Source organism: Streptomyces sp. NPDC057424 (assembly GCF_042803315.1).
Classification (GTDB): Bacteria; Actinomycetota; Actinomycetes; order Streptomycetales; family Streptomycetaceae; genus Streptomyces.
Genome location: NZ_JBHVCP010000003.1, coordinates 86,029 through 198,202 on the forward strand (window position 1 = coordinate 86,029; position 112,174 = coordinate 198,202).

Here is a 112,174-nt window from a genome sequence, read left to right on the forward strand (position 1 = left end):
TTCGCCGACGAGGTGACCCGTGTCGCCCGCGAGGTCGGCACCGAGGGGCGCCTCGGCGGCCAGGCCCAGGTACGCGGTGTGTCGGGCACCTGGAAGGACCTCACCGACAACGTCAACGTGATGGCGTCCAACCTGACCGGCCAGGTCCGCTCCATCGCCCAGGTCGCCACCGCCGTGGCGCGCGGCGACCTGTCGCAGCGGATCACCGTGGAGGCCGCGGGCGAGGTCGCGGCACTCGCCGAGGTCATCAACACGATGGTCGACACGCTGTCGGCCTTCGCCGACGAGGTGACCCGTGTCGCCCGCGAGGTCGGCACCGAGGGGCGCCTCGGCGGCCAGGCGCACGTGCCGAACGTCGCCGGCACCTGGAAGGACCTCACCGACAACGTCAACTCGATGGCCAACAACCTCACCGGCCAGGTGCGCAACATCGCGCTGGTGACGACCGCGGTGGCCAAGGGCGACCTGTCGAAGAAGATCGACGTGGACGCCCGCGGCGAGATCCTGGAGCTCAAGACCACGATCAACACGATGGTCGACCAGCTGTCCGCGTTCGCCGACGAGGTCACCCGTGTCGCCCGCGAGGTCGGCACCGAGGGGCGCCTCGGCGGCCAGGCCGAGGTCGAGGGCGTCTCCGGCACCTGGAAGCGCCTGACGGAGAACGTCAACGAGCTGGCGGGCAACCTGACCCGGCAGGTCCGTGCCATCGCCGAGGTCGCGAGCGCCGTCGCCGAGGGCGACCTGACCCGCTCCATCACCGTGGAGGCGGCCGGCGAGGTCGCCGAGCTCAAGGACAACATCAACTCGATGGTGGAGTCCCTGCGCGAGACCACGCGGGCCAACCAGGAGCAGGACTGGCTCAAGACGAACCTCGCCCGGATCTCGGGCCTGATGCAGGGCCACCGCGACCTGCCCGTGGTCGCCGAGCTGATCATGGACGAACTGGTCCCGCTGGTGTCGGCCCAGTACGGGGCCTTCTACCTCGCCGAGGACGGCGACGACGGGCCCGAACTGCGGCTCGTCGGCTCCTACGGCTACCCGGAGGAGAGCAGCCGTCCCTCCCGCATCGCCTTCGGCCGCACCCTGGTCGGCCAGGCCGCGCGCAGTCGGCGCTCCATCACGGTCGACGAGCTGCCGGACGGTTACGTGACCATCTCCTCGGGTCTCGGTGAGGTGGTGCCGACCGCTCTGGTGCTGCTGCCCATCGTGGTCGAGGGCCAGGTGCTCGGTGTCATCGAGCTGGCGTCGGTCACATCCTTCACCCAGATCCACCGCGACTTCCTCGCGCAGCTGATGGAGACCATCGGCGTCAACGTCAACACCATCGTGGCCAACGCCCGCACCGACGAGCTGCTGGGCGAGTCGCAGCGCCTCACGGTCGAACTCCAGGCCCGCTCGACGGAGTTGCAGGTGCAGCAGGAGGAACTGCAGCGCTCCAACGCGGAACTGGAGGAGAAGGCCTCGCTGCTGGCGGCACAGAACCGGGACATCGAGGCGAAGAACCTGCAGATCGAGCAGGCCCGCCAGGAACTGGAGACCCGCGCCCAGCAGCTGTCGCTGGCCTCGAAGTACAAATCGGAGTTCCTGGCCAACATGAGCCACGAACTGCGCACCCCGCTCAACAGCCTGCTCATCCTCGCCCAGTTGCTGGCGCAGAACCCGTCCCGCAACCTCACACCCAAGCAGGTCGAGTACGCCCAGATCATCCACTCCGCCGGTTCGGACCTGCTGCAGCTGATCAACGACATCCTCGACCTGTCGAAGGTCGAGGCCGGGAAGATGGACGTCACGCCCGAGCGGGTGACGCTGCGGCAGCTCATCGAGTACGTCGAGGCCACCTTCCGGCCGATGACGACGCAGAAGAGCCTGGAGTTCACGGTCACGACCGCTCCCGGCGCGCCCGCGGACGTGCTCACGGACGACTCCCGGCTGCGCCAGGTGCTGCGCAACCTCCTGTCCAACGCCGTGAAGTTCACCGAGCAGGGCGGCGTGGAGCTGAGCATCGAGCCCGCGGCGGACGGCGAGGTGCCCGAGGGCGTGCTCCGGGGCGCCGCCGTGGTGGCCTTCCGCGTCAAGGACACCGGCATCGGGATTCCCGAGCAGCACCTGGAGACGATCTTCGGCGCCTTCCAGCAGGCCGACGGCACGACGAGCCGCAAGTACGGCGGCACCGGCCTGGGGCTGTCCATCACACGGGAGATCGCCCAACTGCTCGGCGGTGCCGTGTCGGTGCACAGCACACCGGGACAGGGCAGTACGTTCACGCTCTTCCTGCCCGTGGCCCGCCCCGACTTCGAGGAACTGCTCGGCCACGGCAGAACCCCCGAGCGAGCCCCGGCCGAACCGGCGCCCCAGGGACTGTCCGGCTCGGCGCCGGTGCCCCAGACCGGGCCGGGCCCCCGGCCCCGCCGGCTGCTCGTCGTGGAGGAGCGCTCGCGCGGTCTGCTGACCCTCGTCGCGGAGAGCGTGGTCGCCGACCTGACGCACGGCCGAGCCGACGGCGCTCAGCGGCCCGCGGTCGACATCATCACGGCCGTCGGCGCGCAGGAGGCGGCCGGTGCCCTCGCCTCCGAGCCGTGCCACTGCGTCGTACTGGAGCTGGGCATGCGTGACGACGAGGCGTCCCGATTCCTCCAGGCGGTGGAGGGCGACTCGGCGCTCACGAGTGTTCCGGTGCTGGTGCACAGCAGCCACCCCGCGGACGTGTCCCTGGACGACGCGCTGCGCTCCCGCTCGGCGGGCGGCGCACTGGAGTTGCTGTCCAGCCTCGACGAACTGCGGGAGCGCATCGCCCTGCACCTGTCCGCCGAGGAACCCGGGGACGTGCTGTCCCTGGTCCGCACCGAAGGGCCGCAGCATCTGACGCCGCACACCGTCGACGACGCGACGGCGGGCCGCACCGTCCTCGTCGTCGACGACGACGCGCGGAACCTGTTCGCGCTGAGCGGGATCCTGGAGCTGCACGGCTTCCGCGTCCTGCACGCCGAGAACGGGCGCCGAGGCATCGAGACACTGGTGCACAACCCGGACGTCGCCCTCGTGCTGATGGACGTGATGATGCCGGAGATGGACGGCTATACGGCGACGGCCGAGATCCGGCGGATGCCGCAGTACGCCGACCTGCCCATCATCGCCGTCACGGCGAAGGCGATGCCGGGCGACAGGGACAAGAGCCTCGCCTCGGGTGCCAGTGACTACGTCACCAAGCCCGTCGACACGCGCGACCTCATGGCCTGCGTCCGCCGCTGGCTGCCCGCATGAGCACACCGGCGCCCGACCCGCACACCGGCGGGCCGGGTGTCCCGCAGCGCCTGTCGTTCCGCGCCCCAGGGCGCTCCAGCCGAGGAGCATCCACACCGTGAGCATGTCCGAGCAGCCGCGCGAGCCGGGCCAGGGTGGCGAGCCGCAGCGCGACTCGGCCGCCGGTCCGCAGTCCTCCCTGCCGTCGGTGACGTCCGACGCGCTCCCCCTGTCCACCGATGACACGTCGGACGGCCCGCCCGCCGACCTCGCAGATCTCTCGCCCGCCTCCCCGGTGGGCCGGCTCGCCGCCACCGTGAAACGGCTCAGCCGGGAGGTGCGGGCCGCCCAGGCGGAGGCCGAAGGGCGTGCCCTGATCGAGCTCGCCAAGGGCGTCCTGGTCGAGCGGCTGAAGTGCGGGCCGGCCCAGGCCGCCCGGCAGCTGGCCCAGTTGGCCGAGCAGGCCCAGGTCACCCCCCTGGAACTCGCCGTCGACGTCATCAACCAGGCCGCCCGGGACCGGATGTCCGAGGTGACGGAGGCCTTCCTCGCCGCCACCCGGGCCGCCGACGGGGCGGAGACCGAGTCGGCCGCCGTACGCCTGCGCGCGGCGGAGAGCGGCGCACTGGCGGCGGACGACACCCAGGCCGTCGCGGACGCGCTGCTGGAGCAGGCGCTGCGCCCGCTCGGCGCGGTGGCCGTGGCCATTTGGGCAGCGGGAGCCGACGGCTCGCTCACCCTGGCGGGCAGCGCCGGGTTCTCACCGGCCGAGGCCGCGCGCTGGCGCTACGTCCCGCCGGACGTGGTGACGGTGGCGCGGCGGGGCCTCATCGAGCGCGAGGGGCAGTGGATCACCACACTCGGCGCCACCGGACTGCCCACCATCGGCCTGCACCACCATCCGGACGGCGGCCGGGCCGCCCTGCCCGCCGGCACCGGAGGCCGCATCCACGGCGTGCTGGAGATCGCCTGGCCGGCCCCGCTCGCTCCGCAGCCCCCGCAGATCGTCCGCCAGGTGGAGGCGCTGGCCGAACTGTGCGCCCACACACTGGAGATGTACTCACCGCCGCCCGGAGCCGCCCAGGGGCCGCGTGTCCTGCCGGACGCCGCCGAGCTGATGGACCTGGCCGACGGGCTGCACGACCCCGCCCTGGTCCTGGTGCCGTACCTCGACGGCGACGGGCACCTGGTGGACTTCCGCATCCAGCACGTGAACAGCCGCTTCCTCGACCCGGCGGGCAGACCACGGGCGGTCGTGAGCGGCGCGCTGCTCCTGGAGGCCTACCCGATGGCCGCCGGGGACAGCGAGTTGTTCCAGCGCATCGAGCGGGTCTACGCCACTGGTGAGCCCTTCCGGACCCGCCGGATGAACCTCACCGCCCTCGTCGACCAGGTCCCCCTCTCTGCGGTCGCGGACATCAGCATCAGCCGCCACGGGACGTCCGTACTCCTCATCTGGCGCATCGAGGACGAGACGGCCCGGCTGGCGAGTCTCCTTCAGCACGCCCAACGGCTCGGTCGTATCGGCGGGTTCGAGGAGAACGTGCTCACCGGTGAGATCACCTGGAACGGGCAGCTCTTCGACCTCTACGGGCGTCCGCAGACGAGCACCCCGGTGGCCCTGGAAGAGCTGCCGGCCCATGCCCACCCGGACGACGGCGTCTCCATCCGCCGCTTCCTGCGCACGCTGCTGCACCACCAGCGGCCGGCGGCCGCGGCCTTCCGGCTGCAGCGGCCGGACGGGGTGACCCGGCACATCCGGATCGTCGCCGAACCCGTGCTCGACACCGACGACCGGCTGCTGCTGGTCCGCGGCGCCTGCCAGGACATCTCGTCCCAGCACTGGACCGAGGTGGCGCTCGCCGCCACCCGCGACCAGCTGGCGCACACCGAGCAGCAGGCCACCGAACGCAACCGGCTGACCCTGCAGTTGCAGCACGCCATCATGCCCCCCACGCAGGCACCGCTGCAGGTCTCCGGCCTCCAGGTGGCCGTCCGCTACCGGCCCGCGGAGACCGAGCAGCTGGTGGGCGGCGACTGGTACGACGCCGTCGTCCTGCCGTCCCGGCTGGTGCTGCTGTGTGTGGGGGACGTGGCCGGCCACGGCATCGAGGCCGCCACCAGCATGGTCGTCCTGCGCAACGCGCTGCGCGGCCTGGCGGTGACCGGCGCCGGGCCCGGCCAGTTGCTGTCATGGCTGAACATCGTTGCGCACCATCTGACGGGTGCCGTCACCGCGACCGCGGTGTGCGGTCTGTACGACCCGGTCCGGCGGACGCTGCGCTGGGCCAGGGCGGGTCACCTGCCGCCCGTGCTGGTCCGGGACACCGAAGCGGCTCCCCTGCCCCTGGTCAAGGGAATGCTGCTCGGAGCGGTGCCCGAGGCCGTGTACGAGGAGACCGAGATCCAGCTGGCCCCCGAAGACACCCTGTTGATGTACACGGACGGCCTGGTCGAACGCCGCGACCGGCCCGTCGAGGAGTCCCTGACCCACCTCCTGACCACCGCCCGTAGCGCACCCAGCACACTCGACCAGCAGCTGGACCGCCTGCTGACCTACAGCAGGTCGGACACCGACGACGACACGTGCATCGTGGGCATCCGGGTCGGGTGAGTGCTCGGCCCGGCTGTGCCGAGGGCTCCGGGGCCGGCCGTGGTGTCTTCTGGCAGTACGGCCCGGAGCACCGGCATACCCGCACCGATACGGACCTGACCAAGCCCTACCAGTCCTCGTAGCGCGGCGTCCACTGCGCCCGGGTGACCGCCTCGCGCAGCTCCTCCTCCGTCGCCCGCGGGGCCACCCCGTCCTCGACGGCGGCGAGGGCCGCGGCCAGGGCGATCTCGCGGGCGGACTCGCGCATCCCGGTCAGGGGCGGCAGCAGCGGCACGGGGCCGTCGCCGCCGTCCGCCGCCCGCACCGCGCACCGTGCGACGGCCCGGGCGGCGGCCACGAGCATGCGGTCCGTGACCCGCGTGGCCCGGCTCGCGGTCACCGCGAGCCCCATGGCGGGGAAGACGTACACGTTGTTCGACTGCGCCACCGGCACCCGGTGCCCTGCGACCGTCAGCGGCGGGAAGGGCGAGCCGGTGGCGATCAGTGCCCGCCCGTCGGTCCAGCGGGTGAGGTCCGCGGGCTCGGCCTCGGAGTGCGAGGTGGGGTTGGACAGCGGGAAGACGACGGGCCGTTCGCAGGCCGAGGCCATCTGCCGCACGATCTCCTCGGTGAACGCGCCGTGCGCCGTCGACAGGCCGATGAGCGCCGTCGGCTCGACCCGGCGCACCACTTCGGCGAGCCCGGTGCCGTCCCAGTCGGCCACCTCGCTGTCGTCTCGTGCGAACATCCTCTGCTGCGGAGTCAGTTCGGAGCGTGAGGACACCAGCAGGCCGTCGACGTCGAGGATCCAGAACCGTGCCGTGGCCTCGTCCTCCGGCAGGCCCTCGTCGACCATGGCCGTACGGATCATGTCGGCGACGCCGATGGCGGCCGACCCCGCGCCCAGGATCACCACGCGCTGCTCGGGCAGCGGGGTGCCGGCCACGTCCGCCGCGGTGGACAGAGCACCGAGCGTGACGGCCGCGGTGCCCTGGATGTCGTCGTTGAACGTGAGGAGCCGGTCGCGGTAGCGGGCGAGGATCGGGTGGGCGTGGGCGGTGGCGAAGTCCTCCCACTGCAGCAGCGTCCCGGGCAGCTCCGCCTCGACCGCCGAGACGAACGCCTCGATCATCTCGTCGTACTCGGAGCCGGTCAGCCTGCGTGCCCGGCGGCCCAGGTAGCGGGGGTTGCCGAGCAGGGTCTCGTTGTCGGTGCCGACGTCCAGAAGGACGGGCAGGGTACGGGCGGGGTGGATGCCGCCGATGGCCGTGTAGAGGCTGAGCTTGCCGATCGGGATGCCCATGCCGCCGACACCCTGGTCGCCCAGGCCGAGGATGCGCTGGCCGTCGGTGACGACGATGACGTCCACGTCGTGGTCGCGGTGCGGGCGGTTGCGCAGGATGTCCCGGAAGCGGTGCCGGTCCTCCCAGGTCAGGAACAGACCGCGCGGCCGCCGGTAGATCTCGCTGAAGCGCTGACAGGCCTCACCCACCGTCGGCGTGTAGACGACGGGCAGCAGCTCCTCCAGGTACTCGGTGACCAGACGGTAGAAGAGCACCTCGTTGGTGTCCTGGAGCTGCCGCAGGTAGATGTGCCGGTTGAGGGGCTTGTCGTAGCCGTGGAAGGCCTCGTAGGCGCGGGCGACCTGCTCGTCCAGCGTTTCCACGGCGGGGGGCAGCAGCCCGTCGAGTCCCAGCTCCTCGCGTTCGCTCCGGCTGAAGGCGGTGCCCTTGTTGACCAGCGGGTCGGCCAGGGTCGTGACGGCGGGGCTGGTGGTGGGGCGGGGGTGACGCGTCGGCTGGTCCATGAGGTGACGCCTTCCCGTGACGCGCCGGTTCGTGCGGGTGATGTGTGCCATCCGGATGAACCACCGGCCCCGTGGAAAAGCCCCCGGCCACCGACGAGTTCCGCCGTGCGTCCCGGCGTGTCCACCCCGAACGGCCCAATCACAGTGTGCCGGAGGAGGCGACGGCGGATGAGCGGTGTGACCGTGGTGGAAGGGATGCGCGTGCACCCAGGAACGAGGAGGCGCGATGGCGGAGGCAGTGGTCGAGGGCGGCACGAAGAGCGCTGCCACGAGGGGCGGCGCAGACCCGTCCCCGGGCGTCTTCGAGCAGCTCAGCGCCGTCGCCGACGCCGTCCTCTACGAGGGCTACCTCCTCTACCCCTACCGCCGCTCCTCCGCCAAGAACCGCGTCCGCTGGCAGTTCGGCGTGCTGTTCCCCCGGGACTGGGTGGAGGCGGACGGCCCCGTCATTCCCGGTGTCTCGGGCTCCGCCGACTCCTGGTACCAGCAGACCGAGTGCCTGCTGCGGGTCCGGCAGCCGGGCAGTGCCCGCGTACGCGTGCGGGTGCGCTACCTGCAGATGCAGCGCAAGCAGGTGGAAGAAGCAGGCCGCCCCGTCGAGTCGCTGCGCACCGACGACGGCACGGACCATCTGACCTTCGACGAGGCCCTCCCGCGCGAGTGCGAGGTCGAGGTCCCGCTCGACGAACTCCTCCAGGGCGGACGCACCGTCGCGGTGGGCGCCGCGGCAGGCGAGGACACCGAGCCGCTGCCGGAAGGCGCCGGGCGGGTGGTGCGCAGCCGTGAGGAGATCCGGGCCGAGACCACCGTCACCGCCGAGCGGCTTTCCGACGGCCTCTGCCGGATCCGCGTACGGACCACGAACACCGCGCCCGCCTCCCGGCCGCGTACCGCACGGGACGAGGCACTGCGCCGGGCCCTCATCGCCACCCACACCCTCATCGGCGGCGACGGGGTGGAGTTCGTCTCGCTGATCGATCCGCCGACGGACCTGGAAGCACCCGTGCGCGCGTGCCGCAACGAGTTCACCTTCCCCGTGCTCGGCGGCCAGGCCGGGGACGACCGCCGCGTCCTGCTGTCCGCGCCGATCATCCTGCCCGACCACCCCCAGGTCGCCCCCGAGAGCCCGGGCGACCTGCACGACGCCGCCGAGATCGACGAGATCCTCACGCTGCGCACGATGCTGCTGACCGACGAGGAGAAGCGCGAGGCGCGGGCCACCGACCCGCGGGCCGCGGCGATCCTCGACCGGGTCGACACCATGCCGCGGGAGGTCTTCGAACGGCTGCACGGCGCTGTCCGCTCCCTGACACCGGTCGCCGGCACACCGTCCGCAGACCGTCCCGCCTGGTGGCAGGAGGGCGCCGACGACGGTCTCTCCCCGACTACCGACACCGTGCTCGTCGACGGCGTCCGGCTCGGCTCCGGCAGCCCCGTACGGCTCCGGCCCCGGGGGCGCGGCGCCGACGCCCAGGACATGTTCCTGGCCGGGCGGACCGCCGAGGTCGCCGCCGTCTTCCACGACGTCGACGGCAGCGTGCACCTCGCCGTCACCCTCGACGACGACCCGGCCGCCGAACTGAACAACTGGTACGGCCGCTTCCACTACTTCCGGCCCGACGAGCTCGAACCCCTCGAGCCCGCCGGATCCCCGGACGAGCCGTCGGCACCGGCTCCCGCCGCAGCTCCGGCGCGGCACACGACCGACTCCGAGACCCCCGCAGCGGAGGCCGAGTGACATGACAACGCACAGCAGCACCACCGAAGTCAGCAAGGAGCCCGAACGGTCCGAGGACCGCAAGGGCATAGACGAGATCCACATCCTCTGGATCTCCGAGGGCATGAGCTGCGACGGCGACACCGTCTCGCTCACCGCCGCCGACCAGCCCTCCATCGAGGACCTGGTACTCGGGCTGATCCCGGGCCTGCCCAAGGTGAACCTGGTCAACAAGGTGCTCTCGCCCAGCCTGGGCGGCGAGGACTTCCTCGCTCCCTACCGGGCGGCCGTACGCGGCGAACTGGGCCCGTTCATCCTCGTCATCGAGGGCTCGATCCCCAACCAGAACATCATCGAGGGCGACGGCTACTGGACGTCCTTCGGCAACGACCCGGAGACCGGGGAGCCGCAGACCCTCAACTGGTGGATCGACCAACTGGCCCCCAAGGCCTGGGCGGTGGTGGCCGCCGGCACCTGCGCCACCTTCGGCGGCATCCACGCCATGTCCGGCAACCCGACGGGCTGCATGGGCCTCGCCGACTACCTGGGCTGGGACTACACCTCCCAGGCCGGACTGCCCATCGTCAACGTGCCCGGCTGCCCGATCCAGCCCGAGAACTTCATGGAGACCCTGGTCTGGGTCCTCTACCACGCGGCCGGCTCCGCACCCCCGCCGCCGCTGGACCACATGCTGCGCCCGCAGTGGCTGTTCGGGAAGACGGTCCACGAGGGCTGCGACCGCGGTTCGTACTACGAGCAGGCCAGCTTCGCCACGGACTACAACTCACCCAAGTGCCTGGTCAAGACGGGCTGCTGGGGCCCGGTCGTCAACTGCAACGTGCCCAAGCGCGGCTGGATGGCCGGCATCGGCGGCTGCCCCAACGTCGGCGGCATCTGTATCGGCTGCACGATGCCCGGCTTCCCCGACGCGTTCATGCCGTTCATGGACGAGCCCCCGGGCAGCACCCTGTCGTCCCTCGTCGTCAAGCCGTACGGGGCCGTCATCCGACGGCTGCGCGGCGTGACCAACGAGCTGGTCAACCACGAGCCCAGGTGGCGCCACAACAAGCGCAAGCTGACCAGCGGTTACGACCCGCACTGGCGCCCCTGATGAAGCCCACCGGGCACACCTCCCACCCCCACACCACCGACAACGAGGGGCAGTACCGCAGATGACCACCACCGAGGCCCGGCCCACGGACCGCAAGCCGCCACAGCTCGTGGACATGTCCTGGGATCCGATCACGCGGATCATCGGGAACCTGGGCATCTACACGAAGATCGACTTCGCCAACCGGGAAGTCGTCGAATGCCACAGCACCTCGTCGCTCTTCCGCGGCTACTCGGTGTTCATGAAGGGCAAGGACCCGCGCGACGCGGGCTTCATCACGTCCCGGATCTGCGGCATCTGCGGCGACAACCACACCACCTGCTCCGACTACGCCCAGCAGATGGCCTACGGCGTCAAGCCGCCCCCGCTGGCCGAGCACATCGTCAACCTCGGCGAGGCCGCCGAGTACATGTTCGACCACACGATCTTCCAGGACAACCTGGTCTTCGTGGACTTCTGCGAGGCGATGGTCAAGGCCACCAACCCCGGTGTCCTGGCCCGCGCCGAGCGCACCGAGGCGCCCCGCGGCGAGATCCACGGCTACCGGACCATCGCCGACATCATGAAGGCCTTCAACCCCTTCGAGGGCGAGGTCTACAAGGAGGCCCTGAAGGTCAGCCGCGTCACCCGCGAGATGTTCTGCCTGATGGAGGGGCGGCACGTCCACCCCTCCACGCTCTACCCGGGCGGCGTCGGCACGATGCCGCAGCCGACCGTCTTCACCGACTACCTCAGCCGCCTCATGCGGGTCATCGACTTCGTGAAGAAGGCCGTCGCCATGAACGACGACGTCTTCGACTTCTTCTACGAGGCGCTGCCCGGCTACGAGGAGGTCGGCCGCCGCCGCACCCTGCTGGGCTGCTGGGGCGCGTTCCAGGACCCCAAGGTCGTCGACTACCGCTACGAGACGATGAACACCTGGGGCAAGGCGATGTACGTCACTCCGGGCATCATCGTCGACGGCGAACTGGTCACCAACAACCTCGTCGACATCAACCTCGGCCTGCGCATCATGCTCGGCAGCTCCTACTACGAGGACTGGGTGAACGAGCAGCCCTTCGTCACCCACGACCCGCTCGGCAACCCCGTCGACATGCGCCACCCGTGGAACCAGACCACCGTCCCGGTGCCGCAGAAGCGCGACTTCGACGACAAGTACAGCTGGGTGATGAGCCCCCGCTGGTTCGACCAGCGCACCGGCGACCACCTCGCCCTCGACACCGGCGGCGGCCCCCTGGCCCGCCTGTGGTCGACCGCGCTGAGCGGCCTGGTGAACACCCCGTACATCAAGTCCACCGGCCACAGCGTGCGCATCTCCCTGCCCAAGGGCGAGTCGCTGCCGGAGACCACCCTGGAATGGCGCATCCCGCAGTGGAGCAACACCATCGAACGCGACCGCGCCCGGCCGTACTTCGTCGCCTACGCGGCCGCCATGGCCCTGCAGTTCATCGAAGAGGCCATGGGCATGGTGCGCGCGGGCGAGACCAAGGTGTTCGAGAACTACGAGGTGCCCGACGAGGCGATCGGCTGCGGCTTCCACGAGGCGGTGCGCGGCGTCCTCTCCCACCACCTGGTGATCAAGGACAAGAAGATCGCCAACTACCACCCGTACCCGCCCACCCCGTGGAACGCCAGCCCCCGCGACATGTACGGCACCCCCGGCCCGTACGAGGACGCCGTCCAGGGCCAGCCCATCTTCGAGGAGAACGGGCCGGACGACTTCAAGGGCGTCGACATCATGCGCACCGTCCGCAGTTTCGACCCGTGTCTGCCGTGCGGTGTGCACATGTACGTCGGCAAGGGCAAGACGCTGACGACCCTGCACTCACCGACGTACGGGGCGAACCATGGCTGAGGCCGCCACCGCACGGCTGGCGGACCCGGACGTCGAGGCCCGGCTCGGCCGGCTCGACGAGCTGCTGGAAGGCCTCGAGTCCGCGCCCGGCCCCACGACACGCTCCGCGACCGAGGCGGTGGCCCTGCTGACCGAGGTCTACGGCGAGGCACTGGCCCGCGTCCTGGACCACGCGGACGAGCAGGTCGCCGAGCGCCTCGCCGAGGACGAACTGCTCGCACACCTCATGGTGCTGCACGACATCCACCCCGAGCCCGCCGAACGCCGGGCGGCCCGCGCGGTCGAACGGCTGCGGCCCGCCGTGCAGGAACGCGGCGGCGACGTGGAGTGGGCCGGAGTGGAAGGGCAGGTCGCCCGGGTGCGCCTGAAGACCGGCGGCGGGTGCGGGTCCGGCTGCGGCGGCGGAGGTTCCGAGGTCACCGACGCGGTCCGCTCGGCGGTGCTCGCCGTGGCGCCCGAGCTGACGGCGGTGGAGCCCCTGACCGAGACGGCCCCCGCCTTCGTACCGCTGACCACGCTGACGCACCGGGGTACACCGTGACCAACGACGGAGCACTGGCCCGCCTCATCCGCTCCTCGGCCGACCGCACGGCGGCGGCCGAGAGGGAGGTGTGCGACCTGTGCGCCGCACCGGTCGCCGACGAGCACGCCCACCTGTACGACACCGGCCAGGAGGAGGTGCGCTGCGTCTGCGGCCCCTGCTCGGTGCTGTTCGCCGACGCGGCGGCGGGGGACGGCCAGTACCGGCTCGTGCCCCGGCGCCGGCTCCGCCTGCCCAAGGTCGACACGGCCGTACTGGGCGTACCCGTCGGCCTGGTCTTCTTCGTGCCCCGGGCGGACGGCACCGTCACCGCCGAGGGCCCGAGCCCCGCGGGAGCCATGCGGTGGGAGGTGGACGCGGCGGCCTGGCAGGAGCTGGCCGGGACGTGTCCGCAGCTCGCAACCGTGGAACCCGAGGTGGAGGCCCTGCTGGTGAACACCGTCCACGGCCTCGACGAGCACTGGATCGTGCCGGTCGACGACTGCTACCGGATGATCGCCGTCGTACGCCGGGAGTGGCGCGGCCTGTCCGGCGGCGGCCGGATCTGGCCCGCTCTCGAGCAGTTCTTCGAGGACCTCACCGAGCGGCCATAGCCACGTACTCCGCAGGTCGGAGGCGAGGAAGGAGAGCATCTCATGGGCAACATCAGAGTGGGCCGGCCCCAGGCGAAGCCCGACACGCCCCGGCACGTCGCCGGCATGCACCAGGGCAACAAGGGACCGCGCGAGCAGCAGAAGGGCCACCACGAGGACGGCACCGCCGACGCGCGCCGCTCCACGGGGATCCACTGGAAGCGGCATGACGCCCTCGCGGAGACCATGCCGAACATCTCGCCGGGATGAACACCGTGATGGGAACGAGCAGGGAGTCGCCGCAATGAAACGAGCATGCAGACCCGTCGCGCGCAGGCGAGGCGGGATGAGCGGACAGCGGGTGCTGAAGGCCGAGGCCGTCCTGGTGGGCGGTGTGGTACTGGCCCTGCTGTGCTGGGAGTGGCCCAGCCTGAGGCGCGAGGTGCGGATCTGGCGGATGTCCGGCGGATTCCGCGCCGGCCACCGCTACCCGTGAGCCGGCCGTGCACGAACTGTCGATCGCGACCGCGATCATCGAGCGGGCCGACGAGCTGGCCCGGGCGGACGGGACGGACGCCGTCTCGAAGGTGACCGTCCGGGTGGGCGAGCTGGCGGGCGTCGTCCCCGACGCCCTCGGCTTCGCCTTCGAGGTGGCCCGTGACGGCACCGCCCTCGCGGGGGCCCACCTCGTCGTCGAGCAGATCCCCGCGCAGGCCTGGTGCGACCCGTGCGCCGAGGAGTTCCCGGTGGGCATGCCCCCGTTCTTCTGGTGCCCGCGCTGCGACCAGCCCTCCAGCGACCTGCGCAGCGGCCGTGAGCTGGAGATCGCCGGGATCGAGCCGGTGCCGGCGTAGACAGGCCGGTTCCGGCTTGGACAGGGAAGGGCCCCGCCGATACGCCGGCGGGGCCCTTCGCCCTCCTCGGGTCAGCAGATGCGCGGCAGCTGCTCCCCGAGCGGCAGATCCACCACCCGCGTCCCGCCGAGCCCGGTGGCGACCACCACCATCCCGGGATGCTCGGCGACGCACTCGCCGATCAGCGTGGCCCCGGCACCCTGCGGATGGGCCCGCATCGCCGCCAGGACCTCCTCCGCCCGCGACGGGGGCACGAAGGCGACCAGCCGCCCCTCGTTGGCGACGTAGAGCGGGTCGAGTCCGAGGAACCCGCAGGCGTTCGCCACCGCGTCCGGCACCGGAATGGCCCGTTCCTGCAACCGGACACCGGTCCCGGAGGCACGGGCGATCTCGTTGAGGGACGCGGCCAGGCCGCCCCTGGTGGGGTCGCGCAGCACATGGATGTCCGGGGTGACGGCCAGCACGGCCGCCACCAGATCCGCCAGCGGCGCGGTGTCGCTGGCGATCTCCACCCCGAACTCCAGCCCTTCCCGGACGCTCATGATCGCCACCCCGTGCAGCCCGATCGGGCCGCTGACGAGGACCGCGTCGCCGGGCCGTGCACGCTGGGGCCGGATGTCCACCCCGTCGGGCACGAGCCCCACCCCGGAGGTGGTGACGTACACCCCGTCGCCGTGCCCGGACTCCACCACCTTGGTGTCGCCCGTGGCGATCGTGACCCCGGCGGTCTCGGCGGCCGCCCCCATCGAGCGCGCGATCCGCTCGACGACCGTCAGCTCCACGCCCTCCTCCAGGACGAAGGCGGCGGAGAGGTAGGCGGGTTTCGCACCGCTCATCGCGAGGTCGTTGACGGTGCCGTTGACCGCGAGGTCGCCGAGGCACCCACCGGGGAAGAACAGCGGCCGGACCACGTAGGAGTCGGTGGAGAAGGCCAGTCGCGCGCCGCCCAGTTCGAGGACGGCGGAGTCGGCGAGACCGGCCAGGGTGGCGTTGCCGTAGGCAGGGGTGAAGATCTGCTCCATCAGCTCCGCCGACAGCGCACCCCCGCCGCCGTGCCCCATGACCACCACCCCCTGGTCGCGCAGCGGGGCGGGGCAGGTCCAGTTGGCCGGGTCGACCACGTCGGCGAGTTGTTCAGGCAACGGGAGCCACCTCCTGCGGTGCGGCCGTGCCGGCCTGCGGCGCCGCGGTGTTCATCCGGCGGTAGAGGTAGTAGGCCGCGCAGGCGCCCTCGCTGGAGACCATGGTGGCGCCGAGCGGGGTGCGCGGGGTGCAGGTGGTGCCGAACGCGGCGCACTCGGTCGGCCTGATCAGGCCCTGGAGCACCTCGCCGGCACGGCACTCGGCGGGCTCCTCGGTACGGATCCCGCCGACGTCGAAGCGGTGCTCGGCGTCGTACGCGCGGAAGGCGTCGGTCAGCCGCCAGCCGCTGGAAGGGATCCGCCCGATGCCGCGCCAGGATCGGTCGGTGACCTCGAAGACCTCCTCGATCATGCGTACCGCGGCCGGGTTGCCCTCCTCGCGCACGGCACGCGGGTAGGCGTTCTCCACCCGGTGCTCGCCGCGCTCCAGCTGGCGGACCGCCAGGCGGATGCCCTCCAGGATGTCCAGCGGCTCGAAGCCGGTCACCACCATCGGCACGCGGAACCGCTCGGCCAGCTCCGGGTACTCGGCCATCCCCATCACGCTGCACACGTGCCCGGCGGCGAGGAAGCCCTGCACCCGGCACTCGGGCGCCGTCATGATCGCCTCGACGGCCGGGGGCACCCGCACATGCGACACCAGCAGGCTGAAGTTGGACAGTCCCAGCCGGCGCGCCTGGTGCACGGCCATCGCGTTGGCCGGGGCGGTGGTCTCGAAGCCGATCGCGAAGAACACCACCTCCCGGTCCGGGTTGCGGCGGGCCAGCTCCAGGGCGTCGAGCGGCGAGTACACCACCCGTACGTCGCCGCCCTCGCCCTTGACCCGGAACAGGTCGCGGTCGGTGCCCGGCACCCGGAGCATGTCGCCGAAGGAGCAGAAGATCACCTCGGGCCGCGAGGCGATCTCCAGCGCCTTGTCGATGACCTCCAGCGGCGTGACGCACACGGGGCAGCCGGGCCCGTGGATCAGCTCGACCTGCTCGGGCAGCAGCTGGTCGATGCCGTGCCGGATGATCGAGTGGGTCTGCCCGCCGCACACCTCCATCAGGGCCCAGGGCCGGGTGGCGGTGGCGCGGATCTCGTCCAGCAGGCGTCGCGCCAGCTGGGGGTCGTTGAACTCGTCGATGTACTTCACCGGGCCTCACTCCCGCCGTCCTGGGGCCCCGCCACCGCGGCGCCACCCGCCTCCTTGGCCGCCTGTTCCCAGGCGTCCCCGAACTCCTCCTCCAGCAGCCCCAGTTCCTCGAACAGCTTCAGGGAGGCCAGGGCCGACTCCTCGTCCAGGCGCTGGAGCGCGAAGCCGACGTGCACGATGACGTACTCACCTACCTTGACGTCGGACACGTACTCCAGACACGCCTGTTTCTGCACGCCGCCGAAGTCGATCAGCCCGGTGAGCGGATCGGCACTGTCGTCGATGGCCACGACCTTGCCGGGCACTGCCAAACACATGGGTCACTCCTCCTGTCGTTGGTGCGCCGCGACCACCAGCTGGCCGAGGGCCAGCCCGCCGTCGTTCGGCGGGACTTCGCCGTGACGGAGCACCGCGAAGCCGTCTTCGGCCAGTAACCGCGCGCACTCCTCCTCCAGCAGCGCATTGGCGAACACACCGCCGCTGAGGGCGACGGTGGCCAGGCCGGTGTCCTGACGCGCCCGCCGGCAGATCTCCGCCACGGCCCGCGCCACCGCACGGTGGAAACGGGCCGCGAGCACGGCGGCCGGGGTGCCGCGCCGCAGATCGTCGACCAGTGCGCTCAGCACGGGCGCCGGGTCGAGCCCGCCGGCGAAGGCGTAGGCCGACGTGTCGGCGCCCCAGGCCGTGGCGGCCGCCGCCTCCAGCTCCAGCGCGGCCTGCGCCTCGTACCCGGCGCGATGGCACACGCCCACCAGCGACGACACGGCGTCGAAGAGACGGCCCATGCTGGAGGTCGCCGCACAGGCCAGACCGCCGGACAACTGCCTCTCGAGCAAGACCAGTTCGTCGGGCGCGCAGGTGGTCACGCACGGCAGGTCCGCGGCCCACGGCAGTCCCGCCGCCCACAGCCGTGCCAGGGCCAGACGGCACGGGTTGGCCACGCCCGCGTCGCCGCCGGGCAGCGGGGCGGGGGAGAGGCGGGCGTAGCGCCGGAAGCCGGTGTAGTCGGCGAGCAGGACCTCGCCGCCCCAGACGGTGCCGTCGTCGCCGTAGCCCGTGCCGTCGAAGGCGACGCCGATCACGGGGGTGGTGCCGTCGAGGCCGTGCTCGGCCATGGCGGAGGCGATGTGCGCGTGGTGGTGCTGAACCAGCACGGGGGCGTGCCCGGCCAGCCGGGCGGCCCACCGTGCCGAGTGGTACCCGGGGTGCCGGTCGGCGGCGACCAGTTCAGGGCGCACGCCGGTCAGGCCCCGCAGGTGTGTGTCCGCCCGCCCGGCAGCCTCCAGGGTGGCGAGGTCGCCCATGTCGCCGATGTGCGGGCCGAACCAGGCCTGGTCGCCCTCGCCGAGGCACAGGGCGTTCTTCAGGTCGCCGCCCACGGCGAGAGCGGGCCGCACCGGGACCGGCAGCCGCAGCGGGCGGGGCACATACCCCCGGGACCGGCGCAGCACCTGCTCGGTGCCGTCGGTCCGCACCCGCAGCAGGGAGTCGTCGCAGGGCGAGGCGATGGGCCGGTCGTGGGCGAGCCAGGCGTCGGCCAGCCCGGCGAGCCGGGTCAGCGCCTCGTCGTCGTCCGTGACGATCGGCTCTCCGGAGCGGTTGCCGCTCGTCATGACCAGCACACGCGGGCCGGGCGGGTCACCGGGCAGGCCGAACAGCAGGGCGTGCACGGGCGTGTAGGGCAGCATCACGCCGAGGTGCGGGCTGCCGGGGCACACACCGGGCGCGAGGCCGTCCGCCCCCGGGCGCCGGCGCAACAGGACGATGGGGCGCCGGGAGCCGGTGAGGGCAGCCCGTGCGGACGGGGAGAGGTCGGCGATCCGCCGTACGTCGTCGGCGTCCGCGCACATCACCGCGAACGGCTTGCCGCCGCGTGCCTTGCGGGTGCGCAGGGTCTCCACGGCCCGGGCGTCGGTGGCGTCGCAGGCCAGGTGGTAGCCGCCGAGCCCTTTGACGGCGACGATCCGCCCGGCGGCCAGCAGCGCCCGCGCCGATGCCAGTGCCTCGGCGTCGCGGGCCGGCCGGATCCCGCTCCCGGACGCCGGCGCCAGGCGCAGCCGGGGACCGCAGTCCGGGCAGGCCACGGGCTGGGCGTGGAAGCGGCGGTCGAGGGGATCGCCGTACTCCCGGGCGCACGCGGTGCACATCGGGAAGCCGGTCATGGTCGTGACCGCCCGGTCGTACGGCATGCCGGTGGCGATGGTGAACCGGGGGCCGCAGTGCGTGCAGGTGACGAACGGGTGCCGGTACCGGCGGTCGGCCGGATCACCCAGCTCCCGCAGGCAGTCCGGGCAGGTCGCCGTGTCGGGCGGGAGCAGGGTGCTGCCGGGGGAGCGGTCGGTGGTGCGGATGCCGAAGGCGCCGTCCGCTCCGGTGGCGGGCAGGTCCTCGAACCCGACGCCGGTGACGGTGGCCAGCGGCGGAGGGTCCTTGGCCAGCCGGTCGCAGAAGCCGGCGACCTCGTCCGGCGGGCCCTCCACCTCGATGAGGACACCGCTCGCCGTGTTGCTCACGAAGCCCGTGAGCGCGAGGCCGGTGGCGAGGCGGTGCACGTAGGGGCGGAAGCCCACGCCCTGCACGGTGCCGCGCACGGTGACGCGCCGGCGCACCGCCCGGGTGGCGGGCGCTGTCACGGGACGAGGCCGGCTTCGGCGCCTTCGTGCGTGTGCGTGTGGGTGTGCGGGCGGGGCGCCAGGGGCGGCCGGTGGACAGGGGCTCCGTCCCGGACGGCGAGCACCCGTTCCAGGAGGACGTCGACGCCGACGCCGGTGCGGGCGCAGGACCGCACCACCTCCACCCCCGGGTTGACCCGCTGGACGTTCGCCTCGAACGCCGACTCGTCGAACCCGGCCGGGCCGGCCAGATCGGTCTTGGTCAGTACCACCAGATGGGCGGACCCGAAGGCCGTGGGGTACTTCAGCGGCTTGTCCTCGCCCTCCGTCACCGCCATGAGCACGATCCGCAGACTCTCGCCGAGGTCGTAGGACGCGGGGCAGACGAGGTTGCCGACGTTCTCCACGAAGAGCAGCGACGTGCCCCCGGGCAGCCAGCTCTCCACGTGGCCGCGCAACTGCCGTGCCTCCAGGTGGCACAGCCCGTCCGTCAGCAGCTGCTTCACCGGGGCTCCCGACCGGGCCAGCCGGTCGGCGTCGTTCTCGGTCGCCAGGTCGGCGGTGAGCGCGGCCACCGGCAGGCTCCGCTCCACCGCCCTGGCCAGCACGCGTCCGAGCAGTTCCGTCTTGCCGCTGCCCGGGCTGGACAGCAGGTTGACCACGCTCACTCCGCGCCGGGCCAGCTCCTCACGCAGGTCCGCGGCCAGACCGTCGTTCTTCGCCAGGACGGCCTGGGTGACCTCGTCCACGGAATCGCACATGGGCGCCGCTCCTCGCGGGTCGGTAGGGAAATCGTTCCGCTACCGATCCTCCGCGCCGCCGCTCGCCGTGCCCGGCAGCCCGGCCGACGACAGGGCGGCTGATTCGTCCGTGCGGCTCAACGGGGGCGTGGCCGCCGGGTCGGCGAGCAGCACCGGCGCCAGGGTGTGCAGTGCCGCGACGGCCCGTCCGACCGCCTCGCGCACCGTCGCGCTGATGCCCGGGGCGATGTCCTCGTCGGCGGGTGCCCGCAGCTCGGGCTCACAGGCCAGGACCAGGACGCGGGGCAGCGGCTCGTCGCCCAGGTGGGCGGCCAGGGCGAGGACCTTCGCCGGGTCCATGCCGTGCGCCTCGGGCGGGGCACCCGCCGTGGAGCCGTCGGGCAGGTCCGGCTCGATCAGCGACAGCGTGCCCGGCTCGTGCCCCCGCACGGCCGCGTCGACCAGGACGGCCGTGTCGTAGCCGTCGAGCAGTTCGTACGCCAGGTCCATGCCGCGGATGCCGAAGTCCCGTACCCGCACCTCGGGCGGCAGCGGGTGCTGGTCCAGGGCGCGGATCACCTCGGGTCCGAAGGCGTCGTCCGCGAGGAAGATGTTGCCGACCCCCGCCACGAGCAGCCGCGCGCTCATCGCGTGTCTCCGGTGGCCAGCGGCCGGGCGGAGCCGTTCGGGAGCTTGCGGACGAAGGCGGACCGCAGCGCGTGGTAGGGCGCCCCGGGGTCGAAGAAGACGGCGCGCATACGGGCGAGTTCGGCCCGCCGGTATTCGGCGAGGGGCCGCTGGAGCTCGTCCGCGTGGCGGGCCGTGGCCTTGGCGGTGATCCGGCGTGGCAGATCCGGATCGGCGGCCAGGTCGGCGGCCAGGCGCTCGACCTCGGTGGCGAACTCCTGGGCTGCGACCGGCACCAGACGGTCCACCAGCCCGATCCGGGCGGCCGTCGCGGAGCTCACCGGCAGCGCTTCGGTCGTCAGCCGCTCGGCTGTCTCGGCACCCACCCGGCGGGGCAGCGAGTACGTCCAGTACTCCGACCCGTACAGGCCCATGTTCCGGTAGTGCGGGTTGAGGACGCTGCCCGTGCGGCACCAGACCTCGTCGGCGGCCAGGGCGAGCATGACACCGCCGGCCGCCGCGTTGCCTCCGAGGGCCGCCACGACCAGCCGGTCGGTGGTGCGCAGCACCGCCTCGACCACGTCGTTCATGGCGTTCAGGTTGGACCAGGATTCGCCCGCCGGGTCGCTCGACGCCTCGATGACGTTGAGGTGGATGCCGTTGGAGAAGAAGTCGCGGGCGCCGCCGAGCACCAGCACGGAGGTGGGGCGGGTGAGGGCGTAGCGCCAGGCGGCGAGCAGCCTGCGGCAGTGGGTGGTGCTCATGGCCCCGCCGGGGAACGAGAAGGTCAGGAAGCCGATGTGACCGTGCTGCCGGTAGCGGATGTCGGTCCAGGTGGTGCGGTCCGGGGGCAGTTCGAGCGGGGCGGCGATCTCGGGCAGCCAGTACGGGCGGTCGTTCGAACCCGGCATGCCCGGGCTGCTGCCGGGCGGCGCCGGGAAGCCGGAGAGCACCGAGGCCGCCGGGCGGCGGAACGGTGCCGGGTCACCGGAGCTCTTGCGGGGCCGCAGCTCCGGGATCCACACCGCGCCGTCCCGGGTGGCCCGGCAGACCGAGCCGGCCCGGGTCGCGAGCAGTTCCCCGGGCTCCCCGCGCAGCCGGTCCTCCGGGTGCCCGCCGTGCAGGAACACCTCCCGGCCGCAGATCTCGTCCCTCACGCCCGGTTGCGAGTCGGCCCCGCGGAGCTTGCACAGCACGCTCACCGTGCTGTCGTTCTCCCAGTCGATCCGCCGCTGCTCCTGTCGGAAGAAGTCCCGCCACACCACGTGGATCCCGGGTTCGCTCTGCGGGCGCGGTTTGTACGACCCGTCGGCGTAGCGCCGCACGGCCTGCAGCACGGCGGCCGTGGCGGCGTCGGCCACCTCGTTGCGGTACACGTCGCTCTTGCCCGCCGGCGGTACCGGGAAGGAGCCGTCCGCCCACACGTCCCCCGCGTCCATGGCGGCCTCGGCCTGGAGCACCGTCACGCCCCACTCGGACGCCTCCTCGGCGATCGCCCAGTCCAGCGACGACGGGCCCCGGTCACCGGGTGGCCCCGGGTGAACGATCAGGCAGGTGTGCTCCCGCCACACGTCCTCCGGCAGGGCCGACTTCAGCATCGGGGCGACGATCAGCTCCGGGCTCACCTCGCGTACGGCCTCCCGGACCGCTTCGGGGCCGTGCGAGGCGAGCACGACGTCCACGTGGTGCCCTTCGTCCGACAGTTCGGCGAACACACGCTGGGACAGGCTGTTGAACGCGCTGGCGACGAGCAAGATGTCCATGACATGGCATGGTCGCCGTTCGGGGGAGGGCCGAGAAGGACCACGGCGGCGTTTCGCGGGGCTCGGCCGCTTCCGGCCTACTCTTCGCCAGGCGGAGGCCAGCGGGACGCACCGCGTCATCCGCCACCGTCCCCTTGCCCATGCCCTGCCCCAGGCGCACGCTGTTCGTATGGGTGCGCAGGACGGCCCTACGCTCATCAACTCCGTGCAGCGGGCCATGCGGCTGCTGGAGGCGGTGAGTGCGCACGAGAACGGCGCGCCGGCCAAGCAACTGGCGCGTGAGACCGGGCTGCCCCTGGCCACGGCCTATCACCTGCTGCGGACCCTGGTGCACGACGGGTACGTGCGGAAGCTGGACGACGGCGGCTTCGTCCTCGGCGACAAACTCCAGACCCTGCAGTCCACAGGGCGTGCGCAGGCGCTGCTCAGCCGCGTGCGGCCCACTCTGGCCGCGCTGCGGGACGAACTCGCGACCCCGGCCTACCTCACCTTCTACGAGGAGGGCGAGATCCGGGTCGCCGAGATCGTCGACGGCCCCGGGACCCCCCGTGTCGATCTCTGGGTGGGCTTCGAGGACGCGGGGCACGCCACCGCACTGGGCAAGTCCGTCCTGCGGGAACTGGACGAGGAGACCCGCCGGGACTACCTCGCCCGCCACCACCTCGCCGACCTCACCCCGCGGACGATCACCAGCCTCCCGGAACTGCTCCGGCGGCTGGAGACACCGCCGCTGGCCCCGGCCATCACGGACCTGGAGGAGTACGCCCTCGGCACGGTCTGCGTCGCCGTCCCGGTCTACAGCGGGGACACGCTCGGCTCGCTCGGTGTCTCGCTGCCCTCGAACCGGCTCTCGCGGCTGCCGGAGATCCGTGAGCGGCTGCTCCCGACCGCGAGCCGAGTGACGAGGAGCCTCTCGCTCACTATCTGAAAATCCGCTTCTTGCCGGTGTCCCGGGTCACCCCGTTCCCTGAATAAAGCAGACATTTCAGGGGTGCGCTCCCAGACTCGCGCCCCGCGGACAGGCGAGGGACCCGGATAAAGACATGAGCCATGCGCGTGACCCCGGTGCCGACCACCAGCCGGTACGGCCGTCCAGAAGCCGAGGGGCCGGTGCCCGGGCTTCGGTCCGCAGACGCGCGGGCGCGCAGATGGCCGCCGGGGCACCCGCCCTGCCCGTCCTGGTCGTCGCCGGCGTCGTCTCCGCCGACCTCGCCGGAGGGACGGGGATGGTCTGGCTGCCCCTGCTCGCGGCCGGGCCCGCTCTGGCGGCCACGACCAACGGGCCACGCGGGGTCCTCTGCGTCGGACTCCTCGCCGCGGTGCTCGGTGTGACGCTCGGAATGCGGGACGGAGTGCCGGGCGGGGAACTGGCCGTGACGCTGTCGGCTCTGGCCGCCGTCACCCTCGCGAGCGGTCTGGCCAGTGCTCTGCGCGGGCGCCGGGAACGGGTGCTCGCCGCCGTCCGCTCGGTGGCGGAGACCGCGCAGCACGCGCTGCTCAGGCCTGTGCCGTCGACCGTCGGGCCGTTCCAGGCGGCCGTCCGCTACAGCGCCGCGGCGGCAGAGGCCCGTATCGGCGGTGACCTGTACGCGCTGATCCCCACCCCGCACGGAGTGCGGCTGATCGTCGGGGACGTGCGCGGCAAGGGGCTGCCCGCCGTCGGGACCGCCGCGCTGGTGCTCGGTGTCTTCCGCGAGGCCGCCCACGACGAAGCCGATCTCCTCGCCGTGGTCGACAGGATCGAACGGAGCCTCGCACGTAACCTCGGCCATGACGACTTCGTCACCGCCCTGGTCGCCGGATACCCGCGCGCGGGGCATCTGGAGGTGGTGAACTGCGGCCACGCGCCGCCGCTGCTGGTGCGCGCCTCCGGGAGCATCACCGCGGTGGAGCCCGTGCACCCGGCCCCGCCCCTCGGGCTGCGTGCCCTCACGGGTCACACCCCCGGGCTCCAGGCGCTCCCCTTCGGCGACGGCGATCAACTGCTGCTCTACACCGACGGGGTCACCGAAGCCCGCGACGCGGGCCGCGCCTTCTACCCCCTGGCCGAAGGCCTGAAGCGGCATGTCTCCCACGAGCCGGCACACACCCTCGGCGCGCTCCACGACGAACTGCTGGCGCATGTGGGCGGCCGGCTGCACGACGACGCGGCCCTGCTGCTCATCCGCAAGCCCGCCGCACACCTCGCGGAAGCGGAAGAAGTACCGGCGGAGTCTCCCGGGGAGAGCGACCTGGGCCCGGCCGCCGCCACCCCGGTGCCCGAGGCGACGCGCTGCTCATGAGAGCTGCCGCGGCCGGCCGGGTCACGCCTCACGCAGGTCCTTGACCCGGCGGAGTTTGCCGAGGGAGCGTTCCAGCGTCTCCGGTTCGACGATCGTGACGTCGGCGGTGATGCCGATGCCGTCCTTGACGGCCCGGGCGATGGTCCCGGCCGCGGCTTCGCGTTGCTCGGGGCCGGAGCCGGGACGGGTCTCGACGCGCACGGTCATGTGGTCCAGGCGGCCGCGCCGGGTCAGCTGGATCTGGAAGTGGGGGGCGACGCCGGGCGTGCGCAGCACGATCTCCTCGATCTGGTTGGGGAAGACATTCACCCCGCGCAGGATGATCATGTCGTCGCAACGGCCGGTGATCTTCTGGATGCGGCGGAACGCGGGCCGGGCCGTGCCGGGCAGCAGCCGCGTCAGGTCGCGGGTGCGGTAGCGGACGACCGGCAGGGCCTCCTTGGTCAGGGACGTGAAGACCAGCTCGCCCTCCTCGCCCTCGGGCAGCACCTCACCCGTGACCGGGTCGACGACCTCGGGGTAGAAGTGGTCCTCCCACACGTGCAGCCCGTCCTTGGTCTCCACGCACTCCTGGGCGACCCCGGGACCGATCACCTCGGACAGGCCGTATATGTCGACGGCGTGGATGTCCGTCCGCTCCTCGATCTCGCGGCGCATCTCCTCCGTCCACGGCTCGGCACCGAAGATGCCGACCCGCAGGCCGCTTCCGCGCATGTCGATGCCCTGGCGCTCGAACTCGTCGAGCAGGGTGAGCATGTAGGACGGGGTGACCATGATGATCTCGGGCCGGAAGTCCTGGATGAGCTGCACCTGGCGCGCGGTCATGCCCCCGGAGGCAGGGATCACCAGACAGCCGGCGCGCTCCGCGCCGTAGTGCGCGCCGAGACCGCCGGTGAAGAGGCCGTACCCGTAGGAGATGTGCACCTTGTGGCCCGGGCGGCCCCCGGCGGCGCGGATCGAGCGGGCGACGAGGTCCGCCCACATCGACAGGTCGTTCTCCGTGTAGCCGACCACCGTGGGGCGGCCGGTGGTGCCGCTGGAGGCGTGCACGCGCCGCACCTGGTCCATGGGGACGGCGAACATGCCGAACGGGTACGTGTCCCTGAGATCGGCCTTCGTGGTGAAGGGGAAGCGGGCCAGGTCCCCGAGTGAGCGGCAGTCGTCCGGGGAGACGCCGGCCGCGTCGAACTTGTCGCGGTACGCGGCCACGTTCTCGTAGGCGTGCCGCAGGCTCCGGCGCAGCCGGTCGAGCTGGAGCTCCCGCAGTTGCTCGCGCGTCAGGCGCTCCCCGTCGTCGAGCAGGTCGTGGGGGAGGGGCTCGCCGCGCCGCTGCCCCGCCGGTTCCGGCGCCCGGGGTGCCGTCGTCTCGCTGGTCATTCAGGACTCCTCCGGCCTCGTGCTCCTGGTGCTCCGGCTGCGGCCCCGGAACTCCGCGATCATCTCGCCGCCCCGCCGGACACTCACGTCGTAGAGGCCGCTGCGCCCGTACCGGGTGCGTTCCCCGGCCCGCGCCACGAGCTCGTCGCCCTGGTACGCCGGGGCCACGCAGGTGAGGCCGGCGCCCGCCGCGACGGTCACCGGGCCGTGGCCGGCGGCGCAGGCGCTGCCGGCGAGCATCGCCTCAGCGGTCGGCGTCGCGTCGGCGGCAGGGGTCACGTCTCGCACCACCTCAGAAACCGACCGAACATTCGGTTATCCTCGGCGTTGCCAAATAATCAGCCGCCTCGATCGCTGTCAAGGGTCCCGGACTTGCCCAGGGGGTCTTACCAAGGCGCGCCGCCTTGTCCTACGATGGACCGAACGAATGGTCGGTTGGGAAGTGGGACGGATGGATACGACACGCTCCAGCCCCGCGGGGACGGACGGCGCCGAGCCGGTTCTCCAGCAGCACTTCGACGCGACGATCGCGCGGGACCAGCGGATCGAGCCGCGCGACTGGATGCCGGAGGGCTACCGGAAGACACTGATCCGCCAGATCGCGCAGCACGCGCACTCGGAGATCATCGGCATGCAGCCCGAGGGCGAGTGGATCACCCGTGCCCCGTCGCTGCGCCGCAAGGCCATTCTGTTCGCCAAGGTCCAGGACGAGGCCGGGCACGGGCTCTACCTGTACTCGGCGGCGGAAACCCTGGGCGCCGACCGCGCCGATCTGACCGGGCGGCTGATCGAGGGCCGCCAGAAGTACTCGTCGATCTTCAACTACCCGACGCCGAGCTTCGCGGACGTCGGGGTGATCGGCTGGTTCGTGGACGGCGCCGCGATCTGCAACCAGGTGCCGCTGTGCCGCTCGTCCTACGGGCCGTACGCGCGCGCGATGGTGCGGATCTGCAAGGAGGAGTCGTTCCACCAGCGGCAGGGCTACGAGCTGCTGATGACGATGATGCGCGGCACCGCCGCCCAGCGCGAGATGGTGCAGGACGCGGTGGACCGCTGGTGGTGGCCGTCGCTGATGATGTTCGGCCCGCCCGACGACGCCTCGCCCAACTCCGCGCAGTCCATGGCCTGGAAGATCAAGCGGCACAGCAACGACGAACTGCGGCAGCGCTTCGTCGACATGACCGTCCCGCAGGCCGAGAAGCTCGGCGTGACGCTCCCGGACCCGGAGCTGCGCTGGAACGAGGAGCGGGGTCACCACGACTTCGGCACGCCCGACTGGGACGAGCTGATGCGGGTCATCAAGGGCCACGGCCCGTGCAACGACCAGCGGATGGCACGGCGCCGCACGGCCCACGAGGAGGGCACCTGGGTGCGCGAGGCGGCCACCGCCCACGCCGCCAAGCAGGCGGCCCGCGAGCGGAAGGGAGCGGTGGCATGACCGCCGGCAAGCAGGACTGGCCGCTGTACGAGGTGTTCGTACGCGGCAAGCGCGGCCTGAACCACGTCCACGTGGGATCACTGCACGCCGCCGACGACCGCATGGCCCTCACCCACGCCCGCGACCTGTACACCCGGCGCAACGAGGGCGTCTCGATCTGGGTCGTGCGCTCGGAGCACATCGCCGCCTCCACCCGCGACGAGAAGGACCCGTTCTTCGAGCCCAGCGCCGACAAGGTCTACCGGCACCCGACCTTCTACGACATCCCCGGCGACGTCCCGCACATCTGAAGGAGAGGGCATGAGCGACGACCACGTCTACATGACCCTCGCCGAGGGACACGAGGACGACACCCGCTGGGCCTACGGCACCGGCTTCGAGGACCCCCTGCACGGCGTCGACACCACCGTGCCCGACGACGTGGACGCCGGTGAACTGGCCGCCCTCTGCGTCACCCTGGCCGACGACGCCCTGGTCTGCGCCCAGCGGCTCGCCGAGTGGACCACGCGCGCCCCCGAGCTGGAGGAGGAGGTCGCGCTGGCCAACATCGGGCTCGACCTGCTCGGTCAGGCCCGCCTGCTCTACTCCCGCGCCGGCCAGGCCGACGGCACCGGCCGCGACGAGGACGCCTTCGCCTACTTCCGCGACGCCGGCGACTTCCGCAACGTACGCCTGACCGAACTGCCCAACGGAGACTTCGCGTTCTCCATCGTGCGGCTGCTGGTGTTCGCCAGCTGGCGCCTCGCGCACTTCGAGCGGCTCACGGCCCACCGCGACCCGGTGCTCGCGGCGATCGCCGCGAAGGGCGTCAAGGAACTGGCGTACCACCGCCAGTACGCGGCCGAGTGGGCCGTGCGCCTCGGCGACGGCACCGAGGAATCGCACCGCCGGATCCGCAGGGCGCAGGAGCAGGTGGCGCCGTACCTGGGTGAGCTGTTCACGGCGTTCGACGTACGCGACGAGGTCGTCGCCGTGCTGCGCCAGGTCACCGAGGCGGCCGGGCTGCCCATGCCCGTCTACCGGCCGCTGCCCGGCTCGGGCCGCAGCGGGGAGCACACCGGGCATCTCGCCCCGCTGCTGGCCGAGTTGCAGGGCGTGGCCCGTGCCCACCCGGAGGCGACATGGTGACGACGGCCCTGGACGCGCGGCGGGCCCGGCACATCGCCGAGCAGGTCCCCGACCCCGAACTGCCCATGCTCACCCTGGCCGACCTCGGAGTGCTGCGCGAGGTGACCCTGGCCCCGGACGGCACGGTGGTCGCGAGCCTGACACCCACCTACTCGGGCTGCCCGGCGATGGCGGAGATGCGCGCAGGCGTGGCAGCCCGGCTGCGGGACGCCGGGTACGCGCGCGTGGAGATCCGCACGGTCCTCGACCCGCCCTGGAGCAGCGACTGGATCACCGCGGCCGGCCGCCGCAAGCTCGCCGAGCACGGCATCGCCCCGCCCGGCGCCGCGCCCGCGCGCGCCACCGGCCCGGTCCCGCTCGTGCTGTCGCCGGCCCGCCGCTCGGTGCCCTGCCCCCGCTGCGGTCACCCCGACACCGAGGAGACCTCCCGCTTCGGCGCCACGTCCTGCAAGTCCCTGTGGCGCTGCCTCGCCTGCCGCGAGCCGTTCGAGTACGTCAAGGAGATCTGATGGAGGACCTGATGGAGCCGGCCCCCGCCCCGGCGGTACGCCCGCGTGCCCGCCGACGTCCGGTCTTCCACCCCCTGCGGGTCGCCGCCGTGCAGCCGCTGTGCGAGGACGCGGCAGCCGTGAGCTTCGACATCCCGGCCGAGCTGGCCGAGGAGTTCACCTTCGCGCCCGGACAGTCGCTCACCCTGCGCCGCGACATCGACGGCCGGGACGAGCGCCGCTCCTACTCGATCTGCGCCCCCGCCGGCACGGCACCGCGCATCGGCGTCCGGGTGGTGCCGGGCGGCCTGTTCTCCTCCTGGCTGGTGCACGACGTGCGTCCCGGCGACGCCGTCGAGGTGATGGCGCCCACCGGTGCCTTCACGCCCGACCTCACCACCCACGGCCACCACGTCCTGATCGCCGCCGGCTCCGGCATCACCCCCATGGTCTCCATCGCCGAGTCCGTCCTGGCCGCCGACCCCCGTTCCCGTGTGACCCTCCTCTACGGCAACCGCCGCACCGGCACGGTGATGTTCGCCGACGAACTCGCCGACCTGAAGGACCTCTACCCCGCGCGGTTCCAGCTCGCCCACGTCCTGTCCCGCGAGCCCCGCGAGGCCGAAGTGCTCTCCGGCCGCCTCGACGCCGAGCGGCTCTCCGCCCTCGTCGACGCCCTGGTCGACGTGGAGTCCGCCGGCCACTGGTGGCTGTGCGGCCCGCACGGCATGGTCCGCGCCGCCGAACAGGTCCTCACCGGCCTGGGCGTACCCGCCGACCGCGTCCACCAGGAGCTCTTCTACGCCGACGACGAGCCCGTCCGCGAGGTCCACCACGCCGAGACCGGCCCCACCGGCCCGGTCAGCCAGGTCACCGTCACCCTCGACGGCCGCTCCACCACATCCCCCCTGCCCCGCGACCGCACCCTCCTCGAAGGCGCCCAGCAGACCCGCCCCGACCTGCCGTTCGCCTGCAAGGGCGGTGTCTGCGGCACCTGCCGTGCCCTGGTCACCGACGGCAAGGCGGACATGCGCCGCAACTTCGCCCTCGAACCGTCCGAGGTCGACGCCGGCTACGTCCTCACCTGCCAGTCCTTCCCGGTGTCCGAGGAGCTGACGGTGGACTTCGACACCTGATCCCCCGGGTGGTGCGCCAGCCTCCGGCCCCAGGCCTGGGCGGGCGCTTCGACGTACCGGTGGGTCAGCACGCACAGGGGCAACAGCACGGCGAGGAACGCCACTTCGTGCACGAGGCTGTCCTGCCGCCGTCGGCCCACGGTGCCGTCGATCGCCGCCAGCAGCACCGGATGCACCAGATAGACCGAGTAGCTGATCGTGCCGAGACCGGTCAGCGGCGCCGGTATGCGGCGGTGGCGCGACGCCGACGCGGCCGCGAAGGTGAGCACGGCCAGCAGGAAGGCCACGATCCAGCCCTGCCGGGTGAAGTGGTGGCCGTCGCCGTACCGGTAGGCACTGCCCACGGCACCCCCGACCACCAGGACGGCGGTGCCCGCCGCACACCGCCAGGTGATCAGGCCGTGTTCGGCACGGTGGACGGCCGTGCCGAGGAACATCACGGCGAGGATCACCAGGCCCTCCCACAGGGGGACCGTGCCGTTGAACACCACCAGGACGAGCGCCAGGGCTCCGCCCAGCACACCGCCGAACACCCGCAGTCCGGGTGACCCGGCGCTCGCACAGCAGAGGGCGCCCCCCATGCCGATCGACGCGCACGCGATCAGCGGGCCGGAGCCGACCGCACCCGACAGGGCGGAGACCGGCAGCCCGGCTCCTGCCGTGACGCTCACCGCCGCGAGCACGGCGAAGACGACGGCGACCGCCGCGGACCGCTGATGCTGCCGCACCGTGAAGAGCGCGACGACCAGCAGGTAGAAGCACATCTCGTACGACAGCGTCCACAGGACGAGCAGCAGATTCGGTGTCCCCAGCAACTCCTGGAGCATGACGGCGTGTGCGACGGCCACGGCGACCACGCTCTGCCCGTCGAAGCCCCGTACCTCGGCGAGACCGAGAAAGTCGATGACGAGGAGCACCGCTACGACAGCCGCCCACAGCGGGTAGATCCGGAAGGCCCGCCCGATCCAGAACGCCCGGACACAGCCCCCGCGTTCCAGCGACGCCGGGATGATGTAACCGCTCACCAGGAAGAACACCATGATGCCGTAGCGACTGGTGTTGAACTGCGGCATCAGCTCCCCACGCAATTCCGGCATGAAGGCGTGCGACGAGTGGTCGAACACCACGACGAGTGCCGCGAGTCCGCGCAGCGCGTCGAGCCGGCCCAGCCGCCCGCTCACCGTGTGCAGGGCTTGACCTCGTAGTGCTCGATCTCGTCCCTGGGAACCGGCTCGCCCCAGGAGTTCTCGATCACCAGCGTGCTGCCCCGGCGCAGGGTGACGGGCCAGGCACGGATGGGGTCGCCCTCGGCGGTGAGGACCATGGACTGGGGGATCTCCCACGAACTGCACACGTCCCCGGGAGCGAGCACGTCCACCCGGATGCCCCACGGGCGCACGCGTTCCGCGAGTTCCAGCTGGTCGTCGATGCCGAAGCCCTGTGTGCTGACGGTGAGTTCGACACTGCCGTCGCTGTGGCGTGCCACCGCGAACGCGCTGGGGTCGGCGGGCGAGCCGGGCACCACCACCGTGGCGGCCAGCGCCGCCGCGCAGGCCGCCACCATGGCGATGCGGACCGGGGCGAACCGGCGGCGCACCGGAGCCGTCGTCGTGCCGGTGTCCGCTCGGGACCCGGCCCCGCGCAGCTCGATCTCCTTCTTCAGCTCACCCAGCAGCCGGTCCTCGAACGTCGTCCTCGTGCTCATGCTTCCCCCCTCGCGACGTACACCAGCGATGCCTCCGCCGTCTGTGCGGTCCGGCAGTCCGTCTCCTCGCGCAGCGCCTTGCGCGCCCGGTGCAGCCGGACCCGGGCCGTGACCTGGCGGATGCCCAGGGCGGCCGCGGCCTCGGTGACCGTGAGTTGGTCGACCGCGACCAGTTCCATGACGGCCCGCTCGCCCTCCGGGAGCCTCGCCAGCGCGGCCAGGACGCGCCGCCCGGGGCTCTCCGCGTCGAGCTTGTCCTCGATGCGCACGATGTCGTCGGGTTCCAGCAGCCGCCGCCCGCGGATGCGCCGGTCGCGTTCGGTCTCCCGGGCGATCCGGCGGCGCTCCGACGACACGACGTTGCGCGCGATGCCGTACAGCCACGCCGTCTCGCTGCCGAGGTGCGGGCGGTAGGTGCCGGCCGAGTCGAGGACGGCGAGGAAGATCTCGGCCGTCAGGTCGGCCGCCGTGTGCGGGTCGTCCACCCGCCGGGCCACGAAGCGCAGCACCGCGTCGACATGGCGCCGGTAGAACTCCTCGAAGTGCCGCGGGTCACCGACCGCCGCAGCGGGCCCACCCCGTAACCGTTCCGCGTCGTCCACGAACATCCCCTTCTCGTCGACAGGTGCCTTGCACTCGTTCTTGGAACGGGGCGCGGAAAGCGTTACACGAGAGGCCGGTCCTCCCTGCCCTGGCCGGCGCGCAGAACCCGCAACACCGTGAGTGCCACGTGCAGTTCGGTACGGCGGTCGCCGGATTCGAGGTCGGTGCCGAGGAGACGCTCGATGGTGCGCAGGCGCTGGTACATGGTCTCCCTGGACAGGCCGCCGCGGCGGGCCGCCGTCGTCTTGTTGCCGGCGGCGTCGAGGAAGTGGCCCAGGGTCGCCAGCAGGTCGGTGCCGTGCCGGGTGTCGTGGTCGACGAGCCGGCTCAGCCGCCGTTCCGTGTAGTCCTGGATCCGGGTGTCCTCGCGCAGCGCGTACAGCAGCCGGCGCAGGTCGATGTCCGGCAGCTCGTGGAAGGAACGGCCCGCGGGCAGGGCCTGGCCGGGCGGGGTGGCCTCTATGACCCGGGCCGCCTCCCGGAAGGAGCGCGCGGTGTCGGCGAGGTCCGCCACCTCCGAACCGACGCCGACGATCGCCTCCGGGGCCAGCGTCAGCGCGGTGCGGCTCAGCCGTTCGGCCACGGGCCGCCAGGGCTGGGCAGGGCGCAGGGCCAGCAGGACGCCGACGCGGCCGGGGGACAGCTCGCCGACCAGGGCCGGGACCCCGGCCGACCTCAGCTCCCGGTGCAGCCGGGCCTCCGGTTCCGCGTCCTCCCCGCCGGGCCCCGGATCCACGAGGATCGCCAGGAAGACACCGGCCTCCGTGGGCAGGCCCAGCGCGGCGCAGCGGGCGCGGACGTCCTCGGCGGAGTGGTGGCGCTGCTCCGCCAGCTCCCGCAGGGCGTTGCGGTGGGCCGTGTGCTCCCACGGCGTGGAGTGGATGAGCCGGGCCACGGTCAGGGCCATCGCCGTCCGCTCCAGGACGGTCACGTGCTCGGGACCGAAGGCCGGCCCGTCGGCGGGCAGCATCGCCAGACGCCCCCAGCGTTCGCCCTGGTAGGAGACGGGCGCGGTGAGCCAGTTCTCCGGGCCGCCCACCTCGGTGCGGTCGCCGGGCTCGGCCGCCCGGGAGCGCCGCTCCCAGTCCCCGAGCGCCTCCTCCACCGTGCTCCCCGAGGGCTCGCAGATCAGCGCCTGGTGCACCAGGTTCTCCAGCACGACCGTCCGGCCGCTCATCTCCGCCGCCGCGCGCACCACGTCCTCCGGTCCCGCCCCGCGCAACGTCAGGGCCGTGAACGCCTCGTGGATCCGCTGGGTACGCCGCATCGCGTCGGCCTGGTTGCCGAGGATCAGCGCGTGCACGACCTGCGTGACCTCCAGGAAATTGACGTCCCGGGCGAGGGTGACCAGGGGGAGGCCCCGGGCCCGGCAGGCCTGCACGAGGGTGTCGGGCGGCCGGTGGTAGCGCCGTACGAGTTCGATGACCAGGGCGGCCGCCCCCACCTCGGTCAGTTCGTCGACGTACCGCCGGACCCCCGCGGCGTCCTCGGGCAGGGGCATGCCCGTGGTCAGGACCAACTCGCCGCCCTTGAGGAAGGAGGCCGGGTCCGTCAGTTCGGTGATGTGCACCCAGCGCACCGGCCGGTCCAGCTCGGACAGCCCCGTGACGACCTGGGGCTGTCCGGCGGCCAGCACCGGCAGGGCGAGGACGTCGGCGAGGGTGGGTGCGCGACCGGCCGGGGCCGCATCACGGCCGGCCGTCGGGGGGTGCTGGTTCACGGTGCCTCCCTGCGTGCCCGGTCACTCTGACAAGCGGGGCTGACCTGCGCAAGAGCTGTCCACGGGTGGGACAGGGGGTGCCTGGGGGGTCCGGCGGTTGACACAACGTCCGAACAACGGGTTCCGGCCGGACAGATCACGCGTTGTCGGCGGTCGCCGCGGCTTGGATGCTCGGACACCGGAGCTGAGCCAAGCAACCACACCTCGTCGTACGGCCGGGAGACACCATGACCGCACTGTCGCCGCACCTTCGCCAGGCCACGCCCGTCGTGGCGGCCCGGGGCGAGGGCGTCCACCTCTACGGTGAGGACGGCCGCCGCTACCTCGACTTCACCGCCGGTATCGGCGTCACCAGCACCGGGCACTGCCACCCCGAGGTCGTGGCGGCGGCGCAGGAGCAGGTGGGCACGCTGATCCACGGCCAGTACACGACCGTGATGCACCAGCCGCTGCGCCGCCTCGTCGACAAGCTGGGCGAGGTGCTGCCGGCCGGCCTGGACAGCCTGTTCTTCACCAACTCCGGCAGCGAGGCCGTCGAGTCGGCACTGCGGCTGGCCCGCCAGGCGACCGGCCGGCCGAACGTCATCGTCTGCCACGGCGGCTTCCACGGCCGTACGGTCGCCGCCGCCTCCATGACCACCTCCGGCATCCGCTTCCGGTCCGGGTTCTCGCCGCTGATGAGCGGCGTGGTCGTCACCCCGTTCCCGACGGCCTTCCGGTACGGCTGGGACGAGGAGACCGCCACCCGCTTCGCCCTGCAGGAGCTCGACTACACCCTCCAGACGATCTCGTCGCCCGCCGACACGGCCGCGATCATCGTCGAGCCGGTCCTCGGCGAGGGTGGCTACGTCCCCGCCAACCGCGCCTTCCTGGAAGGCCTGCGCGAGCGGGCGGACCGGCACGGCTTCCTCCTGATCCTCGACGAGGTGCAGACCGGCGTCGGCCGCACCGGCCGCTTCTGGGGCCACGACCACTTCGGCGTCACCCCCGACATCCTCGTCACCGCCAAGGGCCTGGCCAGCGGCTTCCCCCTCTCCGGCATCGCCGCCTCCGAGGAACTGATGACCAAGGCATGGCCCGGCTCGCAGGGCGGCACATACGGCGCCAACGCCGTCGCCTGCGCCGCCGCCTGCGCGACGCTGGACGTCGTACGCGACGAGAAGCTCGTGGAGAACGCCGAGGCGATGGGCAAGCGGCTCCGCCAGGGCCTGGAAGCCGTCGCCGACCGGACCCCGGGCATCGGCGACGTCCGCGGCCTCGGCCTCATGCTCGCCACCGAGTTCGTCACCGAGGACGGCAGCCCCGACCCGGAGACGGCCGCCCGCGTCCAGCGCGCCGCCATCGACGAGGGCCTGCTCCTGCTGCTGTGCGGCGCCTGGAACCAGGTCGTCCGCATGATCCCGGCGCTCGTGATCGACGAGACGGGCGTCGACGAGGGTCTCCAGGCCTGGACGAACGCCGTCGAGGCCGGAACCTCGGGAGCGTCGGGCCGATGACCACCGCCACCCGCGACCTGGCGGGTCTCACGGCCCGTATCGCCGAGCTCGCGCCCGGTCTGCGGGTGGAGACCGGCCCGGGGGCCACTGGCCCCTACGCCTACGACGCCTCCAACTACCGTGTGCCGCCGCGGGCGGTGGCCTTCCCCCGTTCCGCCGAGGATGTGGTCGGCGTGCTGCGGGCCTGCCGTGAGGCGGGGGTGCCGATCACGGCCCGGGGCGGCGGCACGAGCATGGCGGGCAACGCCGTCGGGCCGGGTGTGGTGCTGGACTTCTCCCGGTACATGAACCGGATCCTGGACATCGACGTCGAGGCGCGTACGGCGCGGGTCGAGGCGGGTGTCGTCCTGGACGCGCTGCGCAGTGCGACCGCGCTGCACGGGCTGGACTTCGGTCCGGACCCGTCGTCGCACAGCCGCTGCACCCTCGGCGGCATGATCGGCAATGACGCGTGCGGGAACCGGTCGGTGCGTGACGGGCGGACCAGCGGGCATGTCGAGGCGCTGGAGATCGTGACAGCCGACGGCGTGCGGGCCGTGGCCGATCACAGCGGACTGCATCCGGTGGACCCGGGTGACGCAGGGCCGGTCGCCCGGCTCGAATCCGGCCTCAAGCGGCTGGTCGATGAGAACCTGGCGGCGATCCGGACCGAGCTGGGGCGCATCCCGCGCCAGGTCTCGGGCTATCAACTGCACCACCTGCTGCCGGAGAACGGGTTCGACACGGCCCGCGCTCTGGTGGGCTCCGAGGGCACCTGTGCGGTCGTCACCGCCGCGACGGTCCGCCTGGTGGCGACCGCACAGGCATCCGCACTGCTCACGCTCGGCTACGAGGATGTCGTCGAGGCGGCCGAGGACGTGCCGCAGATCCTGCGCTTCTCACCCAGCGCCGTGGAGGGCATGGACGAGGCGATCGTCGCCACCATGCGGGCCCGTCGCGGGCCCGGCTCCGTGACCGGCCTGCCGGAAGGGCGGGCTTGGCTGTACGTCGAACTCGAAGGCGACGACCAGGCCGAGGTGTACGCCCGGGCCGCCGAGCTGCTCGACACGCTCAAGGCGCGGGGCCGGCTCACCGGTGGCCGGGTGGTCGAGAGCCCGGCGGAACGGCGCTCGCTGTGGCGGGTGCGTGAGGACGGGGCCGGACTGGCGGCTCGGCTGGTGGACGGCGGGGAGTCCTGGCCGGGCTGGGAGGATGCGGCCGTCGCCCCCGAGAACCTGGCTGCCTACCTGCGTGACTTCCGCAAGCTGCTCGCCGCCCACGAGCTGACCGGTGTGCTGTACGGGCACTTCGGCGCCGGTTGTGTTCATGTGCGGATCGACTTCGACATGGCCACCGGCAACGGCCGGGCCGTGATGCGCCGCTTCCTCACCGAGGCCGCCGCCCTGGTGGCCGAGCACGGCGGCACGCTGTCGGGTGAGCACGGTGACGGACGTGCCCGCAGCGAGCTGCTGGAGGTGATGTACAGCCACCGCATGATCGCCGCGTTCGCCGCGTTCAAGAAGGTGTTCGACCCCGACGGGCTCCTCAACCCCGGTGTCATCGTCGACCCTGCCCCGCTCGACGCCGACCTCGCGTTGCGCGCACTGCCGCTGGTGGAGACGTCGTTCGGCTTCCCGCACGACGAGGACGGTTTCGCGGGAGCGGTGCGCCGCTGCGTCGGTGTCGGCCGCTGCCGCAGCGACTCCGGCGGTGTCATGTGTCCGAGCTATCGGGCCACGGGTGAGGAGAACGACTCCACGCGCGGCCGGGCCCGCATGCTCCAGGACATGGTGCGCGGCGAGACCGTCACCGACGGCTGGCGCTCCACCGAGGTCCGCGACGCGCTGGACCTGTGCCTGTCCTGCAAGGCCTGCTCCAGCGACTGCCCGGTCGGTGTCGACATGGCCACCTACAAGGCCGAGTTCCTCCACCAGCACTACAAGGGCAGGCTTCGCCCCCGCTCCCACTACTCGCTCGGCTGGCTCCCCCTGACCTCGGCCCTGGCCGGATACGCCGCCCGCCCCCTCAACGCACTGCTGCGCGGACCTCTCGGCAAGCTCCTCGCGCTCCTGGGCGGGGTGACGACCAGACGCCGGATCCCGGCATTCGCCTCCCGGCGCACCCTGCGCAGGACCCTGCGCGCGGCGGAGCCCTCAGGTCCGGCGAAGGCGGTCCTCTTCGTCGACAGCTTCACCCGCGCCTTCCGGCCCCGGATCGCGGGAGCGGCCGGCCGCGTGCTCGCCGACGCCGGAATCCCCTGCACACCGCAGGACGGCCTGTGCTGTGGACTGACCTGGGTCAGCACCGGCCAGCTGGCCACGGCCCGCAGAGTCATGGCCCGCACGGTCGCCGCCCTGGACTCCGGTGACGACCGGCCCGTCATCGTGGCCGAACCCAGTTGCGCCGCCGCCCTCAAGCGCGATGTGCCCGAACTCCTCGGCACCGAGGCCGCCCGGCGCGTCGCCGCCCGCGTCCACACGTTCACCGGGGCACTGACCGACCTGGCCGACCAGGGCTGGACCCCGCCGCCGCTGCCCGAGAACGTCGTACTGCAGACCCACTGCCACGAGTACGCCACCTTCAAGGGCCGCCGCCCCGCCGACCTGCTGCGCCGCCTGGGCGTGCGCACGGTCGACGAGGCCGAGGGCTGCTGCGGACTCGCCGGCAACTTCGGCTTCGAAGCCCAGCACCACGACACCTCCATCGCCGTCGCCGATCTCGCCCTCACACCGCGCCTCGACGCACTCGACGGACGACCCGTCATCGCCGACGGCTTCAGCTGCGCCACCCAGATCGACCACCTCGCCGGTGACCGGGACGTCCGCGCCCTGCACCTCGCCGAACTCCTCGACCCCGCCGCCGATCAACCAGGAGAGACGACATGACCGAGGTCCTGACTCAGCTGTTCATCGGCGGTGCCTGGGTGGACGCCGCGGACGGTGCCACCATGCCCGTCGACGACCCCGCCACCGGCGAGCTCCTCTGCCACGTCGCCGACGCCGGCCCGAAGGACGCCCGGCTCGCCGAGGAGGCGGCCGTCCAGGCCCAGCAGGACTGGGCCCGCACCGCACCCCGGGCACGCAGCGAGATCCTGCGCCGCGCCTACGAGCTCATCCTGGAGCGCACCGACGAGCTCGCCCACCTGATGACGTCCGAGATGGGCAAGCCGCTGACCGAGGCCAGGGGAGAGGTGGCGTACGCCGCGGAGTTCTTCCGCTGGTTCTCCGAGGAGGCCGTCCGTATCGACGGCGGCTGCGGCACCCTGCCCGACGGCCGCAACCGCATGCTGCTCTCCCGCCGCCCGGTCGGCCCCTGCCTGCTGATCACGCCGTGGAACTTCCCGCTGGCCATGGGCACCCGCAAGATCGGCCCCGCGATCGCGGCGGGCTGCACGATGATCCTCAAGCCCGCCCCGCAGACTCCCCTGTCCAGCCTCGCGCTGGCCGGGATCCTCACAGAGGCGGGCCTGCCGGACGGTGTGCTGAACGTCGTCACCACCTCCCGCGCCGGCGAGGTGTGCGAGCCGCTGCTGCGCGGCGGCCGGATCCGCAAGCTGTCCTTCACCGGCTCCACCGCCGTCGGCCGGCTGCTCCTCGCGCAGTGCGCCGACACCGTCGTCCGCACCTCGATGGAGCTGGGCGGGAACGCGCCGTTCATCGTCTTCGACGACGCCGATCTGGACACGGCCGTGGACGGGGCGATGGTCGCCAAGATGCGGAACATGGGCGAGGCCTGCACGGCGGCGAACCGCTTCTTCGTGCACCGGTCGGTGGCGGACGAGTTCGGCCGGCGGCTCGCCGAGCGGATGGGCGCCCTGGTGGTGGGCCCCGGCACCCGCAACGGCGTCGACGTCGGCCCGCTGATCGACAGCACCGGACGCGCCAAGGTGGAGGAGCTGGTCGCCGAGGCGGTGGAGCGCGGCGCCCAGGTGCTCGTCGGAGGCCGCACGCCGGAAGGGCCCGGCTTCTTCTACCCGCCGACCGTGCTGGCCGGCGTCGACCCCGGCAGCCGTCTGATGGACACGGAGATCTTCGGCCCGGTCGCGGCGATCCTCACCTTCGACGACGAGGACGAGGTCCTGCGCCGCGCCAACGACACGCCCTGGGGCCTCGTCGGCTACGTCTTCACCCAGGGACTGGGCCGCGGCCTGCGCGTCAGTGAGGGCCTGGAGGTGGGCATGGTCGGGCTGAACACCGGTCTCGTCTCGAACCCGGCGGCTCCCTTCGGCGGGGTCAAGCAGTCCGGACTGGGGCGCGAGGGCGGCCGGGTGGGTATCGACGAGTTCCTGGAGTACCAGTACGTGGCCGTACCCGTGCGATGAGGCCGGGACCTGTGCCGCGACAAGGAGGCCGCATGAAGATATGAATTGGTCTTCATGTGTTCCTGTATGGTGAGGGGTGCCGACGCGCCCCCGCCAGAAGGACCCCTGATGACCTCCACCCTCACGCCGCAGCCGGTCGAACGGACACAGCCCGAGCGTCCCGGGACCGCGCCCCGGCGGCGTACCCGTGTCCTGGCGCTCCCCGAGGTGCGCTGGGCCGCGGTGGCCACCGCCTCCTTCCTGCTCGCCCTGACCCTGCAGCTGACCGGCGCGCCCGTCTGGACGTGGGGCCCCCTGTACGCGCTGTCGTACGTCACCGGCGGATGGGAGCCCGGCTGGGAAGGGCTCAAGGCGCTGAAGGACCGCACCCTCGACGTCGACCTGCTGATGGTCGTCGCCGCCCTCGGCGCGGCCTCCATCGGGCAGGTCATGGACGGCGCCCTGCTCATCGTCATCTTCGCCACCTCGGGCGCGCTGGAGGCCCTGGCCACGGCCCGCACCGCCGACTCCGTCCGCGGCCTGCTCGACCTGGCCCCCGCCACGGCCACCCGGCTGGACCCCGACGGTGGTGAACAGGCCGTCTCCGTCGAGGAGCTGACGGTCGGCGACACCGTCCTCGTACGCCCCGGGGAGCGCGTCGGTGCCGACGGCCGGGTGCTCGACGGGGCGAGCGAGGTGGACCAGGCGACCATCACCGGCGAGCCGCTGCCCGTGCCGAAGGAGCGGGGCGACGAGGTCTTCGCGGGCACCCTCAACGGCACCGGCGCGCTGCGGATCCGGGTCGAGCGCGACGCGTCCGACTCGGTGATCGCCCGGATCGTCCGCATGGTGCAGGAGGCGTCCGAGACCAAGGCGCCCACGCAGCTGTTCATCGAGAAGGTCGAACAGCGCTACTCGCTGGGCATGGTGGCCGCCACACTGGCCGTGTTCCTGGTGCCGCTCGCCTTCGGCGCGCAGCTCACCGACGCGCTGCTGCGTGCCATGACGTTCATGATCGTGGCCTCCCCGTGCGCCGTCGTGCTGGCCACCATGCCGCCGCTGCTGTCGGCCATCGCCAACGCCGGACGGCACGGCGTCCTCGTGAAGTCGGCCGTGGTGATGGAACGGCTCGGCCAGGTGGACGCGGTCGCCCTGGACAAGACCGGCACGCTCACGGAGGGGAGCCCGCGGGTCACCGACGTCCGGCCGCTGCCCGGTTCCGGCCTGGACGAGGGCGAGTTGCTGACGCTGGCGGCAGCCGCCGAGCGGCCCAGTGAGCATCCGCTGGCCCGGGCGGTGGTGGCCGCGGCCCGCGAGCGCGGCCTCGATCTGCCCCCTGCCAAGGACTTCGCCTCCGCTCCCGGCGTGGGAGTCACCGCCGTCGTCGGCGGCCGTACGGTCGCGGTCGGCGCACCGGTCCGGCTGCTGGACGACGCGGTCGGCGCGGTCGTGGAACTGGAGGAGTCCGGGCGTACCGCCGTCCTGGTCGTCGTCGACGGCACCCCCGCCGGACTGCTGGGCATCGCCGACCGGCTGCGCCCGGACGCCACCGCCACGGTCGCCTCCCTCGCCCGGCTCACCGGCAGCGCCCCGGTGCTGCTCACCGGCGACAACCCCCGGGCCGCCGCACACCTCGCCGCCGAGGCCGGCATCGACGACGTACGCGCCGGGCTACTGCCGCAGGAGAAGCTGACCGCCGTCCGGGAGATGGAGAGCGCGGGCCGCAAGGTGCTGGTCGTCGGGGACGGCGTCAACGACGCGCCCGCCCTGGCCGCCGCGCACACCGGGATCGCCATGGGCCGGGCCGGCTCCGACCTGGCCCTGGAGACCGCCGACGCCGTCATCGTGCGCGACGAACTCGCCGCGGTACCCGCCACCGTCGCCCTGTCCCGCCGCGCCCGCAGGCTGGTCGTGCAGAACCTCGTGATCGCCGGGGTGTTCATCGCCGGACTGGTCGCCTGGGACCTGGCCGGTGACCTGCCGCTGCCGCTGGGCGTCGCGGGCCACGAGGGCTCCACGGTCCTGGTCGGCCTGAACGGGCTGCGGCTGCTGCGGGAGGGGGCCTGGCAGCGGGCCGCCGCCGCGGGAAACGGCTGACGCACGCCCCTCGGCGCACAGGCGGGGGAGCGCTGCTGGCCCGCACCACCAGATCCACGGGCACGAGGGTGTCGACCCGGGGCCGCTCGCCCGGGCCGCCGATCCGGTCGAGGCGGAGCCGCAGCGAACGGGTGCCGATCTCCGCGAAGCCGGTGCGGACGGTGGTCGGCGGCGCATGCGCGGCCTCGGGGATGTCGTCGTAGCCGACGAGGCCGACCTCCCCGGGGACGGACCGCCCGGACCCGTGCAGGGCGTGCAGCAGGCCGAGCGCCATCCGGTCGTTGGAGGCGAACACCGCCGTCACCTCCCGACGCCGGGCCGGCAGGCGGCCCATGGCGTAGCCGGAGTCGGCGCTCCAGTCCCCGACGAGGAGGTCCGGAACGACGGCACCGGCGGCCCGGAGCGTCGGCTGCCACCACAGGATCTCCTCCGCGCTCCCACGAACCCCGAAGGTTCACCAGGATTGCCCCGTTCCCGTTCGGGTACGCGAGCAGGACCGTTCCCGGGGCGAATCATGCCCCGGGCAGGCCGCACGACCGCCGCTACCAGGGAATCTGCCATGGAGACACCCGCAAACGACCCCACGCCCACGCCCGCCCAGCGGGCTCTGGACGTCCTCACCGAGAACACCGAGGACACGGCGGCTCTGGACGCGCTCGCCAACAGCGACGTGCTCATCCCCGTGCCCGACGACGCCAACGACTCCGATGCCGCCAACCCCTCGGCGGTGGCCCTGCCGGTCCTGGAGCAGCCGGGCGGCGAACCGGTGGTGCCCGTGTTCACCTCCGAGGTGGAGATGGCCGGGCTGCTGCCGTTCGTCTCCCGCTACCGCCTGGTGCCCCTCGGCGCCCTCGCCGCGCAGTGGCCGGCCGACGACCTGTCGCTCACCATCGACGGCAGCTCGGAGCACCGCCTGACGCTGACCTCGGAGGGAGTCCGCACCCTGCTGGCCCGCCAGTGAGGCGACCGACCCGGTCCGGACGCCGGGCGGCTCAGCCGCCCAGTGTCCGGGACAGGGCCGCCCGCTGCAGCGGCAGCGCCTCGGCGTGCAGGTCACGGCCCTTGGGCGTCAGGGAGACCCACACGCCCCGCCGGTCCTCCGCGCACGCGGACCGTGTCACCAGCCCGTCCTTCTCCAACCGGGCGATCAGCCGGGACAGCGCGCTCTGGCTGAGATGGACCCGCCCCACGAGGTTCTGCACCCGGCACTGCCCGCCCTCGTCGGGCGCCGCGGTCGCGAGCATGTCCAGGACCTCGAAGTCGGAGGCGCCGAGCCCGTGCGGATGCAGCGCCCGGTCGATCTCGCACATCGTGCGCGCGTGCGCCGACAGGATGTCCCGCCACCGCTCCTCGAGCTGCCCACCAGCCGTTTTCACCGCCATAAGGGAACGGTAACACCGGTGCAGGCTTCAATGACCGTGCATGGAGTACGGGCTCGCGGCCCCGGCTCCACGGCCGGTTCGGTGCCCTGCGACAGGCCCTACGTCGACTCCCGTTTCACCAGCTCCGTCGGCAGGATCACCGCCGCCGGATCCTCGCCGCCGATCTGCGCGAGCAGCACCCGCACCATCTCGTTGCTGATGCGGTCCCAGGGCTGCCGGATGGTCGTCAGCTCGGGGCTGGAAGCCACGGCGGCCGGTGAGTCGTCGAAGCCACCCACCGCCACGTCCTCAGGCACCCGCCGCCCGGCCCGCTGCAGGGCCGCGAGCGCGCCCTGCGCCATGAGGTCGGAAGCCACGAACACCGCGTCGATGTCCGGGGCCTGCGCCAGCAGCCGCTCGGCGCCCGCCTCGCCGCTCGCCCGGCTGTAGTCGCCGGAGACGACCAGCCGCTCGTCGACCTCCAGGCCCGCCTCCGCGAGCACCTCCCGGTAGCCGGCGAGGCGCTCGACACCGCCGGGTGTGTCCAGCGGACCGGTCACCGTGCCCACCCTGCGCCGCCCGAGCGACAGAAGGTGGCGCACCATGTCGCGGGCCCCGTCACGGTCGTCGGCGGCCACGTAACTCACCTTGGAAGCCACCCCGATCGGCTTCCCGCACGCGACGAGCGGCACCCCCGCCTCGCGCAGCCGCTCGGCGACGGGATCACCGGAGTGGCTGGAGACCAGCAGCACCCCGTCGACGTGCCCGGCGGTGATGTACCGCGTGATGCGCCGCCGTTCGTCCTCCGTGCCCGCCAGCATCAGCAGCAGCGGGATGTCGTGTGCGGCGAGCGCCTGGGTGCAGCCGCGCAGCAGGACGTTGAAGTTGGGGTCCTCGAAGAACCGCTCCTGCGGCTCCGTGAGCAGGAAACCGATCGAGTCGGACCGCCCGGTGATCAGGGAGCGGGCGTGCCGGTTGACCACGTAACCGGTCCTGCGGATGGCCGCGTTGACCGCCTCCTGGGCGGCCGGACTGACGTAGTGGCCGCCGTTGAGGACGCGTGAGACGGTGCCGCGCGAGACCCCCGCCTCGCGCGCCACGTCGTGGATCGTGGGCGGCCTGCGCCTGCCTCCCGCAGCGTTCATGGTCATGACTTTACGGCTCCGGAGAGCAGATCCAGACTCCAGAACCGCTGGATGACCAGGAAGAGGGCGACCAGCGGGAGCACCGCGAGGAACGCGCCCGTGATCACCAGGGTGTACAGCGCGGGGGTGTTGGCGCCCTGCTCCAGCAACGTGAACAGGCCGAGCGTGATCGGGAACTTCTCGTCGTCGCTGAGCATGATGTACGGGAGCAGGAAGTTGTTCCAGATCGCCACGAACTGGAACAGGAACACCGTCACCATCCCGGGGATCATCATCGGCAGCGCGATCCGGGTGAAGACCCGCCACTCGCTCGCCCCGTCCATCCGCCCGGCCTCGACCACGTCGGCGGGCACCGCGGCGGCGGCGTAGATCCGCGCGAGGTAGACGCCGTACGGCGAGAGGATCTGCGGCAGCAGGACGGACAGGTAGGAGTCCGTGAGGTCGGCCTCGGCCAGCAGCAGGTACTGCGGGACGGCCAGGATCACCGGCGGCATCAGCACACCCGCGAGCAGCACGTTGAAGATCGTCTCGCGGCCGCGGAAGCGGTACGTCGCGAGCGCGTAGCCGCTGAACGCCGAGACGCACGTCGACAGCAGGGCACCGAGGACGGCGTACAGGGCGGAGTTGCCCATCCACTGCCAGTACACGCCGTCGCGGTAGGCGCTCAGGTCCTGGAAGTTGTCGGCGAAACCCGTGCCGGGCAGGAACGTGAACGTGGAGAACAGCTCACGGCCCGACTTGGTCGCGGCGATGACCACCCAGGCCACCGGCAGCAGACAGTAGACCGCACCCAGGAGCAGGGTGACCGTGGGGATCAGGGCGATCCGGCGGCGCAGCGGCGGGCGGCCCTGGGCGGTTCCGGGCGCGCTGCCCGCCACCGGCTCGGCCTGGGGGACGGCAACGGAGCTCATCGAGCGGCCTCCTGCTTCTGACGACGGTTCGCGGCCCGCAGGAAGCCGAAGGACAGCAGCAGCGTGGCGAAGGCGATGATCACGGCCTGCGCGGACGCCCCGTGGATGTCGCCCTCACCGAACGCGTCCCGGTGCACCTTCATCAGCGGACTCCACGTCGTGGAAACGGAGTTGGTGAGCGGCTTGAGGGTGGTCGGCTCGCTGAACACCTGGAGCGTCGCGATGATGGAGAAGAAGAAGGTCAGCACCAGCGAGGGCGCCACCATCGGGATCTTGATCCGCAGCGCGATCTGCAGTGGCGTGGCGCCGTCCAGCTTCGCCGCCTCGTACACCTCCCCCGGGATCGACTGGAGCGAGGTGTAGATGACGATCATGTTGAAGCCGGTGCCGCCCCACACCGCGATGTTCGACAGCGCCAGATACAGCGGCCCGCCGTCCAGCAGGTCCGGCTGCGGCAGCCCCAGCCTGTCGAGCACGAAGAAGAAGGGGCTGACGTCCGGCAGGTACAGAAAGCCCCACAGCAGCGCCGCCACCACACCGGGGATGGCGTACGGCAGGAAGATCGCGAGCCGGGTGAAGGGCGCGAGCCGCACCTTGTCGGAGTCGAGCATCAGCGCGAACAGCAGGGCCAGGCCGAGCATCACGGGGACGACGATGCAGCCGTAGCCCAGTACGCGCAGGGCGCCGTGCAGCAGCTCGCTGTCGGAGAGGGCGTCGGTGTAGTTCTCCAGGCCGGCCCAGACCTCTCTGCGGGCGCCGGAGCCGAGGCCGAGACCGGAGACCTGCACCTTGCGGAGGCTGAGCCAGAGCGCGTAGCCGATGGGCAGGGCGAAGAACAGAACGAAGAGGAGCGCTGCTGGGAGGAGGAAGACATACGGGGCGCTGCGCGCTCGTTCGAGGGTGGTGGTGGGAGACGGGTGGTCGTACGGGGCCCCCTCGACCTCGTACGACCGCCGGCGTGCCGTGCTCTTCACTCCGCGACCTCGAAGCCCTGCTTCTTCATGTCGGCGACGGTGTCGGCCTGCATCGTGTCCAGCGCGGCGCCGAAGTCCGACTTGCTCTTCGCCGCGGCGCCGAAGGCGTCCTTGAAGGTGGTGTAGGCGACGTTCACGTTCGGGCCCCAGGCGGACGGTGCCGTGGTCTCCGCGATGTCGGCGGCCTTGGTGTAGAAGTCGGCCTGGTTCGAGAAGTAGGCGGGCGGCTTGAGGAAGGCGCCGCTGGTCTGGGCGTTGGTGGCGGCCGGGTAGATGCCGCTCTCCTTCGCCAGCGCGTTCAGGGCCTCGCGGTCGGTGTTCAGCCAGGTGGCGAACTTCGCGGCGGCCCCCTGGTGCTTGGAGTCGGTGGTGACGGCGGTGGAGGAGCCGCCCCAGCTGCCGGTGCGGTTCTCGCTCGCGGACCACTGGGGGAGCGGGGCCATGGCCCACTTGCCCTCGGTGTCGGGCGCGGCGGTGGTCAGCGTGCCCGGCGCCCACACGGCGCTGACCCAGGCGATCTGCTTGCCGGTGTTGAGCGCCTTGTTCCAAGCGGGGGTGTACATCGGCTGGTTGTCGATGGCACCCTCCTTCACCAGGCCGCCCCAGAACTTCGCGACCTTCTGCGTCGCCGGATCGTTGATGGAGACCTTCCACCGGTCGCCGGAGGTCGTCCACCACTGCGCGCCGGCCTGCTGGGCGAGGCCCGCGAAGAGGCCGGAGTCGTTGGCGGAGAAGGTGGTCAGGTCCTTGCCGGGCGCCGCCTTCTTCAGCCTGCGGGCGGTCTCGGCGAACTCGTCCCAGGTCGTCGGCACCGTCAGGCCGTATTCCTCGAACAGGTCCTCGCGGTAGTAGAACATCATCGGCCCGATGTCCTGCGGCACCGCGTAGACGGCGTCGGTGCCGAGCGTGGTCTGCTGCCAGACGCCGTCGGCGAAATCGTCCTTCGTCTTTTCGACGTTCCCGGCTATGTCCGCGAGCACGTCGTTGCTGACCAGCGTGGGCAGTGCCTGGTACTCGGCCTGCACCAGGTCGGGCGCCTTGCCCGCCTTGTGCGCGGTGAGGATCTTGGTGACCAGCGTGTCACCCGACGCCTGCTTCTTCACCGTGACGGTGATCTGGTCCTTCTTGCCCGGTCCCTTGTTCCACAGGTCCACGACCTTGTCCATGCCGGGCGTCCAGGTCCAGTACGTCAGTGAGGCCGGGCCCGACTCGGTCTCACTGTCCGCGGAGTCGGCTCCGCAGGCGGCGAGGGTGGTGGCGCCGAGGGTGATGGCGACGGCGGTTCGCACGAGGCGGCGGCGCTTCGTGTGCGGCATGGATCTCTCCCCTGACCTGGGGTCCTCGCCTGTTGCGAGGACCTGCCATGCTTCTGTGAGCGTTCACAGTAGAGAAACATCCCGGACACTTGTCAATGGTTGTTGCTGTGCGGTTATGTTGGCCTCCGCACGGCCTCGCTGTGTGTGAACGTTCCCAATTGATCGATCGACCGGGAGATCATCCATGCCGGAGACCACCCCCAGGGGCCTCACCAGGCTCGCCTTCGGTGGGGACTACAACCCCGAGCAGTGGCCGGAAAGCGTCTGGCAGGAGGACGTCCGGCTGATGCGGGAGGCCGGCGTCACCATGGTGAGCGTCGGGATCTTCGCCTGGGCGCTGCTGGAGCCCGCACCCGGCCGTTACGACTTCGGCTGGCTGGACCGGCTTTTGGACCTGCTGCACGAGCACGGCATCCGCGTCGACCTCGGCACCCCCACCGTCGTGCCGCCCGTCTGGTTCTACCGGGCCCACCCCGACGCACTGCCCGTGACCGCCGAGGGCGTGCGCTACGAGTTCGGCTCCCGCGCGGCCGTCTGTCACAGCAACGCCGACTACCGCGCGGCCGCCGCGTCCATCACCACCCGCCTCGCCGAGCGCTACGGCGACCACCCCGCGCTGGCGATGTGGCACGTCCACAACGAGTACGGCGTCCCCGTCTCCGCCTGCTACTGCGACTCCTGCGCGGCCCACTTCCGCCGCTGGCTGGCGACCACGTACGGCACGGTCGAGGGGGTCAACGAGGCCTGGGGCACGGCCTTCTGGGGCCAGCGCTACGCCGGCCTCGAGGACATCAACCCGCCCCGGCTCACCCCCGCGGCCGTCAACCCCAGCCAGGCGCTGGACTACAAGCGGTTCGCCGACGCCACCATGCGCGAGAACTTCTGTATGGAGCGGGACATCCTGCACCGCCTCTCGCCGGGTGTCCCGGTCACCACCAACTTCATGACGGCGCTGAGCCAGTGCGACTCCGTCGACTACTGGGCCTGGGGCCGCGAGGCGGACCTCGTCACCAACGATCACTACCTGATCACCGACGGCCGCCGCACCCACGTCAACCTGGCGATGGCCGCCGACCTCACCCGGTCCGTCGCGGGCGGCGCCCCCTGGCTGCTGCTGGAGCACTCCACCTCGGGCGTCAACTGGCAGCCCCGCAACCCGGCGAAGGCGCCGGGCCAAATGGCCCGCAACTCCCTCGCCCACGTGGCGCGCGGTTCCGAGGGCGCGATGTTCTTCCAGTGGCGCCAGTCCCGGCGCGGCGCCGAGAAGTTCCACTCGGCGATGGTCCCGCACGGCGGCACCGACACCCGTGTGTGGCGCGAGGTCGTCGAACTGGGCGCTTCCGTCCGGGCGTTGAGCGAGATCCGCGGCACCCGGACCGAGGCCGACGTGGCCGTGCTGTGGGACTGGCACTCCTGGTGGGCGCAGAACCTCGACTGGCGCCCCAGCGTCGACCACGAGGCCCGCGAGCGCGCCGACGCATTCTACGAGGCCCTCTACGACCGCCACCTCACCGTCGACTTCGCCCACCCGGAAGCCGACTTGTCGAGGTATCCCCTTGTCGTCGTACCGGCCCTGTACCTGCTGACCGAGGCGGCCGGGCGCAACCTGAAGGCGTACGTCGAGAACGGCGGCACGCTGGTCGTCTCGTACTTCTCCGGCATCGTCGACGAGCACGACGCCGTCCACGAGGGCGCCTACCCCGGGCCCCTGCGGGACGTCCTCGGCCTCACGGTCGAGGAGTTCTCCCCGCTGTTGCCCGGCGAACGGGTGCGCGTCACCGGCCCGGACGGAACCGAGCTGTCCGCCGACGTGTGGACGGAGTTCGTGGTGCCGCGCGGCGCCGAGACCGTCCTGACCTACGCCGACGGCCTCACCGCCGGTCTGCCCGCCGTCACCCGGCACCGCCTCGGCGAGGGCACCGCCTGGTACGTCTCCACCCGGCTCGGCGCCGACGGCCTCGACACACTGCTCGGCCGGGCGGGCGAGGACGCGGGGCTCGCCCCGCGCGCCGACCTGCCCCGGGACGTCGAAGTGGTCCGTCGCACCGGGGCGTCGGGCACCTACCTCTTCGCCGTCAACCACACCGGCTCGGACGCCAAGGTGCCCCTGGCGACCCCCGGAACCGAGCTGCTGACCGGCGACCGCGCCGCCGGCCGCCTGGCGGTCCCGGCCGGAGCCGTCCGGGTCGTCCGGCTCGACGGCTGAACCGACTCCCTCCGCCCGCGCGGGCCACGAGCCGCGGGCGGAGGGACCCTCACCTGCCTCCCGGTGAGAGGCACTCCCCAACCTCCACGTCGAAGGGACGACGGACGACGATGTTCCATCCCAGACGCACCCTCCGGGCCCTGCTGCTCCCGCTCGCCGCGGGTCTCGCCCTCACCGCCCTGCCCGCCACCTCCGCCCACGCCGCGAACACGCTGACCAACGGCGGCTTCGAAGCCGACGGCGCGGGCGCCGCGACCCCGAGCGGCTGGTCCGAATACGGCGACGCCGGTGCCTCGTTCACCGAGTCCGGCGGCCACGGCGGCAGCTACCGCCTGAGCCACTGGGCCTCCACCGCCTACACGGTGGAGACCTACCAGTACCTGTCCGGACTCACCAACGGGAACTACAGGCTCACCGCCTGGGTGCGCTCCGGCGGCGGGCAGAACTCCGCGTACATGGCGCTGAAGAACTGCGGCGGCGTCGAACAGCGCACCGACCTGCCCGTCTCCTCCAGCGGGTGGATCCGGATCGTCGTGCCGGTCAATGTGACCGGCAACCAGTGCACGATCAGCGTCAACAGTGACGCGAACGCCGGCAACTGGATCAATGTCGACGACCTGACCTTCACATCCGGCACGTCCGGTACGTCGATCAAGGGTGCCGACATCTCGTCCCTGGCCAAGAGCGAGGCCAAGGGCGGCGTCTACCGCACCGGCTCGGGCGCCGCCGGCGACCCCCTGGCCGTCCTCAAGTCGAACGGCATGAACTACGCGCGCCTCAAGGTCTGGGTGAACCCGGCCGACGGCTTCAACGACAAGGCCCGCGTCCTGGCCACGGCCAAGCGCGTCAAGGCGCAGGGCATGAAGCTGCTGGTCGACTTCCATTACTCGGACTTCTGGGCCGACCCGGGACGCCAGGACAAGCCCGCCGCCTGGGCCGGACACTCGTACGCCCAACTGAAGACGGACGTGTACAACCACACGTACGACGTGCTGAACGCCCTGAAGGCGCAGGGCACCACCGCCGACATGGTCCAGGTCGGCAACGAGATCAACGGCGGCATGCTGTGGAACGAGGGATCCACCTCCCACTGGACGCAGCTGGCCGGTCTTCTCAACTCCGGCTACGACGCGGTCAAGGCGGTCAACTCCTCCACCACCGTGGCCCTGCACCTCGCCGAGGGTGGTGACCTGGACGGCACCCGCCGGTGGTTCGACGGCGCGCGCTCGAACGGCGTGAAGTTCGACGCGATCGGCCTGTCCTTCTACGGCTACTGGCACGGCACCCTGGCCGACTTCCAGACGACCCTCGACGACGCGGCCTCCCGCTACGGCAAGCCGGTCTTCGTCGCCGAGACCGCCTACCCGTTCCGCCTGGACAGCGAGGACGCGCACGAGAACATCGTCAACACCGGTGGCGAGCTGGTCCCCGGCTACCCCGCGAGCGTGACCGGCCAGACCCGGTGGATGAACGACATGATGAGCATCGTGGAGGCCGTCCCGAACGGCCGTGGCCTCGGCGTCTTCTGCTGGGAGGCGACCTGGACCGCGGTCGCCGGCAACGGCTGGGACCCGACCGACGCCTCCTCCGGCAACGGCTGGGAGAACCAGGCGCTGTTCGGCTACGACGACCGGGCGCTCTCGTCGATGTCCTGGTTCCGGCACCGCTGAGCCCCCGGGAGAAGGGCCCCGGCTTCCCGGGCCCTTCTCCTCGTCGTCCCCCTGTCCGAACTCCGCTCTGGGATCCGGCAGTTCGGTATCGGTCAACGATGGCGAAGCCCGGGACGCCACGGTGTCCGCTGCGAGAGAGTGGGAAAACGCGGGGAGAGGGCGAGCTGCGAGGCAGGGGCACGACATGCTGAGGACTCCCACAGACGAGACACGGCTCCGCATCCTGGCCTGGCTGAAGGAACCCGGTCCCGCGGCGGACGGTGTCACCGCGGACGCCGTCGCCGAGCGGTTCTCGATACCGCGCCCGGTCGCCGTCACCCATCTCCGGCTGCTCGATGCCACCGGCATGCTGCGCACCAGCAGGTCCGCTGGCCGCGTGCGCTACCACCGCGACGACATGCGGATCGCCGAGGTCGCCCGGATGTTTGAGAAGGGCTGGTAGGCGACCCGGTTCAGCGGTACCGCCCCCGATGGTGAAGGACCCGCGCGCCATGGACCGTCCCACGGAACTCGTCCCCTGCCACTACGTCGCGGTGGGCCCCGGCCCCGAGGACGTGGTCGCCGACCCGCGCGGTCGCGTCCTCACCGGCGTCGGGGACGGCCGCATCCTGCGGCTCGACGCCCTCGCCGACCCGGTCGAGGTCCGCGTCGAGGTGATCGCAGAGACCGGCGGCAGGCCGCTCGGGCTCGAACTCCTCCCGGACGGCGACCTGCTGGTCTGCGACGCCGAGCGCGGCCTGCTGCGCGTCGACACCGGCGACGGCACGGTCCGCATCCTCGCCGACTCGGTGGCGGGGGAACCGCTGCGCTTCTGCAGCAACGCCGTGTCCCTCTCCGACGGCAGCGTCTACTTCACCGTCTCCAGCCGCCGGTACCCCTTGGAGCACTGGATCGGCGACATCGTCGAACACACCGGGACCGGGAGGCTGCTGCGGCTCGCCCCCGGTGGTGACACACCCGAGGTGGTGCTGGACGGCCTGCAGTTCGCCAACGGGGTCGCCGTCGGCGCTGACGAGTCCTTCCTCCTCGTCGCCGAGACCGGCGCCTGCCGGCTCCTGCGCCACTGGCTCACCGGGCCGAAGGCCGGGCGGAGCGAGCAGTTCGCCGAGAACCTGCCGGGCATGCCCGACAACCTCTGGCGCGGCGCACCCGACGGACCGATCTGGGTCGCGCTCGCCGGACCCCGCGTACCGGCCCTCGACCTGCTCCACCGCGGCGCGCCCGGCGTCCGTGCCGCCGCAGCGCGCATGGCCGTACGCGCCCCGTTCCGCCCCACCGGCACGATCGCCCTCCAGGCCTTCGACGACCAGGGCCGGGTCGTCCACCATCTCGCCCGCCGCCGCTCCGGCTACCGCATGGCCACCAGCGTCTGCGAAGCGGGCGGGCACCTGGTCCTGGGCAGCATCCGGGAACGGGGCGTGGCGGTCTGCGAGCCACCTGCCCCGAAGTGACGTCACCGCCCACCTCGTAGTGCCCCCACCCCGAACCGGGGTTAACCTGAACTCCGGCCGCGACCCTCTCGCGGCGCGGCGGTGGGGCCCGCCGTACCCGAACCGCGGCATGGATGCCGCCAACGGTCCCTACTTGCGACGGCACGCGCCCGTACGGCCCCGGGCTCCCGGCGAGTAGGAGGCACACCCCCGTGACATCCCCCGAGAGCCTCCGCGTTCAGGCCTCCACACCGCCCCGGCCTTCCTGGCGCGCCCAGGCGCCCGTCGTGGCGGTCGTGGCACTCGGTGGGGGAGCGGGGGCGGCCGCCCGTTACACCGCCTCCCTCTGGTGGCCCTCGCCCGCCGGCGGCTTCCCCTGGACGACCCTCTGGGTCAACGTCGCCGGCTGCGCCGTCATCGGCGTGTTCATGGCGGTCGTCACCGAGGTCCGGATGGCCCACCCCCTGGTCCGCCCCTTCTTCGGCACCGGTGTCCTCGGCGGCTTCACCACCTTCTCGACGTACGCCGTCGACATCCGCGGACTCATCGACGGCGGCCATGGCGGCACCGGCCTGGCCTACCTCGCCGCGACCCCGCTCGCCGCGCTCGCAGCGGTGTGGCTCGCGGCCGGTACGACCCGCCGTGTCCTGAAAGGCAGGCAACGATGACGAGGCTGACCGGCAGGGGCCTGCGCCTGACCGTCTTCGTCGGCGAGAGCGACACCTGGCACCACAAACCCCTCTACTCGGAGATCGTCCACCGGGCCCATGCGGCGGGCCTCGCGGGCGCCAGCGTCTTCCGTGGCATCGAGGGCTTCGGAACCTCCTCCCTGATCCACACCTCGCGGTTGCTGTCCCTGAGCGAGGACCTGCCGATCGCCGTGGTGATCGTCGACACCGAGGCGCGCGTCCGCGCCTTCCTGCCGCACCTCGACGAACTGGTCACCGAGGGACTGGTGACGCTCGACGACTGCGAGGTCATCCGGTACACCGGCCGGGACGACACGCCCGGCCCGACGGACACGAAGGGTAAGAAGTCGTTGTGAACTGGCTGCTGGTCGTCGGCGGCGCTATGGTCGGCGCCCCGCTGCGCTACCTCACCGACCGGGCGGTCCAGGCGCGGCACGACTCGGTCTTCCCCTGGGGCACCTTCGCGGTGAACGTCACCGGCTGCCTGATCCTCGGCCTGCTCACCGGAGCCGCCACACACCTTCAGCTGCTGCTCGGCACCGGTCTGTGCGGGGCTCTGACGACCTACTCGACGTTCTCCTACGAGACGCTGCGGCTGGCCGAGACAGGGGCTCGCCGTCAGGCGGCCGTCAACGTGGCGGCGACCGTGGTGGCCGGGCTCGGGGCGGCGTTCGCGGGGGCGGCGCTCGCGCGCATGTGAGGCGCGTGCAGGGGTGCGGGTGAGACGAGTACGTGAACGCCGTCCTCGCCCGCGTGTAGTAGGACGGTTCCCTCCGCTCCCCTGCTCCTCGATCAGAACTGGATCCCATGAGTGTCATCAGCCTCGGTCAGGCCGTCGTCCTCGGAGCCGTCGAGGGGGTGACCGAGTTCCTGCCCGTTTCCTCCACCGGCCATCTGAAGATCGTCGAGGGGCTGATGGGCATCCCCGTCGACGACGACGCCGTGGTCGGGTTCTCGGCCGTCATCCAGGTCGGCGCGATCGCCGCGGTGCTCGTGTACTTCTTCCAGGACATCGTGCGGATCGTCTCCGCCTGGGGGAGGGGCCTGCGCGACCGTGAGGAGCGGTACCACCACGACTACAGGTTCGCCTGGTGGGTCATCTGTGCGACCATCCCAATCGTCGCCGTCGGGCTCGCCGCGAAGCCGCTCATCGAGGGCCCGCTCGCCTCGCTGTGGGTGGTCGCCGGCTCGCTGATCGTCGGCAGCGGGGTGATGTGGGCGGCGGACCAAATGGGCCGGCACAAGCGCGGCGAGGACGACACCTCGTTCAAGGACGCCATGCTGGTCGGCAGCTCCCAGATCCTCGCCCTGCTCTTCCCCGGCTTCTCCCGCTCCGGCGCCACCATGTCCACCGCGCTCATCCTCGACCTGGACCGCGTCGCCGCCACCCGGCTGTCGTTCTTCCTCGGTATCCCCGCCCTGACCGGCGCCGGCCTCTACGAGCTCAAGGACGCCCTGGGCACCGGGGTGGGCGCGGCGCCGCTCGCCGTCGGCACGGCCGTGTCGTTCGTCGTGGCCTACGCCTCCATCGCCTGGCTGCTGAAGTTCGTGGCCAAACACTCCTTCAACGCCTTCGTGATCTACCGGATCGTCGTGGGCGTGCTGCTGTTCGGCCTGCTCGGAGCGGGTGTGCTCAGCAGCTGACGGTCCCGTGCGGCCTGGTGGCGGGGAGTTCGGGCGCGGCCCTCCCGGCCCCTGGACGTTTTGTTCCGGCCCGCTTGACAGGCGCCTCCCGGGCCCCGCAGGATCACTCCCGTGAACCTGTCAGACAGCCGGACAGCCGGACAGCCCGTGCGGCGGGTCAGTGCCATGGAAGCGGTGCTGGCCTACCTGCGCGACGCCATCGAGCGCGGCGACTACGCCATCGGCGACAAGCTCCCCTCGGAGGCGGAGCTGTGCCGCACCCTGGAGGTCTCCCGGCCCGTGCTGCGCGAGGCGCTCAGGGCGCTGCAGACCATGGGCCTGACCGTCTCCAGGACCGGCAAGGGCACCTTCGTCGTCGCCAGTGCCGTCGAGGACCCCACCTTCGGCGACTACTCGGCCAGCGACCTGCTGGAGGTGCGCCGCCACGTCGAGATCCCGGTCGCCGGGTACGCGGCCCGGCGCCGCACCCCGGAGAACCTCGACCACCTGGCCCACCTCCTGGACCGGATGGAACGGGAGACGGACACCACCGCCTGGGTCGCCATGGACACGCTGTTCCACCTCGCCGTGGCCGAGGCCGCCCAGAACCCGGTCTTCCGCCGGGTCATCGAGGAGATCCGGGACGCGCTGGCCCGCCAGTCCGCCTTCCTCAACGAGCTGGGCGGCCGCCGTGAGCAGTCCAACCGCGAGCACCGGGCGATCGTCGAGGCGCTGACCGACGGTTCCGAGAACGACGCGGTGGAGGCCATGTCTCACCACCTCGACCGCGTCGAGACCACCCTCACTGACATCGTGCGTTCCCCGCGCACGGACTCGGACCTCCCCACGGAAGGTGACCCCCAGGCGTGAGCGAGCAGTCCCTGCACGACGATGTGCAGAAACGTTCCGGCCATGTCGACGCCGGAGACGAGGGCTACAGCAAGTCCCTGAAGTCCCGGCACGTCAACATGATCGCCATCGGCGGCGCCATCGGCACCGGCCTCTTCCTCGGCGCCGGCGGCCGCCTCGCCGACGCCGGCCCCTCCCTCTTCCTCGCCTACGCGGTCTGCGGCCTCTTCGCCTTCCTCGTCGTGCGCGCCCTCGGCGAACTCGTGCTGTACCGGCCCTCCTCCGGCGCCTTCGTCTCCTACGCCCGTGAGTTCATGGGGGAGAAGGGCGCCTACACCGCCGGCTGGATGTACTTCCTCAACTGGGCGACCACCGGCATCGCCGACATCACCGCCGTCGCCACCTACACCCACTACTGGGGCATGTTCTCCGACATCCCGCAGTGGGTCATCGCGCTGATCGCGCTGGCCGTGGTGCTCACCGTGAACCTGATCTCGGTGAAGATATTCGGCGAGCTGGAGTTCTGGTTCGCCATCATCAAGGTCGGCGCGCTGGTCGTCTTCATGTGCATCGGCATCTTCCTGCTGGTCACCCAGCACCCCGTCGACGGCCACAGCCCCGGCCCGTCCCTGATCAGCGACAGCGGGGGCATCTTCCCGCACGGCCTGCTGCCCATGCTGCTGATCATCCAGGGCGTCGTCTTCGCCTACGCCTCCGTCGAGCTGGTCGGCGTCGCCGCCGGTGAGACCGAGAACCCCGAGAAGATCATGCCGAAGGCGATCAACTCGATCATGTGGCGGGTCGGTGTGTTCTACGTCGGCTCGGTCGTGCTGCTGTCGATGCTGCTGCCGTGGAACAAGTACACCGCCGGAGAGAGCCCCTTCGTGACGGTGCTGTCCAACATCGGCATCCCGGCGGCCGGCGACGTGATGAACCTCGTCGTCCTCACCGCCGCCATGTCCTCCCTCAACTCCGGCCTCTACTCCACGGGCCGCATCCTGCGCTCCATGGCCATGGCCGGCTCCGCGCCCCAGTTCACGTCGGTGATGAGCCGCAGCCAGGTTCCCTACGGCGGCATCCTGCTCACCAGCGGCATCTGCGTCCTGGGCGTCGGCCTCAACTTCGTCGTGCCCGCCGAGGCGTTCGAGATCGTGCTGAACTTCGCCGCGATCGGCATCCTCGCCACCTGGGGCATGATCATGATCTGTCACCTCCTCTTCTGGCAGAAGACCCAGAAGGGCGAGCTGACCCGCCCGGCCTACCGGCTCCCGGGCTCTCCCTGGACCGAGATCGTGACGCTGGCGTTCCTCGCCTCCGTCCTGGTCCTCATGTACGCCGACGGCGGCGCGGGACGCACCACCGTGCTGTGCCTGCCGCTGATCGTCGGGGCCCTGGTCGTCGGATGGTTCGGCATCCGCGGCCGTATCGCGCGCAAGTCCACCACCGGAGCCGACGCGTGAGGCGCGCGACGCTCCACGAGAAGCAGGCAGTGATGTTCAGTAGTTCCCTCGCGGACGCACCCCTTGTCCGTGAACCCGTCCACGCCCCCGTCGCCCACCTCATACGCGGCGGAATCGTCGAAGGCATCCACTACGGCTCCGTCGTCGTCCTCGGCGCCGACGGACAGGTCCGGCTCCAGATCGGAGACGTCGAGGCCGCCTTCTACCCGCGCTCCGCGCTCAAGCCCCTCCAGGCCGTGGCCATGGTCCGGGCCGGGCTGCCGCTCGACGGCGAACTGCTGTCGCTGACGGCCGCCAGCCACTCCGGCGAGGACCGCCACCTCGCCGGTGCCCGGCGCATCCTCGACCTCGCCGGGCTCACCGAGGAGCATCTGCGCAACGTCACGGACCTGCCGTTCGACCCGGTCGTCCGGGACGCCTGGGTGCGCGAGGGCCGGCTCCCCTCACGGCTCGCCCAGAACTGCTCCGGCAAGCACGCGGCCATGCTCTACACCTGCATGCTCAACGGCTGGCCCCTGGAGAACTACCTCGACCCCGGCCACCCGCTCCAGCAGGCCGTCGCCGAGATCGTCGAGGACCTCACCGGGCAGCGCATCGCCCAGGTCACCGTCGACGGCTGCGGCGCGCCCCTGTTCTCCGTCTCCCTGCACGGCCTCGCCCGGGCCACCGCCCGGATCACCACCGCCGCACCGGGCACGCCCGAGGCCCGGGTCGCCGACGCCGTGCGCGAACACGCCGAGATGGTCTCCGGCTCCGGGCGGGACGTCGCCGCCCTGATGCGGGCCGTGCCGGGGCTCCTCACCAAGGACGGCTTCGAGGGTGTGCAGGTCGCCGCGCTGCCCGATGGCCGGGCCGTGGCGGTGAAGATCGCCGACGGTGCGAACCGGGCGCGGATCCCGGTGGCTGCCGCCGCGCTGGCCTGGGCAGGCGTCGACCCGGAGCTGCTCACCGAGTTTCAGGGCGAGCCGCTTCTCGGCGGTGGGCGGGAGGTCGGGCGAGTGCGGCCCGTCCGTTCGCTGGAGCCGGTCGCCGGTGCGGCTCGCGCCTGACGCACCGGCGGCTGCGGGCCGCATGTGGCTGGCCGCACAGTTCCCCGCGCCCCCGAGGGGCGCACCCACCCACCCTCACTTCCCTCAGAAAGAGGACCCTCACCGTCATGACCGCCGCCACCCGCTCCGAGCACGACCTGCTCGGCGACCGTGACGTTCCCGCCGACGCTTACTGGGGTGTGCACACCCTGCGGGCCACGGAGAACTTCCCCATCACCGGCATGCCCATCTCCGCATACCCGCACCTGATCGACGCCCTCGCCGCCGTCAAGGAGGCCGCCGCCCTCGCCAACGAGGAACTCGGCCTGCTGGACCCGAGGAAGGCCGCCGCCATCGTCGAGGCCTGCCGCGAGATCCGCGACGGAAAGCTGCACGACCAGTTCGTCGTCGACGTCGTCCAGGGCGGCGCCGGCACCTCCACCAACATGAACGCCAACGAGGTCGTGGCGAACCGGGCGCTGGAACTGCTGGGCCACGCCAAGGGCGCGTACGGCTTCCTGCACCCGAACGAGGACGTCAACCTCGGCCAGTCCACCAACGACGTCTACCCGACCGCCGTCAAGATCGCGACGGTGTTCGCGGTGCGCGGCCTGCTCGACGCGATGTCCGTCCTGCAGGACACGTTCGCCCGCAAGGCCGTCGAGTTCCGCGACGTGCTCAAGATGGGCCGTACACAGTTGCAGGACGCGGTACCCATGACGCTGGGCCAGGAGTTCTCGGCCTATGCCGTCATGCTGGACGAGGACCGGTCCCGGCTCGCCGAGGCCGTCCAGCTGATCCATGAGATCAACCTCGGCGCGACCGCCATCGGCACCGGCCTCAACGCCCCCGCCGGATACGCCGAGGCGGCCCGCCGCCACCTCGCGGCCGTCACCGGACTGCCCCTGGTGACGGCGGCCAACCTGGTCGAGGCGACCCAGGACTGCGGCGCCTTCGTCCAGATGTCCGGCGTGCTCAAGCGCATCGCGGTCAAGCTCTCCAAGAGCTGCAACGACCTGCGCCTGCTGTCCTCCGGCCCGCGCGCCGGGCTCGGCGAGATCAACCTGCCGCCCGTGCAGGCCGGTTCGTCGATCATGCCCGGCAAGGTCAACCCGGTGATACCCGAGGTCGTCAACCAGGTCGCCTTCGAGGTCATCGGCAACGACGTCACCATCACCATGGCCGCCGAGGCCGGACAGCTCCAGCTCAACGCCTTCGAACCGATCATCCTGCACTCCCTCTCGGAGTCCCTCACGCATCTGCGCAACGCCTGCGTGATCCTGGCCGAACGCTGCGTGTCCGGCATCACCGCCAACACCGAGGCGCTGCGCACCAGCGTCGAGAACTCCATCGGCCTGGTCACCGCCCTCAACCCGCACATCGGCTACACAGCCGCCACCGACATCGCCAAGGAGGCCCTCGCCACCGGCCGGGGGGTGGCCGAACTCGTCCTGGAGAAGGGCCTGCTCCCCGCCGAGACACTCGCAGGCCTGCTGCGCCCCGAGGTCCTGGCGGGCAGCGGCCGGGCCACGGCCTGACCCGCCGGAGCGCGCCGGGAGCGGCAGAGGGACAATAGTGATCATGGCATCGTCGACGACCTTCCAGCCGGTCCTGGAGCGCATCGCGGAGGAGATCGAGCGGACCCCCGGCCGCGGCCGGCCCGCCGACTACATCCCGGCGCTCGCCGCCTGCGACCCGCGCCGCTTCGGCATGGCCGTCGCCGACCTCGACGGCACGGTGTACGGAGTGGGGGACTGGCGGCAGCCGTTCTCCGCGCAGTCCCTCACCAAGGTCTTCACCCTCGCCCTCGACCTGGCCCGCGAGGGCGACGCCCTGTGGGAGCACGTGAGCCGCGAGCCCTCCGGCAACCCCTTCAACTCCCTCGTCCAGCTGGAGTACGAGAACGGCATCCCGCGCAACCCGTTCATCAACGCGGGCGCCCTCGTCGTCACCGACCGGCTGCACACCCGTACCGGCGACGCGTCGGGCGAACTGCTGGCGTTCCTGCGGGCGGAGAGCGGCAACCCGGAGCTGACCTTCGACAAGGAGGTCGCCGCCTCCGAGTCCGGCCACGGCGACCGCAACGCCGCGCTCGGTCACTTCATGGCGTCGTACGGAAACATCGACAACCCCGTTCCGACGCTCCTGGAGCAGTACTTCCGCCAGTGCTCGATCGCCGCGTCCTGCGCCGACCTCGCCCTCGCCACGAGCTTCCTCGCCCGGCACGGTATCCGCGCCGACGGCACCCGCCTGCTCAGCCGCAGCCAGGCCAAGCAGATCAACGCGATCATGCTGACCTGCGGCACGTACGACGCGGCGGGCGAGTTCGCGTACCGCGTGGGCCTGCCCGGCAAGAGCGGTGTGGGCGGCGGGATCATCGCGGTCGTCCCCGGCCGCTGCAGCCTGTGCGTGTGGAGCCCGGGCCTGGACGAGCGGGGCAACTCGGTGGCGGGAGTGGCGGCGCTCGACCGCTTCACGACCCTGACCGGTCTGTCGGTCTTCTGACCGCCGGCGTCACCCCGACCGGGACCCCTCAGCCGAGGGACTCCTCGAGCCCCGGCGGCTCCCTACGCCGCATGAACGCCATGGGGCGGGGTGTCCGGGAGCACCGCCGGCAGGGCGCCGTGGATCAGGTCCGCATGTCGGCGGCGTGCTCGACGTGCGGGAAGTCCGTGTCGCCGACCACGAGGAGCGTGGGCTCCGCTGAGGTCCTCGATGCCCGGGGGCGGGTGCGACGGCCACGTAGGCGTCGGTCATCTCGTGAAAGCCCGACCGGCCCGGCAGCCGCGGCCGGGGACATGCCGCCCCGCCGGCCGAGCCGGGCACCGACCGCGGACTTCCTCGGCTCGTCCCCGGCGGCCCGACCGCCCTCGCGGCGCCGCCGTGCAGCAGCACCTGGGGCCGGCCGCTGCTGGTGCTCGCCCTCGCCACGCTGGTGACGGTCTTCACCGCGACCGTGCCCCTGCTGCGCGCCTGGTTCGACGTCAGCCTGTGGCTGCCGGCACTCGTCCTCACCGACGCGACCCTGCCCGCCACCGGACGCAGACGGCTGGTGGGCACCGGCACGGACTCGCGGCCGCGGTCAAGATCATGCCCGCGCTGTTCACCGGTCTGCCGTTGTGGCTGCCGGTGGGTCAGCTCCGGCCGGGCCTGCGGACCGGAAGCCGCAGCACCAGCACCACGACCGCCGCACCCGTCCCGGCTGCGCCCGCGATCAGCCCCGCCTCCGTCCAGACGGACCCGTGCTCTTCCGGCACGGCCGCCGCGACCGCGGGCGGCGTCGCCGCCGCGGGGCGTGCGGATGTGGGCGGTGCGCCGAGCGAGCCCACCGCCTCGACCCTCCCGGCCGACCTGAAGCCCCAGTCGAGCAGCGAGCGCGCCTCCTCGTACACGGCGGACCCGCCGCCCTCCTGGGGGTTCATCACCGTCACGACCAGGGTGCGCCCGTCCCGCCGCGCCGCCGCGATGAGGGTGCTGCCGGCCTTGCTGGTGTAGCCGTTCTTGATGCCGATCAGACCCCGGTACGGCTTCACACCTCTGGCACCGCTCAGCAGCCGGTTGGTGTTGAGGATCGGGTACGACCAGTTGCCTCCGCCGGGAAATCTGGCCTCGACGGTGGCGCAGTACCGGGCGAAGTCGGGGTTGCGCAGCCCCACCCGGCCGAACACCGCCAGGTCGTACGCCGAAGACACCTGGCCCGGGGCGTCGTAGCCGTCCGGTGACACCACGCGGGTGTCGAGGGCGCCGAGGGACCGGGCCTTGGCCTGCATCCGCTCGGCCGTGAACCGCCAGCCGCCGTTGAGCTCGGCCAGGACGTGCACGGCGTCGTTGCCCGAGTTGAGGAAGACTCCGCGCCACAGGTCGGCGATCCGGTACGTGCGGCCCTCGGCGACCCCGACCAGGCTGCTGCCTGCACCGATGCCCCGGAGCTCACGCTCGCGGACCGTGTGCCGGATGCCCGCCGGCAGCCCGGGCAGCACGGTGAGGGCGAACAGGGTCTTCAGGGTGCTGGCCGGGGGCAGCTTGCGGTGTGCGTTGTGTGCGGCGAGGACCTCGCCGGTACGGGCGTCGGCCACCACCCAGGACAGCGCGGAGACCTTCGGGACACGAGACGCCCCGGCGCGCAGGCGGACCTGGGTGCCGGGACGGTACAGCAGCGAGGGGTGCGGTGCCGCGGCCCTAGGCCCGCCCGGCGGGGTGGGCTCCGTCCCGCCGGGGTGGGCCGCCGCCGCGGGCATCAGCGCCAGGAGCCCCGCGAAGCAGAGCGCACCGGCCGACACGGCCACCCGGGAAGAGAATCCGATGATCATATGATCAACGTAGAAACCGGCATGCTCCGTGCGGCGGCGACGGGGCCGCACTCCACGCGGGAGCACCCGGATGGATGATCTCCTCGCGTCAGCCCGGGGGCAGCGTCGGCTGGACGCGCCGCAGGAACGTGGCGTTGTCCGGTGTCTCGCGCATCCGCTCCAGGAGGGTCTCCAGGCCGCCCTGCCCGTCGCGGCCCTGCAGTACGCGCCGCAGACCCTGGACGGCCGTCAGCTCGGCCGGGTTCAGCAGGAGTTCCTCCCGGCGGGTACCGGACGGGGTGATGTCGACGGCCGGGAACACGCGCCGGGACGCCGGGTCCCGGCTCAGGCGGAGCTCCATGTTGCCGGTGCTCTTCAGCTCCTCGAAGTAGAAGTCGTCGGCTCGGGAACCGGTCTCCACCAGGGCGGTCGCGAGGATCGTGAGAGAACCGCCCTCCTCGGCCGACCGGGCGGCGCCGAAGAACCGCTTCGGGCCGGTCAGTGCGGACGCGTCGACGCCCCCGGTGAGGATGCGGCCACCGGAGGCGGCCGCGTTGTTGTGCGCCCGGCACAGCCGGGTCAGCGAGTCGAGGAGAATGACGACGTCCTCGCCGGCCTCGACGCGCCGCTTGGCGCGCTCGATCACGAGTTCGGCGAGCGCGATGTGCTGCTTGGCGCTGCGGTCGAAGGTCGAGGCGTACACCTCGCCCCGCACGCCGCGCCGCATGTCGGTGACCTCCTCGGGCCGCTCGTCGAGCAGGAGCATCATCAGCCGGCACTCGGGGTGGTTGCCCGTGACGGCGGCGGCCAGCTGCTGGAGAAGGACGGTCTTACCGGTCTTGGGCGGGGCCACGATGAGCCCGCGCTGGCCCTTGCCGACCGGCGCGACCAGGTCGACGACGCGTCCGGCCAGTCCGGCGGCCGGGTGCTCCAGCCGCAGCCGCTCGTGCGGGTGCAGCGGCGTCAGGTCCCGGAAATGGCGCCGGTCGCGCGGCGTCCCGGGTGTTCGGCCGCCGGCCTGTACGACGTCGGTGACGCCGCGCCGGTCGCCGCGCACGCCCTCGACGAGGTCGCCTTTGCGCAGACCGAACCGGCGGATCAGCGCGGGGGAGACGGCGGCGTCGGCGGGCGACGGGAGGCAGCTCTCGGCGCGCAGGTACCCCTTTCCGCTCGCGTCGATGTCGAGGACGCCGGACACGGCCCGGGCCGGGGACTGCTGCTGTACGGAGGGGTTTTCGAGTGTGGTGGTCACGGTGACGGGTGTCCTTTCACGGACGGCAGGCATGAGACATGCGAAGGGAGGGGGAGATGACCGCGAGGGGAGGGCCTGTGGCACGCCTCCGGGCGGCGGAGAAACAGCACCTCGGACACGACGGAACACGTCGTGGTGCTGGATTTGAAGGAGAGAGTGAAGAACTGGCACCGGCGCCCACAAAGGGGGGCGTGCACGAGTGCTCTTCGCACTGTACCACCGAAAGCGGTGGAAAGGGGCCGGTTACCTCAGCGAGTGGCCAGCAGGCCGTACAGCAACGGGATCCGCGGCTCGGGCAGCCGCCACCAGCCGGACTCCGAACGGGCCATCTGGGGCCAGCGCGGCCAGGGGAGTTCGTCGCCTTCCCGCAGGCGCCGCACGGCGAGTCCCGTATCCGTCAACGCGTTGACGACCTCGCCCATTCCGTGCATCCACTCGTAACTGTCGGTGGCGCCCTCGACGGCCGGGCCGTCCGTGTAGGTGCGGGTGCCGTCGCGGTGCACCGGACCGGCGCCGCCCAGGTAGTCGTGGCGCAGGAGCAGCTCGGGTCCTTCACCCGGGGCGGGCTTCGGCCCGAGCGAGTTGAGCAGCGGATGGAACTCGACGACGTACAACCGGCCGCCCGGACGCAGGAGTCGGTGGACGGTCTCCGCCCACCGGTCCAGGTCGGGGAGGTAGCACAGGGCGCCCTTGCCGGTGTAGACGACGTCGAACCGCCGCCCGCCCAGGGCCTCGACGGCGTCGTACACGTTCGCCCGCACGTACGTCACGTCCGCGTCGGCCCGTGCCGCGATGTCCTGGGCGGCCGCCACGGACGCCTCTGAGAAGTCCAGGCCGACGGCCCGGGCGCCGCGCCGCGCGAAGGCGATCGTCTCCGTGCCGAGGTGGCACTGGAGATGCAGCACGTCACGCCCGGCCAGCTCGCCGAGGTCCTCCCACTCGAACGGCGCGAACCAGCGCTCGGGGTCGAGGTCCTGGTCGAGACCGTAGAAGCGGCTGGCGAGATGGACGGGCGTACGGGCGTCCCAGTTCGCCTGGTTGGCCCGCATCAGCCGGTCGTGCTCGGCGGACGTCATGAGGACATCCAAGCGTGAACCGGCCGCGGGCGCCGGGAGAACACGGGAAACGGATCCCCGGACGTGTCGCTCAGTTCGAGCGGGCACGCGCCTCCTCGGCGATCCGCTCGAACTGCGCGCCCATGGCCGCCGCGAGCGCCTGGGCTCCCGACAAGGGGCGCACCATCACGGTGAATTCGTCGATGAGCCCGTCCTCGTCGACGTGGATGAAGTCGCAGCCGCTGATCTCCCGGTCGCCCACGCGCGCGGTGAAGACCAGGGCGTGATCACGGCCGTTCACGTCGTTGATCTCGCGCACATAGCGGAAGTCCTGGAAGACCCCGGAGACGGCGCGCAGGATCGCCGCCGTGATCGCCTTTCCGGCGTACGGCTTGAACACGACCGGGCTGGTGAAGACCACGTCCGGCGCCAGCAGGGCCTCGGCGGCGTCGAGGTCGAGCGTCTCGACCGCCTCACGGAATGCACGCATCGAAACCGCCTTGGTCAACTTGTTGAGTAGGTGCGGATTAGACTAGTCAACTGTTGATACGGTGTCCACATGTCTCTCAAGTACGCCGTTCTGGCGGCGCTCCTGGAGGGCGAGGCCTCGGGGTACGAGCTGTCCAAGGTGTTCGACGTGTCGCTGGCCAACTTCTGGGCCTCGACCCCGCAGCAGCTCTACCGGGAACTGGAGCGCCTCGCCCAGGACGGACTGATCGAGGCCAGGGTGGTGCGCCAGGAACGGCGCCCCGACAAGCGCATGTTCACGCTGACCGAGGCCGGCCGTGAGGACCTGTGCACGTTCGCCGCCGCGCCGCCCCGGCGGCCCACCGCCATCCGCGACGAACTCCTCATCAAGATCCAGGCCATGGACGGCGTGGACCCGGACGCGACCCGTGCGCTGGTCGAGGAGCGCGAGACATGGGCCCGCGGCAAGCTCGCCCGCTACCGGCGCGTACGCGAGCGCCTCCTGGCCGGCCGCGGCGAGGAGGAGTACCTCCGGGAGGCCGACCGCGTCGGCCCGTACCTCACCCTGATGGGCGGCATCGCCTTCGAGGAGGAGAACGTCCGCTGGTGCCAGCGCATACTCACCGTTCTGAAGCAGCGGGCTCCCCTAGGCTGAGCCGATGTTCAGCCCCGAAGGCCCCAGTCTGCGCGAGCTCGCCGTCCAGGCGCTGTCGTCCGTCGAGCGCGGCTACGACCTCCTCGCGCCGAAGTTCGACCACACGCCGTTCCGGACCCCCGACGCGGTCCTCGACGCCGTCGGCTCGGCACTGCGGCGAGCCGGGCCCTTCGGCGCCGGACTCGACCTGTGCTGCGGCACCGGTGCGGGCGTCGGCGTGCTGGCGCGGGTGTGCCGGGAGCGCGTCACCGGGGTCGACTTCAGCGCGGGCATGCTCGACGTCGCACGGGAGCGGGTCGGACCCGGGGGCCCATCGGTCTCCTGGGTCCGGGCCGACGCCCGCGCCCTGCCCTTCGCGCCCGCCTTCGACCTGGTGGTGAGCTTCGGGGCTTTTGGTCACTTCCTGCCACGCGAACTGCCCGGACTGTTCGCCCAGGTCCGGTCCGTCCTGCGGCCGGGAGGCTGCTTCGCGTTCCCGCTGGTCGCCCCGCCCCGCCCGGGCTCGCTCGGCTACTGGACACTGCTCGGCTTCGACACCGTGATGCGGGTGCGCAACGCGCTCTGGCGGCCTCCGTTCGTCATGTACTACCGCGCCTTCCGCCTCGGGGACGTACAGCGCGAACTCGCGGCGGCCGGCTTCCGGGTGGAGCTCCACACGCTCCCGGAGTTCGGAAGGCGACCGGACGGCAGCCCCCGGGTGCGGCTCGTCATGGCCCGGTTGCCGGGCTGAGGCCCGGATCGGTACCGGTCAGCCGCGCAGGAAGTTCAGCAGATCGTCGTTGAAGGTCTTCTCGTAGTCGCCGACCGGGCCGTGCGCACAGGGGGGCTCCTCGTCGGCCGCCAGGGGGGCCGTGCGGGGTGGTGCGGGCCCATGCCGCCTCTCCTGTGGGTGACGTTCGGTAGCCGTGCGGGCTTGATGCGCCACCAGATCCAGCATTGGTCTCAACCAGCTGGGAAGGGTGGCCGTGCGGTTCGGCCGAAACCGGCCCTCCCGCGCCCGCCTCTCACAACGCGCCGTACAGGGCGTCGATCAGCGCCATCTTCCGCGGGTCGTTGGCGATACGGGGCCCCATCCGGTTCATCACATAGCCCAGCGACACTTGCGCCTCCGGGTCGGCGAGACCGCAGGAGCCGCCGAAGCCGTCGTGCCCGAAAGCGCGCGGGTTGGGTCCGTACGAGCCGTCGGGTCCGCTGAGCCAGAGCCCGAGCCCCACCTCCGTCTCGTGCTCGAACCCGGCGCCGAGCACCAGGTCCCGGCAGCTGCCCTGCCCCTCACGCACCCGCTCGGCCGAGTAGGGGGACATCAGACGGTGGCCGTCGAACGAGCCGCGGCCCGCGAAGACGCCGTACAGCGCGGCGACGGCACGCGCGGTGCCGTGCCCGTTCGCCGCGGGGATCTCCGCGGCCCGCCACCCGGGGGTGCCGGCCTCGGCGGCGGACACCGCCGGGTTGGTCAGCGCTGCAACGGCCGCGGGCGCCAACTGGGCGAAGACCGCGGCCTGTTCATTGCTCGCCGTGACCGCCGGCTGGACCAGCTCGGCCACCCGGCCGACGTCCTGCTCCAGCAGGCCGATGCGGAAGTCGATGCCGAGCGGCCCCGTCACCTCCCGCGCCAGGAAGGCCCCCGGCCGCAGCCCCGAGACCCGGCGTACGACCTCGCCGACGAGGTGGCCGTAGGTCAGTGCGTGATAGCCGGACCGGGTGCCCGGTTCCCACCAGGGCTCGGTCGCCGCGAGCCGCTGCGTGGTCAGCTCCCAGTCGCAGAGCTGCTCCAGCGAATGCGGCTCACGCAGACCGGCCAGCCCGGCGCGGTGGGACAACAGGTGCCGTACGAGGACCTTCTCCTTGCCCGCGGCGGCGAACTCCGGCCAGTACACGGCCACCGGCGCGTCCAGGTCCAGCAGTCCCCGGTCGGCGAGGATGTGCGCGCACAGCGCCACCGGCCCCTTGGACGTGGACCACACGTTGACCAGCGTGTCCCGTTCCCACGGGCGGCAGCGGCCCGCGTCCGTCCAGCCGCCCCACAGATCCACCACGGTCTCGCCGCCGGCGGTGACGGCCACCGCGGCGCCCAGTTCTCCCCGCTCCCGGAAGTTCTCCTCGAACGCCCTGCGTACCGCCGTGAACCGCACGTCGCAGTGACCGTGCACCTGTGCCTCGTTCCCGGACATGAGCCCCCTCCGCCGACCGACTCCGGCCCGGGCCGCCGCGTCGCGGTCCGGGCGCGAAGAACGTACCGACTGGTCGGACCGGGGGGAAGTCCGCCGGTTGTGAACGGCCGGATCAGGTGTACGAGCGCATCCAGCGCAACTTCGCGGCCTGCTGGAAGGGGCCGCCGCCCTCGTGGTCGTTGAAGTCGTAGACCTCGATCGTCTTGTCCTCATGGCCCCAGGCGTTGAAGGCCGCGAAGACGGTCGAGGGCGGACAGGTCTGGTCCTCCAGGGCGGCCGAGAAGAGCGCGGGGGCCCGGCCGCGGGCGGCGAAGTGGACGCCGTCGAAGTAGGACACCGTGCGCAGGGCGTCCTCGGTACGGCCGCGGTGTGTCTTGAGGTAGAGGCCGATCTCCCGGTACGGGTGCCGGTCCGTGATCGTCGCCGCGCGCGGGAAGTCGCACAGGAACGGCACGTCCGGCGCGATGCCCGCCAGGTCCGGGACCAGACCGCCGACCGCGATCGTGATGCCGCCGCCCTGGCTGGCACCCACGGCCACCGTGCGCGCCGGGTCGGTGAGCGGGTGCGAGCGGGCCGCCTCGACGGCACGCACCGCGTCCGTGAAGACCCGGCGGTAGTAGTAGTTCTCCGGGGCGTCGATGCCGCGCGTCATGAAGCCGGGGTACGCGGGCGCACCTCCCACCGGGTCAGGCGTGCCGCCGCCCCCGCCCCAGGCGCTGCCCTGCCCACGGGTGTCCATCACGAAGTGCGCCCGCCCGGAGGACGCCCACAGCAGGTGCTCGTGCGGGAGTCCGCGCCCACCCCCGTAGCCGATGAACTCCACGACCAGCGGCAGCGGACCGTCCGCCCCGGCCGGGAGCGTCAGCCAGCCCTTGACCGGATGACCGCCGAAACCGGCGAACGTCACGTCGAACACCTGCACGGTGGACAGGCCCGTGTCGACCGGTTCGAAGCGCGCGTCCAGATCGTGCCGGCGCGCATCCTGGAGGGTCCTGGACCAGAACGCGTCGAAGTCCTCGGGCTCGGTGGCCGCGCTGCGGTAGTCGCGGAGTTCGTCGAGCGGAAGGTCGAACAGGGCCATGCAGGACCGCCTTGGATGAGAAGCAGCTACAGGAGCAAGGTGATGATCACACTACGTGAGTGGTCGGAGGACTGGCCAGGGTCTGTTCTGGTCCATCTCCGGCGCGCCGACCGCTCGCGGTGGATGGTGCGCAGGTCATAGGCATGGAGTGCAAATGCGCCGGAGGATGCCGGGGGGAGGGGTAGGCGCGGGTGGTCGGGTCACCTGGAGCGCGTCGGCGAGCGCGGCCGTCCGGATGTCCGCTACGGCGCCTCACGCGCGGCGGTGTGTCCACTGCGGTTCGGTACGGGCCCATGCCCGGTCCCACTCGGCGAGCCGGCGGCGCAGCGCCACCCGGCGGACGAGGAAGTGGCCGCAGAGAACCACGAGCACCGCACCGCCCGCGGCGCAGGTACCGACGGTGAGGGTGTGCTGCCGGACCGCCGTCTCGCTCACCGGCGGCAGCACACTCCGGCCCCGGTCGTCGAACCAGACGTTCACGGTCTCGCCCTGCCCGGTGTCGGCCGGAACCCGAGCCGTCGCGGTGCGCGTGCCCTCGCCGGGTTCCGTCCAGCGCACGGTCGCCCGGTACGCGTGCTGCCTGCCCGCCTGGGCCGACGGCAGTGAGCCGCCGCTCCTGCCGACCACCTCGGCCCGGACGCGGTGCCGCTCGGCCCGCTGCTCCATCGACAGCGACCGCGCCTCGCCATGAGCCCACCGGGCGGCGGCCGTCCCGGCCACGGGCGCGCCCACGAGAATGAGGACGGCGACCACCAGCAGCGTCCACGCTTCCACGACATCCGACCGACGCCGCAGCGGACTGCGCCGCCAACGCCAGCCGCGCACCCGGGTTCGCATGTCCACCTCCCCGCCGTCACCCGGCCGAGGGCCGGACCGGCCGCGCGGTGCGCGCCGCTCCCTCGGCATCACGTCAGGCGTGCGAGTGCCCTCACGGGGACGGAGTACCCCTACCGGCGCCCCACGATCGCCCCGTGGCTGTGCGCACAACCGGAGCGGCTGCGCCCGCGGCGAAACACCGGTGTCAGCCGAAGCGCTCGATGCGGATCCGGTCCACCGGCTGACCGGCCGTCACGAGCAGCCGGGCGGCGTGCTCGGCGAAGGAGTTGGAACCGCACACATAGGCCTCCCACCCACCGGGAGGCTGCTCGGCCAGGAGTGGCGCCACATGTGCGGCCGCCATACGTCCGACCGCCACACCCTCCGGCGCGCTCCGGGTGAAGACGGGGATCGTCTCCGCGCCCAACTCACGGGCGTAGACGAGCTCCTCGGGGCTGCGCGCGGACACCACCAGCCGCAGCGGCACGGTCAGGTTCCGCGCCCGGTGGTGCCGGATCATCGACATCAGCGGTACGACGCCGGAGCCGGCGCCGATGAGCAGCGCGGGCCGGTCGCCGGGCCAGGCGAAGAACCCGCTCACCGGACCCCGCACCTCCACCCGGTCGCCGGGCCGGGCGACGGTGTGGAACCAGCCCGACACCTCGCCGCCCTCGATGTGATCCAGGGTCAGCTCGACCTGCCCGGAGTCGTCCGGCGCGGACGCGATCGAGTAGTGCCGCTGGGCCGCGTAACCGTCCTCGGCGGTCAGCCGCACCATCAGGTGCTGGCCGGGCAGGTGCCCCGGCCAGCCGGGCACCGCGAGCCGGAACGTGGCCACGCGCGGGGTCTCACGGCGGATCCCGGTGACCGTGGCGGTCTGCCACTCCGACGCGGCCTGCCCGTTCACGGCGATACGCCCGGGCACGGCGAACCGCGTGGGGGGCACGAAGGTCTCAGTCACCGGAGTACCTCTGCTCCTCCCAGGGGTTGCCCCGCCCGTGATAGCCGTTGCGCTCCCAGAAGCCCGGCTCGTCGTGGTCGAGGATCCGCAGGCCCGCGATCCACTTGGCGCTCTTCCAGAAGTACAGGTGCGGCACCAGCAGTCGTGCCGGGCCACCGTGCTCGGGGGCGAGGGGCCTGCCGTCGTACTCCCAGGCGATCCAGGCGCGCCCGCCGGTGAGGTCGGCGAGCGGGAGGTTCGCCGTGTAGCCGGTGTGCGAGTAGGCGACGGCATGGGTGGCCGACCCATGGGGCCGCGCCACATCCAGGAACGCGTCCAGGGACACGCCCGCGAACCGCACCCCGAACTTCGACCAGCTCGTCACGCAGTGGATGGCGCCCTCGTACGCCGACGGCGGCAACCGGTGCGCCTCCTCCCAGCCCCAGGTGCGGGGCTCGTCCACCAGACCGTCGATACGGAACGTCCAGTCGGCGGGTGCCAGCTCGGGAGTGACCTCGGCGGACAGGACGGGCCAGTCGTCGCCCGCGTCGTACTGGCCGGGCGGCAGACCGGGGTCGTCGACGCGTGGGCGCCCGGTGAAGCCTCGGGTGATGTGCATGCGGTGGTGCCTCCGGGCCGGTCCGGCGCTGCTCCGCCGGAACGGGTCATCAGTGATGTCGTATGCAACCGTACGTGCAGTGCCCCCTGGTCCCGCCGGTCGGGGCCGGTCGGGGCCGGTCCCGGCGTAGTAACGCACCAGGCACTCGGCGAACCGCGTCACGTCCTCCGCCGGCCACTGCGCCAGACGCTCCCGGAAGGCCGCCCGGCGGGCTCTCGGTGACCTGGGCCAGGATGTGCCGCGCGGCCTGTGCCAGGTGCAGCCCCCTGGCCGCGCCGGCCCGCCGCGGCCGGGGGCGGCGGGCGAAGACCGTCATCTCGGCTGCATGCTCTCCACGGCGTCGGCCGTGTGTGAGGGATCTCCCTCACCACGGTGCTGCTCGGCTCCTCCTATGGCTGCGTAACCCCACTACTTGACGGGACGGTGTCACGATCGCCGTACCGGGCGGCCGGCCCGTCGGGTAGGGTTGCCGTCCGGCCGGGGAGAGACCTGGCCGTCAAGGAAGCCGAGGAGGTGAGACCCATTACCGCTGTGTCAGCTCGGGTGCTCTCCTCTCGACGTCGCGCCGATCGCCGGTCGTAGGCGATCGCCGGAGCGCCCTTCGGTTCCCGAAAGGCTCTGGGCTTCCATGCCGTCTGTGTCTGCCGTCCCCCCTGCCATGCCGCCGTCCCGTGACTCCGTCGTCTCCACGCTGCGCACCGCGGGGTGCGTCTTCGCCGAGGACGAGGCCGAGTTGATCTTCGCCACCGCGCGCACCCCGGCCGAGGCCGCTGCCATGGTCGAGCGCCGTGTGGCGGGCCTGCCCCTCGAACTCGTCGTCGGCTGGGCCGAGTTCCGGGGGCTGCGCATCGCCGTCGAACCGGGCGTCTTCGTGCCCCGCCGGCGCACCGAGTTCCTGGTGGAGCAGGCCCTGGCGCGGGGGCCGGGGTCCACCGTCGTCGTGGACCTGTGCTGCGGCTCGGGTGCCGTGGGAGCGGCGCTGGCCGCGGCACTCGGCCGCGTCGAACTGCACGCCTCCGACATCGACCCGGCCGCCGTACGGTGCGCTCGCGGCAACATCGCCGCCGTCGGCGGCCATGTCCACGAGGGCGATCTGTTCGAGGCGCTGCCCGTCGCGCTGCGCGGACGCGTCGGAATCCTCGCGGCCAACGTGCCGTACGTGCCCAGCGACGAGATCGGCCTGCTGCCGCAGGAGGCCCGTGACCACGAGCCGCCGGCCGCCCTCGACGGCGGCACGGACGGCCTCGACGTGCTGCGCCGGGTCGCGGCCGAGGCGCCCCGCTGGCTCGCGCCCGGTGGCTGCGTGCTGGTGGAGACGAGCCGGCACCAGGCCCCGGCCGCCGCCGAGGCCTTCGAACGCACCGGCCTGGTGACACAGCAGGCCGTGTCGGAGGAGCTGTACGCCCATGTGGTGATCGGCGTGCGACGGTAGGGGCCTCAGGCCCTCACCCGGGCGGGATCGCCCGCGCGATGAGCAGTGCCACGTCGTCGAAGTTGTCCGGCTCGTGCAGCGTGCGCAGCAGCAGGTCGCAGACGTCCTCCAGCGGCCGGTCGGGCCCGTCGAGCAGGGACAGCAACGTGTCGAGCCGTTCGTCGAGGGGGTCGCGCCGGGTCTCGACGAGCCCGTCGGTGTAGAACACCAGCCGGTCGCCCGGCTCGAGGTCGACGGTGGTCGTGGAGAAGGCGACTCCGCCCACGCCGAGCGGCACCCCGGTCGGCAGGTCGAGCAGCTCCGGCGGCCGGCCGGGCCGGACGCGCACCGGGGGCAGATGCCCGGCGTTGGCGATCCGGCACTGCCGCAGATGCGGGTCGTGAACGGCGTAGACACAGGTGGCGATGGTCTGTTCGAGCCCTGCGGTGATCTTGTCGAGGTGCTCCAGGAGCACATTCGGATCGAGGTCGAGGGAGGCGAGGGTGTTGGTCGCCGTGCGCAGCCGCCCCATGGCCGCCGCAGCGGGGATGCCGCTGCCCATCACATCGCCCACGACGAGCGCCGTCTTGCCGCCGTCCAGCGGGATGACGTCGAACCAGTCGCCGCCCACCTCACTCGTGGCCCCGGCCGGCTGGTAGCGGGAGGCGACCTCCAGCCCGCCCGTCACCGGCGGATGGCTGGGCAGCAGGCTGCGCTGCAGGGTGAGCGCGGTCTCCCGGGCGCTCTGGTACCAGCGGGCGTTGTCGATCTGCACGGCGGCCCGGGCGGCCAGCTCGCGCGCCAGCAGCAGGTCGTCCTCGCTGAACGGCAGCGGATTGCGGGTGCGCTTGAGGTCCAGGGCGCCCAGCACCTCGCCGCGCGCGATCAGCGGCACCGCCAGGTAGGAGTGCACCCCCGCCCGCCCCAGCAGCTCGGCCGCCTCGGAGGAACGGGCGATGTGGTCCAGGTCCTCGTCCTTTACCTCCGGCAGCATCACGGGGCTCGCGGTGCGCACGCACCGGGTGACGAGCCGGTCGGGGGCGTACCGGGCGACCTGCCCGGGAGGGTCGGCCGCCTCCAGCGCCTCGGCGGAGTCGTAGCCCTGCACCGCCAGCGCGCGGATCACGGCGGCCTCGGCGGGGCCCAGGCTGGTGCGACGGCCCTGCACGACCGCGTCCAGCAGGTCGACGGCCGCGATGTCGGCGAGCTCCGGCACGGCCACGTCGGCCAGCTCGCGGGCCGTCTGGTCGAGGTCCAGCGTGGTGCCGATCCGGCCCGAGGCGTCGGCGATCAGAGCCAGCCGCCGGCGCGCGGACTCGGCCTCGATGCCCGCCCGGTACTGCTCGGTGACGTCGACGATCGAGACGGCCACGCCCAGCACGGTCCCGAAGGCGTTCTCCAGCCGGTACAGCGAGATCGACCAGGCGTGGTCCTGGTGCGGGTCGGCCGGGGTGCGGCCGATCGTGGACTGGTCGACGACCGGCCGCCCGGTCTCCAGCACCCCGCGCGCGGCGGCCTCCAGGGCGTCGACGTCCATGCGGGGCACCACCTCGCGGGCCGTGCGGCCCAGGTGTTCCTCGGCCGGCACGCCGTTGATCTCCTCCAGCGCCGCGTTGACCGAGACGTACCGCAGTTCGGTGTCCAGTACGGCCAGCCCGGTCGGGGACTGCGCGATCATCCGCGTCGACAGCGCCACCTCCCGCTCCAGCCGGTGCACGGTCGTCTGGTCGGCGCACAGCCCCAGTGCGTAGACGTCGCCCTGGTCGTCCAGCAGCCGCATGTTGCGGAACTCCACGAGCCGCGTTCCGCCGTCCTTGCGGCGGATCGGGAAGGCCCCTGCCCAGCTCTGCCCGGTGCCCATGACGTCGGCGAAGAGTTTGACCACGAGGTCGATGTGCTGCTCGTGCACCATGATCCGGGCGGCGTACTGTCCGAGCGCCTCCCGCGCCTCGTACCCGAACAGCTCCTCGGCCTGCGGGCTCCACAGCACGATGCGGCCCTCGGTGTCCAGGACCACCGAGGCCACGCGCAGCTCGTCCAGCAGCCCGCTCGGGCGCGCCGATCCGCGCACCGGACCGCCGCCCTCGGACTCGGGAGCCCCGGCTGCACTCATCCCACGCCCCGCCTTCGCCGTCCTCACGGCACGCCGTCGTGTGCCGACACCCCATGTTCTACCGCGCGGAGCCGCTTCTCGAAGGCCCCTTCCGTCACCTTCCACCATCTCCCGACACGGCGCGGGCCGCTCCGCAAACCCGTCACCGGCAGCGGGGCACGCCGGTAGTGCTCGCCGGAAGGTGGTGCTTTGCTGGGGTAGGGATGGATACGGCATCCGGTGGCCACGAGAGGAGCGATCACGATGGTGATGAACCAGGAGCGACCGCACCCCCACTCCGTCTCGGTGGAGATCAGCGGGTGCAGCAAGCAGGACGCCCGGATCGTGTTCGACGCGCTGTGCTCCTGCTTCGAGTCCGACCGGTGCGCCGACGACGTGCCCGAGGACCTGCACGCGACCCGCCCGACCGTGTGGCTCGGCACCTTCGACGTCGCCGACGAGCACGAGGGCGCGCGACCGGTTCACCTGTCGTCCTCCGTCGAAGCCGACCTGCACGGCGGCTACTGGGCGATCGAACGGTTCCGCACGACCCTGGACGCGCTGTTCGACGTGCACGATCTGAGCACGGTCTCCGGCGACCAGGAGAAGGAACTGCACGTGCGACTGCAGAGCCGGTGACCGCCCCTCGCTTCGTCAGCAGACCGAGCCCGGCCCGCCGGTAGACGGCGTGCACCACGGGCAGGTCCGCCGGGTGCACGGGGGCTGCGTCCACACCGTGGAGCCCCTCGTGCGGCAGGCCGCAGCCGGCCGCGGCCGCGATGCCCCCCCCCGCGGGCCGGGAGATCGCCGATGGCCGGAGCGCGGTGGCCGGCTGCTCGTCCTCGGCCGGCCGGCACGGCGGCCAGGAGGCCACCGCAGTGACCTCGGTCGGCCCGCGGGGCGGGCGGCGCCGCGTCCAGCTCCGCCACCGCCGCCCGGACCAGGTCCTCGGCGGCGCGGGCGCGGAAGCCCGGGCGCGGTGCGGACGTCCACGCCGACCTCGCACCGGTGCGGGGCGGCGGAGACGCCCTCACCGCCGGGGCAGTAGGTCACCGTGACCTCCGGCGGCAGCGGGAACACCCCGCTCACCCCGGGCAGCGGGCGGGCCCGTGTCCAGCAGCCGTACCAGATGCGCCGCTCGCGACACCGCACCGACCGCCGTCCGGCGCGACCCGGAGTGCCCCGACGTCCCGTGCACGGCGATCCCGGCCCGCCACGGCCCGCGCCCGCCGACGACCTCGTCGAGACCCGGGGAGCCGATCATCACCCCGGCCGGGCGGACCGCGTCCGGGTCGGCGAGATACGGCCGGGGCGCCCCCGGAGCCCTCCGTGCGCCCATCGGCGCCGAGCAGCACCGCGAGCCCGCCGCGCAGCTCGGCCGCGATGTGGCGGAACGGGGCGGCGGCGACTTTCGAGCCGGCCGCGTTTCGGCCCCGCGGCCGGCCGTCGACGTCCACGCGGCGGGAAGGGCCAGGCCGTCTCGCCGCCGTACGGCGCGGTGCTCACCCAGGCGTCAGCGCCCCCAGGGACCGGGCCGGCCGCCGGCGATCTCCATCAGGTGCGACCGGGCGGTCGGCGTCGTCGTGCAGTCGGCGGTACGGCAGTCCGTGACCGGCGAGCCAGCCCTTCGGAACCGCCGCCAGCACGGGTTCGTGGTCGTCGAGGCCGGCCCGGCCCGGGTGGCGGATCAGCTCACCGGCGAGGCTCCCAACGGCGGAGCGGCCCATGGCCCCTGGTCATGGCCCTACTGTGCCCGCCATCACCTTGTGCAACTAGTTGCATAAACCCTCGGTAGTCCTCTACAACTACAGGCACGACACCGCGCACGGAGGGCCCGATGAGCCGTTACCCGCACCTGCTGACCCCCCTCGACCTGGGCTTCACGACCCTGCCCAACCGGGTCCTCATGGGCTCCATGCACGTCGGCCTGGAGGAGGCCGAGGGCGGCTTCGCGCGCATGGCCGCCTTCTACGCCGCCCGCGCCCGCGGGGGAGTGGGCCTGATCGTCACCGGCGGCATCGCCCCCAACGACGAGGGGCGGCCCTACGAGGGCGGCGCCAAGCTCACCACCGAGGCGGAGGCCGGGCAGCACCGGGTCATCACCGACGCCGTGCACCAGGCGGGCGGGCGGATCGCGATGCAGATCCTCCACTTCGGCCGCTACGCCTACCACCGGGACCTCGTCGCGCCGAGCCCGGTCCAGGCACCGATCAGCCCCTTCCCGCCCCGTGAGCTCACCGACGCCGACATCGAGCGGACGATCGACGACTACGCCCGCGCCGCCCGCCTCGCCCGGCAGGCCGGCTACGACGGCGTCGAGATCATGGGCTCCGAGGGCTACCTCGTCAACGAGTTCATCGCCCTGCAGACCAACCAGCGCTCCGACCGCTGGGGCGGCTCCTACGAGAACCGCACGCGCTTCCCGCTGGAGATCGTGCGGCGGGTGCGCGAGGCGGTCGGCGAGGACTTCATCGTCATCTACCGGCTGTCCATGCTCGACCTCGTCCCGGGCGGCTCGACGCTCGACGAGGTCGTCACCCTCGCCAAGGCCGTCGAGGCCGCCGGGGCGACGATCATCAACACCGGCATCGGCTGGCACGAGGCCCGTATCCCCACCATCGCGACCTCCGTGCCGCGCGGCGCGTACACCTGGGTGACCAAGCGGCTCATGGGCGAGGTGTCCGTCCCGCTCGTCACCACCAACCGCATCAACACTCCCGAACTCGCCGAGGAACTGCTCGCCGAGGGCGCCGCCGACATGGTGTCGATGGCCCGTCCGATGCTCGCCGACCCCGACTTCGTCATCAAGGCCGCGGCCGGCAGGCCCGAGGCGATCAACACCTGCATCGGCTGCAACCAGGCCTGCCTCGACCACACCTTCAGCGGCCTGATCACCTCCTGCCTGGTCAACCCACGCGCCTGCCACGAGACCGAGCTCGTCCTCTCCCCGACCCGGCTGCGCAAGCGCGTCGCCGTCGTCGGCGCGGGCCCGGCCGGACTCGCCTGCGCCGTCTCCGCCGCCGAACGCGGGCACGACGTGACGTTGTTCGACGCGGCGAGCGAGATCGGTGGCCAGCTCAACGTCGCCCGCAAGGTCCCCGGCAAGCAGGAGTTCGACGAGACGCTCCGCTACTTCCGCACCCAGCTCGACTGGCACGGCGTCGACATCCGGCTGAACACCCTGGTCACGGTCGCGGACGTCGACGGTTTCGACGAGGTCGTGGTCGCCACCGGCGTCACCCCGCGCACCCCCGGGATCCCCGGTGCCGACCACCCGAGCGTCGTGGGCTACCTCGACGTCCTGCGCGACGGCGCCCCGGTGGGCGACCGGGTCGCGATCCTCGGCGCGGGTGGCATCGGCTTCGACGTCGCCGAGTTCCTCACCGACGGCGGCGACAAGGCGCACGAGGACCCGGCGACGTACTTCCGGCAATGGGGCGTCGACCTCGACTACCGCGGCCCCGGCGGCCTCGCCGCGCCCGAGCGGCCCGCCCCGCCGCGCACCGTGCACCTGCTCCAGCGCAAGACGTCCAAGGTCGGCGCCGGTCTCGGCAAGACCACCGGCTGGATCCACCGCACCGAGCTCAAGCACCGCGGCGTCACCATGGTCCCGGGCGTGCGCTACGACCGGATCGACGACGCCGGACTGCACATCACCGTCGGCGAGGAGAGCACGGTGCTGGAGGTCGACACGATCGTGCTGTGCACGGGCCAGGAGCCGCGCCGCGGCCTGTACGAGGACCTGCTCGCCGCCGGGTGCAGCGCCCACCTCATCGGCGGTGCCGACGTGGCCGCCGAGCTGGACGCCAAGCGCGCCATCAAGCAGGGCACCGAGCTCGCGGCCGCCCTGTAGGGCGGGAACCCGTCCTTAGGATGAGGCCATGTCACTCCCGCACGCGATCCTCACCGCCCTGCTCGAGAAACCGTCGTCGGGCCTGGATCTGACCCGCCGGTTCGACCGGTCGATCGGCTACTTCTGGTCGGCGACGCACCAGCAGATCTATCGCGAGCTCGGGAGACTGGAGGCCGACGGCCTCATCAGGGCGCTGCCGTCCGAGCAGCCGGCCCGTGGACAGAAGAAGAGCTACGAGGTCCTGCCGACGGGCCGCGCCGAACTGGCCCGCTGGACCTCCGCCTCCCAGGATCCCAAGCCGCACCGCGACGCACTGCTGTTGCGGCTCAGGGCGGCGGCCGTGGTCGGCACGGCGGGCCTGGAGGCGGATCTGCGACGCCATCTGGAGCTGCACGAACGGCAGCTCGCGGAGTACGAGGAGATCGAGAGGCGGGACTTCCCGCCCGGCCGGGACGGCACCGAGGACCGGCTGCGGCATCTCGTGCTGCAGGCCGGCATCGATCTGGAGACCTTCTGGACCCAGTGGCTCAGGCGCGCCCTCGCGGACTTCGCCGAACTCCCGGACGGCGAACCGGCCTGACCGCACCGGACCGCGTCAGGGCGGCGACCCGCCCGACCGGAGCGCTTCGGAAGGGGCGGGCCGCCGTCCGCACCGGATCAGAGCCGGTGCGGCTTGTTGCGCCGGCGCAGGTACCAGGCTGTCGCGAGCAGACCCGATCCGACCAGCGTGCCGCCGGCCACCAGCGTGACGGTGCCGTAGTCCGTCGAGGACCCGCCGACCCCGCCCATGACACCGCGGGACGGCGAGGCCGAGGGGGTCACGGACCGCGAGGGTGAGGGGGCGGTGGAGACCACGACGGACTGCGTGCCCGCGGTGGTGCCGTCCGAGCAGACGACGATGACCGTGTAGGTGCCCGGTGTGACGTTCGACCAGGCGGCGGACTGACTCGTGGACGTCCCCGACAGTGTCACCTGGCGGCCCTGGGCGAAACTGCCCTGACTGCTGGTGAGGAGCGAGGCGGTGCCCCAGCTGCCGTTGATCTGGGTGCACGTGCTGGTCGTGACCGACACCGTGGACCCCGTGGTGCTCACGGAGATACCCGGGCCCGCGACAGCGGGCACCGCGGCCAGGGCGAGGGGCAGCGCGGCGACTGCCACGGTCAGGCCGGAGCGGGAAACTGACGATGAGTTGCGCATGTGGACTGCCCTCCGGCGGCACGGTTGGCGGTACATCCCTTGCGCCGCCGAGGGTCGGGGAACGTCCGTGCTGCCTCAGGGTCAGCCAAGGCGCCCCCGGCCCCGGCCGCACGCCGGGAGCCCCCATGCAGGTGACGGGTTGCTGGCCCGGCCGCTGCCGAGGGATGCGTCAGCGCCCCGCACCCGTCGTCACCGCCTGCTCCGGCGAGAAGCCTCCCCAGGTGCCGTCCGGCAGCATCGCCCGGACGCGGACCCGGTGGGTGACACCGGCTTTCCGTCCCACGTAGAAGCTGTACGTGGCCCGGTCGCGCGGGGCGCTGCCGCCGTAGACCAGGGACGTGGCGGGCCGGCCGTCCAGATGGATCTGGTACTCGGTGACCTCACCGTCCACGCGGGGCGGCACCCAGATCAGGTCGACGTGGTACGCCCCCTCCTCGCGGTGGTCCGTCGCCCGGAAGCCCGTGGGGGCCGTGGCGCGGCCGTCGTCCGCACCCGGGGTGGTGAGGCGCACGGCGGGACCGGCGGGGGAGAGGTTGCCCGCCGCGTCCCGGGCCCGGACGGTGAACGCGTAGGCCGTGCCGGGCCGCAGCCCGGTGAGTACGGCGGATGTCTGGGATCCGCCCACGCTGTGGATCTTCACGTCCCCCTGGTGGATGTCGTACGACACCACACCCCGGTCGTCCGTGGAGCCGGACCAGGACAACTGGACGGCCCGGCTTCCGGCCGCCCGCCCGCTGGGCGCCGCCGGGCGGGTCGGCGCGGAACGGTCGCCGGCTTCGGCCGCGGGTGTCCTGGCCCGGACCTCCCGGCTGCGCTGCCCGAGCCGTCCCTCGGCGTCCCGGGCCCGTACGGTGAAGACGTACAGCGTGGAGGGCCGCAGCCTGGTGACGTCCACCATGTGCTGCGAACCCGGCACCTCCTTGACCTTCGTGGTGCCGCGATACACCTCGTAGACATCGGCCCGGGCGGTTGTGTTCCACATGACGTGCACGCTCGTCGCCGTGCCCGCCGTCGCGGTGACGCCCCTGGGGGCGCCGGGCGGAGAGCCTCCGTCCTCTCCGCTCGCGCCGGCCCGGCCGCAGGAGGCGACCAGCGCGAGAGCCGCGCAGAGCACGACGCGGCGCAGGGAGCGGACGGGGGAAGAGCCTCGCACGACACTGCCTCCCGGAACGGCACTCGACAATGGTCCGGACCAATATGACCTAGCTGACGTGATCGCATCAAGAGGGCGGGTGCGGGGGGCCGCCCATGGAGGGCGTCGCCTCCCGTCGTGCGTGACCACCCGGGAGAGTTACGTATGCTGAAGGTCCTCACGGCCGAATTCCTGTCGGACACGCGGGAGTTCGGGCCTGTCGCGCGGACCGCTGTCGTCGCAGATCCCGCGCCGGCGCGGGTGGCCGGGCGGCCGGAGTCCTCCGCGGACTCAGGCCCCCGGCGCCTGTCGGAGGTGGGGGACATGCACCGTCCGGCCCCCCAGCAGTGGCCGGGTGATCGCCCCGGGCCCAGATTGGGCTGAGTGCCCGTCAGGTCCCCCACGAGAGGCTTCCGTATCGTGCGTGTCCAGTCGCTCACTCTCGCCGCGGCCGGCGCCGCCCTGCTCGCCCCCACGACACCCCCCGCCGCCTCACCCCACCCTGCGGTGTGGCGGGAGAGCACCGTGAGCGCCGCAGACCTGCTCGCCAAGGTGCAGGACTGCGCTCCCGTCTCCCGCGGCCGTTACCGCAGCGACAACGGCGCACCCGCGAACATCCCGGTCTGTGGCACCCGCGACGCCGTGTTCTGGAAGGCCGACATGGACATCGACTGCGACGGCCGCCCCGGACCCCGCTGCAACCGCCGCACCGACCCGTACTTCGCCGCGAGCACGGCCTACGCCCAGTCCGACGGCCGCCCGTTGAGCGCCGAACGCCTGCCCTTCATCGTCGTACCCGCGCCGAGCGGCCTCTGGGACTACCGGGACCACGGCATCGGCGGCGGCTCGGTGGTGGCCGTCGTGTACCGCGACCGGGTGCAGTACGCCGTAGTCGGCGACACGGGCCCGCAGGGCATCATCGGAGAGGCGTCCTACGCGACCGCCAAGGCCCTCGGTATCCGCCCCGACCCGCACGGTGGCGGCGCACCCTCCGGCGTCACCTACATCGTCTTCAAGAACACCAAGGTGTCGCCCATCGAGGACCCCGCGGCCGCCGTGGCGGAGGGCGAGCGGGTGGCGAGGCGCTTCGTCGACGGGGTCCGGGCAGAGGACGGCTGAGCGGCTGACGGCGTGTCACGGGCGCGTATGCGGCCGGGCCGACCGCCGGTCGGGCGGGCCCGGCCGCATCCGTCGCTCACACCTTCCGGTAGGTGTACGCCTCCGCGGCGGCCGCCTCCACCGCTGCCAGGTCCGCCCCGGTGGACGCCGTGACGACCGCGGCCACGGCTCCCTCCACGAAGGGGGCGTCCACCAGGCGGGTCCGTTCCGGGAGTTCGTCGCCCTCCGCGAGCAGTGCCTTCACCGTGAGCACCGCGCTGCCCAGGTCGGTCAGGACGGCCACTCCCGCCCCGCGGTCGACGGACGCGGCCGCCGCGGCGATCAGCTCGGAACTCGTACCGAGCCCGCCGTCTTCGGTACCGCCCGCCGGAGCGACGGGAACCGCCGGGCCGCCGCCCGCGAGCCCCTTCGCCAGCTCGGCGACCGACGCGGCCACCGCCGCGCTGTGCGACACCAGCACGACTCCCACCAGTTGATCGTCACTCACCGGCGGCCTCCGCGAGTGCGGCGATCAGCAAAGCCGACGACGTGGCCCCCGGGTCCTGGTGCCCGATGCTGCGCTCGCCCACGTAGCTCGCCCGGCCCTTGCGCGCCTGCATGGGCGTCGTCGCCACGGCGCCCTCCTCGGCGGCGGTCCGGGCCGCCGCGAACGAGTCACCGAGCGCGTCCACGGCGGGCACCAGCGCGTCGATCATGGTCGCGTCGCCCGGGGCGGCGCCGCCGAGCGTCATGACCGCGTCCACCCCGGTCCGCAGCGCCTCGGTCAGCTGCTCCGCACTGACCTCGCCGGCATCGCCGAGCGTCTTGCCGGTACGGCGCAGCAGCGTCCCGTACAGGGGACCCGAGGCGCCGCCGACCGTCGAGATCAGCTGGCGTCCGGCCAGCGTCAGGACCCCGCCGGGCGTGCCCGGGGCCTCTTTCTCCAGGGCGGCCGCGACGGCTGTGAACCCGCGCTGGAGGTTGCTGCCGTGATCGGCGTCCCCGATGGGGGAATCGAGGGCGGTGAGCCGTTCCGCCTCGCGGTCGACGGACGCTGTGGTCGCCGTCATCCAACGGCGGAAGAAATCGGCGTCGAGCACTGGATCTCCTTGCCTGGTGTGTACGTGGTGATCCTCTACCCCCTGTGTGTCACACGCCCCAGCGCAGCCCCGGGGTCTTCACCGGCGCGTCGTACAGCCGCAGCAGTTCCTCGTCGACCTGGCACAGGGTGAGCGAGGCGCCCGCCATGTCCAGGGAGGTGACGTAGTTGCCCACGAGGACGCGGGCCACGGGGACGCCGCGCTGGGCGAGCACCCGGTGCACCTCGGCGTTGAAGCCGTACAGCTCGAGCAGGGGCGTCGCGCCCATGCCGTTGACCAGGACCAGTACCGGATTGCGGGGCTGGAGGTCCTCCACCACCGCCTCGACGGCGGCCTCGGCGATCTCGCCGGAGGTCATCATGGCGCGCCGCTCCCGGCCGGGCTCGCCGTGGATGCCGATGCCCAACTCCAGCTCGCCGGGCGGCAGATCGAAGGTGGGGCTGCCCTTGGCCGGCGTGCTGCAGGCGCTCAGCGCGATTCCGAAACTGCGGGAGTTCTCGTTCACCTGCCGGGCGATGGCCTGGACCCGCTCCAGAGGCATGCCCTCGGCGGCGGCGGCGCCCGCGATCTTCTCCACGAACAGGGTCGCTCCCGTACCGCGCCGCCCCGCCGTGTACAGGCTGTCGGTCACCGCCACGTCATCGTTGACCAGTACCTTCGCGACCTGGATGCCCTCGTCCTCGGCCATCTCGGCGGCCATGTCGAAGTTGAGCACGTCACCGGTGTAGTTCTTCACGATGAACAGCACACCGGCGCCGCTGTCCACGGCGGCGGCCGCGCGCAGCATCTGGTCGGGCACGGGCGAGGTGAAGACCTCGCCCGGGCAGGCCGCCGACAGCATGCCGGGACCCACGAAACCGCCGTGCAACGGCTCGTGCCCCGAGCCTCCGCCCGAGACCAGCCCCACCTGTCCGGCGACGGGAGAGTCCCGCCGCACGATCACCCGGTTCTCCACGTCCACGGTCAGCTCCGGGTGGGCAGCCGCCAGACCACGCAGCGCGTCCGCTACCACGGTCTCCGGGACGTTGATCAGCATCTTCACGGGTACCTCCAGGTGAGACTGGTCATTGTGCCTCTGGCCTTCATTTTCGCAGTCCGGGAAGTGCCAGGCCAGTTGTCGACCTTGGCGGTCCCCGGCGACCGGCGGCGGGGTGTGGCGGCAGTGGTGCCGCCTTGGCGCCGTCCTGATGACGGGCCGTCAGGCCGACCTGTCCCCGGCGACGATGTTCCCGCCCTCCGCAACAGTCACGGATGGCCCTGCGCGTCCACGGCGACGCCCGCCTCACGGCGTTCCTGCGGAATTCGGCCTTCGGCGTGCGGGCCGACGGCCCGTCCCCCGGGACCGGCTGCTTCGAGCCGCCCTTCGGCCGCCGGGGGCCGCCGGGCGGCGACAAACATGACCAGGCGCGCACTGTGGCAAGTGAACGTCACGCAGCCGCTCGGGGCGCCGTGCCGATGCCGTGCCGCTGCCCCGCGAGGACGGCTGAGGCCGCTGAGCCGGGCTGTCAGCGGGCGAGCACACCGGCCAGCGCGCCCACCCCGGCGGCACAGGCCAGGACCGCGCAGGCACCGGCCGCGTGGCGTCGTAGCAGGGTGCTCCGCAGCTCGGCGTAGCGGCCCTCGTACTCCAGCCGCAGCTCGCCGGCTCGTCGCACGGTGCCGAGTATCAGCTGACGGGTGACGTCGAGCCGCCGGCGGACGTAGTGGCCGGTGAGTTCCTCGGCCTGGGCCGTGGTCAGCCACGGCATCCGCGCGCAGAGATCCTCGGCCTCGTGCTGCGCCTGGTGGCGGTGGGCGTGGGCGAGAAGGTAGCCCTCGGTCTCGTCGGCCAGGGCGTTGCGCGGCTCGCCGGCCGGTGGCTCGCGCCTGCCCCGTCTCACCGTCGCTCGCCCTTGCGCCGTGTGGGCAGGGTGAGGAAGGTGCGGCGGGACGGCGGGCAGGGTGGGTCCCATTCCTGGGAGCGGCCGATGTCCCAGGGGGCGTCGCCCTCGGCCCTTTCGCCCTTCTGGGCGGTCCGCCACACGTGGTGGAGGAAGGGCAGGCTCGACAGGCCGGTGTGTGTCGCCATCAGTTCCTCGGTCGGCAGCAACGGTGCAGGGACGGTCATCCGCCTCGAAGGAACCTATTCCGTTCTGTTCGTCGCCTTTGTCTGCCGTTGAGTGGCCCTGAGTCGAATGGCGGAACGATCCGGTCGACCGAACGGCGGGCTCAGTGCCGCTTGCGCAGGATCACGGCGACCGCCATGGGGACGAGGAGGCCGTGGGTCCGCAGCCGCCGGTGCGCGAGTGCTCCGGCAGGGGCGCCGCGTGAGGTGCCATTTCCGGCGTAAGCGGTTTCTGTGCCTGGGTCGCGTTTTGTTCCGTCGCGAGCGCGGCACTCGGTAAGCCACGAGCGTGCCCCGTGAGAGGTGACCATCGCTGCGTGAGGTGCGCCTGCCGCGCGCCGGAATCCGGCCCGGCCGCCGGGCGGAACAGAGGGTGGTCGATGACGACGATCGGCGTGGAAGAGGAGTACCTGCTGCTCGACCCGGTGACGGGCCTGCCGGTACCTCAGGCGGACAAAGTGCGCGCCGCGGCGGGCGTCGGGCACCTCGTGACCGACCAGGAGGTGCAGTACGAGCTGCTCCAGGCACAGGTCGAGGTGGCCACCCCGGTCTGCGACACCCTGGAAGAGGTCGGAGGCCACCTGCTGCGTCTGCGGCACGCCGTCGGCGTGGCCGCGGAGGAGTACGGCTGCCGGATCGGTGTCTGCGGGACACCACCGCTGCGTCACGGCCGCCCCATCGCCGTCACCGACCAGGCCCGCTACCGGGCCATGGTCACCCAGGCCCCGCAGCTGGTGGCGGAGCAACTGGTCAACGGCACGCATGTGCACGTCGCCGTGCCCGACCGGGAAGCGGGCGTGCAGGTGCTGAACCGGATCCGGTCCCGGCTGCCGACGCTGACGGCCATGGCGGCGAACTCCCCGCTCTGGGACGGCCACGACACGGGCTTCGCGAGCTGGCGCACGGTGATCTTCAGCCGGTGGCCGGTCAGCGGCATGCCCCCGCACTTCCACGACGCCGCGGACTACAACCGGCGCGTGGAACGGCTGCTGGAGTCGGGGCTGATCTCGGACACCGGCCAGCTCTACTGGCAGGCCCGTCTCTCGGCCACCTACCCGACGATCGAGGTGCGGTGCCCGGACGTCCAGCTGCGCGCGGACGAGGCGGTCATGCTCGCCGCGATCGTCCGGGCCCTCGTGGAGACCGCCCTCGCGGAAGCGGTCGCCGACGCGCCCCTGCCCGACCGCGCTCCGGAGCTGCTGCAGGCCGCCATGTGGCACGCCGCCCGGCACGGGCTCGGCGACACCCTGATCGACCCGGGCGGCACACCGCACCGAGCCGGCGACGTGCTCTACGAGTTCCTGCGGCACGTCGCTCCCGCCCTCGACGCATCCGGCGACTCGCGGCAGGTCACGTCCCTGGTCCACCGGCTGCTGCAGGACGGGACCGGCGCGGACCGGCAGCGTGCCGCCCTCGCCCACGGCGGTCTTCGCGCGGTCACCGAGCTGATCAGCGCCCAGAGCACGATGCCATGACGCCGTGGAACCGCTCCCCAGGCCGCGGCCTCTCGCCCCCGCGGGCGTGCGGCGACGGCAGGGCGACGATCTCCGCGTCCCTGCAACCGGCCTACGGGCGGCAGGGCGGCCTCGTGCTCGATGTCCACCGCCATGTCCGGATCGACCTCGGCGAGGGCCCGCAGGACTCCGTCCAGCAGGCCACGTGTGGAACGCGGTCACGATCTGACCGCAACCCGTGCGACCGTGAGCGCGCAAGCCGCCCGGACACCTGGACCACAGGTCGGCACACGACGCGAAGGCCTAGGTGCACCGATGACCGTTCTCGACGCCCGGGCGCTCAACCGCGCCACCCTCGCCCGGCAGTTGCTCCTCGAACGCGCCGACCTGCCGGTCCTCGACGCCGTCGCGCACCTGTGCGGTCTCCAGGCGCAGGAACCGCAGGAGCCGTTCCCGGGGCTCTGGTCGCGACTGCGGGCGTTCGACCCGGCGGAGCTGTCGGACCTGCTGACCGGGCGGCGTGTCGTGCGCACCCACCTCATGCGCCGCACCGTCCATCTCGTCACCGCCGACGACGCCGTGGCCTGGCGCGCCCGCCACGACGGCATGCTGCGCCAGCGGATCCTCGGGGTCTACCGGCACGAGCTCGACGGAGTCGACGCCGGTGAACTCGCGGCGGCGGGCCGGAAGGTCATGGCGGACGGCGAACCCCGCTCCATGCCCGAACTCGCGCGAGCCGTCGCCGACCGCTGGCCCGCGGCGGGGCCCCGGCCCCTGGGTGAGATGCTGGTCGCCGCCCTCCTTCCGACGGTCCAACTGCCGCCGCGCGGGCTGTGGCGCACGAAGGCGGGAGTGCGCTACGCGCTGATCTCCTCCTGGCTGGGACGCGAGATCGACCCGCCCGCCCTGGACGGCTCCGACCCCGTGGGCCAGGCGTTGGTACGGCGCTATCTGACGGCCTTCGGCCCCGCCGCCTCGGCCGACCTGCGCGCCTGGTGCGGTCTCACCGGACTGCCCGCCGCGGTCTCCGCCCTGCGCGAGGAACTGGTCGCCTTCCGCGACGAACGCGGCCGCGAACTCCTCGACCTGCCCGACGCGCCCCGCCCCGACCCCGACACCCCGGCGCCCGTGCGGTTCCTGCCGGCGTTCGACAACGCGATCCTCGGCTACCACGACCGCACCCGGATCATCGACGACGCGCACCGCCACCTGTCCGTCGCCGGTGAACGTGTCGTCCTGGTCGACGGCAGGGTCGCCGCGACCTGGACCGTCGAGGCGGACACGGTGCTCGTCACCCCGCTGCGCCGCTTCTCCCGGGCCGACCGCACCACCGTCGCCGAGGAAGGGAGGGCGATGGCCTCCTTCCTCTCCGGCGGCGAGAGCGACCGGGTACGGATCGCGGCCTCGCCCGTCTGAACCACACCTGCGCGCCCTCGAGATGAGCTGCCCGGCATTGATCGGCGAGCGTACGCGGCTGACAGGCGCACACTGGAAGGGGTGCTGCCGGTGCTCATGAGGGGGTGTCGGCCCATGACAGCGTCGGAGCGGGTGACCGTGCGATGGTGGCGGTGGCGACGCAACGCGCTCAAGCGCCGCGTCGACGTCGTCGAGGCCTGGGTCGTGCTCGCCGGCTGGGTGCTCGCCCTGCTGGCCGGGCTGGTCGCCGGGCTGATGGCGGCGGGCACCGTCGAGCGGGCCGTCGAACGGCAACGGGCCGAGAGCCGCCAGGTCCAGGCGGTGGTCGTCGAGGACGCGCCCGGCCCGTCACCGGCCCGCGTGGCGAGCGACCACCGGGTGTGGGGCAAGGTGCAGTGGACCGCGCCCGACGGCTCGACCCATCGTGAGGAGGCCCGGGTGGCGCCCAGGGCTCCCGCCGGGAGCACGATCTCCCTGTGGGTGAACCGGAGCGGTGACATCACGAGCCCACCGGTGTCCAGCGGTGAGGCGTGGCTGCACACCGCCATGGGCGGCGCGCTCACAGGGTTCTTCGCGGGCGGTGCGGTCCTGGGAGCCACGTGCCTGAGCCGCCTGGCCTTCGACCGGCGGCGCATGGCCCAGTGGGACGCGGAGTGGGAGCGGATGGACACACGGAGGGGCTGGAAGACGGGTTAGGGGGCTTCTGGGGACCGCGGACAGCCCTGGACCATGGCGGTACGGCGGCCGCTCCACCGGCGCACGCACCGGCCGCCCTCGGCGGCATCCCGACGCACCTGCCGGCCGCCGGGGGTCGCGGGCGCGGGCATGCTCGCTGCTGCCCGACCGCGCTGGATGTCGTCGGGCCCCCGGCTGTCCGGGGGGTGGTGGTGCGTGCTGGTTGGGCGCGGGGATGGCGGGGTGCGGGTGTGCTCACCGGCCGCCCGGCCGCGGTCGGGACGCCCTCGGGCCCGTGGCTGCCTGGTGCCGCGTGTTCGCCGGCAGCAGGGGCGGCTCGATGCGGCGTGTTCACCGGATGCTCCACGCCCCTGGATGCCGTCGTGCTCGCCGGCGGCCCCGGCCACCTGGGCGGTTCGGGACTCGAACCCCGAACCGGCGGCACGGTCAGCTGCGGCCGACTGTGTCCTGGTCGTCGAGTGCCTCGTGTGCGCCCGGAGGGGTCGGCGCCGTCCGCCGGGGGGAGCGTCCGGTCAGGCGCGTCGCCAGCGGCTCCGTCCACCGGGCGGTCAGGGGGCCGAGGAGGACCAGGATGAGGACGTACGCCGTGGCCAGGGGACCGAGGGAGGGCTCGATGCCGGAGGTGACGGCGAGCCCCGCGATGACGATGGAGAACTCGCCGCGGGCCACGAGCGTGCCGCCGGCGCGCCAGCGGCCCCTGGGCCCGACTCCGGCGCGGCGCGCCGCCCAGTAGCCCGTGGCGATCTTCGTGGCGGCGGTGACGGCGGCCAGGGCGAGGGCGGGCAGCAGCACGGGCGGAATGCTGGCCGGGTCGGTGTGCAGGCCGAAGAAGACGAAGAACACCGCGGCGAACAGGTCCCGCAGCGGCGCGAGCAGACTCGTCGCGCCCTCGGCGACCTCACCCGACAGCGCGATGCCGACCAGGAACGCGCCCACCGCGGCCGACACCTGCAACTGCTGGGCGAGCCCGGCGACCACGAGCGTCACACCGAGAACGACCAGCAGCAGCTTCTCGGGGTCGTCGCTGGAGACGAAGCGGGAGACGTGGCGGCCGAAGCGCACCGCGAGGACCAGCACCAGGACCAGCACACCCACGGCGATCGCCAGGGTGACGCCGCCCGCGGCCAGGCCCACCCCGGCCAGCAGGGCCGTGACGATGGGCAGGTACACCGCCATGGAGAGGTCCTCCAGGACCAGGATGCTCAGAATGGCCGGGGTCTCGCGGTTGCCCAGCCGCCCCAGGTCGCCGAGGATCTTGGCGATGACGCCGGAGGAGGAGACCCAGGTGACGCCGGCCAGGACGACGGCGGCGACCGGGCCCCAGCCGAGCAGCAGGGCCAGGACCGCACCCGGCAGGGCGTTGAGGACGGCGTCGAGGAGCCCGGCGGGGTAGTGGGTCCTGAGGTGGGAGACGAGGTCGGTGGCCGTGTACTCCAGGCCCAGCATGAGCAGCAGCAGGATGACACCGATCTCGGCGCCGACGGCGACGAAGTCCTCGCTGGCGCCCAGCGGCAGCAGCCCGCCCTCCCCGAAGGCGAGCCCGGCCAGCAGATAGAGGGGGATCGGCGAGAACCGGAAGCGCCCGGCGAAGCGGCCGAGCAGCCCGAGCCCCAGGATGAGACAGCCGAACTCGATCAGGAAGACCGCGGAGGAGTGCATGGCGGCTCACTCCCGCCCGAGTATCGTGGCGGCCGCCTCCACGCCCTCGCGGGTCCCGATGACGATGAGGGTGTCGCCACCGGCCAGCCGGAAGTCCGGGGTGGGGGAGGGGATCGCCTCGGCCCGGCGCAGCACCGCCACCACGGACGCGCCGGTGTCCGTACGGATCCGGGACTCGCCCAGCAGCCGCCCGTTCCAGTGCGAGGAGCCGGGCAGTTCGATCCGCTCGGCGACGAGCCCCAGGTCGGTGGTGGACAGCAGGTTCGGCGTGTGGTGCGCGGGCATCAGGGCGTCGATGAGCGTGGCCGCCTCCTCCGACGTCAGTCGCACCGAGAGGTCGCAGGCGTCCGGGTCGTCCTTGCGGTAGGCGCTGACCGTCCGGTGCCCGTCGCGGTGCGCGACCACCGAGAGGCGCCGGCTGTCCCGTGTCGTCAGGTCGTAGCGGACGCCTATGCCCGGCAACGGGGTGCTGCTGAGGCGTGGCGCGCTCATCTCCGTCCCCCTTCGGTCTGTCTGCGCGTTCCTGCCTGCGGGGGCCGCGCCCGGACGAGCGCCCAGATCCGGCCTGTGTGGCTCATCCTAGGCGGCGGGGCGGAACTGTACCCGTCCTGCGTGGGCCTACCGGGACGGCTGCGGGAAGGGGGATACGGACGGGACGGGTGTGGTCGTGGGCAGCCGCGCGGTCGCCCCCTCGACCTGCCGCACGGTGCTGTCGCCGGGCCGGTGGCCCGTGCCCGCGCCGGTGGACAGCTGCGACCAGGCCCCCAGGGCCAGGGCGACGGAGGCCGCGGTGGCGAGGAATCGTCCCGCGCGCCGGACCTTGGCCCGGCGGTCCAGGTCCCGCCACGCCACGCGGACCCACAGTTCCTCCGGTTGCCACAGGTCGCCGACGGCGTGCGGGGGTTGGAGCTGCCGCCCGGCCGCCCGCTCCTTCGCGGAGGGTTCCCTGGGAGCGGAGACACGTATGGCGGACTCGCTGTCCATGAGGAACCGCAGCCACACGTCGTCGGGGACCGGGGAAACGCCGCGCGGTTCGTGGGGAGTTCCCCGCCCCTCCGGCTCATCGGTGGTCACGTCCCGTCATCCCCTCTCCGACCGTCGGCCCGATCACTTGCTCAGCGCAAGATCAGTATGCCGCCCGGGCCCCTGAGCCGCCGCTCCGACCGGTCCCGCACAGCGCGTCCGAGACCGGGCCGTAACGTGCCGTACGGCGGGAGCGCCCGACCGCGCTCCCGCCGTACAGGTCAGACCGCGGCCGGCAGGACGTGGTCGCCGACCTGGTCGGTGCTCAGGCACAGTGAGCAGACGACCGCGTCGTGCGTGCGGCAGGCCGCCACGTCCGGCCGCTCGAACTGCTGCCGGCACACATGGCACTCGTAGGCGACGGCGCTGGGGTTGCCGTCCTCGTCCAGGAGCGGCTCGGCGATGCCGTCGTCGGTGCGGCGCAGGTAGTACCTGCCCTGGGTGACCACGGCCATCAGCGGTGTGAGGACGAAGGCGATGAGGGCCGCGGCGACGGGGGAGTACGGCTGGAGCGTGTCGCCGAGGGCGCGGAAGTACATCGCGATGGACAGCGCGGAGGCGGCGACGAAGGACACCACGCCGACCGGGTTGACGGCGTAGAGCATGCCGCGCCGGAACTCGGGGGCGTGCGGCGACAGCCTCAGCACGTACTTGTTGATGCCGATGTCGGTGGCGACGGTGACCACCCAGGCGATCGCGCAGTTCGAGTAGAAGCCCAGGATGCTGTTGAGGAAGCTGAACATGTCGGCCTCCATCAGGACGAGCGCGAAACCCAGGTTGACCAGGACGAAGACCATCCGGCCCGGGTAGCGCCTCGTGACGCGGGTGAAGGAGTTGGTCCAGGCGAGGGAGCCGGAGTACGCGTTCGTCACGTTGATCTTGATCTGGCTGATCACGACCAGCACCACGGCCAGCGGGACGACGAGCCAGGACGGCATCATCGCGTCGAAGGCGCCCTTGAACTGCTGGATCGGCTCGGGCGCGGCGGAGGCACCGACCTCGGCGATGATGTACACCGCGAGGAACACGCCGATGGCCTGCTTCAGCGCGCCCAGCACCACCCAGCCCGGGCCGGCCATCACCACAGCCGTCCACCAAGTGCGCTTGTTCGCCTCGGTCTTGGGCGGCATGAAGCGCAGGTAGTCGATCTGCTCGCCGATCTGCGCGATCAGCGACAGGCACACGCCGGCCCCGAGCAGCACCGAGGCGGTGTTGATGCCGCCGTCCCCGTCGGTGCCCGCGTAGGCGAGGAAGCGGTCGACGGTGCCGGGGTCGGTGGCGACCAGGTGGACCAGCGGGCCGACCATCAGCAGCAGCCAGATCGGGGTGGTCCACACCTGGAGCTTGCTCAGCGCCGTCATGCCGTAGATCACCAGGGGGATCACCATCAGGGTGGAGACCAAGTAGCCCAGCCACAGCGGCAGTCCGAGGCCCAGTTTCAGGCCCTGGGCCATGATCGAGCCTTCGAGGGCGAAGAAGATGAAGGTGAAGCTGGCGAAGATGACGCTGGTGAGGACCGAACCGAAGTAGCCGAAGCCGGAGCCGCGGGTGATCAGGTCAAGGTCGATGTTGTAGCGGGCCCCGTAGTAGGCGAGGGGGAAGCCGGTCACGAAGATGACGACGGCGGCGACGGCGATCGCGAGCAGCGCGTTGCCGGTGCCGTGGGCCAGGCCGATGCCGGCCCCGATGGAGAAGTCGGCCATGTAGGCGATGCCGCCGAGCGCGGTGGTCGCCACCACCATCGGGGTCCAGCGCCGGTACGTGCGCGGCGCGAAGCGGAGCGTGTAGTCCTCGAGGGTCTCCTTGACGGCCTGGTCCGTGCCCGGTGCCGCCCGCTGTGCGGGTTCCGGCTCGGCGACTTCGGCCAGCCGTGGCTCGGTGCTCATGCCACGCCTCCTTGCTGCGGGTTGGTGACTGACAAGGCAGGCACGGTAGGCAGCAGTCGTTGCCCCTGAGGACTTCCTGGGTGAAGGGGATGTTTCATCTCACCGGGCCCGGCGGCGGTTTACGGCACCCCCAGCACGAACAACACGCATCCGGCGTACGACCCGGAGGCCAGCGCGGCCACGGCGAGGCGGCGGTAGCTCCACAGGCGAGATATGCGCCCTGCGCTCCGCGATAGACCATGCAGGTGGCTTGACTCAGTCATTGAGACTCCTCGGAGTCCAGCGTGGGCGGAGGGGCCGTCGTCGGGGTCGGGGAGGGCGGAGGCGCGGGCGGCGTCGAGCCGGCCGGGCTCTCGGGGGCCGTGGCCGTCGGCGTGGGATCGGCCCGCTCGCTCGTCGTCCCGGACGGGGTGATGCCGCCGGTCGTGGTCGCGGGCGGGGACGTCTCGGGCTGCTGCCGTTGCCGGTGCGCGGGCTCGTACGGGGTGTGCTGCCGGGTGTCGCGCATCAGCCGCGACAGGTCCCGCTCGAAGTCGTCCATCGGTTCTCCTTTCACGTCACGGGCCTGACGGCGTCGGACAGGATCTGGCGGAGCCTGCACGCGGGCATCAGGGCCCGCCGCCGGTCGCGATTGCTGTGGAAGGCGGGCGGCTCCGCCGTGGCGGTGGCCGGGCTCAGCCTCGGGCTGGCCCTGCTGCCCAGCATGCTCGCCCGGGCCCAGCCCGCCGATCACCGGCCGCAGCCCGCGACCAGCCCGACGGCCTCGCCGGACGGCACGCCGACGACCGAGCCGTCGGCGACGAGCCCGGCTCCGACGTGCGACTCCGCGTGACGCGTGGGACCGGGCGGTGCCCACCGGGCAGCCCAGCGCCTGGGCGACCTGGTCTCGGGCAGGTCCTCGCAGGAGCGCAGCACCACCGCGGCCCGCTGTTTCGGCGACAGCAGGGCCAGCGCCGCCTCCAGCCGTGAACGCTTCGCGACGGCGGACGGCGTGTCGCCCGGGACGGCCCGGTCGGGCAGCTGTTCCACCGGGCGCTCCCCCCCCACCAGCGCCGCCGCGCCGAGCGGGCCGCCAGCAGCACCAGCACCGTGCGGACGTACGCCTCCGGCGCCTGCTCGGCCACCTTCGGCCAGGCGAACCACAACTTGACCAAGGCCTCCTGCACCAGATCCTCGGCACGCTGCCGGTCACCCCCCGTGAGCAGACGCGCGACATGGAGCAGCGCCGACCAACGGGCGGCCGCGAACTCGTCGAAGCCGTCCGCCCGAACCTGCTCCATCCTCATCGTCCTGCGTCTCAGTGGCCCCCTAGGCCTCTCAAAAGACACCGGCCCCCGTTTGACGATGCACTCGGAACCTGTGATCCGGCTCACCCCTGCGGCGCCGGCCCCGGACATGCAGAAGGGCCCGTGCGCCAGCACGGGCCCTTCTGTCAGGACTTCGCGGCTGCGCCGGGCCGCCGGTCCCGGGGGTCAGCTGCCGCCCGGACCGCCGCTGCCGAACGAACCGCCGCCGCCCTCGTTCCAGCGCGGGCGCTCCTGCGACGCGCTCGTCCGGTCGCTCATGGTGCCGTGGCCCTTCAGCTGGTGCGGGGTCAGGCGCTCATCGCTCCGGGGGACCTCCTCGGGCTCCCGGCGCTCACTCGTCTCGCGGACCGGACCCCCGTCGGGCAGCCTCGGCTGCTCGTCCGGGCGCGGTGTGGGCAGTTCCCTGCGCTTGACGCGCACGCCGAGGACGAAGGCCCCCAGCAGCAGGGCAACGACCACCACACCCGCCACGATCAGCCCGATGCCGACGGTGCCGCTGGCCGCGGCCATCTCCGTCCATGCGCTCTTCATGGCACGCGGGTACCCCTGGACCACTTCATGAACCCGCAGGACACAGGCGGGCGCCGCACCGGACGGAACCCTTGGGAACACCGGGTTTGACCGGCATCGACCGGGGCTACCCGCGCGGTGTGACTTCGACGACATCCCAGCAGGAGCTGTTCCGGTTCCTGGAGGACCGCTTCGCTTGTGCGCAGGCGTGCACCGAGTGCGCGCGGGCGTGCGCGCTGCGCGCGAGCCTCGTGGATCCCGACGGCACCGAGAACCAGGAACTCGTGCGGCGCAAGGGCATCATGTGCGCGGAGGTCTGCGACGCGACCTGCCGTGTGCTGTCCGAGCAGAACCAGGTGGACGAGAGCAGCATCAGGGTCCAGGTCGAGTGGTGCCGGACCGTGTGCCTGGAGGCCGCCCACGTCTTCGACCGGCAACCAGGAGCGGAGGACTCGGCGGCGGCGTGCCGCGCATGCGCGCGGGCGTGCACGGACTTCCTCGGCACGTTGGACTGACCCACGCCATTCCCAATTTCTGAAACACGTTCTACGGTGTGCGCCGACAGGACCGGTCTGGGGAGCCTGGAGGCGCCGTGCACCTCGAATACACGCCCGAGCAGCAGCGGCTGCGCACCGAACTGCGGTCCTACTTCGCCGAACTGGTCCCGGACCACGTGTACGCCCGGCACGGCGACCCTGCCGCCCAGAAGCGGTTCTACCGCGAGACCATCCGGCGGCTCGGCACGGACGGCTGGCTCGGTGTGGGCTGGCCCGAGGAGTACGGCGGGCGCGGCCTGACGGCCATGGAGCAGTTCATCTTCTTCGACGAGGCCGCCCAGGCCGGCGTCCCGCTGCCGCTCATGGCGCTGAACACCGTCGGCCCGACGATCATGCAGTACGGCACCGACGAGCAGAAGGCGTACTTCCTGCCGAAGATCCTCTCCGGCGAGACCGACTTCGCCATCGGCTACAGCGAGCCGGGCGCGGGCACCGACCTCGCGTCCCTGCGCACCCGGGCCGTACGGGAAGGCGACGAGTACGTCGTCGACGGCCAGAAGATCTGGACGACCAACGGCGACACGGCCGACTGGGTGTGGCTCGCGGTCCGCACCGACCCGGACGCCCCGCCGCACAAGGGCATCACGATGCTCCTGGTGCCGACCACCGACCCCGGCTACTCCTGCACCCTGATCAATACCCTCGCCTCGCACGACACGACCGCCAGCTACTACGAGAACGTCCGTGTCCCCGTCTCCCGCCGGGTCGGCGCCGAGAACCAGGGCTGGCGGCTGATCACCAACCAGCTCAACCACGAGCGCGTGACCCTGGCCGCCCACGGCACCATGGCGATCCGCGCCCTGCACGACGTGCAGCGCTGGGCGATGGAGACCAAGCTCGCCGACGGCCGCCGGGTCGCCGACCTGCCCTGGGTACGGCGCCTCCTGGCCCGCACCCACGCCCGGCTGGACGCCCTCAAGCTGCTCAACTGGCAGATGGTCGGCGCGGTCCAGGACGGCACCCTCACCCCGCAGGACGCCTCCGCCGTCAAGGTCTACGGCTCCGAGGCCCGCCGCGACGCCTACGCCTGGCTCATGGAGATCGTCGCGGCCCCCGGCGCCCTGAAGGAAGGCTCGGCCGGCGCGGTCCTGCACGGCGAACTGGAGCGCGGCTACCGCTCGGCGGTCATCTTCACCTTCGGCGGCGGCAACAACGAGATCCAGCGGGAGATCATCTCGTGGCTCGGACTGGGGATGCCGAGGGTGCGGCGCTGACGGGTTGTGACGACAGGGGTGGGGAGGTGTGGATCAGACGCAGCGGAGTCACATGAAGCCTGGTGGTTGCGGGAACCCGGGTTCCGTCTCTCGGTACTCCCGAACGACCGGAGGGGCGAATCCGATGACCGACATCCGAGGCTTGCTGGGCGACGAGGCCGACGACCTGCTGGCCTACAGCGCCCAGGGCATTCCGAAGGAAGACCTGGTACTCCCCGGTCATGATTTCGTCGACCGGACCGTGGCCGGGTCCGACCGGCCGCCCCGAGTGCTGCGCAATGTGCAGTCCCTCTTCGACCATGGCCGTCTGGCCGGCACGGGGCACGTGTCGATCCTGCCGGTCGACCAGGGCATCGAGCACTCCGCGGCGTCGGCGTTCGCCAGGAACCCCCGCTATCTGGACCCGAAGAACATCGTCGAACTCGCCATCGAAGGCGGCTGCAACGCGGTCGCGAGCACGCTCGGTGTGCTCGGGGCCGTGTCGCGGCGCTACGTGCACAGGATCCCGTTCATCGTGAAGCTCAATCACAACGAGCTCCTGACCTACCCGAACCATGACGACCAGATCATGTTCGGCAACGTCGAGCAGTGCTTCGAACTCGGCGCGGCCGGGGTCGGCGCCACCGTCTACTTCGGCTCGGAGCAGTCGGACCGCCAGTTGCAGGAAGCCAGTGAGGTCTTCGCGCGCGCTCATGAACTGGGCATGTTCACCGTGCTGTGGTGCTACCTGCGCAACCCGGCGTTCAAGAAGGACGGCGTGGACTACTCGGTGTCGGCCGACCTCACCGGGCAGGCCAACCACCTCGGCGTGACCATCGAGGCCGACCTCGTCAAGCAGAAGCAGCCGGAGAACAACGGCGGCTACCCCGCGCTGCAGTTCGGCAGGACCGACGATCTCCTGTACGACAGGCTCACCACCGATCACCCGATCGACCTCACCCGCTGGCAGGTGGCCAACTGCTACATGGGCCGGGTCGGACTCATCAACAGCGGCGGCGTGTCGGCAGGCCAAGGGGACCTCGCGCAGGCCGTACGCACTGCGGTGATCAACAAGCGGGCGGGCGGCACCGGGCTCATCACCGGCCGCAAAGCCTTCCAGCGGCCCACCGCAGAGGGCATCGAACTCCTCCACGCCGTCCAGGACGTCTACTTGGACGACAGCATCACGGTGGCCTGACCGGGGCGCCGGCCGTCCCGTCGCCCGGCGCCGAGACGCCCGGACCGGGCCGGTGACACGCGACGACATGCTCCGGTGACCCGCGGCCTACCGGTCGTGCGTGTGCGGGACGGTGATGACCGGGCAGTGTGCGTGGTGCAGTACGCCCTGGCTGACGGAGCCCAGCACCATGCCGGTGAAGCCGCCGCGGCCGCGGGTGCCCACGACCAGGCCGAGGGCGTGTTCGGACGCCTTGGCGAGGATCTGTACCGGATGGCCCCGCACGACCTCGTGGTGCAGTTCCACCTCCGGATGGGCGGTGGTACGTCCAGCCACCGTCTCGGACAGAAGCCGACGGCAGTCCTGGACGGCCGCGTCCTCGTCCAGGACGCCGAGGGGCGGCGCGTGCCACACGTACAGGGCCCGCAGGACCGCGCCGCGCAGGGCGGCTTCCTCGAAGGCGAAGTCGACCGCGGCGGCGGATCGGGGGCTGCCGTCGACCCCGACCACGAAGTACGGCGGCTGCTGGGTGATGTGCTCCGACTCCGGTACGACCACGACAGGGCACGGTGCGTGGGCGATGAGAGGCAGCGTGACGGCCGCGGAGGTGAAGAGCTCCTGGAGAGCACCCAGGTGCCAGGAGCCGAGCACGATCGCCGTGGCGTTCTGCGCCTGTTCACGCAGCACCCAGGCGGGATGCCCCTCCGCCAGCATCCCGGAGACCCGAACCCGCGGGTGCCGTGACTCGACGAAGCCCACCGCCTCCCTCAGCACGGCGTCCCCCGTCGCGTGCAGGGTCTGGTTCCACTCCTCCCAGGACGGCCGCCCGTCCACCGGCCGGTACCCCGGGGTCGGCACGTTCTGTGCGAGGACGAGCAGCAGGGGCAGGCGGCGCCGGTCCGCCTCGTCGGCGGCCCAGGCGAGCGCCATGCGCTGACCCGGATCGGGGTCGACACCGGCCACGATCGGGTTGCCTTCTTGTCTGTGCGTCATAGCCCACTCCCGGCTTGCTCACTCGACAGGCCCCCGGCCACCGTCGTCGCCCGGGCGGCGATCTGCTCGAAGCCGCGGAAGCCGCCGACCTTCCCGGAGACGACGATCATCCGGACGATGCGTCCCTTGACGTCTCCCTCCAGGCGCGGCTGTGGACGGTGACGGCCGGGTGGGACATCAGCCCTCCGGCCGTCCGGGCCGGGACCTGGCCCGGACGGGCGCGGCGGGCCACGGGAAGGCCGCTGATCCGGCGCTCGGCGAGCAGCCGGGGCGACCTCCTCGACGGTGTGCCGCATGCCATCAGCGCACCGACCTCGCTGTGTCTCATCATCCTCCGCCTTCCCTCAGGAGCGCGCGGGCAGGAGCCGGCTCAGCGGAGCCTGTCGCGGACAGGGGCCGTGGGCCCGGCGCGGTCATCAGGCCGTGTACTTCGAGATCGGTGGAGCGGCGCGAGCCGTGCGGTGTGGTCGGCGAGTACCTCGACGGCCGTGCCGCCCCGTCCGAACGTCACCTGCCTGCTCACGTCGTGTGGGCGAGGAGAAACTCGGTGCTCGAGGACAGCGTGGTCAGCTGAGGGGTGTCCTCGTCGTCGATGCGGATGCCGGTCCGCTCGCTGAGCGTCTCGACGAAGCCGAGGAAGTCCAGCGAGTCCATCTCGAGAGTGTCGCGGAACGGGGCGTCGGGCCCGACGGCGGTGAAGTCGGCGTCGGGGATGACGCGGGTGATCGATTCCTTGACGATGTCCAGCGCTTCGGTACGGTTCACAGCTGCTCCGGGTGGTGCAGGAGGCGGTCGACCACGGTCAGGTAGCGGGCTCCGACGGCGCCGTCGGTCGCCCGGTGGTCCGCGGACAGGGTGGCGGTGACGACGGGGCGTACGCCGAGGAGGCCGTCCACGGCGCACGGCCGGTCCACGACGCGTCCGAAGCCGACCAGGGCCACCTGGGGCGGGTAGATGACACCGAAGACGGCTTCCACGCCCTGATCACCGAGATGGGTGACCGTGAGGGTCGAGCCGGACACCTCCGAGCCGCGGAGCCTGCCGGTGCGGGCGCGGGTGACCAGGTCCTTCAGAGAGGCCATCAGCTGGGGGAGCGGGAGCGTGTCGGCGTCGCGCAGGGCGGGGGCGACGAGCCCGCCGCCCCGCAGCGACACGGCCATGCCGAGGTGGACGCCGTCGCCCGCCTCGAAACGGTCGTCGGTCCAGAAGCCGTTGAGCTCGGGGACCTCACGGGCCGCGAGGGCCGCGGCTTTCAGGAGCAGGGCCGCGGGCAGCAACCGCTCGCCGACCGGGGTCTGCCGGTTGTGCTCGTGCAGCCATTCCATGGCGTCGGCCAGGTCGACGGTCGTGGACAGGTAGTAGTGCGGGATGTCCCGGTTCGCGCGGGCCATCAGTCCGGCGATCGCCTGGCGCATCGTGTCCGTGTGGTCCGCCGAGGGCCGCACCGGGGCGGTGACATGCGGCACGGGCGCGGCCGTGGGTGCCGGTCGCGAGGCCGCTTCGCGCACGTCGGTGGCGCGGACAGCGCCGTCCTTGCCGGTCCCCGCCACCGCGGTCAGGTCGACGTCCAGTTCGGCGGCGAGCCGGCGGGCGAGGGGGGTGGCTCGCAGCCGTGAGGGCCGAGCGGCAGCGGCTGCCTGTTCGATATCGGTCCGTGTGACGCGCCCTCCGGGCCCCGACCCCTCGAGCCCCTCCAGTTCGACGCCGCTGTATTCGGCGAGGTGCCGGAGCAAGGGGCCCGCTTCGAGGTGTCCACGCTCACGGTCGGCCGGCGGCCCGGCGGTGAGTTCCGGCCGGGCGGGAGCCGGTGCGCGGTGTGACGCCCGCCGGGCCGGTCGCCTCGCCTCGGCCCCTTCGGGCAGGCGGGGCTTCTCCCGCTTCCGGGGTTTCTCCGCCTTCCGGGGCCTTTCCGCTTTCCGGGATTCTTCCGCGGCCGGCTCGATCAGTGCGAGAGCCGTGCCGACCGGCACCGTCGTACCGGGCTCGACCAGCAGCTTCCCGATCGTCCCGGTCTCGAAGCACTCCACCTCGATCGTGGACTTGGCGGTCTCCACGACGGCGACCGGATCGCCCTTGTGGACCTGGTCGCCGGGGTGGATCAGCCACTCCTGGAGCATGCCCTCGTCCATGTCGGCGCCCAGGGACGGCATGGTGAACTCGGCCATGATCAGCCCACCGCCCGGTGCGCCGCCGCGACGATGTCGGCGGTCTGGGGCAGAGCGGCCTCCTCCAGCCGCCGGGCGTACGGGATGGGGACCTCCGCACTGCACACCCGCTCCACCGGGGCGTCCAGTGCGTAGAAGGACTCCTCGGCGATGCGTGCGGAGATCTCGGCGGCGAGGCTGCCGGTGCGCCAGGCTTCGTCGATGACCACGGCGCGGTGCGTGCCGGCCACGGTGGCGGTGATGGCTTCGTCGTCGAGGGGACGCAGGGTGCGCAGGTCGACCACCTCGGCGCTGATGCCGTCGGTGGACAGTTCGTCCGCTGCCGCGAGCGCCTTGGGGAGTGAACCGCCGTAGGTGATCAGGGAGACGTCCGTGCCGGGCCGGCGGACCGCGGCGTGATCGATGTCCCCGGGCGCGGCGGGCGCGGAGAGTTCACCGGAGGCGTTGTAGAGGCTTCCGTGCTCGAAGACCAGTACCGGGTCGGGGTCGGCGAGGGCCGGGGCGAGCATGTGGCGGGCGTCCTCGACGGTCGCCGGCGCGAGGACGCGGATGCCCGGGATGTGTGCGTACCAGCCCTCCAGGCTGTGGGAGTGCTGGGCGGCGAGCTGCCGCCCCGCGCCCGTGGTCATACGGATCACCAGGGGGACGGGGAGCTGACCGCCCGACATGTGCAGCAGGGTGGCGGCGTTGTTGAGGATCTGGTCGAGGGCGAGCAGGCTGAAGTTGACGGTCATGATCTCGACGATCGGCCGCATCCCGGCGAGGGCGGCGCCGATGCCGGCGCCCACGAACGCGGACTCCGACAGCGGCGTGTCGCGGACCCGTTCGGGCCCGAACTCCTCCAGCAGGCCGAGGCTGACGCCGAAGCATCCGCCGTAGCGGCCCACGTCCTCGCCCATGAGGAAGACGCGGTCGTCGGCGCTCAGGGCGTCTCTCAACGCCTCGCGCATCGCTTCCCGGTAGGTCGTCTTCGCCGTCTGAGGCTGCGCTGTGCTCATGATCGCCTCACCCCGCCGGGGCGCTGGTGACGTGGCGGAGCAGGTCCTCGACCGGCTCCTCCGGTGCCTGTTCAGCCGCTTCGACGGCGTCGTCGATCTCGTGGGTGGCGCGCTGCTCGATCCCGGCGAGTTCTTCGTCGCCCAGTTCACCGTTCTCGCGCAAGCGGGCCATGAGCTGGTCGATCGGGTCCCGGGCCTTCCACCGGTCGATCTCCGCCTTGTCCCGGTAGCGGTCGGGGTCGTACATGGAGTGGGCGCGGAAGCGGTAGGTACGCGCTTCGACGAAGTGCGGGCCCGCCCCGGCCCGGATGGCTTCGGTGGCCCGGCGGGCGGCGTGCTCGACGGCCTCGACGTCCATGCCGTCGACGGCCCAGGCGACCATGCCGTACGAGGCGGCGCGCAGGGCGAGGTCGGTCTGTGCCTCATGCCGTTCGAGCGCTGTGCCCATGGCGTAGAGGTTGTTCTCGCAGATGAGCAGGAGCGGCAGGTTCCACAGGACGGCGAGGTTGGCCGTCTCGTGGAACTCGCCCTCGGCGAAGGCGCCGTCACCGAAGAAGCAGCAGGTGACGCGGTGCTGTCCGCGCATGCGGTCGGCGAGCGCGAGTCCGGCGGCCAGGGGGAGACCACCGGCGACGATCGCGTTGCCACCGTAGAAGCGGTGGCTCGCGTCGAACAGGTGCATGGAGCCGCCGCGGCCTCCGCTGCAGCCGGTCGTCCTGCCGAACATCTCGGCCATGACGGCCTCGGCGGGGATGCCGCGAGCGAGCGCGTGACCGTGTTCGCGGTACGTGGAGACCACCGCGTCCTCGGGGGTCAGGGCTTCGTTGACGCCCACGGCGACGGCCTCCTCTCCGATGTAGAGGTGGACGAAGCCGCGGATCCGCGCCGCGCTGTACAGCTCGACGCATCGCTCCTCGAAGCGGCGGATGCGCAGCATGGACTCCAGCAGGTCCATCCTGTGCAGGGCGGGTTCGGCAGCAGGACCTGCTGCCCGCCCGCCCCTCGCGTGCCTCGGCGTGGCCTTCTTCGCGTTCTTCCCGGGAGGCTTCGGGGTTCCTGGGGCCTTCTTGGTGCGGGTGTTGCGGGCCACGCTCATGAGGATCCCTCCAACGTCGACACGTCGCCGGTGGGCAGGCCGAGTTCACGTGCACGCAGCAGGCGGCGCATGACCTTGCCGCTGCGGGTCTTGGGCAGGTTCTGGTCGAAGGCGATCTCACGGGGCGCGACGGCCGGGCCCAGCCGGCGACGGGCGAAGGCCAGCAGTTCCCGTTCCAGGTCCGGGGCGGCATCGACGCCGGGCCGCAGCGATACGAACGCCTTGACGACGCTCCCGGCGACGGGGTCGGGCCGGCCGATCACTCCGGCCTCCGCGACCGCCGGGTGTTCCATCAGCGCGCTCTCCACCTCGAACGGGCCGATGAGGTGCCCTGCCGACTTGATGACGTCGTCGGCGCGCCCCACGAACCAGTACCAGCCGTCCGCGTCCCGCCTGACCAGGTCGCCGGTCAGATACCAGCCGTCGGCGAACGCGGCCTCGTAGCGTTCCTTGTCGTGCAGATAGCCGCGGAACATGGACGGCCAGCCCGGCCGCAGCGCCAACTCGCCCTCCACGTCCGGTCGGTCCGCCTCCGTCACCCTGCCGTCGGTGATCAGCGCCCGGCCGTCCTCGCCCTGCTTCAGCACGGTCGCCTCGACACCCGGCAGCGGCCGCCCCATGGAGCCGGGCCGGATCTCGCAGGCCGCGAAGTTCGCGATCATGATGCAGCCGGTCTCGGTCTGCCACCAGTTGTCGTGGACCGGCAGGCCGAGCACGTCCCGGCCCCACACCACGGCCTCGGGGTTGAGGGGCTCGCCGACGGAGGCGATGAACCGCAGGGCCGACAGGTCGTAGGAGCGCGGCAGGTCGTACGGGCCCTGCCGGGGGGTGGCGCGCATCAGCATCCGCAGGGCCGTGGGCGCGGTGTACCAGACGCTCACCCGTTGTTCGCCGAGGATCCGGTACCAGCGCCGGGCGTCGTAGTCGCCTTCGTCGACGACGACCGTCACGCCGTGGACGAGTGGGGCGACGATGCCGTACGACATGCCGGTGACCCAGCCAGGGTCGGCGGTGCACCAGTACACGTCATCGGCGTGCAGGTCGAGCGCGTACGCGGCCGTGGCGTAGTGGGCCACGACCGCCTCGTGGACATGGACCGCGCCCTTGGGGGTGCCGGTGGTTCCGCTGGTGAAGTGCAGCAGCGCCATGTCCTCGGCGGAGGTCGGCGGGACGGTGAACCCGTCCGGGGCGGCGGACATCAGCTCGTCGAAGGAGAGCGTGCCGGGGAGTTCCTCGGCTCCGGGCCCGACGACGATGACGTGTGCGAGCAGGGGGAGCGACGTCCGCCGCTCGGCGACCTTGCGCCGGTACAGGGCCGCGGTGGTCACCAGCACGCGGGCGTCGCCCAGGCTCAGGCGCTGCTCGACCGGGTCGGGGCCGAAGGCGGAGAAGAGCGGGCACAGCACGCTGGTGTTCTTCAGCGTGCCGAGCACCGCCGTGTAGAGCTCGGGGCAGCGGCCGAGCAGCGTGAACACCCGGTCCCCGTAGCCCACGCCGAGTGACCGCAGGACGTTCGCGAAGCGGGCCGTACGGCGCGCCAGCTCGGCGTACGTGACGGTCGAGAGGACGTTGTCGCGGGACAGGCACCGCAGCGCGACCTTGTCACCCAGGCCCGCAGCCACATGGCGGTCGATCGCCTCGTGCGCGATGTTCAGCCCACCGCCGGGCAATCCGGTCAGAGCGGTGTGGGCCCGCGCCCAGATGAAGTCGGCCCGGGCGCGGTCGTAGTCGGTGAGATTCGGCGGAACGGCCGGTGTGGTGTCCTTGGAGATCGTCTCCCAGCGCATGGGCGTTCCTTCCGACGCCTGCCCCACTCCAGAGTCCCCCAGCCCGGGCCGGGTCGCAGCGCGGGCCCGTGCCGCCCGGCACAGGACGGACCAATCGGGTCGGCACCCAAGAGTGGAGCCGAGGGCCGCCCGCTTCTCGCGGATCCGGATTGCGTGGTGCGCGGTTTCTCTCCGCTTCGCCGCATCCCATTTCAGATGCCCTCGACTCACTTCCATAGCACCACGACCCGCCGATGTGCGGTAGGGCCGAACGGCCCAGGCCGCGCGGCCGACAGGGCCCCGCGCGGTGCAGCACCGCCGGGACGCCCCGACGCGTGGCCGTCACCCGGCGTCGTCCGGCGGCCGTGGCCGGCCTGGTGGCTGTCCTGTGGCACAGATCAGTGACAGCCAGCCGCTCAGTCCGGCCGCGTCGACTTTCCCGCACCGGAAGCCGACATGCCCGTCCGGGCGGACGGCCACCAGGCCGCGGCCGGGACTGTTCGCCACCCGCAGGGCGGTGACGTGGGGACCGAGTACCTCGTGGGGTGGTGGGGCGGCGTCGCGCTGCAGCAGCAGGTGCACGCCCGGGCGGGCCAGGAGTGCGTGCAGCCGTTGTGGAGGACCGCCGACGCCGACGGTCGCGTCCGGCAGGCGGTCTCCGGGGCGGGGAGCGCCATGGAGGTGCGGTGTCTCCTCCACCGACAGGGGGCTGCGCCGGTAGTTCACCCGTAGCTGGGAGATGACACGGACCCCCTCGGCGACCAGCCGCCTCCGCTGCAGGATGACCGGCACGAGCGGGGCTGCGCGCGCTGCGGCGGCCGCACGCAGCCACGAGGGCGTCGGGCCGGTCGACGCCTCCGCCCAGAACGCCGTGTGCGTCAGGAACAGCCGTCGGCAGGCGGCCGGTCTGCGCTCCCCGTCATAGGAGTCGAGCAGCACTTCCGCGTCCCGACCGCCCGTGGAATCGTGCGGGCGGCTCGCCGCGAAGCCGAGCTTCCAGCCCAGATTCACCGCGTCCTGGACGCCGGCGTTCATGCCCTGGCCGGTGGCCGGTGAGTAGTTGTGTGCAGCGTCGCCCGCGAGGAAGAGCCGCCCTCGGCGGAACCGCCGGGCGAGGCGGAACTGCAGCGGCACCCGCGCCGACCACGCGAGGCGCTCGATCCGTGCGTCCAGTCCGGCGTCGCCCAGGAGGTGCTGGAGTTCGCTTCTCGGGACGGGCGGTCCGGGCTGGCCGAAGTCCGGCCCGGGCCCGCCGTGGGACGCCCGCGTGGCCAGCAGTCGCCAGGTGGCCTGCTCGCCCAGCGGAAACAGGAACAGCAGCCCTCGACGTCCGGCGAACAGCTGGGCACCGGATCCGCCGGGGGTGCCGCTGAGGTCGAGGTCGGCGAGCACCACCTCTTCGGTGTAGGGCCTGCCGTGCCACCCGATGCCGGCGCAGGCCCGAGTGGTACTGGCCGGGCCGTCGCAGCCGCCGACGAAGAGGCAGCGGATCACCTCCGGGCCCTTCGGCGTGCGCAGCACGGCCCGTGCGCCGTACCCGTCGTCGCGGACGGCGACCAGTTCGGTGCCTCGTTCCACCGCCACCCCGCGGTCGGCCAGTGCCTGCGCCAGCACCCTCTCGACGTCCGTCTGCCGTACGAGCGACAGGTGCGGGAACGCCGTGTCGGGCAGTGCGAGGTCCGCGAGGCTCGCTTCGACAGCGCGGGAGCCGAGGTGGAGGGTCGCCTTCGGGGCGGTGTCCGCCTGCTCCAGCAGGGCGTCCGTGACACCGAGGGGGCGCAGGACTTCCAGGGTGCGTGGATGCATGATGAGGGCGCGGGAGGGCCGGAACGCCTCGGGGCGCCGCTCGACGATCCGGACCCGTGCTCCGTGGTCGTGGGCCTGGAGAGCCAGGGTGAGGCCGGTCGGACCGGCCCCGACCACGAGGACGTCCACCGCGGTCGTCACGCCGTGCCCTGTATCCGCCACCAGTCCGCGGCGTCGTCGTCCGGTGCCAGGCCGTCGGCCGGTCCCGGGTCGGCGAGGACGTCGTCGCGGCGCCGGCCGGGCAGGACCGTGTAGCGGATCGAACCGGGCACGCTGACCAGCGCCAGCACCCGCCACAGGGAGCGCGCGTAGTGTTCGGCCCGCTCCGGGCCGTCCCACTCGTACACCCCGCGGTAGCGGTCGCGCTCGTCGTGGGCCAGCCACAGCTTCGAGGTGAAGCCGGGGAAACCGACGAACAGCGGGGTGTTCAGCAGGCTTTCCGCGCGGAACAGGGCGTGCGCGGGCCCGCGGACCAGGCGCAGCTTGAAGGTGACCACCAGGGTGCACGGGTCCCGCGCCAGACCGCTGCCGAGGCGGGTCTCCCGGTACACCCGGGCCGAGGTGCCGTCGGCGAAGTGCAGCCGCGTCCCCCGCCGTTCCCTCGGCAGACGGACCCGGCGCCCCGCGAGCAGCCCGAAGGTGGAGAGGAAGCAGGCGGCCACGGATCGCCATGCCACGCCAGGGGCGAGTGGCCCTTGTTCACCCACGATGTCCTCCTCCCGAAGAGCGGCAACGGGCGTACGGTGCGCGGCCCTGCCGGCCCTCCTGCGGGGCCGGGGTTTCCCCGTACCCACCACCCTGAGGGAAGGTGCCGTGTCCCGCGAGACCTGGTGACGCCGGCCGGCACGTGGCTGCCCGCCCGGCTCCGTGCGGACGTCCCGACTCGCTCGCCTAGTCCGGCTCCATGTAGGGGCGACGGAAGACCGGGGCCTGGCTGTCGGCGTGTGGGCGGATCGCTGCCAGTGCCTGGACCACCGCGGCCTCCAGGGAGCCGCTCGTGTCGACCCCGACGGCCTCGGGCCACGGCTGTTCCGCTGCGGCCATGGTGTTCGCCACGTCCACGCCGGCGTCGGACGCACCGGGCGCGCGCCTGGCGAGGCGGGTCGCGGTCACCTCGCCCGGGACCCGGCAGTGCACGGCGACGAGGTCGGCGTGGGCGCGTTCGGCCACGGCCAGGGCGGCTTCACGCTGTCCCGCGTCGTGCCAGGTGGCGTCCAGGACGACGGACTCACCCTGGGACAGCAGGGTCGCTGCGCGGTCGAGGAGGGCCGCGTACGTCTTGGTGGTCCATTCGGGGGAGTACAGGCCCTCGCCGTAGGGGGCGCCGGCCGGCTGCTCCGCCGGGATGCCCGCCAGTTCCTTGCGGAGGCGGTCACTGCTGAGCAGAGTGACGCCGAGCCGATCGGCGAGCGCCCCGGAGAGCGTGGACTTGCCGCTGCCCGGGAGCCCGCCGACGAGGGTCAGGCCGACGGCGGAGGCGCGCAGATGCCGCAGGGCGGTGAGGATCAGCCGGCGTGCCGTCGCCTGCGTGCCGGGCGTGCCCTGGCGTGCCTGGATCAGGGAGACCTTGGCCCGCACGAACGCGCGGTACGCGACGTAGTGGTGGCGAAGCGAGGGGGGCGCCGGGTCGCCGGAGTACTCGCCGTACTCGGCGAGGAAGAACGCCGCGGCGCCCGGGGCGCCGAGTTGTTCCAGGTCCATGGCGAGGAAGGCGGCGTCGTCGAGGCCGTCCACGTAGCGGAGGCGGTCGTCGAACTCCAGGCAGTCCAGGACGCGCGGGCCGTCGTCGAGGCAGAAGATGTCCTCGGCGAGCAGGTCTCCGTGGCCGTCGACCACCCGCCGCTGCGCGATCCGTCTGTGGAACAAGGGCTCGCGGCCCGCGAGGTAGCGGCGCACCAGGCGCTCGATCTCCGCCACCCCCTCGGGCGCGGAGCCGTCGTCGGCCAGGGCACGGACCTGGGCGAAGCTCGCCTCCCAGCGCGACGACAGGGCGTCGCGCGTCCCCTGCTCGTCCACCTCCCGGCCGCGGGGAGCGCTCGCGTGGTGGGCGGCGAGCAGCCGGGCGACGGCCCGCAGCACGTCGTCTACGGCGGCGCCCTCCCGTACGAGCCGGGAGAGGCGGCGCCCGGTGGGCATGCGGCGCATCACCACGACGGGCTCGGGCACCTCGCTGTCCGGGCTGCTGAAGGCGCCGACGCCGAGGTAGACGTCAGGGGCGAAGCGGCGGTTGAGGAAGACTTCCCGCTCACAGGTTGCCCGCCGGGCGGCCACCGTGGTGTGGTCCAGGAACGTCAGGTCGACCGGCTTCTTCACCTTGTACGCGCGGTCCCCGATGAAGAGCACCACCGCGGTGTGGGTCTCGCGCACCTCGGCGCGCGGAGGCGACGGGGACCCGGAGGCCTCCTCCCGCCGCACCGCCGCCATCGGCTCCCCGGCGTGGCCCGGCTCAGTCATGGGGGACGACGGCGACCGGGCAGGGCGCGTGGTGCGCGGCGGCCTGCGCCACGGGGCCCAGGCGCGGTGTCAGGGGAGGGTGGTGCCTGCGTCGGCCGACGACCAGCAACTGGGCGCCCGTGGTGGCGGCCACGACTGCCTTGGCGGGGCTGTCCAGGCGGACACTGTCGGACACGGTGACACCCGGGAACTTCTCGCGCCAGGGGCGCAGGACCTGCCTCAGGCCCTGATGCGCCTCATGTCGCTCCTCCTGGGTCACGGTGTGGTCCACACCCCAGGGCGTGTACGCGTGCAGCGGCATGCTGCGGCCATGGAGCGCGCGCACCGGCACGCCTCGTGCCGCGGCGGTGGTGAAGGCGAATTCGAGCAGGTCGTCGCACGGGCCGTGGAGTTTCAGGGCCACCACGACGTCGCCCGGGGCACCGGACAGGGAGCGGTGCTCCTCTTCCGGCCGCTCGGCACGCACCAGGACGGCCGGCCGCTCCGCCCGTGCGACGACGGCCAGGCTGATGTCGCCGAGGAAGTAGCTCGCCACGGCGGCCAGGCCCTGCGAGCCGAGCACGAGCATCTCGGACTCCGACGCGGCGTGGAGCAGTGCGTCCTGGGCGTCGTCGGCCACCAGGTCGCCGACGACGCTGAGGCCCGGGTGCCGCGACTGGAGCTCCGCCTGGGCGGTGTGCACGAGCCGCTTCGCCCAGTAGTTCTGATCGACTTCCGCGGGGGTAGCGGCCGGTTCGGGCGCGAGCATGGGCCACGCGTGCAGCAGGCGCAGGGTGAGGTTGCGCCGCTCGGCTTCGTCGGCGGCCCAGCGGGCGGCGGCGAGGCTCGCGGGTGATCCGTCGAGGCCGACGGTGAGGACTCGTTCCATGGCGACTGCCTCCGTCTCGTACGAAGCTGGAAGGACGGTGAGCGTGGTCACAGTCAGGACTGCCGCCCCACAGAACACGGCGCTTCTCCATCGAGGACTACCCCAGATCTCCTCGCGGCGCATGTGGTCCCGGCAAGACGGCGCTCGTACGGGCGCGAAGTCCGGAGAAGGAGGTGGGAGCGGTGACGGTTCCCCTGGTGGTCGGCATCGACGGGTCCGAGCCGAGCCTGGAGGCGGTGGACTGGGCCGTGGACGAGGCGGTCCGGCACGACGTACCGCTCCATCTCGTGCACGCGGCCGCGGCGGAAGACGAGGCACGCGACCTGGTCGCCGTCGCCTCGGAGCGAGCGAGCAGGAGCTCCTCAGCGGTGAAGCTGTCCAGTGCGGTACTGCACGGGGACGCGACGTCCGCCCTGGTCGACGAGGGGCGCAACGCCTTCGCACTGGTACTCGGTTCGAGAGGTCTGGGAGATCTCGCCGGGCTGCTCCTGGGCTCGGTCAGCCTGTCCGTGGCCGCCCGTGCCGACTGCCCGGTCGTCGTCGTGCGCGGCGGGGCGGCACACCGCGCCGGCCGGTTCGGAAGCGTCGTCGTCGGCGTCGAGGAGGGGGAGGGCAGCGGTACGGCCGCGCAGTTCGCGTTCCGCGAGGCCCACGCGCGGGGCTGCGGTCTGGTCGCGGTGCACGCCTGGAGCGTCCCGGTCGGAAACCCGGGGCCCCCGGGCCTGTCCGGATACGCGCTCCAGGCCATGCAACGCCCACCGGCGCAGGTGCTCGATGACGCGCTGCGCGGCCCTGCGGAGCGGTACCGGGACGTGCCGGTGAGCAGGGAGGTGGTCGAGGGCTCGGCACGGCAGGCCCTCTTGGCGGCCGCGTCCGATGCCGACCTGCTCGTCGTCGGGGCCCGCAGGCGCCACGGGCACGTGGGACTGCAGCTGGGCCTGGTCAATCACGCGGTGCTGCACCACGCGCCGTGTCCGATCGTGGTCGTGCCCCAGATCTGACCGGACACGGGCGACGGGGCGACGAACACGGTGGGTCGAGTGGCCGGGTGGACAGGGACCTTCGGCCCCGTGATCGGGCTCCGCCCACGTTGCAAG

At 72.4% G+C, this 112,174-nt stretch carries 103 protein-coding genes and 4 pseudogenes; 49 read left to right on the plus strand and 58 right to left on the minus strand.

Annotation, left to right across the window (positions count from 1 at the left end; all coding sequences use genetic code 11):
- Both ACFU3E_RS04255 and ACFU3E_RS04260 read left to right on the plus strand, forming a co-directional pair.
- Positions 1-3,261 (plus strand): HAMP domain-containing protein (locus ACFU3E_RS04255; RefSeq protein WP_384151753.1); only part of this gene is annotated, 3,261 nt, incomplete at its 5' end.
- A 97-nt stretch (positions 3,262-3,358) separates the two neighbouring features.
- Positions 3,359-5,854 (plus strand): SpoIIE family protein phosphatase, encoded by a 2,496-nt coding sequence (locus ACFU3E_RS04260; RefSeq protein WP_384151756.1) that lies wholly within the window; start codon positions 3,359-3,361, stop codon positions 5,852-5,854.
- Between the two features lie 106 nt (positions 5,855-5,960).
- Here the strand turns inward: ACFU3E_RS04260 and ACFU3E_RS04265 are convergent, their stop codons facing one another.
- Positions 5,961-7,640 carry an NAD-dependent malic enzyme gene (locus tag ACFU3E_RS04265; protein WP_384151759.1) on the minus strand — a complete coding sequence of 560 codons (1,680 nt, stop codon included), beginning with the start codon at positions 7,638-7,640 and terminating at the stop codon, positions 5,961-5,963.
- A 226-nt stretch (positions 7,641-7,866) separates the two neighbouring features.
- Here ACFU3E_RS04265 and ACFU3E_RS04270 point away from each other — a divergent pair, with 226 nt between their 5' ends.
- From ACFU3E_RS04270 to hypA, 8 genes are all read left to right on the plus strand, one after another.
- Positions 7,867-9,378: a hypothetical protein gene (locus ACFU3E_RS04270; RefSeq protein WP_384151762.1), complete on the plus strand. Its 1,512-nt coding sequence runs from the start codon at positions 7,867-7,869 to the stop codon at positions 9,376-9,378.
- Between the two features lies 1 nt (position 9,379).
- Complete coding sequence (locus tag ACFU3E_RS04275; protein ID WP_384151765.1) at positions 9,380-10,468, plus strand: hydrogenase expression protein HypE; 1,089 nt, start codon at positions 9,380-9,382, stop codon at positions 10,466-10,468.
- Between the two features lie 61 nt (positions 10,469-10,529).
- Positions 10,530-12,323, plus strand: a complete 1,794-nt coding sequence (locus ACFU3E_RS04280) for a nickel-dependent hydrogenase large subunit (RefSeq protein WP_031142140.1) — start codon at positions 10,530-10,532, stop codon at positions 12,321-12,323.
- Positions 12,316-12,864 carry a NifU family protein gene (locus ACFU3E_RS04285; protein WP_384151768.1) on the plus strand — a complete coding sequence of 183 codons (549 nt, stop codon included), beginning with the start codon at positions 12,316-12,318 and terminating at the stop codon, positions 12,862-12,864. Before ACFU3E_RS04280 ends, ACFU3E_RS04285 begins: the two co-directional genes overlap by 8 nt.
- Positions 12,861-13,457: a DUF5947 family protein gene (locus tag ACFU3E_RS04290; RefSeq protein ID WP_384151771.1), complete on the plus strand. Its 597-nt coding sequence runs from the start codon at positions 12,861-12,863 to the stop codon at positions 13,455-13,457. Before ACFU3E_RS04285 ends, ACFU3E_RS04290 begins: the two co-directional genes overlap by 4 nt.
- A gap of 42 nt (positions 13,458-13,499) precedes the next feature.
- The gene (locus tag ACFU3E_RS04295) at positions 13,500-13,706 is read left to right on the plus strand and encodes a hypothetical protein (RefSeq protein WP_384151774.1); all 207 of its coding nucleotides are present in this window, start codon (positions 13,500-13,502) and stop codon (positions 13,704-13,706) included.
- A 76-nt stretch (positions 13,707-13,782) separates the two neighbouring features.
- Positions 13,783-13,932 carry a hypothetical protein gene (locus ACFU3E_RS04300; RefSeq protein ID WP_384151777.1) on the plus strand — a complete coding sequence of 50 codons (150 nt, stop codon included), beginning with the start codon at positions 13,783-13,785 and terminating at the stop codon, positions 13,930-13,932.
- A gap of 7 nt (positions 13,933-13,939) precedes the next feature.
- A complete protein-coding gene (gene hypA / locus ACFU3E_RS04305) occupies positions 13,940-14,290 on the plus strand; it encodes a hydrogenase maturation nickel metallochaperone HypA (RefSeq protein ID WP_384151780.1) in 351 nt (116 codons plus the stop codon).
- Positions 14,291-14,361: 71 nt separating this feature from the next.
- On the opposite strand, the gene hypE is transcribed toward hypA, so the two are convergent.
- Genes hypE through ACFU3E_RS04340 form a run of 7 tightly spaced genes read right to left on the minus strand, consistent with a single transcriptional unit; the run spans position 14,362 to position 22,309 of the window.
- A complete protein-coding gene (gene hypE, locus ACFU3E_RS04310; RefSeq protein WP_384151783.1) occupies positions 14,362-15,432 on the minus strand; it encodes a hydrogenase expression/formation protein HypE in 1,071 nt (356 codons plus the stop codon).
- Positions 15,425-16,567, minus strand: coding sequence for a hydrogenase formation protein HypD (gene hypD, locus ACFU3E_RS04315; RefSeq protein ID WP_384151786.1), 1,143 nt, complete (start codon positions 16,565-16,567; stop codon positions 15,425-15,427). Before hypD ends, hypE begins: the two co-directional genes overlap by 8 nt.
- Positions 16,564-16,884, minus strand: coding sequence for a HypC/HybG/HupF family hydrogenase formation chaperone (locus tag ACFU3E_RS04320; RefSeq protein WP_248508706.1), 321 nt, complete (start codon positions 16,882-16,884; stop codon positions 16,564-16,566). Before ACFU3E_RS04320 ends, hypD begins: the two co-directional genes overlap by 4 nt.
- A 3-nt stretch (positions 16,885-16,887) precedes the next feature.
- Positions 16,888-19,200 (minus strand): carbamoyltransferase HypF, encoded by a 2,313-nt coding sequence (gene hypF, locus ACFU3E_RS04325; protein ID WP_384151790.1) that lies wholly within the window; start codon positions 19,198-19,200, stop codon positions 16,888-16,890.
- On the minus strand, positions 19,197-19,940 hold the full coding sequence (gene hypB / locus ACFU3E_RS04330; RefSeq protein WP_384151793.1) for a hydrogenase nickel incorporation protein HypB: 744 nt from the start codon (positions 19,938-19,940) through the stop codon (positions 19,197-19,199). The genes hypF and hypB overlap by 4 nt, the downstream gene beginning before the upstream one ends.
- A gap of 39 nt (positions 19,941-19,979) precedes the next feature.
- Complete coding sequence (locus ACFU3E_RS04335; protein ID WP_384151796.1) at positions 19,980-20,567, minus strand: hydrogenase maturation protease; 588 nt, start codon at positions 20,565-20,567, stop codon at positions 19,980-19,982.
- Positions 20,564-22,309, minus strand: a complete 1,746-nt coding sequence (locus ACFU3E_RS04340) for an enoyl-CoA hydratase-related protein (RefSeq protein WP_384151799.1) — start codon at positions 22,307-22,309, stop codon at positions 20,564-20,566. The genes ACFU3E_RS04335 and ACFU3E_RS04340 overlap by 4 nt, the downstream gene beginning before the upstream one ends.
- A gap of 169 nt (positions 22,310-22,478) precedes the next feature.
- Between ACFU3E_RS04340 and ACFU3E_RS04345 the strand changes: the two genes are divergently transcribed.
- Positions 22,479-23,237, plus strand: coding sequence for an IclR family transcriptional regulator (locus tag ACFU3E_RS04345; RefSeq protein WP_384151802.1), 759 nt, complete (start codon positions 22,479-22,481; stop codon positions 23,235-23,237).
- 115 nt (positions 23,238-23,352) lie between these two features.
- The gene (locus ACFU3E_RS04350; RefSeq protein ID WP_384151805.1) at positions 23,353-24,591 is read left to right on the plus strand and encodes a PP2C family protein-serine/threonine phosphatase; all 1,239 of its coding nucleotides are present in this window, start codon (positions 23,353-23,355) and stop codon (positions 24,589-24,591) included.
- 21 nt (positions 24,592-24,612) lie between these two features.
- Here the strand turns inward: ACFU3E_RS04350 and paaK are convergent, their stop codons facing one another.
- Together paaK and ACFU3E_RS04360 are read right to left on the minus strand one after the other, a co-directional pair.
- Positions 24,613-25,968, minus strand: coding sequence for a phenylacetate--CoA ligase PaaK (gene paaK / locus ACFU3E_RS04355; RefSeq protein WP_384151808.1), 1,356 nt, complete (start codon positions 25,966-25,968; stop codon positions 24,613-24,615).
- Positions 25,969-26,193 (minus strand): annotated as a pseudogene (locus tag ACFU3E_RS04360) (phenylacetic acid degradation protein PaaD); the annotation flags it as partial.
- 226 nt (positions 26,194-26,419) lie between these two features.
- Between ACFU3E_RS04360 and paaA the strand changes: the two are divergent.
- The 5 genes from paaA to paaE are packed head-to-tail and all read left to right on the plus strand — an operon-like array spanning position 26,420 to position 30,158.
- A complete protein-coding gene (gene paaA / locus ACFU3E_RS04365) occupies positions 26,420-27,406 on the plus strand; it encodes a 1,2-phenylacetyl-CoA epoxidase subunit PaaA (protein ID WP_384151811.1) in 987 nt (328 codons plus the stop codon).
- On the plus strand, positions 27,403-27,696 hold the full coding sequence (gene paaB, locus ACFU3E_RS04370; RefSeq protein ID WP_384151814.1) for a 1,2-phenylacetyl-CoA epoxidase subunit PaaB: 294 nt from the start codon (positions 27,403-27,405) through the stop codon (positions 27,694-27,696). Before paaA ends, paaB begins: the two co-directional genes overlap by 4 nt.
- Before the next feature lie 10 nt (positions 27,697-27,706).
- The gene (paaC, locus tag ACFU3E_RS04375) at positions 27,707-28,534 is read left to right on the plus strand and encodes a 1,2-phenylacetyl-CoA epoxidase subunit PaaC (protein WP_384151817.1); all 828 of its coding nucleotides are present in this window, start codon (positions 27,707-27,709) and stop codon (positions 28,532-28,534) included.
- Complete coding sequence (gene paaD / locus ACFU3E_RS04380) at positions 28,528-29,043, plus strand: 1,2-phenylacetyl-CoA epoxidase subunit PaaD (RefSeq protein ID WP_384151820.1); 516 nt, start codon at positions 28,528-28,530, stop codon at positions 29,041-29,043. The genes paaC and paaD overlap by 7 nt, the downstream gene beginning before the upstream one ends.
- Complete coding sequence (gene paaE / locus ACFU3E_RS04385) at positions 29,043-30,158, plus strand: 1,2-phenylacetyl-CoA epoxidase subunit PaaE (RefSeq protein ID WP_384151823.1); 1,116 nt, start codon at positions 29,043-29,045, stop codon at positions 30,156-30,158. Before paaD ends, paaE begins: the two co-directional genes overlap by 1 nt.
- Here paaE and ACFU3E_RS04390 read toward each other — a convergent pair.
- From ACFU3E_RS04390 to ACFU3E_RS04405, 4 genes are read right to left on the minus strand one after another with little or no spacing between them, the layout of a single operon-like run.
- Positions 30,095-31,339: an acyltransferase family protein gene (locus tag ACFU3E_RS04390; protein WP_384151826.1), complete on the minus strand. Its 1,245-nt coding sequence runs from the start codon at positions 31,337-31,339 to the stop codon at positions 30,095-30,097. The two genes, paaE and ACFU3E_RS04390, sit on opposite strands and share 64 nt — an antisense overlap.
- Complete coding sequence (locus ACFU3E_RS04395) at positions 31,336-31,863, minus strand: hypothetical protein (RefSeq protein ID WP_384152266.1); 528 nt, start codon at positions 31,861-31,863, stop codon at positions 31,336-31,338. The genes ACFU3E_RS04390 and ACFU3E_RS04395 overlap by 4 nt, the downstream gene beginning before the upstream one ends.
- Entirely contained in the window at positions 31,860-32,471 is a 612-nt protein-coding gene (locus ACFU3E_RS04400) for an RNA polymerase sigma factor (protein WP_384151829.1), read from the minus strand. The genes ACFU3E_RS04395 and ACFU3E_RS04400 overlap by 4 nt, the downstream gene beginning before the upstream one ends.
- A gap of 56 nt (positions 32,472-32,527) precedes the next feature.
- Positions 32,528-34,186 carry a PucR family transcriptional regulator gene (locus ACFU3E_RS04405; RefSeq protein ID WP_384151832.1) on the minus strand — a complete coding sequence of 553 codons (1,659 nt, stop codon included), beginning with the start codon at positions 34,184-34,186 and terminating at the stop codon, positions 32,528-32,530.
- A 227-nt stretch (positions 34,187-34,413) separates the two neighbouring features.
- On the opposite strand from ACFU3E_RS04405, the gene ACFU3E_RS04410 reads away from it, so the two are divergent.
- The 4 genes from ACFU3E_RS04410 (at position 34,414) to ACFU3E_RS04425 (ending at position 42,058) form a co-directional block, all read left to right on the plus strand.
- The gene (locus ACFU3E_RS04410; RefSeq protein ID WP_384151835.1) at positions 34,414-35,682 is read left to right on the plus strand and encodes an aspartate aminotransferase family protein; all 1,269 of its coding nucleotides are present in this window, start codon (positions 34,414-34,416) and stop codon (positions 35,680-35,682) included.
- Positions 35,679-38,546: an FAD-binding and (Fe-S)-binding domain-containing protein gene (locus tag ACFU3E_RS04415; protein WP_384151838.1), complete on the plus strand. Its 2,868-nt coding sequence runs from the start codon at positions 35,679-35,681 to the stop codon at positions 38,544-38,546. The genes ACFU3E_RS04410 and ACFU3E_RS04415 overlap by 4 nt, the downstream gene beginning before the upstream one ends.
- Complete coding sequence (locus tag ACFU3E_RS04420; protein WP_384151841.1) at positions 38,543-39,982, plus strand: NAD-dependent succinate-semialdehyde dehydrogenase; 1,440 nt, start codon at positions 38,543-38,545, stop codon at positions 39,980-39,982. The genes ACFU3E_RS04415 and ACFU3E_RS04420 overlap by 4 nt, the downstream gene beginning before the upstream one ends.
- Before the next feature lie 108 nt (positions 39,983-40,090).
- Entirely contained in the window at positions 40,091-42,058 is a 1,968-nt protein-coding gene (locus ACFU3E_RS04425; protein ID WP_384151844.1) for a heavy metal translocating P-type ATPase, read from the plus strand.
- Between the two features lie 91 nt (positions 42,059-42,149).
- Here the strand turns inward: ACFU3E_RS04425 and ACFU3E_RS04430 are convergent.
- Positions 42,150-42,392: pseudogene (locus tag ACFU3E_RS04430) on the minus strand (substrate-binding domain-containing protein); the annotation flags it as partial.
- Between the two features lie 225 nt (positions 42,393-42,617).
- Here ACFU3E_RS04430 and ACFU3E_RS04435 point away from each other — a divergent pair.
- Entirely contained in the window at positions 42,618-43,019 is a 402-nt protein-coding gene (locus ACFU3E_RS04435; protein ID WP_384151848.1) for an SseB family protein, read from the plus strand.
- A 31-nt stretch (positions 43,020-43,050) separates the two neighbouring features.
- Here the strand turns inward: ACFU3E_RS04435 and ACFU3E_RS04440 are convergent, their stop codons facing one another.
- The 5 genes from ACFU3E_RS04440 to ACFU3E_RS04460 all read right to left on the minus strand — a co-directional run bounded on the left by ACFU3E_RS04440 (position 43,051) and on the right by ACFU3E_RS04460 (position 47,765).
- Entirely contained in the window at positions 43,051-43,440 is a 390-nt protein-coding gene (locus ACFU3E_RS04440; protein ID WP_384151851.1) for a MarR family winged helix-turn-helix transcriptional regulator, read from the minus strand.
- 98 nt (positions 43,441-43,538) lie between these two features.
- Entirely contained in the window at positions 43,539-44,570 is a 1,032-nt protein-coding gene (locus tag ACFU3E_RS04445; RefSeq protein ID WP_384151854.1) for a LacI family DNA-binding transcriptional regulator, read from the minus strand.
- A complete protein-coding gene (locus ACFU3E_RS04450; protein ID WP_384151857.1) occupies positions 44,567-45,475 on the minus strand; it encodes a carbohydrate ABC transporter permease in 909 nt (302 codons plus the stop codon). The genes ACFU3E_RS04445 and ACFU3E_RS04450 overlap by 4 nt, the downstream gene beginning before the upstream one ends.
- Complete coding sequence (locus ACFU3E_RS04455) at positions 45,472-46,449, minus strand: carbohydrate ABC transporter permease (RefSeq protein ID WP_384151861.1); 978 nt, start codon at positions 46,447-46,449, stop codon at positions 45,472-45,474. Before ACFU3E_RS04455 ends, ACFU3E_RS04450 begins: the two co-directional genes overlap by 4 nt.
- Entirely contained in the window at positions 46,446-47,765 is a 1,320-nt protein-coding gene (locus ACFU3E_RS04460; protein ID WP_384151864.1) for an ABC transporter substrate-binding protein, read from the minus strand. Before ACFU3E_RS04460 ends, ACFU3E_RS04455 begins: the two co-directional genes overlap by 4 nt.
- 184 nt (positions 47,766-47,949) lie before the next feature.
- On the opposite strand from ACFU3E_RS04460, the gene ACFU3E_RS04465 reads away from it, so the two are divergent.
- The 13 genes from ACFU3E_RS04465 to ACFU3E_RS04525 all read left to right on the plus strand — a co-directional run bounded on the left by ACFU3E_RS04465 (position 47,950) and on the right by ACFU3E_RS04525 (position 61,225).
- Positions 47,950-49,971, plus strand: a complete 2,022-nt coding sequence (locus ACFU3E_RS04465; RefSeq protein ID WP_384151867.1) for a beta-galactosidase — start codon at positions 47,950-47,952, stop codon at positions 49,969-49,971.
- A gap of 110 nt (positions 49,972-50,081) precedes the next feature.
- Positions 50,082-51,641 carry a glycosyl hydrolase 53 family protein gene (locus ACFU3E_RS04470; protein ID WP_384151871.1) on the plus strand — a complete coding sequence of 520 codons (1,560 nt, stop codon included), beginning with the start codon at positions 50,082-50,084 and terminating at the stop codon, positions 51,639-51,641.
- Between the two features lie 184 nt (positions 51,642-51,825).
- Positions 51,826-52,083 carry an ArsR/SmtB family transcription factor gene (locus ACFU3E_RS04475; RefSeq protein ID WP_384151874.1) on the plus strand — a complete coding sequence of 86 codons (258 nt, stop codon included), beginning with the start codon at positions 51,826-51,828 and terminating at the stop codon, positions 52,081-52,083.
- A gap of 49 nt (positions 52,084-52,132) precedes the next feature.
- A complete protein-coding gene (locus ACFU3E_RS04480; protein WP_384151877.1) occupies positions 52,133-53,092 on the plus strand; it encodes an SMP-30/gluconolactonase/LRE family protein in 960 nt (319 codons plus the stop codon).
- Positions 53,093-53,283: 191 nt separating this feature from the next.
- Entirely contained in the window at positions 53,284-53,739 is a 456-nt protein-coding gene (locus tag ACFU3E_RS04485; RefSeq protein ID WP_384151880.1) for a CrcB family protein, read from the plus strand.
- Positions 53,736-54,116: a DUF190 domain-containing protein gene (locus tag ACFU3E_RS04490; protein WP_384151883.1), complete on the plus strand. Its 381-nt coding sequence runs from the start codon at positions 53,736-53,738 to the stop codon at positions 54,114-54,116. Before ACFU3E_RS04485 ends, ACFU3E_RS04490 begins: the two co-directional genes overlap by 4 nt.
- Complete coding sequence (gene crcB / locus ACFU3E_RS04495; RefSeq protein WP_384151886.1) at positions 54,113-54,460, plus strand: fluoride efflux transporter CrcB; 348 nt, start codon at positions 54,113-54,115, stop codon at positions 54,458-54,460. The genes ACFU3E_RS04490 and crcB overlap by 4 nt, the downstream gene beginning before the upstream one ends.
- A gap of 107 nt (positions 54,461-54,567) precedes the next feature.
- Positions 54,568-55,404, plus strand: coding sequence for an undecaprenyl-diphosphate phosphatase (locus ACFU3E_RS04500; RefSeq protein ID WP_384151889.1), 837 nt, complete (start codon positions 54,568-54,570; stop codon positions 55,402-55,404).
- 165 nt (positions 55,405-55,569) lie between these two features.
- Entirely contained in the window at positions 55,570-56,253 is a 684-nt protein-coding gene (locus ACFU3E_RS04505; RefSeq protein ID WP_384152250.1) for a FadR/GntR family transcriptional regulator, read from the plus strand.
- Complete coding sequence (locus ACFU3E_RS04510; RefSeq protein WP_384151892.1) at positions 56,250-57,692, plus strand: amino acid permease; 1,443 nt, start codon at positions 56,250-56,252, stop codon at positions 57,690-57,692. The genes ACFU3E_RS04505 and ACFU3E_RS04510 overlap by 4 nt, the downstream gene beginning before the upstream one ends.
- 32 nt (positions 57,693-57,724) lie before the next feature.
- Positions 57,725-58,741: an asparaginase gene (locus ACFU3E_RS04515; RefSeq protein WP_384151895.1), complete on the plus strand. Its 1,017-nt coding sequence runs from the start codon at positions 57,725-57,727 to the stop codon at positions 58,739-58,741.
- A 107-nt stretch (positions 58,742-58,848) separates the two neighbouring features.
- Positions 58,849-60,258 (plus strand): aspartate ammonia-lyase, encoded by a 1,410-nt coding sequence (gene aspA / locus ACFU3E_RS04520; RefSeq protein ID WP_384151898.1) that lies wholly within the window; start codon positions 58,849-58,851, stop codon positions 60,256-60,258.
- A gap of 43 nt (positions 60,259-60,301) precedes the next feature.
- The gene (locus tag ACFU3E_RS04525) at positions 60,302-61,225 is read left to right on the plus strand and encodes a glutaminase (RefSeq protein WP_384151901.1); all 924 of its coding nucleotides are present in this window, start codon (positions 60,302-60,304) and stop codon (positions 61,223-61,225) included.
- Positions 61,226-61,854: 629 nt separating this feature from the next.
- Here ACFU3E_RS04525 and ACFU3E_RS04530 read toward each other — a convergent pair.
- The 4 genes from ACFU3E_RS04530 to ACFU3E_RS04545 all read right to left on the minus strand — a co-directional run bounded on the left by ACFU3E_RS04530 (position 61,855) and on the right by ACFU3E_RS04545 (position 65,806).
- Positions 61,855-63,030 (minus strand): D-alanyl-D-alanine carboxypeptidase family protein, encoded by a 1,176-nt coding sequence (locus ACFU3E_RS04530; protein WP_384151904.1) that lies wholly within the window; start codon positions 63,028-63,030, stop codon positions 61,855-61,857.
- A gap of 88 nt (positions 63,031-63,118) precedes the next feature.
- Positions 63,119-64,261: a transcription termination factor Rho gene (gene rho, locus ACFU3E_RS04535; RefSeq protein WP_384151907.1), complete on the minus strand. Its 1,143-nt coding sequence runs from the start codon at positions 64,259-64,261 to the stop codon at positions 63,119-63,121.
- A 248-nt stretch (positions 64,262-64,509) separates the two neighbouring features.
- On the minus strand, positions 64,510-65,337 hold the full coding sequence (locus ACFU3E_RS04540) for a class I SAM-dependent methyltransferase (RefSeq protein ID WP_384151910.1): 828 nt from the start codon (positions 65,335-65,337) through the stop codon (positions 64,510-64,512).
- Between the two features lie 70 nt (positions 65,338-65,407).
- Positions 65,408-65,806: a nuclear transport factor 2 family protein gene (locus tag ACFU3E_RS04545; RefSeq protein ID WP_384151913.1), complete on the minus strand. Its 399-nt coding sequence runs from the start codon at positions 65,804-65,806 to the stop codon at positions 65,408-65,410.
- Positions 65,807-65,875: 69 nt separating this feature from the next.
- Here ACFU3E_RS04545 and ACFU3E_RS04550 point away from each other — a divergent pair, with 69 nt between their 5' ends.
- Together ACFU3E_RS04550 and ACFU3E_RS04555 are read left to right on the plus strand one after the other, a co-directional pair.
- A complete protein-coding gene (locus tag ACFU3E_RS04550) occupies positions 65,876-66,439 on the plus strand; it encodes a PadR family transcriptional regulator (RefSeq protein WP_384151916.1) in 564 nt (187 codons plus the stop codon).
- Positions 66,440-66,443: 4 nt separating this feature from the next.
- Positions 66,444-67,169 (plus strand): class I SAM-dependent methyltransferase, encoded by a 726-nt coding sequence (locus ACFU3E_RS04555; RefSeq protein WP_384151919.1) that lies wholly within the window; start codon positions 66,444-66,446, stop codon positions 67,167-67,169.
- Between the two features lie 18 nt (positions 67,170-67,187).
- Here ACFU3E_RS04555 and ACFU3E_RS04560 read toward each other — a convergent pair whose 3' ends face one another.
- From ACFU3E_RS04560 to ACFU3E_RS04585, 6 genes are all read right to left on the minus strand, one after another.
- On the minus strand, positions 67,188-67,364 hold the full coding sequence (locus ACFU3E_RS04560) for a hypothetical protein (RefSeq protein WP_384151922.1): 177 nt from the start codon (positions 67,362-67,364) through the stop codon (positions 67,188-67,190).
- A gap of 79 nt (positions 67,365-67,443) precedes the next feature.
- Positions 67,444-68,610: a serine hydrolase domain-containing protein gene (locus tag ACFU3E_RS04565; RefSeq protein WP_384151925.1), complete on the minus strand. Its 1,167-nt coding sequence runs from the start codon at positions 68,608-68,610 to the stop codon at positions 67,444-67,446.
- 112 nt (positions 68,611-68,722) lie between these two features.
- Entirely contained in the window at positions 68,723-69,691 is a 969-nt protein-coding gene (locus ACFU3E_RS04570; protein WP_384151928.1) for an acetylxylan esterase, read from the minus strand.
- Between the two features lie 252 nt (positions 69,692-69,943).
- Entirely contained in the window at positions 69,944-70,528 is a 585-nt protein-coding gene (locus ACFU3E_RS04575) for a hypothetical protein (protein WP_384151931.1), read from the minus strand.
- Positions 70,529-70,712: 184 nt separating this feature from the next.
- The gene (locus tag ACFU3E_RS04580) at positions 70,713-71,468 is read right to left on the minus strand and encodes a ferredoxin reductase (protein WP_384151934.1); all 756 of its coding nucleotides are present in this window, start codon (positions 71,466-71,468) and stop codon (positions 70,713-70,715) included.
- A complete protein-coding gene (locus tag ACFU3E_RS04585; protein ID WP_384151937.1) occupies positions 71,461-72,066 on the minus strand; it encodes a sulfite oxidase-like oxidoreductase in 606 nt (201 codons plus the stop codon). Before ACFU3E_RS04585 ends, ACFU3E_RS04580 begins: the two co-directional genes overlap by 8 nt.
- A 628-nt stretch (positions 72,067-72,694) precedes the next feature.
- Between ACFU3E_RS04585 and ACFU3E_RS04590 the strand changes: the two genes are divergently transcribed.
- Positions 72,695-73,498, plus strand: coding sequence for a putative protein N(5)-glutamine methyltransferase (locus ACFU3E_RS04590; RefSeq protein WP_384151940.1), 804 nt, complete (start codon positions 72,695-72,697; stop codon positions 73,496-73,498).
- 13 nt (positions 73,499-73,511) lie between these two features.
- Here ACFU3E_RS04590 and ACFU3E_RS04595 read toward each other — a convergent pair whose 3' ends face one another.
- Positions 73,512-75,590, minus strand: coding sequence for a SpoIIE family protein phosphatase (locus tag ACFU3E_RS04595; RefSeq protein ID WP_384151943.1), 2,079 nt, complete (start codon positions 75,588-75,590; stop codon positions 73,512-73,514).
- A 249-nt stretch (positions 75,591-75,839) separates the two neighbouring features.
- On the opposite strand from ACFU3E_RS04595, the gene ACFU3E_RS04600 reads away from it, so the two are divergent.
- Positions 75,840-76,208 carry a hypothetical protein gene (locus ACFU3E_RS04600; protein WP_384152253.1) on the plus strand — a complete coding sequence of 123 codons (369 nt, stop codon included), beginning with the start codon at positions 75,840-75,842 and terminating at the stop codon, positions 76,206-76,208.
- Between the two features lie 391 nt (positions 76,209-76,599).
- Here ACFU3E_RS04600 and ACFU3E_RS04605 read toward each other — a convergent pair whose 3' ends face one another.
- Positions 76,600-76,908 carry a hypothetical protein gene (locus ACFU3E_RS04605; RefSeq protein WP_384151946.1) on the minus strand — a complete coding sequence of 103 codons (309 nt, stop codon included), beginning with the start codon at positions 76,906-76,908 and terminating at the stop codon, positions 76,600-76,602.
- A gap of 163 nt (positions 76,909-77,071) precedes the next feature.
- On the minus strand, positions 77,072-77,296 hold the full coding sequence (locus tag ACFU3E_RS04610) for a hypothetical protein (protein WP_384151949.1): 225 nt from the start codon (positions 77,294-77,296) through the stop codon (positions 77,072-77,074).
- A 110-nt stretch (positions 77,297-77,406) separates the two neighbouring features.
- On the opposite strand from ACFU3E_RS04610, the gene ACFU3E_RS04615 reads away from it, so the two are divergent.
- On the plus strand, positions 77,407-79,422 hold the full coding sequence (locus ACFU3E_RS04615; RefSeq protein WP_384151952.1) for an FAD-dependent oxidoreductase: 2,016 nt from the start codon (positions 77,407-77,409) through the stop codon (positions 79,420-79,422).
- A gap of 28 nt (positions 79,423-79,450) precedes the next feature.
- Complete coding sequence (locus tag ACFU3E_RS04620; RefSeq protein ID WP_384151955.1) at positions 79,451-80,002, plus strand: PadR family transcriptional regulator; 552 nt, start codon at positions 79,451-79,453, stop codon at positions 80,000-80,002.
- 77 nt (positions 80,003-80,079) lie between these two features.
- On the opposite strand, the gene ACFU3E_RS04625 is transcribed toward ACFU3E_RS04620, so the two are convergent.
- Positions 80,080-80,619: a hypothetical protein gene (locus tag ACFU3E_RS04625; protein WP_384151958.1), complete on the minus strand. Its 540-nt coding sequence runs from the start codon at positions 80,617-80,619 to the stop codon at positions 80,080-80,082.
- Between the two features lie 169 nt (positions 80,620-80,788).
- Entirely contained in the window at positions 80,789-81,772 is a 984-nt protein-coding gene (locus tag ACFU3E_RS04630; protein ID WP_384151961.1) for a fibronectin type III domain-containing protein, read from the minus strand.
- Positions 81,773-82,171: 399 nt separating this feature from the next.
- Here ACFU3E_RS04630 and ACFU3E_RS04635 point away from each other — a divergent pair, with 399 nt between their 5' ends.
- Positions 82,172-82,870 carry a glycoside hydrolase family 75 protein gene (locus ACFU3E_RS04635; RefSeq protein WP_384151964.1) on the plus strand — a complete coding sequence of 233 codons (699 nt, stop codon included), beginning with the start codon at positions 82,172-82,174 and terminating at the stop codon, positions 82,868-82,870.
- Between the two features lie 76 nt (positions 82,871-82,946).
- Here the strand turns inward: ACFU3E_RS04635 and ACFU3E_RS04640 are convergent, their stop codons facing one another.
- The 5 genes from ACFU3E_RS04640 to ACFU3E_RS04660 form a co-directional block, all read right to left on the minus strand.
- Complete coding sequence (locus ACFU3E_RS04640) at positions 82,947-83,357, minus strand: PTS-dependent dihydroxyacetone kinase phosphotransferase subunit DhaM (RefSeq protein WP_384151967.1); 411 nt, start codon at positions 83,355-83,357, stop codon at positions 82,947-82,949.
- The gene (dhaL, locus tag ACFU3E_RS04645) at positions 83,350-83,949 is read right to left on the minus strand and encodes a dihydroxyacetone kinase subunit DhaL (RefSeq protein ID WP_384151970.1); all 600 of its coding nucleotides are present in this window, start codon (positions 83,947-83,949) and stop codon (positions 83,350-83,352) included. Before dhaL ends, ACFU3E_RS04640 begins: the two co-directional genes overlap by 8 nt.
- 49 nt (positions 83,950-83,998) lie before the next feature.
- Entirely contained in the window at positions 83,999-84,991 is a 993-nt protein-coding gene (gene dhaK, locus ACFU3E_RS04650; RefSeq protein ID WP_384151973.1) for a dihydroxyacetone kinase subunit DhaK, read from the minus strand.
- Between the two features lie 463 nt (positions 84,992-85,454).
- Positions 85,455-85,829 (minus strand): hypothetical protein, encoded by a 375-nt coding sequence (locus ACFU3E_RS04655; protein ID WP_384151976.1) that lies wholly within the window; start codon positions 85,827-85,829, stop codon positions 85,455-85,457.
- Positions 85,826-86,056 carry a hypothetical protein gene (locus ACFU3E_RS04660; protein WP_384151979.1) on the minus strand — a complete coding sequence of 77 codons (231 nt, stop codon included), beginning with the start codon at positions 86,054-86,056 and terminating at the stop codon, positions 85,826-85,828. The genes ACFU3E_RS04655 and ACFU3E_RS04660 overlap by 4 nt, the downstream gene beginning before the upstream one ends.
- Positions 86,057-86,433: 377 nt before the next feature.
- On the opposite strand from ACFU3E_RS04660, the gene ACFU3E_RS04665 reads away from it, so the two are divergent.
- From ACFU3E_RS04665 to ACFU3E_RS04675, 3 genes are all read left to right on the plus strand, one after another.
- The gene (locus tag ACFU3E_RS04665; RefSeq protein WP_384151982.1) at positions 86,434-87,528 is read left to right on the plus strand and encodes a glutamate--cysteine ligase; all 1,095 of its coding nucleotides are present in this window, start codon (positions 86,434-86,436) and stop codon (positions 87,526-87,528) included.
- Between the two features lie 294 nt (positions 87,529-87,822).
- A complete protein-coding gene (locus ACFU3E_RS04670; protein ID WP_384151985.1) occupies positions 87,823-88,923 on the plus strand; it encodes a winged helix DNA-binding domain-containing protein in 1,101 nt (366 codons plus the stop codon).
- A 114-nt stretch (positions 88,924-89,037) separates the two neighbouring features.
- On the plus strand, positions 89,038-89,619 hold the full coding sequence (locus ACFU3E_RS04675) for a hypothetical protein (RefSeq protein ID WP_384151988.1): 582 nt from the start codon (positions 89,038-89,040) through the stop codon (positions 89,617-89,619).
- A gap of 426 nt (positions 89,620-90,045) precedes the next feature.
- On the opposite strand, the gene ACFU3E_RS04680 is transcribed toward ACFU3E_RS04675, so the two are convergent.
- The 7 genes and pseudogenes from ACFU3E_RS04680 to ACFU3E_RS04710 all read right to left on the minus strand — a co-directional run bounded on the left by ACFU3E_RS04680 (position 90,046) and on the right by ACFU3E_RS04710 (position 96,025).
- On the minus strand, positions 90,046-91,278 hold the full coding sequence (locus ACFU3E_RS04680) for a cation:proton antiporter (protein ID WP_384151991.1): 1,233 nt from the start codon (positions 91,276-91,278) through the stop codon (positions 90,046-90,048).
- Between the two features lie 6 nt (positions 91,279-91,284).
- Entirely contained in the window at positions 91,285-91,770 is a 486-nt protein-coding gene (locus ACFU3E_RS04685) for a cation:proton antiporter regulatory subunit (RefSeq protein WP_384151994.1), read from the minus strand.
- 126 nt (positions 91,771-91,896) lie between these two features.
- On the minus strand, positions 91,897-92,352 hold the full coding sequence (locus tag ACFU3E_RS04690) for a hypothetical protein (protein ID WP_384151997.1): 456 nt from the start codon (positions 92,350-92,352) through the stop codon (positions 91,897-91,899).
- Between the two features lie 170 nt (positions 92,353-92,522).
- Complete coding sequence (locus ACFU3E_RS04695) at positions 92,523-94,187, minus strand: purine-cytosine permease family protein (RefSeq protein WP_384152000.1); 1,665 nt, start codon at positions 94,185-94,187, stop codon at positions 92,523-92,525.
- Positions 94,188-94,446: 259 nt separating this feature from the next.
- Complete coding sequence (locus ACFU3E_RS04700; RefSeq protein WP_384152257.1) at positions 94,447-94,728, minus strand: hypothetical protein; 282 nt, start codon at positions 94,726-94,728, stop codon at positions 94,447-94,449.
- Positions 94,729-95,001: 273 nt separating this feature from the next.
- Positions 95,002-95,467, minus strand: a pseudogene (locus tag ACFU3E_RS04705) (SigE family RNA polymerase sigma factor); the annotation flags it as partial.
- A gap of 192 nt (positions 95,468-95,659) precedes the next feature.
- Positions 95,660-96,025 (minus strand): DUF6479 family protein, encoded by a 366-nt coding sequence (locus ACFU3E_RS04710; protein ID WP_384152003.1) that lies wholly within the window; start codon positions 96,023-96,025, stop codon positions 95,660-95,662.
- 119 nt (positions 96,026-96,144) lie between these two features.
- Here ACFU3E_RS04710 and ACFU3E_RS04715 point away from each other — a divergent pair, with 119 nt between their 5' ends.
- From ACFU3E_RS04715 to ACFU3E_RS04725, 3 genes are all read left to right on the plus strand, one after another.
- The gene (locus ACFU3E_RS04715) at positions 96,145-96,519 is read left to right on the plus strand and encodes a ferredoxin (RefSeq protein WP_384152006.1); all 375 of its coding nucleotides are present in this window, start codon (positions 96,145-96,147) and stop codon (positions 96,517-96,519) included.
- A gap of 77 nt (positions 96,520-96,596) precedes the next feature.
- Positions 96,597-97,775 carry an acyl-CoA dehydrogenase family protein gene (locus ACFU3E_RS04720; RefSeq protein ID WP_384152008.1) on the plus strand — a complete coding sequence of 393 codons (1,179 nt, stop codon included), beginning with the start codon at positions 96,597-96,599 and terminating at the stop codon, positions 97,773-97,775.
- Between the two features lie 124 nt (positions 97,776-97,899).
- On the plus strand, positions 97,900-98,952 hold the full coding sequence (locus ACFU3E_RS04725; RefSeq protein ID WP_384152011.1) for a class I fructose-bisphosphate aldolase: 1,053 nt from the start codon (positions 97,900-97,902) through the stop codon (positions 98,950-98,952).
- An 87-nt stretch (positions 98,953-99,039) separates the two neighbouring features.
- Here the strand turns inward: ACFU3E_RS04725 and ACFU3E_RS04730 are convergent, their stop codons facing one another.
- From ACFU3E_RS04730 to ACFU3E_RS04780, 11 genes and pseudogenes are all read right to left on the minus strand, one after another.
- Entirely contained in the window at positions 99,040-99,924 is an 885-nt protein-coding gene (locus ACFU3E_RS04730; RefSeq protein ID WP_384152014.1) for a universal stress protein, read from the minus strand.
- Positions 99,925-100,314: 390 nt separating this feature from the next.
- Positions 100,315-100,435: pseudogene (locus ACFU3E_RS04735) on the minus strand (acetate--CoA ligase family protein); the annotation flags it as partial.
- Positions 100,436-100,443: 8 nt separating this feature from the next.
- A complete protein-coding gene (locus ACFU3E_RS04740; RefSeq protein WP_384152017.1) occupies positions 100,444-100,689 on the minus strand; it encodes an acyl carrier protein in 246 nt (81 codons plus the stop codon).
- Positions 100,686-102,089 carry a 2-oxo acid dehydrogenase subunit E2 gene (locus ACFU3E_RS04745; protein WP_384152020.1) on the minus strand — a complete coding sequence of 468 codons (1,404 nt, stop codon included), beginning with the start codon at positions 102,087-102,089 and terminating at the stop codon, positions 100,686-100,688. Before ACFU3E_RS04745 ends, ACFU3E_RS04740 begins: the two co-directional genes overlap by 4 nt.
- A 2-nt stretch (positions 102,090-102,091) precedes the next feature.
- Positions 102,092-103,087, minus strand: coding sequence for an alpha-ketoacid dehydrogenase subunit beta (locus ACFU3E_RS04750; RefSeq protein WP_384152023.1), 996 nt, complete (start codon positions 103,085-103,087; stop codon positions 102,092-102,094).
- A gap of 7 nt (positions 103,088-103,094) precedes the next feature.
- On the minus strand, positions 103,095-104,183 hold the full coding sequence (gene pdhA, locus ACFU3E_RS04755; RefSeq protein WP_384152026.1) for a pyruvate dehydrogenase (acetyl-transferring) E1 component subunit alpha: 1,089 nt from the start codon (positions 104,181-104,183) through the stop codon (positions 103,095-103,097).
- The gene (gene acsA / locus ACFU3E_RS04760; protein WP_384152029.1) at positions 104,180-105,970 is read right to left on the minus strand and encodes an acetate--CoA ligase; all 1,791 of its coding nucleotides are present in this window, start codon (positions 105,968-105,970) and stop codon (positions 104,180-104,182) included. The genes pdhA and acsA overlap by 4 nt, the downstream gene beginning before the upstream one ends.
- Positions 105,971-106,291: 321 nt before the next feature.
- Positions 106,292-107,896 carry an FAD-dependent monooxygenase gene (locus ACFU3E_RS04765; protein ID WP_384152032.1) on the minus strand — a complete coding sequence of 535 codons (1,605 nt, stop codon included), beginning with the start codon at positions 107,894-107,896 and terminating at the stop codon, positions 106,292-106,294.
- A complete protein-coding gene (locus ACFU3E_RS04770) occupies positions 107,893-108,462 on the minus strand; it encodes a hypothetical protein (RefSeq protein WP_384152035.1) in 570 nt (189 codons plus the stop codon). The genes ACFU3E_RS04765 and ACFU3E_RS04770 overlap by 4 nt, the downstream gene beginning before the upstream one ends.
- A gap of 184 nt (positions 108,463-108,646) precedes the next feature.
- Complete coding sequence (locus ACFU3E_RS04775) at positions 108,647-110,122, minus strand: AAA family ATPase (protein ID WP_384152260.1); 1,476 nt, start codon at positions 110,120-110,122, stop codon at positions 108,647-108,649.
- A gap of 79 nt (positions 110,123-110,201) precedes the next feature.
- Positions 110,202-111,077: a universal stress protein gene (locus tag ACFU3E_RS04780; protein ID WP_384152038.1), complete on the minus strand. Its 876-nt coding sequence runs from the start codon at positions 111,075-111,077 to the stop codon at positions 110,202-110,204.
- Positions 111,078-111,259: 182 nt separating this feature from the next.
- On the opposite strand from ACFU3E_RS04780, the gene ACFU3E_RS04785 reads away from it, so the two are divergent.
- Positions 111,260-112,078: a universal stress protein gene (locus ACFU3E_RS04785; protein WP_384152042.1), complete on the plus strand. Its 819-nt coding sequence runs from the start codon at positions 111,260-111,262 to the stop codon at positions 112,076-112,078.
- Positions 112,079-112,174 lie beyond the last annotated feature (96 nt).

Bases quoted from the DNA above. Each gene is read 5' to 3' on its own strand.
- ACFU3E_RS04275 (WP_384151765.1), top strand. From the start codon at position 9,380: ATGACAACGCACAGCAGCACCACCGAAGTCAGCAAGGAGCCCGAACGG.
- ACFU3E_RS04280 (WP_031142140.1), top strand. From the start codon at position 10,530: ATGACCACCACCGAGGCCCGGCCCACGGACCGCAAGCCGCCACAGCTC.
- ACFU3E_RS04595 (WP_384151943.1), bottom strand. From the start codon at position 75,590: ATGAGTGCAGCCGGGGCTCCCGAGTCCGAGGGCGGCGGTCCGGTGCGC.
- ACFU3E_RS04605 (WP_384151946.1), bottom strand. From the start codon at position 76,908: ATGGGCGCACGGAGGGCTCCGGGGGCGCCCCGGCCGTATCTCGCCGAC.
- ACFU3E_RS04505 (WP_384152250.1), top strand. From the start codon at position 55,570: ATGGAAGCGGTGCTGGCCTACCTGCGCGACGCCATCGAGCGCGGCGAC.
- ACFU3E_RS04695 (WP_384152000.1), bottom strand. From the start codon at position 94,187: ATGAGCACCGAGCCACGGCTGGCCGAAGTCGCCGAGCCGGAACCCGCA.
- ACFU3E_RS04450 (WP_384151857.1), bottom strand. From the start codon at position 45,475: ATGAGCTCCGTTGCCGTCCCCCAGGCCGAGCCGGTGGCGGGCAGCGCG.
- paaE (WP_384151823.1), top strand. From the start codon at position 29,043: ATGGAGGACCTGATGGAGCCGGCCCCCGCCCCGGCGGTACGCCCGCGT.
- ACFU3E_RS04475 (WP_384151874.1), top strand. From the start codon at position 51,826: ATGCTGAGGACTCCCACAGACGAGACACGGCTCCGCATCCTGGCCTGG.
- ACFU3E_RS04395 (WP_384152266.1), bottom strand. From the start codon at position 31,863: ATGAGCACGAGGACGACGTTCGAGGACCGGCTGCTGGGTGAGCTGAAG.
- pdhA (WP_384152026.1), bottom strand. From the start codon at position 104,183: ATGAGCGTGGCCCGCAACACCCGCACCAAGAAGGCCCCAGGAACCCCG.
- ACFU3E_RS04335 (WP_384151796.1), bottom strand. From the start codon at position 20,567: ATGAGCGCGCGGCTGCTCGTGGCGGGGGTCGGCAACATCTTCCTCGCG.
- ACFU3E_RS04670 (WP_384151985.1), top strand. From the start codon at position 87,823: ATGACCGTTCTCGACGCCCGGGCGCTCAACCGCGCCACCCTCGCCCGG.
- ACFU3E_RS04610 (WP_384151949.1), bottom strand. From the start codon at position 77,296: ATGGGCCGCTCCGCCGTTGGGAGCCTCGCCGGTGAGCTGATCCGCCAC.
- ACFU3E_RS04295 (WP_384151774.1), top strand. From the start codon at position 13,500: ATGGGCAACATCAGAGTGGGCCGGCCCCAGGCGAAGCCCGACACGCCC.
- ACFU3E_RS04440 (WP_384151851.1), bottom strand. From the start codon at position 43,440: ATGGCGGTGAAAACGGCTGGTGGGCAGCTCGAGGAGCGGTGGCGGGAC.
- paaB (WP_384151814.1), top strand. From the start codon at position 27,403: ATGACCGCCGGCAAGCAGGACTGGCCGCTGTACGAGGTGTTCGTACGC.
- paaD (WP_384151820.1), top strand. From the start codon at position 28,528: ATGGTGACGACGGCCCTGGACGCGCGGCGGGCCCGGCACATCGCCGAG.
- ACFU3E_RS04540 (WP_384151910.1), bottom strand. From the start codon at position 65,337: ATGACGTCCGCCGAGCACGACCGGCTGATGCGGGCCAACCAGGCGAAC.
- ACFU3E_RS04460 (WP_384151864.1), bottom strand. From the start codon at position 47,765: ATGCCGCACACGAAGCGCCGCCGCCTCGTGCGAACCGCCGTCGCCATC.
- ACFU3E_RS04270 (WP_384151762.1), top strand. From the start codon at position 7,867: ATGGCGGAGGCAGTGGTCGAGGGCGGCACGAAGAGCGCTGCCACGAGG.
- ACFU3E_RS04725 (WP_384152011.1), top strand. From the start codon at position 97,900: ATGACCGACATCCGAGGCTTGCTGGGCGACGAGGCCGACGACCTGCTG.
- ACFU3E_RS04660 (WP_384151979.1), bottom strand. From the start codon at position 86,056: ATGACCGTCCCTGCACCGTTGCTGCCGACCGAGGAACTGATGGCGACA.
- ACFU3E_RS04340 (WP_384151799.1), bottom strand. From the start codon at position 22,309: ATGGACATCTTGCTCGTCGCCAGCGCGTTCAACAGCCTGTCCCAGCGT.
- ACFU3E_RS04490 (WP_384151883.1), top strand. From the start codon at position 53,736: ATGACGAGGCTGACCGGCAGGGGCCTGCGCCTGACCGTCTTCGTCGGC.
- ACFU3E_RS04480 (WP_384151877.1), top strand. From the start codon at position 52,133: ATGGACCGTCCCACGGAACTCGTCCCCTGCCACTACGTCGCGGTGGGC.
- ACFU3E_RS04575 (WP_384151931.1), bottom strand. From the start codon at position 70,528: ATGCGAACCCGGGTGCGCGGCTGGCGTTGGCGGCGCAGTCCGCTGCGG.
- ACFU3E_RS04410 (WP_384151835.1), top strand. From the start codon at position 34,414: ATGACCGCACTGTCGCCGCACCTTCGCCAGGCCACGCCCGTCGTGGCG.
- ACFU3E_RS04675 (WP_384151988.1), top strand. From the start codon at position 89,038: ATGACAGCGTCGGAGCGGGTGACCGTGCGATGGTGGCGGTGGCGACGC.
- ACFU3E_RS04780 (WP_384152038.1), bottom strand. From the start codon at position 111,077: ATGGAACGAGTCCTCACCGTCGGCCTCGACGGATCACCCGCGAGCCTC.
- ACFU3E_RS04700 (WP_384152257.1), bottom strand. From the start codon at position 94,728: ATGGACGACTTCGAGCGGGACCTGTCGCGGCTGATGCGCGACACCCGG.
- ACFU3E_RS04590 (WP_384151940.1), top strand. From the start codon at position 72,695: ATGCCGTCTGTGTCTGCCGTCCCCCCTGCCATGCCGCCGTCCCGTGAC.
- aspA (WP_384151898.1), top strand. From the start codon at position 58,849: ATGACCGCCGCCACCCGCTCCGAGCACGACCTGCTCGGCGACCGTGAC.
- ACFU3E_RS04345 (WP_384151802.1), top strand. From the start codon at position 22,479: ATGGGTGCGCAGGACGGCCCTACGCTCATCAACTCCGTGCAGCGGGCC.
- ACFU3E_RS04665 (WP_384151982.1), top strand. From the start codon at position 86,434: ATGACGACGATCGGCGTGGAAGAGGAGTACCTGCTGCTCGACCCGGTG.
- paaC (WP_384151817.1), top strand. From the start codon at position 27,707: ATGAGCGACGACCACGTCTACATGACCCTCGCCGAGGGACACGAGGAC.
- ACFU3E_RS04750 (WP_384152023.1), bottom strand. From the start codon at position 103,087: ATGAGCACAGCGCAGCCTCAGACGGCGAAGACGACCTACCGGGAAGCG.
- ACFU3E_RS04600 (WP_384152253.1), top strand. From the start codon at position 75,840: ATGAACCAGGAGCGACCGCACCCCCACTCCGTCTCGGTGGAGATCAGC.
- ACFU3E_RS04435 (WP_384151848.1), top strand. From the start codon at position 42,618: ATGGAGACACCCGCAAACGACCCCACGCCCACGCCCGCCCAGCGGGCT.
- ACFU3E_RS04585 (WP_384151937.1), bottom strand. From the start codon at position 72,066: ATGCACATCACCCGAGGCTTCACCGGGCGCCCACGCGTCGACGACCCC.
- ACFU3E_RS04415 (WP_384151838.1), top strand. From the start codon at position 35,679: ATGACCACCGCCACCCGCGACCTGGCGGGTCTCACGGCCCGTATCGCC.
- ACFU3E_RS04555 (WP_384151919.1), top strand. From the start codon at position 66,444: ATGTTCAGCCCCGAAGGCCCCAGTCTGCGCGAGCTCGCCGTCCAGGCG.
- ACFU3E_RS04515 (WP_384151895.1), top strand. From the start codon at position 57,725: ATGTTCAGTAGTTCCCTCGCGGACGCACCCCTTGTCCGTGAACCCGTC.
- ACFU3E_RS04285 (WP_384151768.1), top strand. From the start codon at position 12,316: ATGGCTGAGGCCGCCACCGCACGGCTGGCGGACCCGGACGTCGAGGCC.
- ACFU3E_RS04680 (WP_384151991.1), bottom strand. From the start codon at position 91,278: ATGCACTCCTCCGCGGTCTTCCTGATCGAGTTCGGCTGTCTCATCCTG.
- ACFU3E_RS04465 (WP_384151867.1), top strand. From the start codon at position 47,950: ATGCCGGAGACCACCCCCAGGGGCCTCACCAGGCTCGCCTTCGGTGGG.
- ACFU3E_RS04420 (WP_384151841.1), top strand. From the start codon at position 38,543: ATGACCGAGGTCCTGACTCAGCTGTTCATCGGCGGTGCCTGGGTGGAC.
- ACFU3E_RS04530 (WP_384151904.1), bottom strand. From the start codon at position 63,030: ATGATCATCGGATTCTCTTCCCGGGTGGCCGTGTCGGCCGGTGCGCTC.
- ACFU3E_RS04400 (WP_384151829.1), bottom strand. From the start codon at position 32,471: ATGTTCGTGGACGACGCGGAACGGTTACGGGGTGGGCCCGCTGCGGCG.
- ACFU3E_RS04350 (WP_384151805.1), top strand. From the start codon at position 23,353: ATGAGCCATGCGCGTGACCCCGGTGCCGACCACCAGCCGGTACGGCCG.
- ACFU3E_RS04320 (WP_248508706.1), bottom strand. From the start codon at position 16,884: ATGTGTTTGGCAGTGCCCGGCAAGGTCGTGGCCATCGACGACAGTGCC.
- ACFU3E_RS04565 (WP_384151925.1), bottom strand. From the start codon at position 68,610: ATGTCCGGGAACGAGGCACAGGTGCACGGTCACTGCGACGTGCGGTTC.
- ACFU3E_RS04500 (WP_384151889.1), top strand. From the start codon at position 54,568: ATGAGTGTCATCAGCCTCGGTCAGGCCGTCGTCCTCGGAGCCGTCGAG.
- paaK (WP_384151808.1), bottom strand. From the start codon at position 25,968: ATGACCAGCGAGACGACGGCACCCCGGGCGCCGGAACCGGCGGGGCAG.
- ACFU3E_RS04545 (WP_384151913.1), bottom strand. From the start codon at position 65,806: ATGCGTGCATTCCGTGAGGCGGTCGAGACGCTCGACCTCGACGCCGCC.
- ACFU3E_RS04570 (WP_384151928.1), bottom strand. From the start codon at position 69,691: ATGGCCCTGTTCGACCTTCCGCTCGACGAACTCCGCGACTACCGCAGC.
- ACFU3E_RS04730 (WP_384152014.1), bottom strand. From the start codon at position 99,924: ATGACGCACAGACAAGAAGGCAACCCGATCGTGGCCGGTGTCGACCCC.
- ACFU3E_RS04710 (WP_384152003.1), bottom strand. From the start codon at position 96,025: ATGAAGAGCGCATGGACGGAGATGGCCGCGGCCAGCGGCACCGTCGGC.
- ACFU3E_RS04615 (WP_384151952.1), top strand. From the start codon at position 77,407: ATGAGCCGTTACCCGCACCTGCTGACCCCCCTCGACCTGGGCTTCACG.
- ACFU3E_RS04445 (WP_384151854.1), bottom strand. From the start codon at position 44,570: ATGACCATGAACGCTGCGGGAGGCAGGCGCAGGCCGCCCACGATCCAC.
- ACFU3E_RS04300 (WP_384151777.1), top strand. From the start codon at position 13,783: ATGAGCGGACAGCGGGTGCTGAAGGCCGAGGCCGTCCTGGTGGGCGGT.
- ACFU3E_RS04625 (WP_384151958.1), bottom strand. From the start codon at position 80,619: ATGCGCAACTCATCGTCAGTTTCCCGCTCCGGCCTGACCGTGGCAGTC.
- ACFU3E_RS04745 (WP_384152020.1), bottom strand. From the start codon at position 102,089: ATGGCCGAGTTCACCATGCCGTCCCTGGGCGCCGACATGGACGAGGGC.
- acsA (WP_384152029.1), bottom strand. From the start codon at position 105,970: ATGCGCTGGGAGACGATCTCCAAGGACACCACACCGGCCGTTCCGCCG.
- ACFU3E_RS04425 (WP_384151844.1), top strand. From the start codon at position 40,091: ATGACCTCCACCCTCACGCCGCAGCCGGTCGAACGGACACAGCCCGAG.
- ACFU3E_RS04620 (WP_384151955.1), top strand. From the start codon at position 79,451: ATGTCACTCCCGCACGCGATCCTCACCGCCCTGCTCGAGAAACCGTCG.
- ACFU3E_RS04525 (WP_384151901.1), top strand. From the start codon at position 60,302: ATGGCATCGTCGACGACCTTCCAGCCGGTCCTGGAGCGCATCGCGGAG.
- ACFU3E_RS04550 (WP_384151916.1), top strand. From the start codon at position 65,876: ATGTCTCTCAAGTACGCCGTTCTGGCGGCGCTCCTGGAGGGCGAGGCC.
- hypB (WP_384151793.1), bottom strand. From the start codon at position 19,940: ATGTGCGATTCCGTGGACGAGGTCACCCAGGCCGTCCTGGCGAAGAAC.
- ACFU3E_RS04685 (WP_384151994.1), bottom strand. From the start codon at position 91,770: ATGAGCGCGCCACGCCTCAGCAGCACCCCGTTGCCGGGCATAGGCGTC.
- ACFU3E_RS04265 (WP_384151759.1), bottom strand. From the start codon at position 7,640: ATGGACCAGCCGACGCGTCACCCCCGCCCCACCACCAGCCCCGCCGTC.
- paaA (WP_384151811.1), top strand. From the start codon at position 26,420: ATGGATACGACACGCTCCAGCCCCGCGGGGACGGACGGCGCCGAGCCG.
- ACFU3E_RS04470 (WP_384151871.1), top strand. From the start codon at position 50,082: ATGTTCCATCCCAGACGCACCCTCCGGGCCCTGCTGCTCCCGCTCGCC.